The following is a 103,093-nucleotide window of genomic DNA, read 5'->3' on the forward strand; positions in this document are numbered from 1 at the left end:
CTCAATATCTTCTGGAGTAGTTGCAGAAGCAAATCTATCAACTACATTTCCTTCTCTATCTATTAAAAATTTTGTAAAATTCCACTTAATTCTATCTCCAGCAATTCCGCCTTGTTCTGATTTAAGGAAAGTGTAAAGTGGATCTTCATTTTTTCCATTTACATCAATTTTTGACATCATTGGAAAGCTAACGCTAAATGTCAAATCACAGAAGTTTTTAATTTCTTCATTTGTTCCTGGTTCTTGACCGCCAAATTGATTGCATGGAAATCCCAAGATTACAAAACCTTCATCTTTGTATTTTTGATACAAATCTTCAAGTCCCTTGTATTGTTTTGTAAATCCACATTTACTTGCAGTATTTACTATTAGCACAATTTTTCCCTTAAACTCTTCCATCGAAAGGTCGTTTCCATCAATATCTTTAACTGTATAATCGTAAAACATAATTCCTCCTAAAATAAAAAAGATACCCCATAAGGAGTATCTTTATAAAAATTATCTTTGTCCAAGTTCTCCATCGTAAATATAAAGACCTGCCCAGCTTTCGTTGATTCTTTCAAGTCTTTCGATGATTCCTCTAAATGTATCTTCTTCTTCAACTTGTTCGTCAACAAACCATTGTAAAACTGATTTTGCTCTGTGATCATTTTCTTCAATAGCTAAATCATAAAGTTCGTGAATTCTCTTTGTTACTTCTTTTTCATGTTCTAATGCAGTTTTGAAAGTTTCTGTAAAGTTACCAAATTCTTCTTGTGGCTTTGGAATTTCTGCAAGAACTGGTTTTTCATCTATATCAAATAAAAATTCTCTAAATTTTTCAGCGTGTTCGAATTCTTCTTCGGCTTGTTTGTAAAAGAAGTGAGCGAAACCGTCCATGCCCTTGTCTTTTACATAGTGTGCCATAGAGATATAAATATATCCTGATTCGATTTCAAAATTGTATTGTTCATTTATTGCTTTTATTAATTTACTCATAATAATGATTCCTCCTAAAATTTATTTTCATTGGCCTATCGCCTCTACATTTATTATACCCTGATTTTATCAGTCTAAACATTTAAGTGCTAATTCCTAAATTATCTAGAGAAATATTTATATCATCTTTTAAATTAAATTCAATTTTATTTATGTCATCTGTATTAAATTCCGGATTTTTTTTCTTAAAATCTTCAAGTGGAATTCTCACCGTTTGTGGTGCATACATATTTAAATAATCATCAAGTAAATAATCAAATTTGTATTTAAAAGTCTTAGTCATTGGCGTTAGATTTATATAATCTTTCAAATTAACTCTTGCAGTATTTCCCCAAGAATCTTGAAGTTCTACATCAATACTATTAGCCACATCGACATTTTCTTCATTTACAATGTCAAATTGCAAAGTGCTTCCGCTGAAGTTTATCTTTTCACTAAGTCTTATGGAATACTTACTATCTTCTTTTGAATTTAGAAAAACTGCCTTAGAATCTGAACTAGAAAGTCCATATTCTTGGCTGTCCTCATAAATTTTTCTCATATCGTTAAAACTTATGATGCCACCATTAACTGAAGCTGTTAATAAATCATAATCTTCTTCAAAGTTTGAAATATTTTCAAAACCTGACTCCATGTATCTTGAATAGTAATTTGTTTCCGGGAAGTCTTCGTATTCATAAGGTCCTTTTTTAAAAAGTTCTCTATTGTATATTTTTCCAAATGAGTTTTCTAAAAAGTTTAAAGTGTAAAGGCATAGTATTTTTTCTTGGTCCTTTGCCCTTAGTAATTCTTTGCGATTTAAGAAAAATCCTTCAGGCGGATCATTGTCAAAGTCCTTCCAAAGTGAATTGAAGTTTCCATGATTACCATATCCAAAATAAACTGCTGCCTTAAAATAATCACTCTCAGAGGAAAAATTCACATTGTCATATTGAAGCATGCTTTCAAATCCTTCTACGTCAGAATCATTTGTCCCGCCTATTGCAAGATAATTTACATCTTTAAGCATTAGATAACTATCAGCAGGTCTGTATTGGTCGTAAGTTCCCGCAACAGAAATAATTCCTAAAATATTAAAATTATAATCATGCTTAATATTTCCATTATCTGGATGAAGGTTTAAGTCGTTGAAATTATAAGCAATTGCCGCTGCTTCTGCTCCTCTTGAATGACCCATTAGTGCAATTTTTGAAGTGTCAAATCTATTGTATAACACACTAGATTCATCTCTATTTCTTTTGGAAATATTTTTTATATTTTCAAGAAGCAGCACTGCCCTTGCATCATTTTCATTTGAAAGTCCAAATTTTAAAAATCCATTTAACATATTCATATCAACAGATACAACTGCAATTCCTCTTTTTGCAAGATATTTGCCAAGATAATTGTAGCCAAGATAATTTTTTGTAGTAAATCTGTGATTTCCATGGGCAACGAAAAGAATTGGAGCATTTTTAACTCCCTTTGGTGCATAAATTCTTCCTGCTACGCTAACTTCATCAAGTCCCTTATTAAAATATTTCTTTCTAACTTTTTTTGTTCTCTTATTAGCTCCCACAAATTTTGTAAGATTAACTGGAGTTCCTTCATAGTCTATTATTTCAACTTGATATTTTTCAGCTTTTGATGAAATTTTATTTTTTTCAACTTCAGGTGTATAGATGACTTTTGAATCAAATCCTGGAAAAGCCATAAAAAATATTAAAGCCGCAATAATTATTCCACTTGGCACTGCAAATACAAGTGATTTTTTATTTTTATTTTTTATAAAACTTGTAATAGACTTTGAAAAAGCTACTACAACTATAAATGAAACTGCAATAAAAATAATATTGAAGTAATCTATATCCACATCATAAAGTGTTTCGTTATAAAAATATTTTAAAGCCCAAATTAAAATTATATATGTAGCAAGATTTTTTGCTCTAACTCTTTTTAACAAAAACATTAAGTGCTTTAAAATTTCTGCAAAAACAAAAAATAAAATAAAAAATATTGCACTTATTAATAAAACTGAAGCAACTGTAGGAATATTTAAATCAGTTAAATAATAATAGAAAAAAGTGGAAGCAAATAGTGAAATTATTATTGAAATTATTATTTGAAAACTTCTAGCATCTCCAAAGTGCTTTTTAAAAAATTGATTTATTTTAGTTGTTATTTTAATTAAAAAATTGTTAATTCTCATAATAATAGGATAAGCCAAAGCTTATCCTTAATCCCTCTCTAACTCTACTAATTCACTTTCGTCGTATTCTTCTACATTAAGTGATTTAGATTCATTTATAAAAGTTTTATTAAATTCTCTTGTTCTTCTCAAATCTGAAATATCCAGATATTCTACTTCTTTGCCATCGTCCACTTCATAAAATACTTTTACAAGTTCTTGAATAGTGTAAGTATCCATAACTGTTGCCCTGCCTCTTTTTGTTTTAACAATTTCTCCAGGTCTTGGCATTAATTTATTGATGCACTCGTATCCATCTTGTTCGTATTTCAAGCAGCACATAAGTCTTCCACAAATTCCAGAAATCTTACTTGGATTTAGGCTTAAGTTCTGATCCTTTGCCATTTTTATAGAAACTGGGCTAAATTCGGATAAAAATGTAGAGCAGCATGTCGCCCTTCCGCAACATCCAAGTCCTCCAACTAATTTCGCCTCGTCTCTTACTCCAATTTGTCTAAGCTCAATTCTAGTTTTAAAAATAGCCGCAAGGTCTCTAACTAATTCTCTAAAGTCAATTCTTCCGTCGGCTGTGAAATAAAATAAAAGCTTTGATCTATCAAATGTATACTCACAGGAAATGAGTTTCATATCAAGATTGTGTTCCTTTATTTTTTGCTCGCAAATAATTATTGCTTCTCTTGCCTTATTTCTATTTTCCACATTGATATTTTCATCTTCTTCAGTTGCAACTCGTATTACTGGCTTTAATTCGCCCTTTATTGAATCTTCGTCAACTTCCTTTAAAAGTTTTAAAGTTCCAAATTCAAGACCTCTAATGGTCTCAACAATTACATTTTCTTCTAATTCTAAATCTATATCAATGGGATCAAAATAATAGATTTTGCCAGTTCTTTTAAACCTAACTCCAGCTACCTCTATCATCTAACTCCCCCTATTTCCATTAATAGTGATTGTATATTTAAGTCTAAATTAATATTTTGCTCTTTTCTTATCATTGCATTTATAATTGCATCATAGGATTTAATTGCCCTATCAACACTAATATTCTGAAGTTTTAAAATATTTAATTTATCACTGTTCATCACTTTGTCTTCTCGATTTGTTTTTACATAAATTAAGTCTAGATACCATATTAACATAAAATTAAAAATTTCATCTAAACTATCTTTATTTTCCTTGAAAAAATCAATAAATTTAAAAATAAATGCGTCACTTCTTATTATTAAATCGAGAATTTTTATTATTTTATCTTTTCTCTCAACAAAACTTGGATCTTCAGAATATTTTATGGCAAGAGATACATTTCCATTGCAAAGTCTAGAGAATAATTTTGAATTTTCCTCTGATACTCCTCTAGATAAAAGCATCTCTTCAATTTTCTCTTCAGTAATATCCTGAAATTTTAAAATTCTGCATCTTGAGATAATTGTTGGAAGGATTTTTTTAAGTGAATTGGAAATCAAAATTAAAATCAAATAATCCATTGGCTCTTCTAAAGTCTTTAGAAGTGCATTCTGTCCTTCGACAGTAACTTTGTCAAAATCGTCTATTATTACAATTTTGTGATCTCCATTAAAGGGCATAGTAAAGGATTTATCGATTAACTCTTCTATTTCCTGTTTCTTAATACTTCCATCGCTCTTTATAATTTGTAAATCAGCATCTTCGTAATCATCAATTCCGCTGAAAAATCTAATACCATTTGCATCTTCATCTAAAATTTGTCTTGCAAAATTTTTCGCATGACTTAATTTTCCTATGCCCTTTGTCCCGTAAAATAAATAGGCGTGGCTATAGGATTTGTTTTTTAAATCTTGTTCAAGACTTTCTATTATCTTAAGATTTGCTAAAAACATTAGATTCTCTTTGATTCTTCAAGATCAACTACAAAAATTGTTGCACCCGAAATTTGGTAATCTCCCTCTTCTAAGTGAACATCTTCAGGTTCTGTTAATTCTTTAAATATAGAATCAATTTTTTCTAATTCTTCTTCCTTGCATCCAAGTAAAAGTGTGCAGTTCCCTGATTTGAAAAATCCACCAGTTGAAGAAAGTCTTGTGACATATATTTCTTCATCTAAAAATCTATCTATTAGTGCATCTGCGTATTTTTCTTGAACTATTGCTATAATCATTTTCATATAATCACCTAATACTTTTTATAATCTACGACATTCATTACAAATAGAGTTGCACCGCCAACTTTTACTGTTATTGGCACAGGTATCATTGCTTGACCTGGAATATTTATTGGCTGAATAGTTCTTCTAACTTCACGTGTAGTGGAATTTTCTTCAACTATTTCCATAAATCTGTCATAATCCTCGTCTTCAATACCTGATAGCAATGTGCAGTTTCCGGATTTTAAAAATCCACCTGTTGAGCTAATCTTTGTAACTCTAAATTTATGTTGGTTTAGCACAGATATCAAGTTGTCACTATCGACATCTTGAACAATTGCTATTACAAGTTTCACTAAAGATCTCCCTTCTCTTCCAAGACCTTCATGCAGTCTCTGAAAACTTCTTCTATGCTTTTATTTGCATCTATAAAATAAAAATTTTCTTCTTTTTCTAAATTATTGTAAAAATCCCTGACTTTCTTGTGAAAATCTCTAGATTCTTCTTCAAGTCTGTCATAATCTTTTGAATCTTTTCTCTCTAATGTGTCTCTATTAGTCTTAAATACAAAAACAACATCAGGCTTTTTCATTCCAGTTGCAAAATTATTTATGCTCTTTATGTCTTTTATTTTCTGACCTCTTGCAGCTCCTTGATAAGCAAGCGATGATAAGACATATCTCTCACAGATTACATTTACTCCATCTTCTAGAGCGGGAATAATTTTTTCAAAAGTGTGTTGAGCTCTTGAAGCAGCGTATAGAAGTGCTTCTGTTCTCATATCCATTTCCTTGTTCTCTGTATCTAAAATTATATCACGAATCTTCTCGCCAATTTTAGTTCCACCAGGTTCTCTAGTTTTTATTACTCTGATGTTTCTCTTTAAAAGTTCGTCATAAACTAAATTTGCAATAGTTGATTTGCCTGAACCATCAGGTCCTTCAAAAGTTATAAACTGACTCATTTAACTACCTCAACTTTTCCTTCATAAAGACCTATTACTTCAATGCCAGCCTCTAGAAGTTTATCTATATTATATATTATATCTTTATTTATTCTTTCTCCAAAGGAAATTAATGGAATTCCCGGTGGATATGCTGCAATTATTCCTTTAGAAATTTTTCCATCAGAATCCTTATAATTAATTAATTCTCCATCGCTATAAAAAGCATCTGAAGGAATAAGCACAATCTCAGGCTTTATAAAATCTATTGGAGTTTCTATTATTTTATTAGTAACTTTTCCAAGTTTTAAAATCTCATCTTTAAATTTTTTAATTTCATCACTTGTGTTAATTGGAGAGATAAGAGCAAGTGCGTAGTATAAATCGCCCATTTCAAGTCTGATATCTCTGTCAAGAAGTTTATTTACCACTTCTTCACCAGTCATATTTTCTATGCTAAATAAAAACTTCATTGGATCATTTGCAATAATAGAAGGATGAGTTAAGTCTAAATCGTAATTAATATCTCTCTTTAATTTTTCCAAATCCATGGCTCTATTTTTTAGATCATCTCTTCCTACTTCATCCATGTATTTAATCCCTGCTTCAATTGAAAGCATAAGCAAGTATGAAGGAGAAGTGCTGTGATAAATATTTATATATTTTAAAATTTCTCTGTAAGAAAATTTATCAGTTCCAATGTGTAGAAGTGCAGTTTGTGTAAGTGATGGAATCATCTTGTGAGTTGAATTAATCACAAGATCCGCTCCTGCACTAAGAGCTGAATACTTCTTTAAATCTGAGAAATAAAGATGCGCACCATGAGCTTCATCCACTATTACTGTGATATTATTTTCGTGTAAGATTTCAATTAATTCTCTTAATTTTAAAATTCCACCGTAAAAGTTTGGACTAACAAGCAATGCCACTTTAATATTGTTATTTTTTATCTTTTCACGAAGTTCGTCTTCATCAATTCCAAAGAAAAGTGCCCTTTTATTATCATAAATTGTGTTTAAATAAACTGGATTTAAATTACTTAATACAAGAGCATTGTAAATACTTTTGTGAGCATTTCTCTGGATTAAAATTTCATCGTGAGGATTAGTCGCAGCAGCAATCGCTGTGTGAAGTGCTCCTGTTGAACCATTGTTAATTATAAAGGAATGTTTTGAACCGTAGATTCTACTTATTTCCTCGTGTAAATCCTTTATAACTCCACTTGGATTTAATAAATTATCAGTTGTAGAAATTTCAGTTAAGTCTAAATCAATAGACAGTGGGAAAAATTCCTTGCCCTTGTGACCAGGCATTCCAAAGGAAATTTTATTTCTGTAATTTTGTAATTCATCTAGTAAATGACTTTTCATCTTTTTTCCGCCTTTTTCTAATTATACTATAGTTTTAAACCATTTTAAAGTTAGGCCTTTTTGTAAAAATCTCCCTTTACAGAAACTTCTCCACTTGATAAAGTTAGCTTCTCGTCGCCAGTATCTACTATTAAATTTCCCTTTTCGTTAATGTCAATTCCAACTCCCTCGTAATCATTGCCATTTAGAGTAAAGGTTAAGTCTTTTCCAATGACAAGAGAATGCTCTTTATAATAATCGAGAACTTCACTATCATCTTTTACGAAATTATTTTCATAAAAGGCATTTATAATATTTGAAAGTATTTCATTTCTAATTACATCAGTGCCAATGTAACCTGCAATATTTTCTAAATCTTTAAAGCTTTCACCCTTTGGTTTGTTTACATTGATTCCAATTCCCACGATAACTGATTTAACTGTCTTTGTCTCAAAATCAGCATCGAGTTCAGAAAGTATTCCGCAGATTTTCTTGCCATCAATAAATAAATCATTGACCCATTTAATTTCAGTTTGTTTGCCAGTAGAACTTTTTATTCCTTCTGCAACTGAAACCGCAGCCTTTACAGTGATTAAATCAAAAAATGATATGTCAAATTGCTTTTCTGGGTGAAGAATTATAGAAAAGTAAACTCCACTATCTTTAGGAGATGTAAAGCTCTTGCCAGTTCTTCCCCTGCCTCCCTTTTGCATATTGGCTACAATTATTGTAAAGTCTTTAACTTCCTTAGAAGCTAACATTCTCTTAGCTTCAGTGTTTGTAGAGTCTATCTCATCGTATACAATAATATCAACGTCTTTTATCTCGTCTCTAAGACCTTTTCTAATGCCTTGAGATGATAACTTGTCGTCTTTCATAAGTAACTTGTAGCCGCTCTTAGTTTGGGAATCAATTTGAAATCCACGCTCTCTTAGAGAATTAATTGCTTTCCACACAGCAGTTCTAGAAACCTCTAATTTATCAGCAATATCTTGACCTGAAACATACTTATCTCTATGTTCTTCCAAATACTTTAATACCATATCCCTTGTCTTCATATAATCACCTTATCCTTGACATTTTCGTAAAAATCTTGTAAAATAACTTTCTAAGCGTGGAGAGATGTCCGAGAGGTTGAAGGAGCCCGCCTGGAAAGCGAGTATACATCAACGTGTATCGGGGGTTCGAATCCCCCTCTCTCCGCCACTGCCATGCTAGGTGGGAAATTAGCGATGTCCTGTACCTGCGATTCGCTACAGCAGGGCTGAATGCCCTGTCTAGGATTTTATTTTTGCAGTCTGCCCCATATAAGTGGCGTTGACGATTGGGTCCTGCGCAACAGAAACTTGCGAACCGTGTCAGATCTTGACCGAAGCAGCACTAAGTAAGATCTTCTGTGTGCCGCATGGGTAGCCTAATCTGAGTTAACTGTATGGGTAACGTGTGGATTTAACTTTCGAAACAGGGCTGCATGGCTACATAAGTCTCTTGATTTTCAAGGGACTATTTTTTTACCCTTAAATTCGATACATTTAAAAGTTCCCTATCCTTTAAAATTCCTCTATCTCTTAAATACTTTTCTGCTCTCGAGTAAAAACCCATCTTTGAAAAAGTAGTGTAGAAGAAATCTCTCACATAATTTTCCTTTTTATATTCATATTCCTCTAAAACAGCATCAGTGTTTGAATAAACTTCAACACCAAAGTAGTTTTCAAAAAATTCTCTTTTTAAGTGAAGTCCACTTGATGCTAGAAATATTAAGTCGTAATCTTTATAATCAAAGTCCTGAAAAACTTCATGGCATATTTTTTCTATAATTTCATCTGCAATTTGATCATTGCAAGCATTTATTAAAAGCGGCACTGAAAAATAATCCACGTGAAAATCTGTAAATTCATTTAAAGTCTTTTCGCTTTCTGTAAGTTTTGAGCATAGGCAGAGGATTTTTTTGTCTTTTAATTTTTCTCTTATTGCCTTTTTGCCATAAATTGCTCGACCGTCTTCTTTAAAATAATTTATTGCATCAAAATCTAGCACGTAAATCTTTTCTTTTCTCTTAAAGATGGGCATTAATTCGTCCAACCTTTTATTTACAGTATCTCTTTTATAAAGTCCATAGTATTCAAATTTATCGTCTATATAATAATTTAAAAAATCTCTTTTCTTTTCATATAGACCAACAATTCCTGGACCTGTATCAAAAACAGCCAAAATCCTCACCTGCCTTTACTTTATAAGTCTTGTCGTAAATATTTTTAAAATAATTGTATGCATTATCAAGGTCCTTTTGATTTTCAAAAATCGAAAAAACTGTGGCACCACTTCCACTCATTAGAGCTGCGCCATTTAAATCTATGAGCTTTTCTTTTATATTTTTAATTTCTGGGAACTTCTCAAAAACAACTCTTTCCATTTTATTTCCCATGTATGTATTTAATTTTTCAATATCCATGTCTTCGAGAGCTTTAAGAATTTCATCGAAGTTGATTCTTTCACTATCTATTTTAATATTTTTATAAACTTCAACTGTTGATATTCCAAAACCTGGATTGACTAGAATTATGTGATTTAAATTTATTGGTCCTACTTTTTCTAGTTTATCTCCAATTCCTGTGGCAATCTGACATCCTCCAGTCATCATATATGTAAAATCTGCTCCCAGTGGTTTTGCAAGATTAACTAATTTTTCTTTTGAGATGTTTAAATTGTAGAGCTCCTTAAGTGCGTAAAATGTAGCAGCTCCATTTGATGTGCCGCCAGCAAGTCCTGCTGCTATTGGAATGTTTTTGTTGATTTCTACCTTAAATGGCAAATCATATCCCGCATGATTTTTTAAAACTTCGTAGGCTTTGTAGATTAGGTTATCTTTTATATCGAAGTCAAAGCTTGGAAATATTTCAGTTTTATTGCTTTTTGAAAAGTTTAGCTCATCGTATAAATCTGTCATAATCATTAGAGTTTTAATATTGTGATAATTGTCTTCTCTTTTTGAAATCACATCGAGAGATAAATTAATTTTAGCACTGGCCCTTTTAGTAATCATAAAACACCTCAACTTAATTATAATTCAATGTTGATTTTTTTGCATCTATTGTTAACCTATTTTGTTAGAATTTTTATATTTTTTAGGACTGTCCCTGGATAGTTTAAAAGGGAACTGTCACCTTTTCTCCGGGCATGCTGGAAGTTTTGGGGACTGTCCCCTGTGTAATATTTTATTAAATTTAATTTAATATAAAACCTATGTAAAATTTTAAACTTGATTTAACCTGGGACTGTCCCTGGATAGTTTAAAAAGGAACTATCACCTTTTTCTCTTGGCATGCTGGGACAGTCCCAAATTAGATTAATTTATTTTTTTAATATTATATTTTTATCTTTATGTTTTTTTTTAACTTTAGGCTAGGGACAGTCCCAAAATTATAGCAGGCTGTCATTCAAAGTTTTGGGGACTGTCCCGTGTGTAATAATTATTAAATTTCATTTAATATAAAACCTATGTAAAAATTATTAACTTAATTAAAATTGGGACTGTCCCAGCATATGGTTCTTCATTGACTCAAGCTTCCCTTCGGTCGTTTTCGTCGTGAAGACCGATTTTCTTGCCGCTTGACACATTTTTCTTTGCAAAAATCCGACTCGCTCTAAAATGCTCCCTTTTCAGTCGCATTTTATTCGCTCCCTGGATAAGGTTCTTCTTCAATTCAGCCGGCTCTAGCATTTGGCTGAATTGTGAAGACCTATTTTTTTATTTTAAAAAGCCTTACGGCTTTGACACGACTCCTTCGGTAATGCTTCATATTTGAAGCCCTAGCACGAAATTTTTAATTTCGTAGCAGGTTTACTTGTGCCCTGTGGGTATGTCAGGAATCTCCAAGAGAACGAACATAGTGAAGTTCGATTGGTTAGATTCTACGACCAGTCGCATTTTATTCGCTCCCTGGATAAGGTTCTTCTTCAATTCAGCCGGCACTACATTTGGCTGAATTGTGAAGACCTATTTTTTTATTTTAAAAAGCCTTACGGCTTTGACACGACTCCTTTGGTAATGCTTCCTATTCGGTCGCATTTCCTCAGTCGCATGCGTATGGTTCTTCATCGACTCAAGTTTCCCTTCGGTCGCTTTCGTCGTGAAGACCGAAAATCTTGCCGCTTGCCACATTTTTCTTTGCAACAATCCGACTCGCTCTAAAATGCTCCTTTTTCAGTCGCATTTTAATCGGTCCCTGGATAAGGTTCTTCTTCAATTCAGCCGGCACTAACGTTTGGCTGAATTGTGAAGACCGCAAAAAACATAACCAGTCATGTTTTTTGCTACCATTAAAAAAAGAGCTGCATCTGCAGCTCTATTCTCTCACGATATCATTTTTGCATCTTGAAAGCTTACATCTTCTTCTAGTACTGTAACTTTAACAGTTGAAGTAAGCACATCTGAATAAGTGTAACTTGCTGTTACAACTTCTTCTCCATTATAAACTTCTAATACAAAAAGACTTGGATAAGTCGCTTTAAGGACACCCTTTCTAGTAACAATTTTCTTTCTACCTTTATTAGCTTTTACTATAACTCTTTTACCTAAATGGCTTTCGAGTTCTTTTCTTATTATTTGCATTTGATTCATACTAGATTACCCTTTCCTTCCAAAGACTTTGTATACATAAATTATTATACAAGAAAAGTTAAAGAATGTCAAATAAATTTATAATTTTACTCCATATAATTTACTTTGTCAATATTTTATTTTAAATTTTATATTTTTGTCACATATATGTATAATATTATTAAGCTTTAAAAAATTTTTAAAAGTTTATGCTTTATAAACTAGAATAAATAGGCATTTCTTTAATTAACTCTAGATTTTTACGCTTAACTATTGTATAATTATGTATTGTTATTAAGTGGATTGGAGGTAGTATGCAAGAAAAGAAAAAAGTCATTCTCGGTATGAGCGGTGGCGTCGATTCTTCTGTTGCTGCAATTCTTTTAAAAGAGGCTGGTTATGATGTAACTGCTGTTTTTATGAGAAATTGGGCAGAAGATGACGGTGCATGCACAGCTAGAGAAGATTATATCGATGTCGTAAGCGTGTGCTCACAGCTTGACATTAAATATTTTACTGTAAACTTTGAAAAAGAGTATAGAGATCAAGTTTTTTCTTACTTCCTTGATGAGTACAAAAAGGGCAGGACTCCCAATCCCGATGTAATGTGCAATACTGAAATTAAATTTAAAGCCTTTCTAGACTATGCTATGGATTTTGATGCTGATTATATTGCAATGGGACACTATGCCAGAACTAAAAATGTTGATGGCAAGACTTATCTTCTAAAGGGACTTGATGAAAATAAAGACCAGTCCTATTTTCTTTCAAGGGTTAAATCAGAGGCTTTAGCTAAGACTCTATTCCCTGTTGGAAATCTTGAAAAAGAGGAAGTTAGAGAAATTGCAAAAAAATATAATCTTTCCACTGCAAATAAAAAGGATTCTACAGGAATTTGTTTTATTGGCGAGAGAGATTTCAATGAATTTTTAGATCAATTCTTATTTACAAAGCCAGGCGAAATTGTTGATGAAAAAGGCAATGTCCTAGGTGAACATTCCGGTCTAATGCACTATACTATTGGTCAAAGACGAGGAATTGGAATTGGTGGAGTTGGAAGTGGAGAGCCCTTCTTTGTAGCTGATAAGGATCTTAAGAAAAATCAGTTAATAGTTGCACAAGGTTTAAATAATCCTATTCTTTACAAAGATGAATTCGAAGTAGAGGACTTATTCTGGATTACAGAAGTGCCAAGTTTTCCACTAAAAGCTTGCGTCAAAATTAGATACAGAGCCAGAGACGAAGGTGCCGAACTAGTTAAAGAAAATGATACTTATAAAGTAAAGCTAGACAATCCATTAAAAGGCATTACTCCTGGTCAAGTATGTGTTTTTTATCAAGGCGAAATTTGTCTTGGTTCAGGTATTATTAAATAAATTTGGAGGTTTATATGAAATTAAATTTAAAGACAAGAGACTCTAAGGGTAAAAACAAAGTAGACAAACTTAGAGCAAATGGTGAAGTTCCTGGAGTTATTTATTCAAAAGGACAAGAAGCTAAGGTAGTTAAAGGACTTGAAAAAGACCTTTTAAAAATGTATCAAACTGAAGGATACTCAAATATATTTGAAGTAGAAGTTGATGGAGAAACTATTTCAGTTCTATTCAAAGATGTTCAAATGCACCACATTAAAAATGCTATGGTTCACTTTGACCTATTTGAAGTAGATATGAATGTTGAACTTACTGTTGATATTCCAGTAGTTCTTGAAGGTAGAGATGAAATTAGAGTTCAACCATCATCTCTTATCCAAGTTCTTAACGAAATTCAAGTTACATGTCTTCCTAAGAATCTTCCATCAGAAGCAATTGTTAACGTAGTTGACATGCAAATTGGCGATGTATTAACTGTTGCTGATCTTGATATTGCTAAAGATGAAAACATTAAGATTGAACTTGACCCAGAAGAAACAGTTGCTTCATTAGTAGAACCAACTGAAGAAGTTGAACCAGAAGAAACTGAAGGCGAAGAAGTATCAGCTGAAGTTCCTACAGTATCTGAAACTGAAGAAGCTTCTGAAGAAGAATAATTTTTATAAAAATAGAGGACTTAATGTCCTCTTATTTTTTTACAAATTTTTACAAAAAATCTGCTGGATTGCTCCAACAGATTTTCATCTCATTTTATTTAATTTTTTAACCTACAGAAACTCTATTTTTGTGTTCAAAGTATGTTATACCAAGAAGTACAATTGCTTCTATTAGACATAATCCAAAAAATACAAAGGCCCCTCCATCAACACTTATACTATCAGTATTTATTTCAAGAGCAATGTTTGTAATAATTCCTAATCTATCTATTACAAATATTGCTGCAGTTTCAAAAAGTGAAGTAAGGGCATAAACTAAAACTGGACCACCTAGTCCAAACTTTCTAAGCCTTTTTTCTGAGCCAACTGATATTGAAAAAATAATTTTTGAAATTGAATATATTAAATAAGTTATCCCAAAAACTATAAGGATTAAAACTGTATCCCATCCAGCAGCTGCTGCAGCCTTTGAAAGCTCTACAAAAATTTGATTCATTATACCAAATACATCTAATCCTTTACTAAATCCATCTGTCATCATAAGACTTATAAAGCAAGCACCATTTATTATTGAATAAATAAAAAGTGTTATAACATAATATATAAGCCTTGAAAAGGTCTTATCAGAAGCACTAGCTGGTATTGATTGGTAAAATAAAGCTGATTTACCATAATATAGCTGATAATCTTCAACTATAATTGTAATTTCTGCCGCCATAAAAAAGGCAATAACACCAAAAACACTAAATCCAAGTACAATTTCTGCCCAAGAAAGATTCATAGCACTCAAGAAAAAAGTCAAAAGCGTTGCAACTATTGGCGCCACTATTAAAAACCAATTTGTTGAAAAATGTCTTTTAAGTTGATGAGCAAGTAATTTTCCCATTTAAAATACCTCCGTAAAATAATCTTCAACACCCATATTGTGTTCATTTCTAATTTCATCTACTGTCTTATTTAAATAAATTTTACCATCTGATAGGAATAAAACTCTGTCAAGTAGAGGCTCAATTTGACTGATTAAATGCGTTGAAATAATTAAAATGGAATCTTCCCTAAAATTATTTAAAATGATGTTAATAATGGATTTTCTCGCTGAAGGATCCACACCAGAGATTGGCTCATCAAGTAAATATATATCAGTATTTCTTGAAAGACTAAGAGCAATTTGCATCTTTTCTCTCATTCCCTTACTCATCTCTTTAACCTTTGACTTTAACGGAAGATTAAACTCGTTAAATAATTTATAAAACTTATCTTCATCGAAATCTTTAAAGAAAGTTTTGTAAGTACTTACAACTTCTTTTACAGATAATTTTTCATCAAGAGCAAACTTATCAGGTTGATAAGAAACTTCTTCATAAGTTTTGTAATCAGGTTTTCTATCGTTAATTAAAACTTCGCCTTTATAAGTCATCTCAAGACCAGCTAAAATTCTAAGAAGAGTTGACTTACCGCTACCATTTGAACCAACAAGACCAACAATTTGTCCGCCTTCCAAGTCTAAATTTAAATTATCTAAGACTTTGTGCTTATAGCTCATGTTTAAATTTTTTATTTCAATTTTACTCACTTTTATCCCTCCAGTACTCATCTAACATTTTTATTGATTTATCTCTATCAAGTTCAAGCTTGTTTGCAACATCGATTAAATCATCGCAGGATTTATAAAAAGCCTCATTTGCAATTTTTTCAATTAAATTTAAATCTTCAGTTACAAATCTTCCAGAAGTTCTATTTGACTTTGCAAGTCCTTCTCGCTCTAATTCCTGCAAAGCCCTTTGAACAGTATTTGGATTAACAGCATAACTTTCTGCTAAATTTCTCACAGTATCCATTTTCTCTCCACTTTTCCATTCTCCACTAGAAATCTTTAACTTAAAATCTTCTAAGAGCTGGATATATATAGGTCTATTATTATCAAATTCCAAAATATAACCTCCTTTTGTATTGTTGTACCAACTCCTTAATACAATATTATTGTACTAGCCCCTCCATACAATTGCAAGTACTTTTTTTATTTTTTTTTAAATTTATGTATTTTATTTAAATCTTTAAAAAGTGACAATTTTTAAAAAAATCTGAATGGCATTGCATAGAGTTTAAATAAATCTAGACATGAAAAAAGGAAGCTCTAAGGCTTCCTCTTTATCTAAATTTATTAAATTAATATTTGTAGAATCCTTCTCCTGTTTTTCTACCAAGAAGGCCAGCTCTAACCATTTTCTTAAGAAGTGGGTGAGCTCTGTATTTTGGATCGCCAAATTCTGTGTAAAGTACATCCATTATTGCAAGCACGATATCAAGTCCTACTAAGTCTCCTAGAGCTAATGGTCCCATTGGGTGGTTTGCTCCAAGCTTCATTGCTGTGTCGATATCTTCTACAGATGCTACTCCTTCTGCATATATTCCAATAGCTTCGTTAATCATTGGAATTAGAATTCTATTTACTACAAATCCTGGTGCTTCATCTACTTCTACTGGTGTTTTTCCAATTTCTTTAGATAATTCAATTATCATATCTTTAACTTTTTCATCAGTTTTCTTTCCAGAAATAACTTCTACAAGTTTCATTGCTGGAACTGGGTTAAAGAAGTGCATTCCAATTACTTTTTCAGGTCTTTGTGTAGCTGATCCAATGTCAGTTATTGAAAGAGATGATGTGTTTGAAGCAAGAACTGTTTTTTCATCACATTTTTCGCAAAGTTCAGTAAAGATTGCTTTTTTAACTTTTGGGTTTTCTGTTGCTGCTTCAATGATAAGGTCACAGTCTTTTACATCTTCAATATCACTTGAATATTTAAGATTTTTTAGTGCCTTGTCCATTTCTTCTTGAGTCATTCTTTCTTTAGAGACATTTTTTTCATATCCCTTTTCGATTTTTCCCTTAGCGTTTTCTAATGCTTCTGGTGCAATATCTCTAACTATTACTTCATGATAAGGTGCAAGTACTTGAGCAATTCCTGCTCCCATTGTACCTGATCCAATTACTGCTATTTTCATATTTTATTCTCCCTTATTTGCCTTCAAATTCTGATTTTCTCTTATTTAAAAATGCATCCATACCTTCTTTTTGGTCGTTTGTTGCAAAACATAGGCCAAAGTGAGTTTTTTCAATTTGCATTGCTGTATCTATATCTGTTTGTGATCCGTTTACAATTGCTTGTTTAGAATATTCAACAGCTTTTGGAGCATGAGATGCAATGCTATTTGCCATTTCAATTGCTTTATCTAATAATTCTTCAGGTTCATATACATGGTTTACAAGACCGATTCTAAGTGCTTCTTCAGCATTTATCATTCTTGTTGTATAGATAAGTTCTTTTGCATATCCTGGTCCAACTAATCTTGAAAGTCTTTGAGTTCCTCCAAATCCTGGTGTTATTCCAAGACCAACTTCAGGTTGACCAAATTTTGCTTTACTTGATGCTACTCTTATATCACATGCAATAGAAATTTCACATCCTCCACCTAGAGCAAATCCGTTAACTGCTGCAATTACTGGAACTCTACATTTTTCAATTTCCATGAAAGTATCCATTCCAAGTTTTGCGAAGTCATAAGCTTCACTTGCTGTGAATTTTGCCATTTCTGAAATGTCTGCACCTGCTACAAAGGATTTTCCAGCACCTGTAACTATAATACATCTAACTTCTTCTTTCTTTTCCATTTCTGCAAAGAATGTATTGATTTCTCTTAGCATTTCTGAATTTAGAGCATTTAAGCTTTTTTCTCTATTAAGAGTAAGAAGAATAACGCCATTTTCTTTTTCTTCTACAATTAAAAATTTATACTCCATATTAGTCCCTTCCAACAACTAGGGCAGTTCCCATTCCACCGCCTATGCATAGTGTTGCAAGTCCTTTTTTAGAATCTCTTTTTTGCATTTCATAAAGTAGTGTAGTTAAAATTCTAGCTCCACTTGCTCCAATTGGGTGACCAAGTGCAATTGCTCCACCATTTACGTTTACTTTATCCATATCAAATTTCATTTCTTTACCAACTGCACATGCTTGTGCTGCGAAAGCTTCGTTTGATTCAATTAGATCTAGATCTTCTACTGATAATCCAGCTTTTTCAAGTGCTTTTGTTGATGAAGGAATTGGTCCAGTTCCCATGATTTTTGGATCAACACCAGCTGTTGCATAAGAAATAATATAAGCTAGAGGAGTAACTCCTAGTTCTTTAGCTTTTGATTCTTTCATGATTACAAGCATTGCCGCTCCATCGTTAATACCAGATGCGTTACCAGCTGTTACTGTACCGCCATCTTTTTTGAATGCTGGTTTTAATTTTGCAAGGCTTTCTACAGTTACACCTTCTCTAATATGCTCGTCAGTGTCTACAACTGTTACATTGCCTTTTCTATCTTTAACTTCAACAGGAACAATTTCGTCTTTGAATTTTCCTTCTTTTCTAGCTTTTTCTGCATTATTTTGAGATCTTGTAGCAAGTTCATCTTGCATTTCTCTTGTAATACCGTATTTTTCTGCTACATTTTCAGCTGTAATTCCCATGTGGTAGTCGTTGAATGCATCCCAAAGACCATCTTTAATCATTGTATCAACAACTTTTTTGTCTCCCATTCTTGCTCCCCATCTTTCGTTTAATAGAGCGTATGGAGCCATTGACATGTTTTCTGTACCACCAGCTAAAACAATTTCAGCATCTCCAGCTTTAATTGCTTGAGCAGCTAAACTTACAGCACGTAGACCTGAACCACAAACAATATTGATTGTTATTGCAGGAGTTTTAATATCTATTCCAGCGCCAAGTACAACTTGTCTTGCAACGTTTTGTCCTTGTGCAGCTTGAAGTACATTACCAATGTATGCTTCGTCTACCATATCATTTGTTACATTAGCTCTTTTAAGAGCTTCTTTAACTGCTACTACTCCAAGATCTACTGCTGATGTAGATTTAAATTGTCCACCAAAACTACCTACAGCTGTTCTTGCAGCTGATGCTATAACTATTCTTTCTTCCATTGCTTCCTCCTTGTAATTCACGGCTTTTGCCCTAATTTAAAGCAAAAATTTTTGCTTTATACTTTACAACTTCTTCCTTAAATATGAATATATAAGATTTAATAAATTAAGAATTAAATTGTAAAGAATAATTTTTCTAATTCCCTATTTATGGTCTTTACATAAAATAGTTACCCCAAAACTATTTAATATAAAATATTCTAGTAAAGATTAATGGATTTTTTCGATTATATCCACTATTTTTTTTGCTGCGTTTCCATCTCCATAGGGATTTATTGCCTTTGCCATTTCGTCGTATAATTTTTTATCATCTAGTAGTGAAATAATATTATTGTAGACATCACTGTATTCTGTTCCAATTAGCTTTGCAGTTTTTGCCTCGATGCCTTCCATTCTTTCTGTTTCATTTCTCACAACTAATACAGGCTTACCTAAAGATGGTGCCTCTTCTTGCACTCCTCCTGAATCAGTTATTACAAATTTGACTTTATTCATCAAATTTGAGAAAGGCAAATAGGATAGCGGTTCAATTAAATGAACTCTATCTAGATCAGAAAAATATTTATTTGCAATTTCTCTAACTATTGGGTTTAGGTGAACTGGAAAAATAATTTCAACATTTTCCCTTTCTTCAACTACCCTTTTCACAGCAGAGAATATATTTTCCATGGGCTCTCCCCAATTTTCTCTTCTGTGAGAAGTTAAAAGAATCACATCTTTATTATAATCTATATTGTCTAAAATTTCATTGCCAAATTCATATTTCTCTTTAACGGAATACTTTAGTGCATCGATAACTGTATTTCCTGTGATGTAAATACTGTCTTCATCATAGCCTTCACGCAGTAAATTGTTTTTATTGGCAATTGTTGGTGCAAAATGAAAATTTGTAACTATTCCAGTTAATTTTCTATTTGCTTCTTCTGGATAAGGTGAATAAATATTTCCAGAGCGAAGTCCTGCCTCAACATGACCAACTTTAATCTTTTTATAAAAAGCTGCCAAGGCTGCTGCAAATACTGTAGTTGTATCTCCTTGAACTAAAAGTATGTCTGGCTTTAATTCATCTAGCACCTTTTCTAGACCAAGAAGAGTCTTTGTAGTAACTTCTGTAAGAGATTGTCCCTTTTTAAATATATTTAAATCATAATCAGGAACTATATCGAAAATTTCTAGCACTTGATCAAGCATTTCTCTGTGCTGTCCAGTTACGCAAGTGTAACTTTCTATTTTATCTCTTTTCTGTATTTCCTTTATAATTGGCGCCATCTTTATTCCCTCGGGTCTAGTACCAAATACAAATAATACCTTCAATCTATTCCTCCTTATTTTTTAGCATTCCCGCAGCCACTCCAGTTATAAGTATTAAAATCAATACTCCAATGGAAATTAAAAGTCCAATTGATGAGTGGAATTTTGATATTATATTTGCGAGAAGTCCAAATATTATTGATATTGAATACAATATTACAACAACTTGTCTTTGATTAAGTCCCATATTTAAAAGTCTGTGATGAAGGTGTCCTTTATCTGCCTCAACCATGCTTCTGCCTGAGAGTTTTCTTCTAAGCATTGCAAAGGCTGTATCAAATACTGGCACTCCAAGAATTAATACAGGTACAAAAATCATTAGGATTGCAGCTTGTTTTAAAAATCCTGCAATACTTATATATGAAAGCATAAATCCAAGATATAATGCCCCAGTATCTCCCATAAAAATTTTAGCTGGGTTAAAGTTAAAGGGCAAGAATCCAAGACATGCTCCAGCAACTAATGCGCATACTAAGCTTACATCAGTGTGTCCCATTTCATAAGTTATAAAAAACATTGAAATTGCACAAATCATTGATACTCCCGATGCAAGCCCATCAAGTCCATCTATTAAATTAATTGTATTAGTAATTCCACAAACCCAAAATATTGTCACCGGTATTGACAATAAGTTTAAAATAAATATTGCATCTTGAAAGTCAAAGGGATTTGTGAAAAATTCAATTCTTATCCCCACTACTATTAATACTATTGATGCAATTATTTGAAATCCAAATTTAAGTTTCGGCGAAAGGCCATATTTATCATCAACAAGTCCAGAAATTGCAATAAGTGATGAGCTGATTATTAGTGCTACAAGTTCCTTTGAAATATCTAAAAATACTAACAGTAAAACTGTAACCACAAAATAAATTGCAACTCCACCGCCTACTGGTATTGGCTTTTTATGAACCCTTCTGTTGTCCTTTGGAATGTCTAAATATCCAAATTTTACTGCGAGCTTAATTGTAAAGGGCATTAAAATAAATGTGCCAAAAAAAGCTGCAATAAAGGGTATTATAAATTTTTGCATATTTTCCTCTTATTTCGTTCCAAAAAGTCTGTCTCCTGCATCACCAAGGCCTGGAACTATATATCCATGATCATTTAATTTTTCGTCAATTGCAGCTACATAAATTTCCACATCAGGATGAGCTTCTTCGACAGCTTTTATTCCTTCAGGTGCAGCTAAAAGATTTATTGCCTTTATATTTGTTGCCCCATGTCTTTTAAGTTCATCAATTGCTTCGATAAGTGAGCCTCCAGTTGCAAGCATTGGGTCGACTATAATCATAAGTCTTGATGATACATCACTTGGAAATTTAGAGTAATAAGTAACTGGATTTAATGTTTCTGGATCTCTATACATTCCCACATGGCCAACTCTTGCAGCAGGAATAATTGTAAGAAGACCTTCCACCATTCCAAGACCTGCTCTTAGAATAGGAACAATTCCAATTTTTTTGCCAGATATTACTCTTCCAGTAGTCTTTGTAATTGGAGTTTCTATTTCAATTTCTTCCATTTCTAAATCCCTTGTAACTTCGTAACCCATTAGAGTTGCAATTTCATTTACAAGTTGTCTAAATTCCATGGAACTAGTGTCTTTTTTTCTAATTATTGTCATTTTATGTTCAATAAGTGGATGTGATATTACTTTTGCCATATTATTCCTCCTCGATTTTTTCTACTCTATTAGTATGTCTTCCGCCTTCAAATTCTTCTGATAAAAAGGCATCTACAATTTCTTTAGCCATGTCAAGACCAATAAGTCTTGCACCCATAGCTAGGACATTGGCATTATTGTGTCTTCTTGCAAGTTTTGCAGAGTATGGTTCGCTGACAAGTGCTGCTCTTATTCCTTTGACCTTATTTGCGGCTATGGAAATTCCAATTCCCGATCCACAAATTACAATTCCAAAGTCCAGCTTATCATCAATAACCTTGTGACCAACTGCATGTCCAAAATCTGGATAATCTACTCTAGAATCATCACTTGGTCCCATATCTATAACTTCAATGTTTTTTTCTTCTAGATATTTTTTAATATCTTCTTTGAGATAAAAACCTGCGTGGTCAGATCCAATTGCTATTTTCATTTAACACCTCATATTCTCATTACAACTTTTCCGCCGCAAGCTTTTAGGAGTCTATTCATTATACTTAGACCAATTCCTCGTAATTCGTAGCCTTCAGCAAAAATTATATCAACATTTTCTTCGTCACATTGTCTTAGGGCGGAGAATAAATTACTTGCCACATCTTCAAGATGTTCTCTTGATCCAAGATTTAAAAGTAGATGAACTCCTTCGTTTTTATATTCATCGTAGCTTTCCTCAGATGCAAGTACTGCGATTTTTTTGCCCTTATTTTCTTTTATATTTTTCTTAATTTCTGTAATAATTTTATCTAAGCCGCCTCCAAAGCAAATTGCCGGAGCCTTAGGTGCATAGTGTTTGTATTTTTGACCCGGCGACTTTGGTGCTTCGCCGCTTTTAGCATCTATTGTTGCACTATCTATTTTAATCCTAGAGTCAATTTCTTGCAAATCTTCAAGAGTTATTCTTCCAGGTCTTAAAATCATTGGCGGATCTACTGTAACATCAAGAACTGTCGATTCAATCCCTACAATGGAATGTCCCCCATCTACAATTATATCGACTCTGCCCTTTAAATCCTTTATGACATGCTCTGTCTCTGTTGGAGAAGGCCTTCCTGATAAGTTTGCAGATGGTGCTGCTATTGGAAGATTTACTTCTTTTAAAATTTCGTGAGCTATTTCATTTGAAGGCATTCTAATTGCAACGGTATCAAGTCCACCAGTTGCTTCATCAGGCACAAGGTCTGATCTTCTAAAAATTATAGTAAGAGGCCCTGGCCAAAACTTTACCATACATTTTTTGGCAACTTCTGGAATTTCCTCAACTAATTCTTCTATTTGATTAAATTCTACAATATGTAGAATAAGTGGATTGTCGCTTGGTCTTCCCTTTGCTTCGTAAATTTTCTTGCAAGCAGCTTTGTCAAGACCATTTCCGCCTAAACCGTAGACAGTTTCTGTTGGAAATACAACGAGTCCACCCTTTCTAAGAGTATTTGCAATTTTCTTTAATTTATTTTTATCATCTTTTTTATCATTTGTGAATTTTATAATATCAGTCTTCATAAAAACACCTCTATTCTTTTATTATATCAAGAATAGAGGTGCATTTTAATACCTAGTGTTAAATTATTTTATTTGTTAGGAATTATTATTCCCTTTTTTATATTTTCTTTGAATTCTTCATAAATTTTTTGAAACTTTTCTTCATCTTTTAAAATAGTAAGAGCTGTGTCTACAATTGAAGCAATAGTAAGTTCCATTTTTTCCTTTGCATAATCAGTTAAAGTTTCTTTTGCAAAGTCTACTGTGTGAAGATTTATATCTTTATCTGTAATTTTAAAGTATCCGTGGATTGTAGGAAGTGCGTGAGAAATATTTCCAGCATCAGTTGAGCCAGTTATATACTCATGGTCTTCGATTTCTTCGTCAATATATTTTTCCATGGAATTTTTTAAAACTTCATTAAAAGCTACATTTCTAACTAAATTGTCATTTCCCTTTTCATATTCAGAAATTTTATATTCGCAACCTGTTGCAAGTGCAGCAGCCTTTGCCATATTATCCATCTTTTCTAAGATTTCAATTAGATATGATTTTTCATAAGCTCTTGCATAAAATCTAGAATCAGTATAATCAGGAATAATATTTGCAGCCTTGCCGCCATCTTTGATTATGCCGTGAATTCTCGCACCATCTTTTATTTGTTGACGCATAGCATTAATTGCTGTAAATAAAATTATTTGGGCATCAAGTGCATTTATCCCCTCGTGGGGTGCATCAGATGCGTGAGAAGTTTTACCAAAAAATTCATATCTTCTTGTTTCAAGAGCAAGTGAATTTGGAGTAAGAGCATTTTCAATTCCTGGATGCATTTCGATGCATAAATCAATATCATCAAGCTTATCTGATTTTGAAAGTTCGACTTTTGTTCCGCCAATTTCTTCTGCAGCAGTTCCCAAAACTACAACTTTTCCACCAATTTCATCAATAAATTTTGAAAGTACAATTCCAGCTCCTGTTGCAACTGCGCCTAAAATATTGTGACCACATCCATGACCAATTCCTGGGAGTGCGTCGTATTCACAAAGGTATGCAATAGTAAGCCCCTCTTTTTTGGAATCATAAACAGCTTTAAAATCAGTTTCTGTAAACATTGGAGTTTCAATTTCAAATCCATGCTCTTTTAAAAGATTCATGTGAGCCTTAGAGGATAATTTTTCTTCATAGCCAAGCTCTGGATTGTCGTAAATATATTGTGATAATTCATTTAAACTTTTTGAAATCTTTTCAACTTCTTCTAAAATTTTATCAGCCATAATCTCTCCTAATAATTAATTCTATAATATTCGTATTTTCTGTAATCATCATAAATTTCTTTAATATTTTCAGGAATATTGTTCCTTAGATGAGCTTCATTTCCATCAAAAATATAATTTCTTGAAATAATTGGAAGTTTCTTTCTAAGATCTGAATTGTACATAAAGAAATTATCTATCTTATTATAGTTTAACATATCGAGAAATAGCGAAGAAAGATAATTTGCAGAAATTATCCCGCCTCTTTCTACTTCAACATTTGAAGGATTTAAAAATTCTCTACCTCTTGCATTCGCAGCAATTATAAAAGGAGTTGAATAGTACTGAATTTCCTTTTCCAAATTTTCATTTGATAAATTCATTCCAATTTCATCAAATCCACTTGGATCATTGCCAAGGTATGGAAGATGATCGCCATAAAATACCATAATTGTAGGTTCTTCTATAGAATTAATCATATCGTAAACTTCGCCAAGCATCTTATCCATATCTTTGATTCCTAAAAAGTAAACGCCAAAATTATTTGCAGCATCTTCAGATAAAATCATGTTACTTTCATAAGGAAGAGTATGCATATCTCCTTCATATTTGTCATAATAATAAGGTCCGTGATTTTGAATATCCACTGCGTATTCAAATACTGGCTCATCAGATTTTATATTTTCTAAAAATCTATTTCTATAAATTTCACTGAATTGTCTTTCGGAAACATATCCGCCCTTCATTTCAGGATTTTTAATATCTTCAAAGAATAATCTTTCTTGGAATCCAAGTTTTGGGTAGACTTCTTCTCTTCCATAAAACCAAGCAAAGCCTGGGTGGAATGCAGATGTTTTATATCCTACTTTTGAAAGAGTACTTGCAAGACTTCCTGTATTTCTTTTAACTGCAGAAAATGATGTGTTTTCATCAGGAGCAGTATCTGTAGTAAGGCAACCAGTGAGTACATCAAACTCTGTATCGCCAGTTCCACCACCAAAAGAAGGAGTTACAATTCTACCATTAAACACAGCCTCATTTAAAATTCTCTTATAATTAGTAAGAGGATCATTTTCAGGAGCAAAGGAAAAGTTTTTATTTTCAGAAATATCTGTAAAAGCCTCACCCATTATCCAAATAATATTCGGTCTTTCGTTGTACTTTATTACAGAAATATCTTCACCACGATTTACAGACTCTCTTCTTTTCATTTCTTTTTCATCAAAACCCTCAGGCTTTCTGACAAAGGATCTTTTAATATTGTGAATGAAAGAATAATTAAAGCCCTTGGAATTAAAATGGTCTATTATATTAAATTCATTTCCATTACTTTTAAGACTGTTGTAAATATTGCTCTTTGAATAGACAGTTGTATATAAAATTGGAGCAATTAATAGAACAGCTATGCCCATTTGAAATCTTTTTTTCTTATTAAATTTAAAATTATCAATCTTAGTAAGAGAAAAAATTATAATTCCCACAAAAACAATTAACATCAATATTCCCATTAAATCGGGGAAATATGAATTTTTTACCATTGTTGCAGCTTCAATTCCAAGCCTAAAATCTGACAATTTTATAGGTGAACTTCTGTAAATTATTTTAGTCCTGTTAACTATGTAAATAACTAAGTAAAAAATTGAGTTAATCATTATTGAAAGTTTAAATCTTCCAATGATTGCTTGAAGTAGAATTCCACTTAAAAATACTGGAAGAATATTTAAAATTATCTTAATAGGATTTATTATTAAGCTAAATCCCAAATCACTTTTATCAGGGGATATAATTACCATTGCGATAAAAATTACAACTGAAAAAAATAAGTGATATAATAAATCTTTTTTTGTAAATTTTTCTTTTACTAGAATTTCTTTATCGTCTTTCTTTAAATTAAACATTTTCATCACCGATTTTCATTAAAATAATTTCCTCTATTATAATATAATTTGTAAATTTTTGGAAAAATTTCTGTAAAATTTAGATATTTTAGGAATTTTTTTGACTTTTAAGATGTTATATGTGAATTTGAATTTTTATAATTTTATTAAAATAAAATTTAATTTTAAACATAAAAAAAGACTGCATGGCAACAGTCTTTTTTTGCTCTTTTCAGAGTGAAGATTGGTATATTTTATTATTAATCTTAGGAGTTATTGGGAAGTCCCAAAATCTAATCATTAGTTAATGACATTTGTTATCATTAACTATGTCTAGTATAATATCTTTAAATAACTTTGTCAAGCTTTTTTGATAAAAATTATCAAGAATATTTTCTTTGTACCAAACGCTGATATTGCAAGGCTTTCGACATTGAATTTTTTTAATTTTAAAAAGTTTTTTTAATTTTTTTTATTTTTATTAATTTTTTTATTTTTATTAATTTTTTTTATTTTTATTAATTTTTTTATGATTCAAATTTTTATTTTTTGCAATATTTAAAAGTATTTTAATTTAAAGAAATATTTGAAGAGCTCAAATTAAAAATTTTAATTTATCAGCAGAATTATAATGCCATGTTATTAAAATTCTCAAGGATTTTTTAAGAATGCCTGATTTTGATTTTAAGTTATTGCATATTTGGGGCCGCCGTGTGCCCTATGGGTATCCCCATTCTTATTTTGTTTCGCTAAGCGAGGACAGCCCCTTCTTTTCTCTTCATGTTTCTTTTTTATTAGTTCATTTTCATTCTAATGTTCTTATATAGACAACAAGGGACAGCCCTCTATATTCGCTCTCGCTCGAGTTTGTTGGGAAGACTTACCATTTCCGACTCGCTCTAAAAAACTCCCTATTCGGTCGCATTTTCTGCAGTCCCTGGATAAGGTTCTTCATCAACTTACTCTTCGCTGTCGCTCGAGTTTATTGGAAAGACTTACCATTTCCGACTCGCTCTAAAAAACTTCCTATTCGGTCGTTTTTTATTCGCTCCCTGCATAAGGTTCTTCATCAACTCACTCCTCGCTGTCGCTCGAGTTCGTTTGGAAGACCTACCATTCGCGACTCGCTCTAAAAAACTTCCTATTCGGTCGTTTTTTATTCGCTCCCTGCATAAGGTTCTTCATCAATTCAGCCTTCGCTAGCGCTTGGCTGAATTGTGAAGACCGAAATTATTGCGACTCGTCGCAATAATTTCTACCATTAAAAAAAATGCACCCAAGGAGGTGGGTGCAAGGGGATTATAATTGCAATTTATTAATATTTTAAAAAGTTGGCAAGCTTTGCTTGAGGGATTCCAAAAATAAATTTACAATTATCTTGATACATAGTATATAATAAAATACAAACAAAATAAATTTACATTTTTTTGATTAGTTGACAAATATTATTTGATAGGTGGTCTTATGAATTTTGAAACAATTTATTATTTCACAGAATTAGCAAAAAATTTAAATATGAATGAAACCAGTGAAAAGCTCTATATTTCGCAGCAAACTTTGTCTAATCACATCAAAAGAATTGAAGATTATTACGATACTAAGTTTTTCTTCAGAAAGCCAAAGTTAATGCTAACGCCAGTTGGTGAAGAGTATTTAAAATATGCAGAAGAACTTTTAAGCAAGGAATCTGATATTAAAAATAGAATTATAGATCTTGACAATGGTACTTCGGGGACTTTAGTTGTGGGGGCATCCTCTCCTAGGGCGGATATTTTTCTTCCTTCTATTATTGAAGAATTTACGAAAAAATATCCAAAGGTTAATCTCGTGCTTCACGAAAAGCAGTCCCACGAACTTGAAGAAATGTGTGAAGAAAATAAGTTAGATATCGCCATAAGCATTGGTGAAAATTATGAAAATAGCAATTTGAGTTCAAGATTACTATTAGACGAAAAGATTTATCTTTGCGTAAGCGACAAGCTACTTAAAGAACATATTAAGGATTTAGAAGAATTTAAAATTAGAAATCACGAATCTGTAAATTTAAAAGAGTTTGAAGATATTCCCTTCCTGCTTTACACTCAAGACAATAGAATTAGGTCTTTAATTAACAACTGCTTCTACGATGCAGGTGTAAGGCCTTTTGATTATATCGAAACTGCTTACTCAAGGATTGGGCTATCTATTTGCAACAAGGCAATTGCTGCAGTTTTTATTTCTCAAATGAATATTAATAGATGGAAAGATGAGTTCTGTGATTGTGTAAATATCTTCCCACTTTATTCCAATGGAAAGCCTGTAACTTTAGGCATCTACGCAATTAAAAATAAAAATAAATATATTGCAAAGTATGCAACTGAATTTGAAAAGTTGTTAGAGGAATATTTCCAAAAAATAAAGTACGAACAATTAAATAGATTGGCAAAAAAATAAGGTGAACTGCAAAGTCCACCTTTTTTAATGATTTATTTAGTTTCCAAATTGTTGTCTAAATCTTTCAAGAAGTGCATCTTCTGTTGATTGTCTTCTTTGAAGTTCTTCTTGTCTTTTAGCTTCTTGCTCTTGCATATCCTTTTGAGCATCTGCATCTTTTTCGATTGAATAATCAGTGAAAGTGATTTGAGTTGTATTTTCCTTTCCATTTCTTAGGTAAGTCACTTCAGCTGAGTCGCCTTCTTGATATTTGTAAAGTATTGTCTTTAATGAGTTATTGTCTTTTACATCATCTTTTCCAATTTTTGTTACAATATCTCCAGCTTCAAGTCCTGCAGCTGCTGCTGGTGAATTGTCATAAACTTTGTATACGAAGATTCCTTCTTCAACTGGTTCTTTTTGTCCAAATATTTGTGCCGCTGTGTTTACATCCATTGTAAGCATACCAATTGAAGTTTCTTTATAAGTTCCAGTTTCAATTACTTGTTTTATAATTGGTTTTATAAAATTAATTGGAATTGAAAATCCTAGACCTTCTGCAGATTGAACTTTAACAGTGTTAATTCCTATCACTTCTCCCTTTGAATTAAGAAGTGGACCACCTGAGTTTCCTCCGTTTATAGAAGCATCAGTTTGAATAAGTCCAGTCATGTATCCGCCGCCACTAACTGCTCCAACATATCTATCAAGTCCTGATATAATTCCTTGAGTTACAGTTTGTGAAAATTGAAGTGAAAGTGGATTTCCTATTGCTATTGCAGGGTCCCCAATGTTAATTGCATCAGAATCTCCAAGTTCAGCTGCAGTTAATTTTTCATTTGTATCAATTTTTACAATTGCAAGGTCAATCATTTCATCTGCCCAAATAGTTTTACCTTGAATATCTGTTTCATCATTTAGTCTCACAGTTACATTTTCTACAACTTGATCATTTAGCTTTACAACATGGGCATTAGTCAAAATATATCCTTTAGGGTCTACAATAACACCTGAGCCAACACCTTGAACTTCAACTGATCCAAAGAAAGACTGTTGAACTCCCTTTGTAGTAATTCCAACTACAGATGGCATTGATTTTTGTGCAACTGCTGAAGCAATTGTAGCATTATCTGATGCAGAAATTGTAATATTATTTGAAGCTTCACCTGTGCTTGAAGATTTATTTCTCATTTGATAACCAGTGACAGCTGACCCAATAATTCCACCAATAATCGAAAAAACAATTGCCATTATTACAAAAATTCCATTACCTCTAGGTTTTTTCTTTTTTATTTCTCTTGTTTCATAATTATAATCATATTTTTTATCGTCCAATTTTTCTCCCACCTTTTCTTTAATTTGTTAAGTACATGATAATTGTATTATGTGAAATATAAATGAATACATTATCAAATATTTTTGAAATGAAATTGAAATTTTTTATATTTATTTAATTTATACCTCAATATTTTATTTTCAATTAAAAAAGACTAACAATTAAGTCAGTCTTCGGAGTGTTGACAAAGTAACAAAAACCACTATAAAAGCAAAGCATATTGAGCTTTCTGTACTAATTCAATTCGAAAATGAGCGTCCGAAAAACGCACTGTTTGAGCGTTAGCGAGTTTGCGTTTTTCAGCGAGTTAAGAATTAGAATTAGTAGAAAGCGAAATCCGGTGAGCGTTATAGTGGGTTTGTCTACAGTTTCAAGACTAAAAATTAAGTCAGTCTCATCTTTTAAATATAATCGTAAAAACTATGGATACAATAAGCATCACGGCATATGATTTATAATCAAGTTTCTTTAAATTTCCATATTTGAAATAATGGTATATTGAAGCTATTATAACTACAATTGCAAAACCAATTATATATCCTATTATTTTATCCTGCATGGTATCACCACCTTAATTAAATAATCTCACAAATAATTATCAATAATTTTCTTAAGATTATTCTAAAATTTAATTTTCCATGAGCTTTTCGAATTCTTCTTTTAAAGAAATTTTTGTCTCTATTCCAAGTTCTTCAAAAACTTCATCTAATTTTTCATAAAGTTCGTAAAAATTTTCATAGGATATATTATTTCCCATATGTCCTATTCTAAATACTTTTTCAAAAATATCTCCAGCGCCCTTTGATATTAGTATTCCCCTTTTTCTAAGTGCTGATAAAATATCTTCTGCCATGTATCCTTCTGGCACCATTACAGCTGTAAGTGTATTTGATCTTGAGTCCTTTGCGTATAGTTCAAATCCTGCCTTTTCAAATATTTCTCTTGTCACTTCTGCATATTTTTTGTGAAGATTTATTGAATCTCTTTCAAATAATTTATCTAGTGCAAGATCCATTGCGTAAGTTAAATTTTCATTCATTGTATAAGGAAATGCAAAGCCATCACTATAATCATAATAATTTAAGAAATTCATATAATAACTAGGTACTGGTTTTTTTCTGTTTTTTATAGCATCCTTTGCTCTTTCTGAAACTGTAATTGTTGTAAGTCCTGTTGGTGCAGATATACATTTTTGGCTTCCGCCTATTGCAATATCAACTTTATATTTATCAAAATCAAATTCTTCTCCACCCATTCCAGAAACTGTATCAACTACAGAAAGTATTCCATAAGAATTTAATAGATTGCAAATTGAATTAACATCATTTGTAATTCCTGAAGGTGTTTCACAGTGCACCATTGTTGCAACTTTAAAATCATGATCTTTTTCTAAGAATACTTTTAATTTATCTATATTAAATCCACGTCTAAAATCATCTTCATAAATCACAAATTCTCCACCATAAAATGCTACATAATCAGCAAATCCTGCTCCAAAGACTCCATTATTTAAAACTAGAACTCTGTCATTTTCTTCAACTAGATTACAAATTGCAGCTTCTAGTCCAATCATACCTTCTCCAAGCATTACAAAGGAAGTTGCCTTAGTGTTTAGAAGTTTTGAGATTTTTTGCTCCATGTTTCTATGTACCTTTTCATATTCTGGATCAATATCTGGATTTGTGAGAGATTTTCCCATTAATTCCATTACTTCTTCATCAATTGATGTCGGTCCTGCACATAATATTTTCAAGTATAAAACTCCCTTTCTATTTTTGTTTTATTATACTATAAAATAAAAAAAGTTGCTCCTAAGAACAACTTTTAAACAAACTTAAATTAGTTTTTAAATATTGGGCTAATCTTTTTATAAACTAACATCATAACAGCTGATGTTATAAATCCTTTGATTAGATTAAATGGAAGCACTGAGAAAATCATCATGCTAAATAATCCATCAATTCTAGGAGTAATTGCTCTACCCATTTCAATTATAGCTTCCATTGGCATTACCTTGCCATAAAGTGGAAATACTACAAAATAATTTGAAAACATTGCAAGAGTTGTCATTGCAATAACTCCAACTACAAGTGAAAGCATTGCTCCCTTATAAGTTCTATGTCTTCTGTAAAATACACTTGCCACTACTGCAAAAGTTGATGAAACAATAAAGTTTGAAAGCTCTCCAACTCCCGCTGTAATTGTCCCTTTAAAGATAAGTGCTAAGATGTTTTTAAGTGCAGCGATTATAATTCCATAAACTGGACCCATTGTAAATGCTCCAATTAAAACTGGAAGATCAGATATATCAATCTGCATAAAACTTGGTGCCACAAAGGCTATTGGAAATTGGAAATACATAAGTATAAATGCTATAACTGAAAGCATTCCAATTTTTGTCATCTCTCTTGCTCTTAATACCGAACTACTATTTACTCTATTCATTTTACCTCCTGAATGTGGGCTTAAAAAAAGCCCCAGACCTTCGGGGCATGAAAGTTAAAATCATTCTCTCATCCAGACTATACTGTCGGTATTGGAATTTCACCAATTCGGCCTAGGCTCGCGGACTTTACCGCCGGTTGGGAATCACACCCTACCCTGAAGATTTAACATTTTTATTAAATTCTATATTCTTATTATACCACTTTGATATAATTTTTCAACTACACTTTTTGACGATTAGAATCGTAAACTACAACTGGCATTCCATTAAAGGTTTCAGCAAAAAGTCCAGGCATTACACTTGGTGGAATATTAATACAACCGTGGCTTCCTGAAGAAAGATATAAATTACCTCCAAAGTTTGAACGCCAAGTTGCATCATGAAGTCCAATTCCCTTCCAATTAATTGGCATCCAGTAATTAACCTTTGAGCGATAAGTTTCTCCAGTTAAATATCTGTCTTTCTCTCTTGACCAAATTCTGTCAGTTCCAGTTGGAGTTGCATTTCCTTTTCTTGGATTTCCAGTTACAATTGGAGTTGTAAGCTTTAGATTTCCATCTTTGTAATACCAAAGAGTTTGTCTTGCAAGGTCAACTTCAATGTATGTCTTTCCTATATCTCCACCTGCCCTAGCAAGTGCAGTTTGTCTATAAACTGGCTGGACAGATTCTGCTCCAGTATTAATTGCATTTATTAAAGCATCCTTGGTTTTTTCAACATCAGTTGACCAACCATAAATTCCACCATCTACCTTGACAGGACCAATTTCTGTTGCATTGAAAATTCTACTACCTCTATATGTGTCATAGGCTGATGATAAAGATTTTGCATATTCTAAAACTTTTGCATCATCTAAAACTAAATCTCCATTTTCAGATCTAGAATAAAGAGAAATAAGTCTTTGACCCGTTAATTCTTCCTTTAAATCCCCTAAATCTATTATAAGTTTTCTCTTGTGAATATCTTCAGTTGATTTAAGTTCGTGTTTTAAAACATCACTATTCGCTGTAATATTTGGAGCATAATATAAATTTTCATCTTTTAAACTCAGCTTTTCATCTTTTTCTGAAAAGTGATTTAAGACTGATCTTTTTAAGTCATCTCGCTTTACAATATTTCCAAAAACTTCATCTTGTATTTTGTATTTATCTTCATCTTGTGAATAAACAACTTGAGCATCAACTGATTCAACCTTTCCATTTTTTACAGAATTTAGATTGTTGATTTTATTTTCTAAAGCAACATGATCGTATTTTAAATCAGTGTCTATTTTAAATTCTTTATTAATCAGTGAAGAAATGGGCCAGTAAAATGGAGTTTGGCTTACGACATTTTCGCCAATATCTTCAATATAATTTATTTCTTTAGCTGAAATTTTTTCCACATTATCTTCTTTATCTACAACTTCTAAGACAAAATTTCTCGACAAATTATTGTAATTATCTTGAAACTCAGAAATTTTAGTAAGTCCAAAGTCATGACCATTTACAAAAGTTTTGGGCAAAAATCTGTCGTTGAAAAAATATAGCCCAGCAATATATATAAAAATTAAAAGTGCTAAAAATAATAAAGCAAATATTTTTAAAGTCTTTTTCATAATTCCTCCCGCTCTATTATTATACTCTATTGCGAAAATTTTTTAAGAGTTAATTGCAATTGTAAAATAAATTTAATTTAAAATAATAATTGACCTTAAATTTTTACATGGTATAATATTATTTACAATTAAATAAAAATAAAGACAGAAAAAATATATTTTTTACAAAAAATTTAAAATTTATATTGACAAAGTTTATAATTGGACGTATAATATATTTTGTTGTTAAACTTCATGCGGGAGTGGCGGAATTGGCAGACGCGCTAGACTTAGGATCTAGTTCCATTGGAGTGGGGGTTCAAGTCCTCTTTCCCGCACCATTTGCTCAGATATTTATCTGAGCTATTTTTTTGCATAAAAATAGAAGGCGGTATTGCCTTCTTATTTATAAATATCTCGTCTATGACCTAAATTTATAATTAAGATTATTAAATCATAATCTTTTATCTCACAGATTAATCTGTAATTACCAATTCTATATCTCCAAAGTCCCTTTTTATTTCCAACTAAAGCCTTGCCAATGGCTCTAGGATTTTCACAGCCTTCTAGATTATTTTCCAAATAACTAATTATCAATTTCTGTATTGGCCTATCTATTTTTTTAAAAATTTTATTTGCTTTATTGGAGAATTTAACTTTATAAGTCATACATTTTCTTCATTTCGTCTAGAGAAAAAGCTACAGGATCTTCTTCAAATTCTTTTAAACCCTCTTCAGCAAGTTTTAAATCAAATTCGTCTTCAATTTGTTCAGCAAGCGCCGTCTTAAAAAGTTCAGAAAGACCTTTTCCAGTTAATTTTGAATAAGCTTTAAAATACTCTTCTTCTTCTTTATTTAATCTCAAAGATACCATTGCCATAATATCACCTCTTGTAATACATTGTATCACTAAACTGTGATTTTTTAAATATAAATCTAAATATATTGCATTTTAGATTTTTTACGATTAAAATATATATATTTAAGGGAGGGAAAAATATGAAAATAGGAATAATCGGAGCAGGTGCCGTTGGAGAAATTGTTGCATACAATGCTTGTATGAGAGGGCTTGCTACAGACATTATAATCAATGACATCATTAAGGAAAAGGCAGAATCTCAAGCAATTGATTTAAACGATGCTAGAGCTTTTTATCCTAGAGATGTAAAAATAAGAAGTGGCGAATACGAAGACATGGGCGATAGAGATTTAATCGTCGTATGTATGGGTAAAATTTCTGAAAAAGACAGACTTGATGAACTTAAAGGAAACAAAGAAGCCGTTGAAGAATTTACTAGAAAAATTGTAGATGCAGGTTTTGATGGATTTTTCGTAGTTGTCACAAATCCAGTTGATATTATTACTTATGAAGTTTATAAAGTTTCAGGTTTTGCACCTAATAAGGTAATTGGATCAGGTACTGCTCTTGACAGTGCAAGACTTCAAGTAGTAATCGCTGATACTCTTAATATTTCACCAAAATCAGTTAATGCAACTGTTCTTGGCGAACATGGAGAAAGCCAATTTGTACCATGGTCTCAAGTTAAAATCGATTCTATGAATCTTGTGGAATATGAAAAATCTCATCCAGAAAAATTTGAAAACTTTGATAAAGACGAAGTAGAAGACAGAACTCGCCGTCGTGGTTGGGATATCTTTAAAGGCAAAGGCTCAACTCAATATGGAATTGGAAATACTGTAAACAATATTATCGCCGCTATTAAAAATGACGAAAGAATTATTTTAAAGGCTTCAGCCCTTTTAGATGGCGAATATGGTTTAGATGATTTATATATTTCTACTCCTATAATGATTGGTAAAAATGGTATTGAAGAAAAGTTTGAACTTGATTTGACAGATGACGAAATAGAAAGACTTAAGAAAACTGCTTCTGTAATTAAAGAATATATTGCTAAATTAGATTTAGATTAATTAGAAATGAGGAAGTTTTGAATTTCAAAAATCGTTTGGAAAATTTTATGCGTGGCAGATATGGCACAGACCAATTAAATCTCTTTATATTTATACTGATTTTAATAATAATTGTTGCCAATGCTATTTTAAAAAAACAAGTTTTAAATGGACTTAGCACAATTCTTATAATTTATGCATATTATAGAATTTTATCCAAAGATATAAATGCTAGGTATAATGAAAACAAAAAGTTTTTAGAAACTGTCTCGCCAATTTCTACTAAGATTAACTCTCGTAAAAAGAAATTTGAAAATAGAAAAGAATATAAATACATTAAATGTCCCAATTGCAAATTAGAAATGCGCGTGCCAAGAGGCAAGGGCAAATTAATTGTAAAATGCAAGAAGTGCAATGAAAAGTTTAATGTAAAAAGTTAAGGAGTGCATGATAGCACTCCTTTTTTGTTGCACTGACAACTTGCTGAGTTTGAATATAAAAATTGGGTCTGTTCCCTACTAGTTTTAGTTAAAGGACAGCCCCTTATATTTTTATTATATTTATTTTTTATAAAATTAATTTTATTCCTATACTTTTTGTTAAAGCCCTTTATAACACAAAGAGGCATTACAAGACGCCCCTAATGCCCCTCCAAATAAAAATAATATTTTCTTTTTTATAAAATTTTATTAATATAAATTTTTCTAAATTTTAGTAAAAATTAAAAATTAATATTTTAAAATAGTGTGAACATCAATACCTTTTAATTTATCTCTTCCATTTAAATCAACAAGCTCTACTAAAAACACAAGGCTTGATACTTCTCCGCCAAGTCTTTCTACAAGCTTTACTGCTGCTTCTGATGTGCCACCAGTTGCCAAAAGGTCATCAACTATTACAATCTTTTCGCCCTTTTCTATGGCATCTTCGTGAATTTCAATTGAATCTCTTCCGTATTCAAGTTCATAAAATTCACTAATTTTATCATGAGGAAGCTTTCCAGGTTTTCTAACTGGTACAAATCCCTTGCCTAATTTATAAGAAAGTGCTGATCCAAATATAAAACCTCTTGCTTCTATTCCTAAAATTTTATCTACATCTTTGTCAATTTTTGCAGCCATTTGGTCCACAGCTTCTCTAAAAGCTTCTGCATCTTTTAAAAGTGTAGTTATATCTCTAAATATTATCCCTTCTGCTGGATAATCTTCAATTGATCTAATTTTGTCTTTTAAATCCATTTTTCCCTCCAAAATCTATCTCTATTTCTAGTATACAACATTTTATTCTTCAGGGCTAAAAAACTTTTAATAAATTTGGTTTAGTGTTATAATAGGTTAAATTTATAGAAATCAGGTATGAGGGAAGGAAAACTTTATGCAGAAACATGAAAATGAAATTAGAAAAGCAAATTTAGGCGAGGCCTTTTTTACCTTTGCCGCACTTATTATAGTGATGTTTGTAAGTATTATAAAATACGAACAAAGTCCACACATTCCAATGTTAATTGGTGTACTTATAGTTTCACTCGTTGCTATAAAAATCGGTTACGATTGGGACTTTATAGAAAGAGCAATGATTAAGGGAATCTCCCAAGCCATGCAGTCAATTATAATTCTTGCAATAATTGGAGTTTTAATCGGCGTTTGGATTTTATCAGGCGTAGTTCCAACAATGATTTACTACGGACTTTTAATCTTAAGACCTTCAATATTTTTAGTTGCCACAGTTTTAATTACTTCAATAACCTCTCTTGCAACGGGAACAAGCTGGGGTACTGCTGGCACAATGGGAATTGCATTAATGGGAATCGCCCACGGTCTTGGAATACCTGCTCCTATTACTGCAGGTGCAGTTTTGTCTGGTGCGTATTTTGGCGACAAGATGAGTCCACTTTCTGATACCACAAATCTAGCACCTGCAATGGCTGGAACTGATGTATTCTCTCACATCAAAGCAATGCTTAAGCCAACAGTTCTTGCATACATCTTAACTCTTATAATCTTCGGAGTTTTGTCACTTAAATATACTGGAGCATCTGCTGATTTATCAAGCGTTGAAATAATAACAGAAGGGCTTAAAAATAATTTTAATATTTCTCCAATTCTTTTACTTGCACCAGTAGTCGTAATTCTTTCAATAGCAATGAAGATGCCAGCAGTTCCTGGAATTACGCTGGGAATTATAACAGCAGCAGTCCTTGGACCAATATTTCAAGGGGTTCACCTTGGAGATTTACTTGGAGCTTCACTTGAAGGATATGTTTCCACTACTGGAGTTGAAGCAGTTGACAAGCTTCTTACAGCAGGTGGACTTAACAGTATGATGTCTTCAATTTCTCTTACAATTATCGCCATGATGTTTGGTGGAGTTGCTGAAGAAATCGGGCTACTTGAAGTTATTGTAAAAAAATTCCTACACCATGTGAAATCATCTGTTGGAATTGTTGCATCGACTTTGATTACTTGTTTAGTTACAAATGCGACTATGCCTGAACAATATATTTCCATTGTGGTGCCTGGTAGAATGTTTAAAAATGAATACGAAGACAGAGGAATCGATCCAAATCTTCTATCCTCAACTCTTGAATCAGGAGGTACTGTAACTTCTGCAATGATACCTTGGAACACTTGCGGAACTTATATGACATCAGTCCTGGGAGTTGCCACAACTGCATATCTTCCATTTTTATTTTTCAACCTTTTAATGCCAGTTTGTCAACTACTTATTACTGCAATTGATTCGAAAAAATATAAACTTTCAAAATGAGATTTTGATTAAACTCCCCCATTTGATATAATGAAATTATTATATTGATTGGGGGATTTTATGTATATTGAAATTATTGAAGGAGTGTCTGCCTCGGCTAGAAAAAAGGGCTCCTACTTACACCATTCTGAAATGCAATATATACTTGCGGCAATTCTTGCCGGATTTTTTGTAGGAATTGGAACTCTTATGATGACTTTATCTAGCACGATTTTTTACAATGTTTCTGTTTCCTTTGTGCGTTTTATAAATGGAATGGTCTTTTCTCTAGGACTTACATTTGTAATTTTTGCAGGCGGAGAACTTTTCACTGGAAATGTATTGGTGTCATCTATTGGACTTTTAAATAAAATTTTATCCCTTGAAAAGTTTTTAAAAATATTAATTTATTCTTATGTTGGCAATTTCATAGGAGCAATTATACTTTCTTATTTTTTCTCAAAAACTCATCTCACAGATAATTATAGAGAAGCACTCTTTGCACTTGTGGATTCAAAAATTGGATATGATTTTATAACCCTAGTTTTTAAAGGAATTTTATGTAATATCTTAATTTGTATAGGAGTTGCAAGTTGTACAAGAAAAATATCTGATACAGCAAAGCTAATAATGATTTTTTGGGTAATCTTTGCCTTTGTAAGTTTAGGATTTGAACAAAGTATAGCAAATATGACACTTTTCTGTGTTGCAAAGTTCGTAGACCCAACACTTACAATAGCAGAAATTATGAAAAACTTGGTACCTGTTACAATTGGTAATTTTATAGGAGGAGGACTCCTCGCTTTAGTATATTATTTACTCGAGGACAAAAAATACAGAAATCAGCGAGAAAGCTAAAAAAAGTAGGCTTAAAACCTACTTTTTTGTTTTTCTATTCTTTTTAAAGCGTTGGCAAATTCATATAAAATGAACAAAAAAATAGGTCATGCGTAAAAAATTTTCAACTTGTTTGAGCGAGCGAAGCGAGTGAGTTTTGAAAATTTAGCATGACTTATTTTTTTGGACTTTCAGCGCGTTTGGGTGTTGAGGGGTGGCTTGGAGGGGAGAAGGACGATCGCAACGTCCTAACTCCCCTCCAAATAAAAATATTAAATTATAACTTAAAACAATTTTTTTGAAATAATAATTTTTATAAATTAATAAAAAGTTTCTTAAACTTTTAAAAGTTTACTCATCCTCTGTTGGTTTGTGATGATGGACAATACTAATAAACTTCTCTCCTTCTTGGATTTTTCGAACTCTTTTTTCAAAGTCCATTCTACTCATCCAAACTACTCTATCGCATCCTAAACATCTTAGTTTTATATCTGTTCCCTTTCTTGTGATTTCCCATTTATTTTCTCCACAAGGGTGACCTTTTTTTAAAGTTACTATATCTCCTAATTCATAAAATAACATTATTCTTCCACCTTTTTATATATTTCATTTTTAACTCTTGGAGTTTTTATGTTTTCTCCTTGAAGCGTTCTCAAAATATCTGATCTAATTGCATATTCTAAGTCGTACTGTTCGCCTTGTTTTGTATAATATACAAGAGTGAGCTTATAATAGTCTTTTTCATTTGCCACAACTCCCCAGAGGTCTGGCTTTGTAACAATTTCTTTTGCATCGTCATATTTTGAAATAGCTTCTCTAATTTTATCGCATACAAATTCAGGATCTTCAGAATTATCTATATAAAAATCAATTTTTGTTCTCACAGCAGCTCTTTCTTTGTTGGAAACTATTGAAATATTGCTGTTTGGAATTATATGAAGTATTCTTCCAAAGTCTCGAATTTTTGTGACCCTAAGTCCCAAATCTTCAACTCTTCCTTCAATTCCATTAACCTCAACTAAATCTCCCACAGAATATTGGTCCTCAAAAATTATAAAGAATCCATTGATTACATCTTTTACAAGGTTTTGAGCACCAACACCTATTGCCAGTGAAAATATACCAACTGTTGCAAGTAGCGGTGCAATGGAAATATTGAAAGCTCCCATAATTATTGTAACTCCAATAAACACTAGGGCAATTTTTAACATTCTCTTAATTAAAGTTGTGATTGTTACGATTCTATAATATGATCCCTTTGACTTCATCTTTTCTGAATTTAATTGTCTTTCAACAAATTTGTCAAATAGTTTAATTATTACAGCAATCGCAATAACTACAACTATTACAAGAACAATTCTCTCCCAAACTACAAGGCCGCTAAACTTCGACCTCAAGACCATATCCGCTTCATTTGCAACTTTGTCAGTATTATTCGTTATATTTCCCATTTCATCCCTCTTTGTAATTTGTATCTAGTTTGTTTTCATCTTCCTCTACTAAATTTGAATTTACAACGCTATATAAACTAAGCTCTCCATTTCTAAGAGCACCAATTGTAAGTCCATTTATCTGCATCTTGTCAAGAGAATAGCCAAGTCTTGCGTAGAATTCACCTTTGCTTCCTATTTCTCCTCCAACATCGCTTGGTCCGTAGACATAAATTGAACCAGAGACATTTTCCATTTTGTTTACATTTGCAGCAATTATTTTCTTTTCAGTTGGCTCTAGTTTAAAGTTGTATTTTGTAATTATTCCTGAATGAAGAATGTAAGTGTCCCTTCCATCTACTAAAATATCTGATACATTTGGAATTTTTTCCTTATAAACTTCATCTGATTCCAAAAATCTATATAAATTTTTATCAGTAAGTGCTAAAACAGAATTTCTACTTGTCTTTACATACATCAGTATCTCATGACTTAGGGATTTCGATTTTTTCTCGCCATTTTTCATTGAATAAAGTAGCGAAGCAAATCCACTTGTGTCCTCTTTTAACTCTGCAACTGCAAGGTTTTTATAATCCACTACATCATGAGTTAAAATTTTATTTCCAGTCTTATATATTTCTGTAAGAGTGGAGTCATTTCCCATTAAATAAAGATGTTCGTTTATTTCATCTCTTGTGTGGAAAATTATATTTGCATTTTCATAAGTGATGTTAAAAACTTCGTCCTTTACATCAATTTTAGAAAGCTCCTCGCCAAGCTCTGAATACATATGGACTTCGCCTAAGTCCTTGTCGTATAAAAAGGCATAATTATTTGCAAAAAATACTTCTATATTTTCGCTATCTCTTTGAACTTTATTTATTATATTTCCTTCTTTATCAGTTATATAAAGAACAGGATCTGCCCACACAAAAACAGATTTTGACGTTATGTTAAAATCTTTAATTGGCTCATTTGTGCTAACACCTTTAAGTCTTACAATTGTCCTCTCTTTTGAAAAGTTGTCTCTATTCGCAAGAATTACAACAAAAAATATCAAAAGCATTATGCCAATTAAAAGATAATTTCTCTTAATTTTCAACAATACCACTCCCAGATTTATTATATCATTTCTGCTTTTCATATTGACATTATTTTTTATTTAAAACAAGTGCACCTGAAAGTACAAAAGCCATAGCGATTATAATATTTATTGTAAGTTCTTCGCCTAAAATTATCACAGATAAAATCGTTCCAAAAATTGGTATGAAAAGTTTGTAAATTCCAAATTCTGAAGAGCTGTGATTTTGAAGTACTATTGTCCAAATACTAAAAGCTGTTGCTGATATAAATGAACCGTATAAAAGTAGTGTCAAAAATGCTGGATTTACATCTAGTGCTGAGTCTGTCATAAAAATTCCCAAAAAGATTAAGAAAAGTGATCCAATTATAAATTGTCCTGCATTTAATATAAAGGGATTTTGTCCTCTTGAGTATTTTCTTATAATAACTGAAGACAGTGCGTTAAACACAGTTGCTATAATAATAAAGCCTTCTCCAGTTAGCTTAAAATGAATTTCTCCACCTCTTAGGTTTAAAATTAAAACTCCTATAGTGCCTAGCACAAGTGCCAAAATCTTTTTCTTTGTCAGTTTTTCATCTTTTATAAATAATACAGAAATGATTACTACTATAAAGGCATTTGATGCTTGAATAACTGATGCCATAGTTCCCAAAGTGTTTGAAAGTCCAATATAATAAAACATATATTGAATTGCAGTTTGTGTTATTGCCAAAACAAATATTAATCTGTAGTTTATACTTTTTCCTTCAACTTTTTCGCCACTAAATAATTTAAAATAAATTAAAGTTATAATTCCTGCAATAAAAAATCTTATCCCAGCAACTAAAATTTTCCCGCCAGTGTCAGTTATATTTCCATAGACATAAATATTTTTAATCATTGGGATTGCAGAGCCCCATAAAAGCATTGCAAATAAACTAAAAATAATTGCCCATTTTTTATTTTTTAATAAATTTACCATTCAATCTCCCATTATTTCAAAAAAATAGGAAGAGAAAATCCCTTCCTAAATTAAAATTACTATTAAAATTCTTCTATTTTCTTTTTAATATTTTCAACTGTAAATCCAAATCTTTCAAAGACTTCTGCTCCCTTACCACTTGCTCCAAATCCATCAAGTGAAATTGTAAGTCCAGAAAGTCCAACGTATTTATGCCATCCAAAGGATGAAAGTGCTTCAATTGAAATTCTCTTAGTTATATTTTTAGGAAGTATTTCTTCTTTGTAATCAGAACTTTGTGCGTCAAATAATTCCATGGAAGGCATGGACACCACGCGAACTCCCTTCATGTCCTTTGCTGCCTCAACTGCAAGTGAAACTTCAGAACCTGTTGCAATTACAATTTTTTCAAGCTCTCCTTCTTCTTTTTTGATGATGTAAGCACCTCTCTTTAGTCCATCTTTAGATGAATTTTCAAGTTGTGGCAAGTTTTGTCTTGAAAGTGCAAGTACAACTGGAGTGCTCTTTGAGTTAAATGCAATATTAAGTGAAGCTGCAGTTTCGCATCCATCAGCTGGTCTAAGAACAATTACGCCTGGAATTGAACGAAGCATTGCTAAATGTTCAATTGGCTCATGTGTTGGCCCATCTTCTCCAACTCCAATTGAGTCATGTGTGAATATAAACACATTTGGAATATTCATTAGCGATGCAAGTCTAATAGTTGGCTTTAGATAATCACTGAATACTAAGAATGTTGCTGCATAAGTTTTAAGTCCACCATGAAGCAAAATTCCATTTGTGATTGCACCCATTGCATGTTCACGAACTCCAAAAGTTAGATTTCTTCCAGCTCTATTTTCAGTTGAGAAGTATTCTTCGCCTTTTAAAGTTGTCTTATTTGATGGACCCAAGTCAGCAGATCCGCCAAAAATAAGTTTATTGTCTTTAGCTAATTTATTTAAAACTTCTCCAGAAACAGATCTTGTAGCCATATCTTTTTCGAAGCTCTTGTAATAATCTTCTTCAAGAAGTTCAGTCTTTTCTGGATTTAGACTATTTATGAATTTTTCATATTCTTCTGGATATTTCTTGGCATATTCTTTTTCAATTTCTTTCTTTTGATTTGCCTTTTTAGTATTATCTTCGATTAATTTTTCGAAATACTCAGAAACTTCATCTGAAATATAAAAATCTTCATCTAGAACTTCGTAAAACTCTCTTGTCGCCTTTCTTCCTTCTGCACCAAGTGGTTCTCCGTGAGCCTTTGCAGTATCTTCTCTAGGTGAGCCAAAACCAATTTTTGTCTTGACTTCAATAATTGCTGGCTTGTCAGATTTTTTAGCCTCTTCAATTTTTGCATTTATATCATCAAGATTGTTTCCATCTTCAACTGTAAATACATCCCATCCAAGTGCCTTATATCTATCAAGCACATTTTCACTAAATGCTAAATCAGTTGAACCTTCAATGGAGATTCTATTTGAATCATAAAGTACAATTAATTTTTTAAGCTTTAAAGTACCCGCAAGTGATGATGCTTCATTGGAAATTCCTTCCATTAAACATCCATCTCCAACAATTGTGTAAGTATAGTGGTCAACTAATTTTAGGTCATCTTTGTTGTAAATACTAGCAAGTTTTTCTTCTGCCAAAGCCATACCAACAGCCATTGCAATTCCTTGACCAAGTGGTCCTGTTGTTGCTTCAACTCCTCTAGTGTGACCGTATTCTGGGTGACCTGGAGTCTTAGAATCAAGTTGTCTAAAATCCTTTAAATCATCTATTGTAAGTCCGTATCCAAATACATGAAGTAGAGAATATAAAAGTGCTGAACCATGGCCTGCAGATAAGATAAATCTATCTCTATTGTGCCAGTCCATGTCATGTGCATCTCTAATTATATGATTTTTAAAAAGTGCATAAGCCATAGGTGCTGCACCAAGCGGCAGACCTGGGTGACCAGAATTTGCACTTTCAATTTGATCTACTGATAACATTCTAATAGTATTAATTGCTTTATTATCGATGTTCAAAATTTCACTCCCCTTATTCAACTGAATTTTTATCTCTTAAAACCGCCAACAAAAACTTTGGCAAATCGATTTGTCTTTTTATTCTAGAAGGATTGCTGATAAGTCTATATAGCCATTCAAGACCAAGCTTAATAAATATGTCTGGTGCTCTGTTTGCCCTTCCAGAAAGAATATCTAAAACTCCACCATTTCCAATAATTACTTTTGCATTTATATCATCTTTGTGAAGATCTATCCATTTTTCCTGTCTTGGAAAACCAAAACCTACAAAGACAATATCTGCTCCTAGTTTATTTATATCGTCGATTATTTTTTCCTCTTCTCGAGAACTTTCTCCATCTAGTTTGGAATTAAAATAACCATTGTGATAACCAACAACATTTAAATTTTTATATTTCTCAGAGACATTTTGTGCAGCTTCTCTTGCCACGCCTTCCTTGCCTCCTAGAAAATATAAATTAAGTCCCATCTCATCTGCAAGCTCTAATAGCTTAATAGATGTGTCAAAACCCGTGACTCTTTCTTTAATTGGTTTATTTCTAATCTTTGATGCGTATACAAGACCAATTCCATCGCATAGCACTAAATCAGCTGAGTTAATTAAATTCTTTAAATTTTCATCTCTTTTTGCAGCCATTACAATCTCCGTGTTGGGAGTGTAGATTCTATTTAGCTTATCCGATTTTAGAAACTTTCGTAAAATTTCTTCATTTTCTTTTGCATCAATATTTTGGATTTCTACTCCGAAAATTTTTACTTTTTTCATAAATTATCTCCAGTCATAAGTTTATCACATAGAGTAAAACTATTCTATATTATAAAATAAAAATCACTTTTTGAAAATTTTCTAATCAAAAAGGACTACCCTTTGATAGTCCTTAAATATGTATTGTCCATTATTTCGTTCCCAAACTTACTTTTATAGCTTGCTCCACTTCTCGCATAACATCTTTGTCAAATCTGCCTATTTTTTCTCTCAACCTTTTCTTATCAATAGTTCTTAATTGTTCCAAAAGAATTACTGAATTCTTAGGAAGTGGCACCTCTGACGCTCTTACATTTACATGGGTTGGCAATTTGGCTTTATTTAGTTGTGAAGTTATTGCAGCAACTATTGTAGTCGGAGAATATTTATTACCTACATCGTTTTGGACAATGACGACAGGTCTTACTCCTCCCTGCTCAGATCCTATAACTGGAGACAAATCTGCATAGAAGATATCTCCTCTTTTAATCATCATTATTATCACCCTTAAAGGTCAAAGAAAACCCCTTTTATTATACTTCTATTTTATAGCGTTGTCAAAGTATACTATAAATATGTATTAACCAATCTTTTAATTATTTTAACACATTTAAATTAAAATATTATTAAATTCACGTAAAATATTTACCCCTTAAGTTTAATATGATTCAAAAAAATGAAAAACCTCGTCAAGGTTTTCAATTAAATCTCTCGCTCTAAGAGATGTTTTAGAATTTTTATCTGCAAAAACATCACCTGAAAGTCCGTGAACATAAACTCCAAGCCTAGCTGCATCAAAGAGATTATATCTTTTCATTAAGCTTGCTATAATTCCTGTTAGCACATCGCCTGAGCCTGCAGTTGCCATACCAGAGTTTGCCGTGTGATTAATATAAACTTCATCTCCATTAGTCACAATTGTTTTATTGCCCTTTAATACCAGAATCACTTTATATTTTTTTGCAAATTCTTTTGCAAGTTCTTCTCTATTATTTTTTATTTCATTGATGCTTTTTCCAGTGAGTCTACTAAATTCTCCCTCATGCGGAGTAAGTATAGTAGAAAATTCTCGCCTTGCTTTTAAGCTTTCCATGGACTTTGAAAGATGAGTTAAGCCATCTGCATCGATTAATAAATTTTTATCAGTCTTTACAATATTAGAAAAAGTCTTCTTGCCATATTCACCAAGTCCCATGCCAGGACCCATTGCAATAACATTGATTGCCTCTAAAAATTTATTTAACTCATCTATATCATCAAAAGATTTAGCAATTGGCTCAATATATTTTATGCTAATTATATCAAGAATTTCTCTTGGCACAATATTATATACAAGCCCTGCTCCTGCCTTTAAAGCTGCGTTTGAAGAAAGATAAGCTGATCCTGTCATGCCAATGCTTCCAGCGATAATTGCAATCTTTCCATAATCTCCCTTATGTGAGTCATTAGGCCTTTTTATCCACATGTTTTTAAAAATTTCTTCTATTGTATAAGTTTTCTTAGAAAATTTTGCAATTGCCACTGCATTATCTCTCTCATGACTTATTGAAAGGTCAAAAACTTTTCCATTAACCTCTGCATAAGGAGAGCCTTCATCATAAATAAGTTTAATGTCTTGAAAAGAAATATCTCCAATTCCAGTACCCATTGCCTTTGACACAGCTTCCTTTGCAGCAAACATCCCAGCAATTCTCTCGTAGGGATTTTTTCTCTCTTTAATTCTTTTTATTTCATCTTCTGAAAATACTTTTTCTAAGAATTTTTCATGTTTATGTACAATTTCTTCAATTCTTTTAACATTTACAATATCTATTCCTATCAAGGTAGCCTCCATTTGACTTTTTCATTGTTTTCGTTTATTATATCATAAATAGTATGAATATTTAGACTTTGAAGATATACAGTAGGGGCAACCTGAATTACAATATTGGAGTCTTTTAGATTAAACAAGGCCTTGGCGAAGAAAGGTGGTACCACGAATGCGTCCTTTCAAAACCCCAGGTCTTTTTTTATTTTTTTGAGGAGGAATTATGGAAAATGTATTTGACGTGCTAACTGAGAGGGGCTACCTTGATCAGTGCACTTATGAAGATGAATTAAAAGAATTACTTGGAAATGAAAAAGTTCCTTTCTACATTGGATTTGATGCCACAGCGGATTCATTAACTCTTGGACATTTCTTACAAATTAGAGTTATGCAACATATGCAAAAGCATGGCCACATTCCAGTTGCACTACTTGGTGGCGGAACAACTACTATTGGTGACCCATCAGGCAAGAGCGACATGAGAACATTAATGGATAGAGAAACTATTGACTACAATGCAAACAGATTTAAAGAGCAAATTTCAAAGTTTATAGATTTCTCTGATGGCAAGGGATATATTGAAAATAATGCTGATTGGCTTACTAAACTAAATTTCTTAGACTTTGTAAGAGATATTGGTATTCACTTCTCTGTAAATAGAATGCTTACATTTGATTGCTACAAAAACAGAATGGAAGAAGGACTTACTTTCTTTGAATTCTCATACATGTTGATGCAATCTTACGACTTCTTATACCTATACAGAAAACATGGAGTTAAGCTTCAAGTTGGTGGATCTGACCAATGGTCCAATATGCTTGGCGGATATGAACTTGTTAGAAAAATCGAACAAGACAAAGTATATGCAATGACATTTAAACTTTTAATCACTGCAGCAGGAATTAAAATGGGTAAAACAATGGCTGGAGCAATTTGGCTTGACCCTAAGAAGACAACTCCATATGAAATGTTCCAATACCTAAGAAATTCAGATGACAGAGATGTAATTAAATTTATGAAACTTCTTACAATGCTTCCAATGAAAGAAATTGCTAAATACGAAAAACTTGAAGGATCAGAAATCAACAAGGCAAAAGAAGTACTTGCTTACGAAGTTGTTAAAGATATTCACGGCAAAGAAGCTGCAGACTCTGCACTTGAAGCATCTCATTCACTTTTTGGTGGAGATAAAGATTCTAAAGACATTCCTTCAACTGAAATGGAAAAATCTAAATTTGAAGAGCCAGTTGGAATTTTAAATCTAATGTCTGAACTTGGACTAATCGAGTCAAATTCAGAAGGCAGAAGACTTATTAAACAAGGTGGAGTTAGCCTTGATGATGAAAAAGTTACTGATCCATCATTAGAAATTACAGCAGATGATTTTAAAGATGGTGAAATTATTATTAAAAAGGGTAAAAAAGTATATCATAAAGTAATTTTAAAGTGAGGCATATTATGAATTTAAAACCACAAAAAGTATTTGAATATTTTGAAGCTATTTCACAAATTCCAAGAGAATCAGGAAATGAAAAGGCAGTTTCTGACTTCTTAAAAAAACTTGGAGAAGAAAAGGGATATAAAGTTGTTCAAGACGAAGTAAATAATATTATTATGGATGTCCCTGCAACTAAGGGATGTGAAGATAAAAAGACAGTAATCTTACAAGGACATATGGACATGGTTTGTGAAAAAGGTAAAGATTCTGATCACGACTTTTCAAAAGATCCAATTGAATTAATTGTAGATGGAGATAATCTCCACGCAAATGACACAACTCTTGGAGCAGACAATGGAATTGGTGTTGCAATGGCACTTGCACTTGCAGAAGAAGAACATGGACCACTTAAAGTTATTGTAACAGTTTCAGAAGAAACAACAATGCTTGGAGCAAAAGAATTAGATGCAAAACACCTTGAAGGCGATTATTTAATAAACATCGACTCCGAAGAAGAAGGCGTGCTTACAGTATCATCAGCTGGCGGAAAATTACTACTTGCAAAATTTAAAACAGATAGAGAAGACTACTCAGGAGAAATCTTTGAAGTAAATCTTCACGGACTTCTTGGCGGTCACTCTGGAATGGAAATCGCAAACAACAAGGGCAATATGATTAAAGTAATTGCAGAAATGCTTGATAAAATTTCCGGAGCAAGACTTTCAAAAATCGACTGTGGAACAAAACAAAATGCAATTCCAAGAGAAGGAAAAATTTTTGTAGTTTGTGAAGAAGGCAAATTAATCTCCTCAATTGATTATGTAAAAGATGAATTTAAAGATGTAGAAGGCGACCTTCAAATCGAATACAAAAAGGCAAACACAGAAGAAAAAGTAATGACTGAAGAAAATACAAAGAAATTTGTAGAATTTTTACTTGAACTTCCAACAGGACCTAACACATTCTTAAACGAAAAAGAAAAAGTTTTAGAATCATCTTCAAACCTTGCAATAGTAAAAGACAATGGCGAAGATATAGAAGTTAGCGTATCACTAAGATATGCAAGCTCTTCACTTGAAGAAGAATTTGGAAATAAATATATTGAAATAACAGATAAATTCGGTGCTGACTCAGAATGGCAACATTCTTATCCAGAATGGGAATTCAAAAAAGAATCTCAATTTAGAGAAATAGTTAAAAAACTATACAATGAAATTGCAGGTCATGAAATGAAAGAAGAATTTACTCACGGCGGACTTGAATGTGGCGTGTTCTACAAGAAAAATCCTAACCTTGATATAATATCAATAGGACCAGACACTTGGGGTGCACATACACAAAAAGAAACACTTTCAATCCCATCAACACAAAGAGTTTATGAACATTTAGTAGAAGTTTTAAAAAGTATATAATATGTAGATTTAGCAGACTGACAATAAGTTAGTCTGCTTTTTTATGAGACTTCACTTGTTTCGAGACTACTGCATCCCCTGGGACTGTCCCCTTTCCTACATTAGAAAAATTGACTTCTGGGGCAGTCCCGTGTGTAATAGTTTTTTAAATCATGGATATTAAAATATTTATAAAAATATAAGCTTAGTCTTGCTTGGGACTGCTGTGTGCCCTGTGGGTATCCCCTCCCCCTTCATTACCAAAACTGACTTCTGAGACAGTCCCAAACTACCAACACCTTTTTCGAGACTGTCCCTCCCCTGCATTAGCAATAATTTTCCCTAATTTTGGGACTACTGCGTGTACTTTGGGTATTCTGTGTGTATTTATTATTTTGGGACTGCTGCGTGCCCTGGGACTGCTGCGTGCCCTGGGGGTATCCCGTATTTTATAATTTTTTTGAATTCATGGATATAAAATATCCATTAAATTATAAGCTTGGTCATGCTTGGGACTGCTGTGTGCCCTGTGGGTATCCTAGGACTGCCGCGTGCCCTGTATTGTGTAGAGGGCTGTCCCTTCTTATTAATTAAATATCTTGTCGTTATTAAATCTTAATGAAAATTAAGTTTTACTAATTTTATAAGGGGCTGTCCTCATCAATTTAAAAAACTGGGACAGTCCCAAACTAGGACTGCTGTGTGCCCTGGGACTGTCCCGTGTGTAATAATTTTTTTAATCATGGATATTAAAATACTTATAAAAATATAAGCTTGGTCATGCTTGGGACTGTCCCTACTCTGCATTAGAAAAACTCACCTCTGGAACATCTCCAAAATTAAAAAAAGTGCTGGTATAACCAACACTTCTTCTTTATTCTAAATTATTCTTCAGTTTCTGTTTCTTCGGATTCTTCTTTTTCGTGAGCTTCTCTTTCTCTCACTTCTTCTTTGTGATGTTCGATTACTTCATTGATTATATCTTGTGGCACATCGATTTGAATCTTTTCTACTTCTGAAAGTTCAACTTTTCCGCCCACGCAATATTTCAATCCATCTTCAAATTCATAAGTGAATACTTCAAGTTCTCCGCCAGGTTGTTTAACTACTTCTTTGTAATCTTCTCCAAGCTCTTTAATATCGTCATGTAGATAATACATTATTGCAGCTGTTGCTGATCCACAAGAACCTTCTCTAACTAAAGTTTCTGTTCCTTCTACATAAATATGTGGAATAATTTCCATTTTATCTCTATCAAAGAAAACTACGCCATAGGCATCGTCCTTGTAGTCTTTTTTAAGAACTTCTAAAGCTTTTTCTACAAGCTTTTCATCTTCTTTTTCTTCAAAAATTAAGTGGCTAATTCCTGGAAGTACTACAAGTGTGCCCTTCTTTCCATCAACTTCAATTTCTTTTTTAGAAATAGCTGGCTCAATTGCTACATAAGCTGTGCTTTCTTTAACATTAGCAATTACATCAGTTGTTCCTTCCTTACCACTTACATAAACTTCGATATCCACTGGTCCGTCAGTTTCATAAAAAGTTGCAGAATAAAGTCCATAAGCTCTAGTTGCATTTGCACAAAATTCTCCGCCCATCATATCCATTCTAAGTGGAGCACCTTCATATGCTGGAGAGATAAAACCAACTTGTTCAACGCTGCTGTCGATTTGCTCTCTAATGCAATCAGTGTATGGCTTTCTATATCCAGGATATAGTGGATTTAGTACGAATCCTGTTATGTTTCCACCTGGGTTTGCTCTAAAATAATTAAAACTCTTCTTCATAATCATCCTCTTATCTTTAAAAATTTATTTTTACTTAATAATTTTCTCTATATTAAAGTGTACCCAAGTTTTGTATTTTAATTCAAAATCTTGGACAAAAAAATAGGAAGGCAATCCCTCCTATCTCAATACTCCAAATTCATAATCTCTATCTCTAAAATACTTTATAACTTCAGGAAGTGAATCTGCTGTGAGTTGTTTGTTTTCAGCATCGTGAAGTAACACAACTGCAATCTTTGTGTTTTTGTTTTTATTCAAAGATTTATCTACATATTCAACGTAACCAGCTGTAGTCGTAGGTCTTACAGATTTTTTCTCTGCATCTCCTACAAGAGAGTTCCAGTCAATCCAGTGAATACCTCTCTCTTCAAGATATGCATTTGACTCAGCTGTGTTTTTCCAAGACATTTCTCCCCCTGGGTATCTAAAGACATTGGAGTTAAAATCTTCTCCAAGATATTTTTTTAGCCTTGCATTAGTTTTTTCGATTTCTCCATAAACTCTAGCTGAATTTACAACTCTGCCTGGATATAAATACTCATAGTCGTGAGTAAAGGAGTGAGTTGCAATAGAATTTCCATTTTTCAAAATTTCTCTAAGAATATAGCTATCTTTTTCAGAAATATTTTTTCCAACAAGGAAAAATGTTGCATGTACATTGTTGTCCTTTAATACTTTTAAAACTTGTGGTGAAATTTTTGTATTTGGTCCATCATCAAAAGTTAAAAATACTAATTTTTTATTTCCCTCATAATTATTATGTCTAGTTAATTCTCTAATTTCCTTCGCATCATAGGCATACTTTGAGGCCTTTTTTAAATGATTTGATCCCTTTACTATAAATTCTTTCTCAATATCTTTAATTGGCTTTAAAGTAATATTTGAAATATACTCAGGAGAATAATAGAGTTTTGCTGGAATTTCATCTGAAATAGAATTTGTATAATACCACATAAGTGCTGGTGAAACTCCATCATTATCCGATTTATTTAAAGAAGAAACTATTTTACTAATTATAATCACTACAATTAGTGCAAGAAGTGATAAAGAAATAATCTGTCTGCGTCTCTTTCTCTTTCTTGCAATCATTCTTCGTCTATTTTTTTGTCTAATCTCTCTTTCAGTCATAACTTGCCTCCCTATTAAATATACATCAGAGAGGTAAAAGTTTCAATTGCAAAAAATGGATTCGGGGACTGCTATAGATTCGGGGACAGTCCCAAACTGCTGCTTCTTTTCTCGCTACACCTTAGCAGGCTGCCCTTTAATGGTAGCGAGACGAGTGTCGAAGACACGAGATTAGCGGTTTTCACAATGAAAGCGACTGAAGGGAGCTTGAGTTGATGAAAAACCTTATCCAGGGAGCGAATAAAATGCGACTGGATAAGGAGCATTTTAGAGCGAGTCGGGAATGATAGTACATCGAGTGTGAACACGAGATTTACGTTCGTTACAACGAAATCGACTGAAGGGAAGATTGAGTTGTAAAGAATCTTATGCACAGTGAGGGCTGTCTGCTTCTTTTGCTGTTTCTTTTCTTGCTACACCTTAGCAGGCTGCCCTTTAATGGTAGCAAATTTTAATTTGCGTTCTTCACGCCGATAATGAGCGTAGCGAAATTAGAGGCGATGAAGAACCTTATGCACAGCGAGGGCTGTCTGCTTCTTTTGAAGTTTTTTTAGTTGTACGGACAGCCCTGAAGGGCAGCCCGTTTTGATTCCAGGGCACGCAGCAGTCCAAAAAATCTCCCAACCTCTTCCACCACAACCGTCGCAGGCTTCGGACAGCCCTGAAGGGCAGCCCGTTTTGATTCCAGGGCACGCAGCAGTCCAAAAAATCTCCCAACCTCTTCCACCACAACCGTCGCAGGCTTCTAGTTTTGCTTCTTTTTACGAGGTCATACCTATTAAGCTTTCTTTTTTAAAAATGGGGACAGTCCCCTTTCAACTCGGTCAGGGACAGTCCCCATTTTCTACTTAACTTGAAAATAAACTTTAAAATTTAATCTTATTTAATTAAATCAATAAATCGTATTATATATAAGATACAACGCATCTTCCACAGTTATCTCACTATTAGGATTTATATTCTCATCAACATATCCAAATCCATGTGCCACTATATAATATTTCTCATAATCTCCAAGAGATTTTTGATTTTTAAATATATCATCTTTAAATATATTTTTAGCCTTTGTAAATTTTTCAAGTGAGTTATCAATTACAAGTAACTTCACTGCATCTTTTTCAGTTATATTTTTAGCCTTTAAATTTTCAATATCTATCTTGTAATTACTTTTAATAAATTTGTAATTTAAATCTCTAACTCCAAGTAATGTGAAGAAATCGCCATAATTTATTTTGTCAGAGAGATTTTTGCCAATTAGACCAATATTCATCTCTTTAAGTTTATTGATTTTACCTTTGTCACGAGCCTTATCTAAATCTTCATACTTAATTTGTTCCTTGAAATTAATTATATTTCCATTGGAATCTCTTAAGATTTTATCGCCCTTAATTAGTGGATTGATTCCATTGATGCTTCCGTAGAAAAGTTTTGGACCATCTTTTGTCATTTGATATTTAAGCACAAACTCATTAGAATTTAAATAAATTTCATTAGCTTTTTCTTTTGTTAAGCTAATATCTTTTGCAGTGGAAAAATCAACTTTTGTAAATCTTCTATCAAATCCTACAACCTTCTTGTCACCATTAATAGTTACTGTTATTCCCTCGCCAATAACCGGAAGATTATTCACATATCTAGGAAAGATTACTTCAAAGGTCTTATCATATTTTGTAACAACTGGCTTTTCAAAATTAACTTCGTCTTTAATAGAATATTTTTCTACAAAATCTCTAGCAATCTTAACTACATCTTTTTCATCAAAGTTTACTTTTTTGCCTTCGTCTTGTGAATTTAGGTGAAGACTAACTAATTTTAAAGTCCTTGCATTAACTGTGATATTTCCATAGCCTTCGCCTTTTTTAAGTTCAGTGCTGTAGAAATAATCATCTTTATCTGAATAAAGATTAATATTTGCTATTTCATAGCCGCCAGCAATTTCTTTTATAATCTTTTCTGCTTTTTTCTTGCTCTTTAAATCCTTTAAATCTTTAATCTTTTTAAGTTCAACTTCAGTTAAATTTGTAGGAGCTGCACTATCAGCAGATTTTGCATATTCAACTGCTTGGAAATCACTTGTGTTTCTAATTACTTTTCCAGTTGCTGCATCAATATTTAAAACTTCAGAATAATAAACTTTTTCAGCTTTTCCATCTCTTACTCTATAAGAAAGAGTTAATGGGAATTTTTCTAAAAATATTTTCTTTGCAGCTTCTAAATCAATCTTTGCATCATTTTTGAATTGCGAATCATCGATATTTACTGGATAATATCCATAATTTGAAAGCTTAACAATAGACCTAAATTCATCCACACTTGGCGAATATGAAATATTTACAGTTTTATCAAAAGATGGAATGTCATTAATATATCTTCTGTAAACAAAGTCATAACTTCCATCATTTTTATCTACTTCATAATTTTCTAGCTTATATTTCTTGTCGAAATCTTTAATAACTTTTGGCAAAAACTCTTTGATTTTCTTTTCTACATCTTCAAAGCTTGCCTTAGCTTCCTTCTTCTCTTCATCATTACTCCACTTATTATATGAAATAAAATTTCCATCGGAGTCATAGTTTATGTCAATGCCACCAATTTTTTCATCCATCCATCTGTATTGAGTGACATATTTATCTTTAGTGAGATTTTTTAAAAATTCAGATTCATAAGAATTTCCATAGCCTTCAGTTAAAATATTAAATTCTTCATATTTTTCAGTTATGTTAAAAAGTTTTTTAATTTCTTCAACCTTGCTCTTAGCTTTTTCGTCCCTATCTTCTGAAACTTCTGTATTTGATGAATTTTCCATTGTCATTTTCTTTGCTGCAAACACTGGGTTTAGAAGTAAAATTAAACTCATTCCTAGAATTAATTTTTTATTTTTCATGATATCCTCCAATATAAAATAAAATATGTATAAAAAAAGAAGTGGCTCGCACCACTTCTTATATATTAAGCCTCAGCTTCTTCTTTATCGTCCTTATTAAGTGCTGCTAGAATTATATTTGGATCTATTCCATGAACCATTGCGGCTTCTTCTAGAGTTTCCATTTGTGAGGAAGGACACATTATACATCCCATTCCAAAACTCATAAGAGTACCTATTGATTCAGGCTTTTTTGAAAGGATTTCTCCTATTAACATATCTCTTTTAATTTCCATCTTAAACACCTCCCTTATATCTATACCCATAAAGTAAAAATTTATTTATAAACAAAAGTTGAATAAACTATAAATCCATCATCGGATTTTGTGCCAAGTGAAATTTCAAAATCTCCCGTTGGATCAAATCCCTTTGATTTTAAAGTTTTTGCAACTTCAAATTTATCATTGTATCTAAATACATCTTCCTTATTGCCCTGTCTAATTCTTATAAAAGGAGTGTATTTAAAAGTACCTGAAAACTTAGCTTGAATTGGGTGAACCATTACAACATTGTCTTCTTTGATATAATAACTTTCAGCAGAAACTCTACCTTCGTTGCTTGTAAGAATTAAACCTGACTCAATATTTTTAAAGAAATCTGTAATATCAAGCTCTCCCTTTTTCACAATATCTTGCTCAGCTTCATAAGAACCTGCAGCATATCCAATGACATCAAGTTTAACAAGATTATTTACAAGAGGTCTTGGAGTTAAATTTCTAGTAGTTTCAATAACTACATTACCTTCCTCTTTATCAAACTCAACTAAAAAACCTATTACTCTACCAAGTTCTCTCAATTTAAAATAATTGTAACCATCAATAGAATAAGCATTAAATGAAACCTTTTGCCCATCTACAAAAACATTTTGTGGTGAATTTATAGGATTAGATTCAGTATCTTTAAGAGACTTTAAATCATCGGATATTCTATTATAATCACTTTTTCTGCTTATGTGAATAGTATTAGTTCCTTCGTGATATTTAACATCAAAGCCTTCATCAGTTCCTTCAAGTAAGGCTGCAATGTCTCTTAATTTAAAATAATTATTGTCTTTAATATTGTAGCCCTTGACATTAGTAGTCTTTCCATCTAAAACTACATTTTGGTTAGAAACTTTTGTAGCAGCAAATACATTTGAACTTAAAAATAAAGCAAAAGCCGACACACCAATTACAAATAATTTTTTCATAACTCCTCCTTAAATTAGTATATCTCTATTGTATTTCAAAAGTATGCCCTCGACAAGTGCTATTTTTTAATCTATAATTTAATTGGGGTGATAAGATGGGCAATTTATTTATGGGGTTTAATATAGTCTTTCCCATATTTTTTATATTAGGCTTAGGATTATTTGCAAAACAAAAAGGCTATATAGACGAGAATTTTATTGACAAAGGAACTTGGCTAGTATTTTATATAGCACTTCCATTTAAATTATTCTATGACATTAAAAACGCTAAAATCGAGTCCCTTCATTTAAATTATGTAATTTATATTTTAGTAGGAATCTTATTACTTATATTTATTTCTATATTAATAGGAAAAATAATTGGCATAAGAGATAACAAAAAATTGTCAGCCTTTGCACATTGTGCATATCGTTCAAACTTCGTATACGTCGGCTTTCCAATACTAGATATAATCTATGGAGGAAATGTATCGCTTGAACATATAATAGTAGTAGTTGCTTTTGGACTTACACTTTACAATGTGGCGGCAATTGTGCTTTTAACATATTATAGCGAGTCTGAAAATAAACACATTTCAGTAAAAGATATATTAGTAAAAATAATTAAAAATCCAATGATAGTTGGAATTTTTGCAGGAGCAATATTTAATTTCTTACATATTCCTATGTACTCAGGAATTGATAAATCCGTTGAAATGATTTCAAGAATATCAACACCACTTTCACTAATATTAATTGGAGCAAGCCTTAACTTTGAAAGTGCAAAAAATGATTTAGGCATAATATTTACATCTGCATTTATAAAAACAGTACTTGCACCACTAATTTTAATACCAATTGGAGTTATCCTTGGCTTTACAAATATGGAGCTTGGCATCGCCTATGTATTTTGGGCAACACCATGTGCCGTTAACTGTTTTATATTTACAAGACAGATGAATTCAGACCATGTGCTTGCATCAAAAATTATAACAGTGAGCTTTATAATGAGTATCTTGACTTATCCCGTTGGCATAAGTTTAATGAATCACTTTAATCTATTGTATTAGACAAAGACTTGTGATATAATCATTTAAAATTAAAAACTATACCTTATTAAGAGCGGTGGAGTGAATAGGCACTGTGAAGCCCAGCAACCTTTTGAAGGTGCTAAATCCTACAGATTAATCTGAAAGATGAGGTTTTTATACCCTCACTTTTTGTGAGGCTTTTTTTATGGGATAATTTTTAATTAATATAAAATTTATAGGAGGCAAAAATGAAAAAATGGCAATTTAGTTCAGAGTCTGTAACAGAAGGCCATCCAGACAAAGTTTGCGACCAAATTTCAGATGCAATTCTAGATGCAATCCTTGCAGAAGACAAGGGAGCAAGAGTTGCATGCGAAACTATGGCATCAACTGGAATGATTGTAATAACTGGAGAAATTTCTACAGAAACTTATGTAGACTTTGAAAAAATAGCAAGAGATGTATTAAAAGATATTGGATACGACAGAGCAAAGTACGGATTCGATGGAACAACTTGTGCAGTATTATCAGCAATAAAAGAACAATCAAAAGATATAGCAATGGGTGTTGATAGATTTAAAGAAGAAGGAGTAGATGAACTAGATTCCTTTGGAGCTGGAGACCAAGGAATTATGTTTGGATATGCTTGCAACGAAACAAAAGAGTTAATGCCACTACCAATCTCCCTTGCACACAAACTTTCTAGAAAACTTACAGAAGTTAGAAAAAACGGAACACTTGACTATTTAAGACCTGATGGAAAAACTCAAGTAACTGTAGAATACGAAGAAGAAAAACCTGTAAGACTTAAAAATGTTGTAGTATCAACTCAACACGCACCAGAAATTTCAATTGAACAAATTAGAGAAGACATTAAAAGAGAAGTAATTGAAACAGTAGTGCCAGAAAATTTACTAGATGACGAAACAGAATACTTCATCAATCCAACAGGCAGATTTGTCCTTGGTGGACCAATGGCTGATGCTGGACTTACTGGTAGAAAAATTATTGTAGACACTTACGGTGGATACTCAAGACATGGCGGCGGTGCATTCTCTGGTAAAGATCCAACAAAGGTTGATAGATCAGGAGCATATTACGCAAGATATGTTGCAAAAAATATAGTAGCAGCAGGACTTGCTGATAAAGTAGAAATTGGACTTGCCTATGCAATTGGAGTAGCAAGACCAACATCAGTTTATGTAAACACATTTGGCACTGGAAAATTATCTCACGAAAAGATTGAAGAAATAATTATGGAAAACTTCGACATGAGACCAGCTGCAATAATTAAAAATCTAGATCTATTGAGACCAATATATAGACAAACAGCAGCATATGGACATTTTGGAAGAGAAGATTTAGACCTACCTTGGGAAAAGACAAATAAAGTTGAAGATTTGAAGAAATATTTATAATTTTGTTGTAGCAGACTGCCTAAGGGCAATCTGCTTTTTTGTTTTTTTCTTGCTACACCTTAGCAGCCTGTCCTTTAGGACTGTCTGCTTCTTTTCTACGCTTTCTCTCTTGTACGGACAGCCCTGAAAGAAAGGGGCTGTCCTCTTATACTATTCTTTAGCGAACTGCTGCGTGCCATAGAGGGCTGTCCCTTGCAATTAAAAAATTAACATCATTTTTTGGTAAACATAATTAATATGAATAATTCAAAAAAAGAAAGGGGCTGTCCTCATATGCTGCTTTTGATGCTTTCCCTGCTTTATGGGACTGCTGCGTACTTTGTATTTGCGGGGACTGCCGCGTGCCCTATGGGTATCCCAAACTCCATAAACTTAATTCTTTTACAGATTATTATCATCCTAATTTGTTTTTATTTTTATTAGTTACGGGACAGTCCCAAAAATCCCCCAACTTCTTCGACTGCAGCCCTCTTCCCAATATAATCCAAAAAGCCACCCAAACTCAAATAAAAAATAAATTGACAATAAAATAACCATGCTGTAATCTATAAATTAGGAAAACAATTACATTTACAGAAAGAAGGTGAGTACAATGATTTATTCAGAAGAAGTTTTGCAAAAAACTTTAAATCTTGGCAAAAAATATTTGCACGAAGGTGCCGTTGCAGATTATATTCCTGAACTTGCAAAGGTAGATGCAAATAAAATTGCCATTTCTGTTATCGAAAATGACGAGCTTCACTCAGTCGGCGACTCCAAAGTAAAATTTTCAATCCAATCAGTTGTAAAAGTCATACTTTATTCAATTGCAATGGATAATTACAGTGTCGATGAACTTAAAAAATACGTTGGAGTAAAACCTTCCGCAAAAGCATTTAACAGCGTCATAGAATTAGAGCTTTCAGACAAAAGCATCCCAGTCAATCCCTTCATAAATGCAGGCGCAATAGTAATAGTTGCAATTTTATATAATATTTATAAAGGCGAAACTTTTGACATTATTCTTAAAAAAGCGCGAGCATTTCTAGGTGATGATGTTGACTACAGTAGAGAAATTGCAGAGTCAGAGAAAGAATCTTCTTTCACAAACAGAACTTTAATTTATTTAATGCTTTCAAGAGGAATAATACCTAACGATATACAAGTAGAAGAAGTGCTAGATACATATTTTAAAGCTTGTTCCATACTTGTAAACACAGAAAATCTTGCTCATATGTCCTACGTGCTTTCAAACAATGGCAAAAACCTAAAGGGCGAGGAAATAATTACAGAAAGAGAATCAAGAATATTAAGATCACTTATGGCGACTTGCGGAACTTATGACTATTCAGGCGATTTTGCAATTAGAGTAGGACTTCCTGCAAAATCAGGAGTTGGCGGCGGCATAGTAACTGCATCTAATAAAAATACTGGACTTGCAGTATATTCACCAAGGCTCGACAGCCACGGGAATTCATACTGTGGAGTTAGAATGTTGGAATTCTTATCCAAAGAATTAAATTTATATATTTACTAAGAGGTGAAATCATGGCAATATTTGAAAAAATGCTATCTGCAGTAAATGGAGTACTCTACTACCCTATTCTAATAATAGTATTAATAGCATGTGGACTTTATTTTACAATCAGAACAAAATTTATCCAAATAAGATTTTTAGGAGAATCATTTAGAGTAATCACAGAAAAACCAGAAGGCAAAGACGACGTATCATCTTTCCAAGCACTTATGGTATCAACAGCATCAAGAGTAGGTACAGGAAATATCGTCGGAGTTGCAAATGCAATTTGCTTAGGAGGACCTGGAGCAGTATTTTGGATGTGGCTTATCGCACTTATAGGCGGCGCATCAGCATTTATTGAATCCACACTTGCACAAATTTATAAAAAGCGTGGAGATGACGGAGTAAGCTACGGAGGACCATCATATTATATCGAAAACGGACTTGGCTCAAGAGCAGTTGGAGTAATATTTGCAATAGCACTTATCGCTACATATGCAGTTGGATTTAATATGCTTGCATCCTTTAACTTCCAAGATTCATTTAAAGTTTACAGCTTTTACACACCAAAACAAACACCATACATCATAGGAGCAATACTTGCATTAATCTCAGGATATTGTATCCTAGGTGGCGGCAAGAGAATTATAAAATTCACATCACTACTTGTACCATTTATGGGAATAATCTTCGTAGTTATGGCAATAATAATGATAGTTATAAATATAGAAAATGTGCCATCAATGTTTGCACTAATATTTGAAGACGCTTTTAACTTCAAGGCTATCTTTGGTGGAATTGCAGGATCAGCAATGGTAGAAGGAATTAAAAGAGGACTTTACTCAAACGAAGCTGGTATGGGTTCAGCACCAAATGCAGCAGCATCAGCATCAGTATCTCACCCAGTAAAACAAGGTTTAGTTCAAATGATATCAGTATTCCTTGATACATTAGTAATCTGTTCAGCAACAGCATTTATGTCACTTGCATCTGGCATCACTCCAACAGAAGAACTTGCAGGAGCACCATTTGTACAAGCATCATTATCTACAGTATTTGGACATTATGGAAATATATTTATCACAGTTGCACTTGCACTATTTGCATTTACAACACTACTTGGAAATTTATATTACTGCGATTCATGTCTTACTTATCTAAACAAAAAAGTCCCATAAAAGGGATTTATGATTATTTATAGAATTATTGCAGCAATATTAATATTTGTCGGAGCGACAATGGAGATGGATGTAGCTTGGAATATTGCAGATTTATTAATGGGAATCATGTGTTTAATTAACATACCTTCAATCTTTATCCTTGGCAAATATGCACTAAGAGCATTAGACGATTACAAGAGACAAAAAGATAGAGGCGAAAACCCAGTATTTAAAGCTGAAAGCATTGGAATAGATGCAACTAAGTTAGATTATTGGAAATAAGAAGTTTATAGAAAATATCGATACGGATTGTCCTTGGGGACTTTCCGTTTTTTTAATTTGTGGGGATTGATGTCTGCTTCTTTTGCCGCTTCTTTTCTTTCTATGCCTTAGCAGGCTTCTTTTTAATGATAGTAAATCGAGTGTGAACACGAGATTTACGTTCTTTACAACGAAATCAACTGAAAGGAAGATTGAGTTGAAAAGAATCTTATGCACAGCGAGGGCTGTCTGCTTATTTTTCACGCTTTCTTTCTTATACGGACAGCCCTGAAGGGCAGCCCGTTTTGCTTCTTTTTGTTGCCTGCTTCTTCTGGGACTGCCGCGTGCCCTATGGGTATCCCTTCCTATTAATTTAAATGTCTTGTCATTTTTAAATCTTCATGAAAATTAAGTTTTAAAATTTTATAAGGGGCTGTCCTCGTCCGGCAACTAATCGATGACTTCCCCATCAATTACATAAAATTCTGGGACAGTCCCAAAAATCAACAACATCCCCAAAAATCCCCCAACCACCCATCTCCAAAAAGAGCAAAAAAATAAAGGCTCTAAGCCTTACTAAAATATGTACAATAGTATTAAATACTACTTTTAAATTCCCACCACTTCTGCCAATTGTTTGCACTCATTGATCCTGGGCAAATCTTTCTCGATGCATCGTAATGTCTCACAACTCTACCCAGTGGAATGTTATAAAACTTCATAAGCTCCCTAATCAACACTCTCGCATTTTCAAGAGCCACTTCATAATCAGAATCAGGATTGATACAAATCTCAACTCCAATGGAATTATTGTTATAAATTCCAAATCTGCCGCGACCATCTCCACAGTGCCAAGCAGACCTACTTGTCTCAACAGTTTCCACAACATGCTTATCATCGACAAAGTAATGTGCCGAAGCATTTCGATTGCCACCATTAAAATACTTGTAATGATTCATTGCTCCTGCACCTTTATTTCTGTTGCCAGTATCATGAACAACGATATAAATTGGTTTCGCTCCTCTTCTACTAGAGTGATTGTAACGAATAAGTTTTTTCTCGATTTTCATTATTTCCTCCTTTTATAATCCTTCCAATGGGGACACAGTCCCCACGACTGCAACCCTCGCAGGCTCCCTTTTAATGGTAGCAAATTTTCCTAGAGGCTGCTGCGTGCCCTAGAGGGCTGTCCCTTCTTATTAATTTAATGTCTTGTCATTATTAAATCTTAATGAAAATTAAGTTTTACTAATTTTATAAGGGGCTGTCCTCATCAATTACAAAAACTGGGACAGCTGTGTGCCCTGTGGGTATCCCAAACTCCATAAACTTAATTCTTTCATAAATTATTATCATCCTAATATATTTTTATTAGTTCCGGGACAGTCCCAATCCCCTCAACTTCTTCGACTGCAACCCTCGCAGGCTACTCTTAAATGGTAGCAAATTTTAATTTGCGTTCTTCACTCCTATAATGAAGCCTAGCGAAATTATAGAAGATGAAGAACCAACGACACAGCGAAGGATATCTGCTTCTTTAGATTTTTTAAATCTAAGGGCAGCCCGTTTTGCTTATTTTTGTCGCCTGCTTCTTTTTCATGTTTTCTTTCTTATACGGACAGCCCTGAAGGGCAGCCCGTTTTAGCTTTGGTATCCCCATTAACTACTACATTAGCAGTCCTAGTATGCTATGTTTTAGGTGCTTTCCCTGCCCCGTTGTTTTTTCAGTCAGAGGACAGCCCCTTTTTTCCTCTTCATATTTCTATTTTATTAGTTCATTATGACTTTAATGTTTTTTTATCGACAACAAGGGACAGCCCTCTAATCTCTTATCCCCTTAACTTCTTCTTCCCCACCATCGGGGACGGTCCCCTTGCAAACCTGACAGGGATACCCACAGGGCACGCAGCAGTCCCCCATCAGAAAATTCACAACCCACCCAACCACCACATCACAACTTCCCGGCGATGTACTTTCTCAAATTCTCGATGGCATTTCTCTTCAGATTGACCACAGTCCACTTGGAAATCCTAAGGTAATCTGCAATCTCGCTAAGACCAAGCCTTTCATAAAAATATAAAACAACCACCTCCTTCTGCCTTGGAGTCAAAGCGTCAAGAGCATCCTTTAAAACCTCAAGCTTCTCCCCTTCTAAAAACTCCATCTCAATATCTTCATCTGAAGCCAAAGTATCAAAGACACTTAAATCATCATCTCCCTTCTCATCACTCACATGAGTATCAAAATTTTTGAGATATTTATATGTATTGAGATAATGGTACATCAAATAGGACTTCACATATTTTAAGAAAGACCTTTTGTTGTCAAAATTCTCAATACAGAAAAGAACCATTGCCACACCATCTGAATATAAATCTTCAAACTCATTAAAAATAGGGCAATACTTCTTAATAGATGAGCGAATAAGAGGATCAAGCATCTCGACGAGCTGCGCCTTGGCACGATTCTCGCCAATGAGTGCTAACTTTAAAATTTTGTCAAAATCTTCGTAATTATTCAAATTAATGTCCTCCTTACATAAATTATAAGGATATTATAAAACATTTGTTTTGATAAGTCAATATGATAAGAATAATTTTTCAAACTTTTGTTTATTTTGGTGAAAAATAAAAACTCATATAGAGTTTAGATTAGGTAAGTGAATATTTTTGAAAATAAAAAATAAATTTATCTAATAATATCATTCTGTAATCTTTTAAAATTAGCATTCTGTAATCTTTTAAAATTAGCATTCTGTAATCCTTTAAAATTAGCATTCTGTGATCCTTTAAAATTAGCATTCTGTGATCTTACTATTAATAGATTTTTATGATCTTAACTTATAAAAATATGTAAAAAGAAAAACCCAGGGATTTTTCCTTGGGTTTTCTTTATTTTAATTAGATAAGTCTAATTAAGCTTCTCCTTGAATTTTAACAGTAACTAAGATATTCTTAGATGCTGTATGTTTAGCTGTTTTGTGTTCAAGAGTAACTTTAATACCAGCTTTTCTATTGCCATTAAATACTATTTTTTGTTCAGGTTGAACTTCTGTAGTGTAAACTTCAAATTTAGTAGTATCTACAAGAGCTTTTACAGCATCATTAATAGCTTTGTTAATTTTTTCTGGGTGATCTAAAGTTTCTTGATTAGCAATTGTTACTGTAAGAGTATCAGTAACTTTATTTAGTTCAGCTAAAGTTTGTTTTTGTGGAGTATTTTTTTCTGCTAATTGAATTCTTTGTTCGAAAGCATTAATTGCATCTTCGTACTTAGTATATTCAATTTGACCCCATTCAGTTTCTTCAATAACACCAAATGCAGCCTTTAATCCTTTAATTTCTAATAAAAGATCTTTTGCTTCTCTGATATTATTATCATTAATAATTCTGAAGTCTTTGTCAGCTTTAATAGCTTTTTCAACTAAAAGTTCTACATTTGTTTTAGCTTTTGTATAAACAATGTTAGTTCCAGTTGTGTTGTCTTTAAAGTTTGTAGCGTATTGATTATCTCTAAATACTCTATCAGAAACTTTAAAGTCAACTTTTCTTTCTGGATAAGCAACTGAGAAAGCTTTTAGTGCTTTAGCGTCTTCATTAGATACGCTGTAAGTTTCAATTCTACTAGCATCTTTACTATTAAATACGTTGTAATCAACTCTAATAGTTACAGTTGGGTTAGCAGTATCGATTCCTTGAACAGAAATAATTTTACCAACTCTTTGAGCTTTATCAACTGAAGGGATTATTCCATAGATTGATCCCTTAAGATCTTGATTGCCAAGAAGTGAAATAACTTCAGCTTGGTTTTTGTGATCTTTATTAACTGAGAATTGAATAGAAGTACCAGCTTCTAATTTACCATATTGTTTTTCTGAGAAGATATCAGCATCTCTTGCATCAAGAACAGATCTTTCACCATTCTTGTCTTCGATGTATACTAATTTATCTTTAACTTCTGTAATCTTAACAATTGGATATTTGTCTGTATCAGAGTGGTCAATTACAGTTGTGTAGATTGAGCCAGTTCTTACATCATCAAGTTCGATAACATCAAGTAAATCACCATATTCTAATGGGAATCTAGAAGTATCATATACGTTATTTCTATCTACTAGAGTTCCATCAGTTCTTTCAAGTGTTGTTCTGAAGTTAGAAGAAGAAGAGTTAACTACTCTAAATAATTCTCCCTTAAATGTTTTGTTAACAAGGTTAAATACAACTACATTTGCAGTGTGTCTAGCACTTGTATCAAAATCAATTGCTCCGTAGTTTTTGTTAATATTAGTTGAATCAAATCCTGCATATACATCAAAGATAGGATATCCTGCTCTGTAGTTTTGGAATCCAACAAGTGAAAGTGCTTCATTAATATTAGCAACTTTCTTCATAATGTTGTTAGCTGGGTTAGCTACATAGATTTCAGTCTTATCAGTAACTTTAAGAGCTAAGTCATGTCTATCATTTTTAACATCTTTTACATTGTTAAATGTAATAGTGTCAACTTTAGTGTTGTTGCTCTTGAATTGTACAGTAACAAAAGCATGACCATTTTTAACTAATTTTTCTTTAGTAACATCATCGTTAGATTTAATCTTTGAATTAGCTACTGCATAGTTAGTTGTTTCAACAGTATTGTCAGAAACACCTCTCCAGATAGTATTATCTGCTTTTGCAGTTGCTGGATTGTTTCCTCTAGCTAATTCAGCTGGGTTACCAAGTTCGATAATATGAGTTACTTCATTCTTATCGTTTACTAGAACTCTTACTAAAGATCCTAGGTAGTAATCTCTAACTTCTTTATCAATTCCTCTTAATTGTCTAATTTGAGTTCTTGATCCATTTTCTCCTGTAACAAATACAGTGTCATTTGTTACTTTGTATTCAGCTTTGCTATCTTGGTTAAGTTGGATAACATCTTTAGTTAGGTTAGAAAGGATTCCTCTTGTTTCATTTGAAGGAACTCTCTTGAATTCTTTCATTGTGTAAAGAGCGTTATAAAGCATTGTGAAAGTATCTGCTCTGTTAGCTGCCTTGTTGTAGTCAGTTACAGTAACGTCAGCAAAGATTCCTAGTTCGTTAGCCCAGTTGATCCAGTCTCTGTACCATACAGCATTGTTTGCTTGTTCAACTGTTAGGTCCTTTTTAGCAAGAACAACTAACATTTTTGCAAGTTCTGCATAAGTTACGTCATTTTCTGCTTTGAAAGTATCATCTGGATAACCATTAAGCATTTTTACGTCGTTAACTTTAGATGAACGAGTTGTACCAGCAACGATATATCCGTTTGCCCAGTGATCTGCTTTAAGATCTTTGTAAACTCCGCCTACTCCTTGTAAATTTTTAGCGGCTTCTTCTTCACCGTTAGCAATTACAAGAACTTTTGTGATTTCAGATCTCTTAACATTGCTTTCAAGGTTAAGATTTCCTTTTTCATCGCCTTCAACTATTTTTAAATCTTTAACGTATTGGATTTTATTATCTTTTCCAACTACTTTTTCGATTTTTTCAACTTTAGCTTCATCTTTTTTAGCTTCAGTTGTTTTAGCTTCGGCGAAGACACTTGTGAATGTTCCTAGTACCATTACTAGTGCTAGTACTAGAGAAAGAATTTTCTTGTTCATTTGTCTTTCGACCTCCTTAAAAATTTTGTAGATTCTACAAAAGTCTCAAACTTTTGTCGCCGATTATGAACAGATCGGCTAAGAGGTCGACAAATAAATATCGCCTTTCGTTTAATATTTAATTGTCATGTTCCTCTTTGTTTATATTATACACTAAGTTTACCCTTTGTAAAATTACATTTATATTACATAAATTTTTCGCTTTGTAATTTATTGAAATATTGTTGTAATATTTCTTTTTGTGTTTTACTTTGGGTCCCTTGTGATAATATGGGATTTTTCCCGTAGCTATGATTATAACAAAAAGGTTACAATTTAGCAAATATGTTTTATTGATGTGGTATTTACTGGGTTTTAGGATGATTATAACTACGACTCTCTTTGCGGCTACGGGGGCTGTCCCTTGCTTTTATTTTTCAACGTCTTCTTGCTGTTGAGTTATTAGAATTAAGTTTCATCCTTATGAATGGGCTGCCGTGTGCCCTATGGGTATCCCCTTTCTTTAAAACTTTCTTTGGTTCGAGGACAGCCCCTTTTTTTATCTTCTTGTTTCTTTTTTATTTGTTCATTTTAATTCTAATGTTTTTTTATCGACAACAAGGGACAGCCCTCTTAGATTAAGACTTATCTTTCCATTTTCTACCATATTTAGGGGGCTGTCATTTAGGGGGCTGTCCCTTGCTTTTATTTTTTCAACTTCTTCTTGCTGTTGAGTTATTAGAATTAAGTTTCATCCTTATGAAAGGCCTGCCGTGTGCCCTATGGGTATCCCCTTCCTTAAAACTTTCTTTTGGGGGCTGTCCTTTGCTATTATTTTGTTTCTCTCTCTTGAGTTTTTCTTTATAAGAACTATTTTTTTTAATTTTAAAAGGGCTGTCCCCTACCATTTGTCTTTCTTTGGTTCGAGGACAGCCCCTTTTTTTCTCTTCTTGTTTCTATTTTATTAGTTCATTTTAATTTTAAATTTATTTTATTGACAAAAAGGGACAGCCCTCTTAGATTAAGACTTGTCTTTCCATTTTCTACCATTTTTAGGGGGCTGTCCCTTGCTTTTATTTTTTCTATGTCTTCTTGCTGTTGAGTTATTAGAATTAAGTTTCATCTTTATGAAGGGGCTGTCCCAATCCTTATTTTGTTTCGCTAAGCGAGGACAGCCCCTTTTTTTATCTTCTTATTTCTTTTTTATTAACTCATATTAATTTTAAATTTATTTTATTGACAACAAGGGACAGCCCTCTTAGATTAAGACTTGTCTTTCCATTTTCTACCATTTTTAGGGGGCTGTCCCTTGCTTTTATTTTTTCTATGTCTTCTTGCTGTTGAGTTATTAGAATTAAGTTTCATCTTTATGAAGGGGCTGTCCCAATCCTTATTTTGTTTCGCTAAGCGAGGACAGCCCCTTTTTTTATCTTCTTGTTTCTTTTTTATTAACTCATATTAATTTTAAATTTATTTTATTGACAACAAGGGACAGCCCTCTTAGATTTAACTACTCTCGTATTTATAAATAAATATCTTTTCCACTATATTTATATGGCATATCTAAGAATTTCATATATTCCTCTCTTGCCTTTTCTCTATTTTCGTCAAATATATAAAGCAAATAATCTGAATCGCATACTTCATCTTTATCTGCCAAGTAATTTTTGTGTGATGTATATTTATTTACATATTTAATTCCCAATCCTGCTTCTATTGGATTTCTATGTATATATTTTATAAGATCAAGCAAATATATATCATCTTTACAAGGCTTTGATTTAAATCTAGATTGAAATACTCTTCCAACATGATTATATTTCTTATTGTAGTATTGAGTGTAGGATTGTTGTATTATTTGCATAGCTTTACTGAGTTTATCATTTTCAATTTTTAACAATATATGAAGGTGATTGTCCATTATTGCATATGCATATATTTGAAATCCCAATCTTTTCTTCGATTGGATTATTAGTTTTATGTATTTTTCTTTGTCGTCATCATCTTTAAATATTATTTCTTTATTATTTCCTCTTGCATAAATATGATAAACTCCAGTTTCTGAATATTGTCTTGGTTTAAATGCCATATTTTCCCTCCTAACTATATGTAATTATATAACATTTCCAATCCTTTTGAAATTCTCATAAAATTAATAAATATCTCACAGCTAACCTTTCATTTGTCTACCATTTTCGACTCGCTCTAAAATGCTCCTTGGATAAGTTTCTTTATTTAAGGGGGCTGACCTTTTACTTATTTTTTCACTAGGCGAGGACAGCCGTCTTAGATTAAGACTTGTCAATCGATTTTCTACCATTAAAAAAGGTTACAATTTAGCAAGTGATTTGTTTTTATGGCTTGTTTATTGGGTTTGAGGTTGATTGTTTCGCGGCTACGGGGCTGTCCTTTGCTATTATTTTGTTTCTCTCTCTTGAGTTCTTCTTTATAAGAACTATTTTTTTTAATTTTAAAAGGGCTGCTGTGTGCCCTATGGGTATCCCCTTCCTTTAAAACTTTCTTTGGTTCGAGGACAGCCCCTTTTTTCTCTTCTTGTTTCTTTTTTTCTAGTTCATTTTCATTGACAACTTATTTTATTAACAACAAGGGACAGCCCTCCAAAATACAACAAAATGGCAAATGTTTTGTTTTTTTGGCTTGGTTAATGGGTTTGAGGATAATTGTTTTGCGGATACGGGGGCTGTCCTTTACTATTATTTTTTCAACGTCTTCTTGCTGTTGAGTTATTAGAATTAAGTTTATCCTTATGAAAGGGGCTGCCGTGGCCCTATGGGTATCCCCTTCCTTATTTTGTTTCTCTAAGCGAGGACAGCCCCTTTTTTTAACTTCTTGTTTCTTTTTTATAAAATCATTCTCATTCTAATGTTCTTTTATCGACAACAAGGGACAGCCCTCTTATACATTTGTCTACCATTTTTTGACTCGCTCTAAAATGCTCCTTGGATAAGTTTCTTTATTTAGGGGTCTGACCCTTTCCTTATTTTTTCACAAGGTGAGGACAGCCGTCTTAGATCAAGACTTGTCTTTCGATTTTCTACCATTAAAAAAAAGAATTCTTCCTATATATAATAGAAAAAATTCTTCATTTTTTATTTGTTAAGTTTTTCAACTGCATTGGATAATTCTCCTATGACTTCTTTTAATTCTTCTAGCTTCTTCTCAAATCTCACCAATAAATAGCAAGATATGGCAATGGGAAAGCCAATGTTTGAGATTTGTGCCAATAATTCTTCCATTTTAAATTTCTGCTTCTGTTCTTGTGATTAAGACATTGCCGAGATTTTTTGTGATTGGTCCCATTTTTCCTATTACAAGGGAATTATCGACGATTTTTCCAGTCACATCTTTTACATCAACTGATGAGATATCCTTCTTAGGATTTGTCACTGTTATTGATGTTTTGTTGTTTTGTGCATCTGCAAAGTCCATTCTAAGTGTTATCTTTGGTTCCATTTTTTACCTCCTTTTAAATTTGATTTTTAATTTCTTCTTCTGTGATTTTTACTGCTGCTGCGTGACTTCCTTCTAATAATCCGCCCACTGCTACTGATAATTCGTATAAGTGGTCGTTTGTTGATTGGCTGTTAATATTTCTAAGAGTGATTGTTCTCTTTTTCATATTGCCAGCTTCGTCTGTATTAGTCACTACTGTTTTTAGCATTCTTTTTGATTCTGCTGCTGTGATTGCCATTTTCTCACCCCCTTAATATATACATAGAATTAAATGTCAAAAGTTGCTATGCTTTTTTTACAATTTTTATAAGATTTCGCAAAAATTTCTTATAATTTTAATAAAAACTTTGCTTTTATTTTACTTTTATATATTAAAATATTTCTAGAGGTAATATGATGAATAAGAGAGACGAGTTAATTAAAAGACTTGAAGAAATTGTTATTGAATTAAATGAAAAGACTAGATTTAGTGAGACTAAAAATTTCATTCAACATGGCAACACTACAGTCTACGACCATGTGATTTCTGTTGCTATTAAGTCAATTGATATTGCGCTTAAGTATAATATTGATGTTGATTTTGACAGTTTAATGAGAGGTGCACTTTTACACGATTATTTTTTATACGACTGGCATGATGGCAAGAAGGAAAGACAAATCCATGGTTTTACTCATCCTAAGATTGCTCTTCGCGAAGCTTCAAAGGATATGGATCTTAATGAAGTGGAAAGGGACATTATTGTTAAGCACATGTTTCCATTAACTGTGATTCCGCCTAAATACAAGGAGTCATGGATTGTGACAACTGCTGATAAAATTGTTTCTACTGAAGAAACTATTAATCGTAATAAGCCTGCTAAGGTTAGATTTGGAGCTGATTTATGAGAATTTCAGAGTTTATTATTATTTTCTTTTTCTATGGATTTATTGGATGGTGCTGGGAAAGTTTTCTATGCTCATCTGTGGAATATGATGGTGTTTTAAACAGGGGATTTTTTCTGGGACCTTATTGTCCGATTTATGGTATTGGGGCTATACTTTCTTACTTGGCACTAAAAAATATTGATTCCAATTTATTTATCTTTATTTATTCTGCGACAATTTGCTGTTCTGTAGAGTATGTTATTGGATATGTTTTGGAGAGATTTTTTCACCAAAGGTGGTGGGATTACAAGGATTATCCTTTTCAAATACACAGACGTGTTTGTCTTTATGGGATGATAATTTTTGGATCTGCTAATATTTTGATTGTTAAACATATAACTCCAATGTTACTTTTCTTTTTAGAGGTTGCTGATAATGATATTATTCACGCTCTTGCTGTTTCTATTTCTATGATTTTTGTAATGGATAGTTTAGTGACTGTTAATAAGCTTTTAAATGGTTTTGATATTTTGATTAGGGTTTATGATTATTTCGGCGAGAAGAACGAGAGGTATTTTAATTATATTAATGAATCTGACAGGCTAATGAATCTAAAGATGATGGCTGAGCAAAGAGATATTAAGGGAAAATTTGAGAGCTTTAATGAGAATTTGAAAGTTCGAGAAGAGAATATGAAGAAATTGAATTATGAGAAGATAAAGAACCTATTTTATGATAATTGATGAGATAGGTTCTTTTTTTTGGTTATGGTGGGAAGGCTTGAGGATGGGGACTGTCCTTGTCAGGTTTACTAAGGGACTGTCCCCATTATTTAAGACGAAGCTTGGCTATTTTATTTAAAACTTATTTTTTAGTTACGGGGACGGTCCCCTTTTCAACTTGTCAGGGACAGTCCCCATAAGTACGGGCAGCCCTCTTGGTTTGGGACTGCCGCGTACCCTATGGGTATCCCGTACGTATTTCTTTGTTAATAACTATGTTTTATAAAATCTTAGCAAAAATAATAAATTAATAAATCTTGGGACTGTCCCACAGATTTTCTGCGTAATAGAACACTGGGACAGTCCCAAGTTGGACAAATTTTCTTCTTTAATAAAATATATTTATCTTGAGGCTATTTTTTAACTTTAGGTCAGGGACAGTCCCGAAAGGACAGCCAATTTTAAGTTTTTGGTGGGAAGGCTGAGGATGGGGACTGTCCTTGTCAGGTTTACTAAGGGACTGTCCCCATTATTTAAGACGAAGCTTGGCTATTTTATTTAAAACTTATTTTTTAGTTACGGGGACGGTCCCTTTTCAACTTGTCAGGGATACCCATAGGGCACACAGCAGTCCCCATAAGTACGATGCAGTTGGTTTTTCATCAACTCAGTCTTTGCTATCGCTCGACTTCGTTGTGAAGACATACCATTCGCGACTCCCTTGTAATTGCTCCCTATCCAGTCGCAATTACTTCGGTCGCTGCATAAGGTTCTTCATCGACTCAAGCTTCCCTGCGGTCGCTTTCGTCGTGAAAACCGAAAAAATTGTGACCAGTCACAATTTTTTCTACCATTAAAAAAAAGAAGCCTTGGTTGGTGTTCAAGGCTTCTATCTTTATTATAAATATTATCTTTTTGAGAATTGTGGAGAACGTCTTGCTTTTTTAAGACCGTATTTCTTTCTTTCCTTCATTCTCGGATCTCTTGTCAAGTATCCTGCTTTTTTAAGATCAGCTCTATATTCTGGATCTACTTCTAGAAGTGCTCTAGCAACTGCGTGTCTAACTGCTCCAGCTTGTCCAGAGTATCCACCACCGATAACTTTAACAATTACATCAAATGATCCTAATGTTTCAGTAAGTTCTAGTGGTTCTTTAGCTACTGTTCTTAATGTTTCGTAATCGAAATATTCTTCTATATCTTTTCCGTTAACTGTGAATTTTCCATTGCCAGGTAGAAGTCTAACTTGAGCGATGGATTTTTTTCTTCTTCCAGTTCCTCTGTATTGTATTTTATCCATTCTTACCTCCAATTAAAATTCATATACTTCTGGTCTTTGAGCTTCGTGTGGATGCTCATTTCCAGCATAAACCTTAAGCTTTTTAATCATCTTTCTGCCAAGTCTGCTCTTAGGAAGCATTCCTCTAACAGCTAGTTCGATGACTCTTTCTGGTCTCTTTTGAATCATTTCAGAGTATACAACTTCACGTCTTCCGCCTGGATATCCTGTGTGATAAGCGTGAATCTTTTGATTTAACTTATTACCAGTTAATACAACTTTGTCTGCGTTTATTACAATTACGAAGTCGCCAGTGTCCACATGTGGTGTAAATATAGGTTTCTTCTTTCCTCTTAAGATGCTAGCAATTTCAGTTGCAAGTCTACCAAGTACCTTGCCTTCAGCATCTATGACATACCATTTTCTTTCTACTTCATTAGTTTTAGCCATGTAGCTTTTCAATGAATTTTCCTCCTAAATAGTTTAAAAAATTATTCCGGGGCTTTTTAAACATGACCTATATTTTAGACTACTAAGCCCTTTTTGTCAACAGATTTTAGCCATTATTTTGAATAATTTCTCTCTCTTTTTCAATCATTGTATTTTCTAGAGGAGTTGGGAATTCTGAATCCTTCTTATATTTTTCTATTGACTTCTTAACTCTATTTACTGATGCTACTGTTCCTACTCCTGCTATACATCCGCCTGGGCATGCCATTCCTTCAAGTAGGTATCCATCAAGCTTTCCTGCTTTTGCAATCTTTAGCATCTTCATACATTCTGATAATGTGTGTGCTCCTTGGATGTGTATGTCTCTATCTGGTGCAATTTTTTCAGCTACTACTTTAACTGATTCTGCAACTCCACCAGCTATTGGGTAGCCACGTCCAAGTGCTGATCCATCTTCTTCGTTCTTTTCTACTTCAATTTCAGATGGCTCGATATTTTTAGCAACTAACATTCCCATTAGTTCTTCAAATGTGATTACAAATTCTACATCTGATTTTACTTTAGTGTCAAGTGCTTCAAGTTTTTTCGAAGTACATGGTCCTATAAAGCAAATTACTGCTTCTGGGTCTCTCTCTTTGATATAGTTTGCAGTGTATCTCATAGGAGAGCCTGAGTCAGATACTTGTTCGAAAAATTCTGGGAACTTATTTCTAATCATAAGTGTCCATGAGAAACAACAGCTTGTTCCCATAAATGGTATTTCCTCTGGAACTCTTTCTAAGTATTCTTTTGCTTCGTGAAGTGTTGTAAGGTCTGCTCCAAGTGCAACTTCTATTACATCTTCAAATCCAAGTTGTTTTATAGCTTCTATTATTTGGTCTGGGCTTGTCTTAGCACCGAATTGTCCAATGTATGATGGTGCAATTGCTCCGTAGACTCTTTTTCCTGCTTTTATTGCTTTTATAAGTTGGAAAATTTGTGTCTTATCAGAAATTGCTCCAAAAGGACATTCTGCAATACATCTTCCGCAAGCTACACATGCATCTTGGTCGATTTCTGCTCTTCCGAATTCGTCTGATTTTATTGCATCTACTCCACATGCTGCAGCACAAGGTCTGTCGTATTGTACAATTGCATTATATGGACAAGCATCAGCACATCTTCCACATTTTACGCATTTTTCTGTGTCAATAATAGTGCCATTTCTCCCCATAGAAATTGCATTTACTGGACACACGTTAATACATGGATGTGCAAGACATTTTCTACAATTATTAGTTGTATAATATGCCTTTGTTGGGCATGCTTCACAACCAAATTTAATTACATTAATTAGCGGTTTTTCATAGGCATTTGTATCGATATCAACTTTGTCAAATCCATCAGTAAGTCTTTTGAATTCGCCAATTTTTCTAACGTCCATACCCATTGCAAGTCTAATTCTTTCGTCAACTACTGCTCTTTCTCTAAATATATTATCTCTATATTTAGCAACTTCTCCTGGAACGATTCTGTAACAAGAATCTTCTAGTGCCGTTACGTCTAAATCGTTGTAAGCAACTCTTGCAACTTCAGCAAAAACCTTTCTTCTTATGTCGACTAGCGTACCATAAATCTCTTTCATCTTTACCCTCTAAAAATTAAATTCTAAGTTTACCCATAATCTTTTCACTAACTTCTTGTGCAGTGGCCTTAAGCATTATTTCATCATCTACTATGACAACTGGAGATGCCTCATTGTTGTGAATTTTGCAATAGTTTAGACAATTTGCAAATTCAACTTCTAAATTTTCTGCAGAACATAATTCTGAATCAGGTCCGCATAAATTTTCTTGTAAGTACTCCACTGCATCTAATATAGCATTTGCACCCATTAATGTGCATCTAGATCCCATACAAATAGTTACTTTCATAAATCCTCCTAATTCCTTTATACTGATAGTTTAACATTTAACAAAGTATACTTCAATATTGATTTGTGCTTATTAACTTATATTACTTTTTGAAATTATGACAAATTTATTTTTTAAAATAAATACAAAAACTTTTTTTCTTATTTTATACACCATTGCATACTTTAATTTTTATTTCAAAGTATAATTCAAAAAATATAATTCAATTAGAGGATTTATAATATATAAATCATAAAAAAATAAGACCAGCGAACCAGTCTTACCAAATATTTATAAGTAATGCAGTTATATCGTCTATTTGACTTCCCCCAATAAAATAATAAAGTTGATTTTCAAGGATGTCCATATAGTCTCTGTTGTTTACTTTTAATATATCTTTTATACGCTCTATTCCAAAAGGCTCTTTGTCACTATTTCGAGCTTCGATAACTCCATCAGACATAAAGAAAAGTTTATCTCCTGTTGTGACTTCTATTTCTCTTTCTTCATATTCTGGGTCTTGTGCAAATCTAGATATTGGATAACCCTTTGCATCAAGCTCAGTTATATTTTCATCTCTAATTAAAAGTGGCAGCGGTTGATGTCCTGCATTGGAATAAGTAAATTTCCCTTCTTTTCTATTATATACTCCATAAAAACATGTGAAATAATTTTCCAATTCAAGGCTTAGCTCTGTGAAGCTATCGCAAAGTTCGTTAAGTGTATCTTTTGGAGAAATTAAAGTGTAGTATTCCATGGAACGAATCACAGTTTTTATAAACATTGTCACCATTGACGATGCAAATCCATGTCCAACGGAATCTGCAATATAAATTACCACATTGTCTTCGTCAATTTCAAAGACATCGAACATATCGCCGCTAAGTATATTTGACGGCATGTAAAGATAATCCATTTTTAAATTTTGTACAAAGCCCTTAGCTGGTAGAACTTTCCTTTGAATAATAGATGCTGCCATTGTTTCTTCTGTCATAAATCTATTTTTCTCAGTGATTTCCTTTTGAAGTTTTCTAGCCATTGTGACATTTCTAAAAACTTCTACTACTCCTAAGATTTCTCCATCTTTGGAATAAATTGGAGAGCATTTTACAGAGAAAATAGTATTACCTATGTTTTCTTCTCTTTGAATTACTTCTCCACTTCTTAGGGCTCTTCTTGTTATATCTGGATTAAAGAGGTCTTCTCCAAGGGTACAAATTTTTCTTTCAGAATCATATCCTAGAAGTTCTTCCATTGATTTATTGACAAATACCACTTTTTCATTGGCATCTAGTACTCTAACTAAATCAGCGATTGAATCAAGGACTTGTAGTTCTAATTTTCGTTTTTTTAAGTACTTTTCCACCTGCTCACCTCTTTAAACCTAGTATAGCAAATATAATTTATTTTACAATTATTTTTTTGGCTTTGGACCGTAGTATTGGTAGTAATAAGACTTAATTCTACCATTGTAAAGTTTTCTGTTTCTATCAGATTTTTTTCCAAAATTTTTCTCGAATTTTTCGTTGGCAGTTATGACATAAAAGGACCAAGTCTTTAATGTTTTTGCTAAATTTCCAAGTTCTTTATTTAATTCATCGACATCTTCTTTTCCAATTCTCTCTCCGTATGGAGGATTTGTTATTAGGACTCCATAATTATCTGGTAGGTCTAGTTCTCTAATGTCCTTTTGGAAAAATGAAATGTCTTCATCAAGTCCAAGTATTTCAGAATTATTTCTTGCGATTTCTATTGCTTTATGTGATATATCCGAAGCGATGATGTCTAGTTTTTCATCGTATTTGATTTCTGAATAGCAAATCTTCTTTTCTTCTTTAAAAATAGATTCATCTAAGAATTTAAATTTTTCGAAGTCGAATTTTCTCATAAGTCCTGGTGCAATATTTTTGCCAATCATTGCTGCTTCAATGGGAATTGTTCCAGAACCGCAGAATGGGTCAGCTAAAGTTCTATTTTTATTCCAGTATGAAAGCTTTATCAGTGATGCTGCAATTGTCTCTGAAAGTGGGGCTTTATAATTTACTTCTCTGTATCCCCTCTTATGAAGTCCATCTCCCGATGTGTCAATAGTTATTTCTGCAATGTCATTTAAAAGTGCAACTTCAATCTTTACTCTTGGACCCGATTTTTCAAACCAAGAAGTTTTGTATTTTGTTTTTAGCTTTTCAATTATTGCCTTTTCGGTAATTCTTTGACTGTCAGATATTGAAAAAAGTTTTGAGTTTCTACTTCTTCCTTGAATAATAAAGTTGTCCTCTTCAGCTATATAATCTGGCCAGTTGATTTCATAGACTTTATCGAATAATTCTTCGAAAGTTGTTGCTTCAAATTTATCTATTAATAAAAGAATTCTTTCTGCAGTTCTAAGTCTTAAGTTTAGCTTTGGAATGTCAGAAAGTGTTGCTTCTATTTCAATTTTTCCGTCCATTGTCTTTATATTTTCATATCCTAAATCTAGAAGCTCTCTTTTTGTAACTGCTTCTAGTCCGAAATTTGTTGTGGCGATTAGTTTTATATTTTCCATTTTTCACCTCTTATTTTATTATACTAGAAGAAAAACTCTTTGTCTTGATTTTATCTTTTTAGGTTAATTTTTCTATATTTGGGTAAAAGATAATTGTATTGTAGATACAAAATTTATTGGGGGTATATTTTATGAAATTAACTGAAACAGTACAAACTGCTGATTTTAAATCAGAAAAACACGTTCCATCAATTCACGCAGAAAAGGCTGATGGAGTATTAAAAATTACTTCTTGGGTTGGAGAAGAAATCGAACATCCAAATACTTTAGAACACCACATTGCATGGATTAAAGTTTTCTTTAAACCTGAAGGAGCTAAATTCCCAATCGAAGTTGGTTCTTATGAATTTAGCGCTCACGGCGAAGAAGAACTTTACACAGTTCCTAGAGTTGAAGTTGAAGTTAAAACTGATAAAGGTGGAGAAGTTTACGCACTAAGCTATTGTAATATCCACGGACTTTGGGAAAATGCAATCGAATGCTAATTTGCTAATTTGCACAAAAAAAGACGGTAACCCCGTCTTTTTTTAATTCTCATTATTAGATTTTTTTAAATTTTTCCCCTCAGAATTATTTAAAATAACCTCAAAAAAGGAAGACCCTCTTGAGTCTTCCTAAGTCTTTATCTTGGATCTCTTTGAAATTTATCTTGCACAATTTCAAACCCACTTGTGTCAATATTAAAAATATTCTTGTCTCTATCTACCCAATGTGCTCTATAATCTTTATTCTTAAATAAGAAAGTGTTACTTGCACAAAGTATGTCTTCGTAAGACCACATATTTTCATCGACATCTTTATAAGTCACTAAGCTCTTTTCATTTCTCTTAATATAAGTCTTGTCTAAAACTCTATCAAAAGCTTTATTACTTACAGCTGCCACTTCTTCTCTTGAGATTATTTCATCTTCTTTAAAGCTTGCTAGACCACCTTTATAAATTTTCAACCATCCAGCTTCATAGGCAGCTTCAACCTCAGCCATTGCCCAGTGGCCATCTCTTAAATTCATATGGTTTCCAGACTTGTCTGATAATTTTTGGAATCTCTTTAAAGTAGAAATCCATTCAGCTCTTGTGATTTTCTTTTGAGGTTTAAATTCACCATCATCATAACCTTCAAAGACATTTGCTTCAGTTACAATTTTAACCGCCTTAGTATACCAGGCATCGCCCACATCTTTGTAGGAAATCTTATAGTCTTTATTAAACTTATATCCATCTTCAAGAAGTGCATTAGCAAGAATCTGAGCAGCTTCAGCTCTAGTTAGACCATCCTTTGGTCTAAACTCATTTTCAAAACCTTGCATATACCAAACTTCCTTGCCATAAGCATTGTCTGGAACTTTGATAATTTTTTCCACTGGCTTTTCAACGAAAATAGTTGAGCCACCGCCGCCATAACTTGGTCTGTCAGGTCTGTAATCAGGAAGACTTGGCTTGTCTGGAGTATCTGGAGTTGGCTTATCTGGAACTTCAGGTTTTGGGTCTGGTTTCTTGTCATATTGAGCCTTTATGTCTGTGTTTTGATCAAATCTCATTCTATTTCCCAAATCAACCTTTTCATTATCCTTTACAACTGGAGGATCTAGTGGAATATTTGCTGCTCTAAACATAGCATTAGCATTAATTAAATTATCTTTATCAGATCTCCATTCTTTAAAGATATAATTATCTCTACCAGTAGGATCTTGTCCAGGAATGATAACAGCCGCATTCTTTCTCACATAAAATACTCTTATTTGTTGATTAATAGCTTTTTCTGTAGGAATAAGGGCAACTCTTATATACTCTTTAGCTGTAGCAGCCTCTGCATTGACAACTTCTAATGGCTTGCCATAAAGAGTCAAACCTTCATAGATATTTTTATAAACATATATTGGCACTGCGACATTTTTCTTTACTCCATTTGCAAAAGTAATTTCAGCTTCTATAGTTTCAACTCTAACATCTTTGTTGTAATCAGGTTTTTCCTTTAGCTTTTCATAAATTACTTCATCAAAAGTTTTGCCAGCTTCTATTGTAAATAGTACGCTATCTCCTGCTGCAAGTGGTTGAGCTTCTTCATTTGCATCGACAACTTTAATTAAAGACTTTAATTCTTCTTCTGTTGGAAGATAATTATTGATAAAGTTTCCATTATTATCCTTTATAGATTCAGTTGTTGCATATTTTTCTACAACAATATCTCCAGCCTTTGCATTGTCCTTTGTGTATTGGGCAGTGATAGTTGTAGCTTTTGTAAATACTCCTGAAATTATATCCTTCCATTCTCTTGGAGTGGTTTCATCAGATTTCCAACCATCAAATATCCAAGTAAACTCAGCTTCAGTTGTTGTCCTTTCAACTTTTTTACCAGTTGGATTTTGTACTGAAATAGTAACATCTTTATTTGGTGCAACCCAGAAGATTTCAGTTTTATTTTCAGTTGCCTTATCAGTTGTTTTGACAGTAATAGAAATATATTCTGTTGGAACATTATTTGGTTTATCTTCACCAGTTTGAGGGATTACATTAGGAACATATTGAGCAACTAAGGTAATATCTTTTGTAACTTTATCATTAGTTGGATTAAAATCATTTCCATCAACTTTCCAACCAGTGAAAGTATAGCCTTCTTTAGTTGGAGAAGTTACTGGCGTAATTGTTCCTCCATGTTTAACCTTTTGTGGCTCTATATAAGTTCCACCATCAGTATTAAAGCTAACATTGTGGAAATCTTCTTCCCAAACTGCTGTCGCAGTAGTGTTTTCTTTGATAGTAAACTTTTCTCCAGGAGCATAAGTCTTATCTCTTATCTTCCAAGCCTTTAGAACATAATTATTCTTTTTAAGATCTCTTCCACCAGCTAAAGTAATTTCTGTGCCAACATCATAGGATAAAGCTTCTGGTACTGTACCTTCAGTGTTGCCATTTCCATCATAAGTCATTATAACTTTCAAAGACTTAAATCTAGCTTCATAGATTACACTAGAAGTAATTGAGTTTGTCTTGTCAATAGCCGGAGACCAAGAATCAAATTCATAATTTGCACTTGGTGTTGGAGTTGGAACTACAATCTCATTTGTTGCTCCAGTTGCTTGATCTACAATCATTACATTTCTACTTGGGTTTACATAATAAGTTTTATTTCCACCAGCAAGACTGCCATTTGCTCCAGCTATAAAATCAACCTTTACATAACCCTTTGGTTGAGTTACATTATCTCCACCTGGAATTACATCATCAAGTTTCTTGAAATTAAAAGTATAAGTTGTTACTCGGTCAGTATATTTTTTATTGGTATCTATATTTGGATTCCAAGTTCCACCTACTTCTGTGAAACCAACATTAGGATTTTTAACAATAGCATTTGCTTGAGTCGTTAAATCAACATTTTTATTTGGATTTACATAGTATAAAGTTGTTCCAGATAGATTACCATTGTTATCTGCTACAAACTTAACTTCTACATATCCATTAGGCTTAGCTTGATCCCCTGGAATTACATCTGCAATAGAATCATATGTCGCAGTAATTACATAAGTTGGGTCATTAGCTTTCGCTGTAATAGTTGTAGTTTTATCCCATTGCTTAAAGTTGTATCCAATGTTAGGTTTTACAGTTGGCTCTGGAATAGTAACCTCAACACCTGGCTTAATCCAATAGTTAACTGTACCCTTTAATTCTCCATGTTGACCTTTATTAAACTCAACCTTAACATAACCAGGTTTTTCTTCTTCATAAATATTATTTAATGGATTATATTGTGCTTTGATAACATCTCCATCATTATATTTAATCGCTCTATTAAGTGAAGTGTCCCAACCAGCCGCTTCATATCCAGTGTTTGGATTTATAGTTGGTGCATTGTTTTGAAGAACAACCGCCTTATTTGGATTAATATAGAAGACAGTGTTTCCAGTTAAAGTACCATTCTCTTCTCCACTAAATTTGACAGTGATATAGCCACTTGGCTTTTCAGAATCATCATTTTTTGTCTTTGGAATAACATCATCTAAAGGAGTATATTGTGCAGTTACATTTGTATCACTTTTAATTTCAGTATTATCTACTTTGTCCCAAGCTTGATCAGCAACTTTATATCCAACATTAGGTTTAATTGTAGGTTTTATAATTTTTACATTTCCTAATGTAATAGCAGGATTTGCAGTAGGATTTACATAATAAACTGTCTTTCCTTCAAGTTTTCCATTATCTCCTGGTAAGAATGTTACACTCACATAACCTTCAGGTTTAGGATTCTCTTTATCCCCTTCTCCAACCTTAGGAATAATATCATCTAACTTCTTAAAGCTTCCCTTAATAGTTGTGTCATTTTCATATTTTGTCAATGTCGCTGGATTTGGTGTCCAAGTATTAAATTCATAGCCAATATTCGCAGTAGTCTTCGGTGGAGTAAGTGTTACATCTCTATTAGGATCAACATAATAAACTGAAGTCTCTCCTGCATTAATAGATCCACCAACACCTTCAATTTCAAAAGTAACAGTCTTATATCCCTTTGGCTTTTCAGAATCATCATCCTTAGTCTTAGGAATGACATTTTTTATTTGATTAAATGATCCAGTTATTGTAGTAATATCTTCAGTATAAACTCTAGGAATTGTCGCATCTACATCCCATGCACCAAACTCATAACCAGTACTTGCTTCAGTAGCAGGAGGATTAATCTTTACATATTCCTTAGGATTTACATAAAATTTACTTACACCTTTAATAGATCCCTTTGACTGATCGGCAGCTTTTATTACAAAGCTTACTTCTACATAGCCATTAGGTTTGTCATTTTGTTTACCTTGATCATCTTCTTCTGGCACTAATGTTGGCAATTTATTTGATTGTGCCTTTACAACTACATCAACATCAGTAATTTCCAAAGTATCTGCCTTATCCCAAGAAGTAAATTTATATCCAGTATCAGCAGTTACACTTGGTTTTGCCAAAGAAGCATCGCCAAGTTTTATACTTGAATTTTTCTTAACATAATAGAATTTCACATCAGAAAGATCTAAGCCATCTTCTGCTTCAAAGGAAACTCTTACATATCCATCAGGTCTTGTTGTTGGTTCTTTTGGATCATAAGGAATAATATCCTTGGCTACATCATAAGTTGCAGTTATAGTTGTCTCTTTTTGTGTAAATTGTCTAGCTTCTGATGGATTGTAAGCATCACCATCTGCATTTACACCTAATTTCCATTCTTTAAAAGTAAAATGTTGCTTTCCAACTGGATTTTCCACTGGAATTTTTACTTCCTTTGCAGGATTCACCCAAAAAATTTTATTAGAATTAGTTGCATCATTTGCTTTTTCAGTAGGAACAAAAGTTACCTTTACATAATTATCTGGAACTGTGCTTGGCTTTCCACTTGCATCTTCTGGAATAACGTCTTTCACATATTGTGCTTGTATAATTGTGTCTCTAGCAAATTTATACCTGCTCGCTAATTCATATTTTTTATTAGCTTGGACAGTAGTATCTTTAAATTTAGTAACACCTCTATCAACTTGCCACTGAGTAAATGTATTATCAGCATTACCTGTAGGATCAGTGCCTGGAATCTTCACAAAAGCATCTGGATTTACATAATAGTAAGTCTTTTGAGGATCTTTTGCCTTAGTTGTAGGATTAAGAGTTACTTTTTCATAATTATTTGGAACATATATAGGTTTTTGTGTCAAAGTCTTCGCTTCGTATATATTCTTAATTACCTTAATTGGAATTTGAATTTCCTTTGCTTCTCCATTTTTAAAAGTAACCTTAGCCTTAATATGTTCAATCCTATAAACTTCTGTCTCGTCTTTTTCTTGCAACTTATCATAAAGTTCTTCTTTAAGATTTGTATATTTTTCCCCTGATGCTTTTTCTCCAACTACAAGCTCAACAATAGCACTCGTTGGCAAATCTTTATTTCCATTATCGTCTTTTAGTTTAACCAAATCTTTTAAGTCATCTTCTGTTGGAATAAAATTATTTATCCACTCATTTCCTAATTTGTAAGATTCAAAGACTTCTTTCTCTTCTGCTAATAGCTCGCCATTATCAGCTTTACCACTAGTGTAATTAGCAGTGATAGTAGTTTCATTTTTAAACTGTCCAATTATTTTTTCTTTCCATTCTCTTGAAGGAGTTTCATCTGAAGTCCATTTTTCAAAATTCCAAGTAAATTCAACTGGGTTTTCTGTAGATTTTGAAATAGTTTTACCAGTTGGTTTTTGAGTTGGTAAGCTAACTTCTTTATTTGGATTTACCTTATAAATTTTAGTCTTGGCTTTATTTAAATCTTCTCCAGTCAATGGATCTCCATTATCATCTTTTAAATCAGCCTTATCAGTTAATTCAACTGTAACTTTTACAAAATCTTTTGGAACTTCCTTATTTTGATCATCAGTAATATCTATATAATCAGGAACTACAGTGATAGGTATTTCTACTTCTTCTTCAAAATTATTATCATACTTTATCTTTACCTTGGCTACCTGACCCTTTGTATCAGTCTCATCATAAGGAAATGTTGCTTTAGAAGTATCTGGTTCTTGTATAACTTTTATATAATCTACATTTAGACCTTTTCTAGGGATTATATTATCTTTGTAAGTGTCATAAGGTATTTTATCTCCTATATTAACTACAATAAATTTAACTCCTGGTTGATCTATTTCTTCTGAATCACCTTTTTTTGAATATTGAGCATAAATCTCTTTATCTTCAGTGAATTTATATTTCTTTGTAAAATCAAATTCTTTTTTGTCTAGTGTCCAATGAGTTAGTTTATGTCCTTTTATAGGATTTACGTCAGCTTCTTTTATAGTTACTTCAGCTTTTGGATTTACCCAATAAATAGTATTTTCATCATTAGATAGCTCTCCTGGAATTAAAGTCACCTTTACATAATTATCTGGAACTAAAGGCTTCTCTTCTCCAGTCTGCGGAACAACATTTTCCACAAAAATAATTTGACCTTTCTTAATTTGGCTTCTGTTAGTTAATTTGTCGTTTGGCCTATATGAAACACTAATTACAACATCTAAAGTCTTTGGTGTATTAGAAGTTTTATGAGAAACTTTTGTTTCTCCATCTAAAAAGTAATATATTGTACTCTCCGGAAAATTTGTATACCTTTTGTCCTTGCTTCCATTTACATTTACAACAAGGTTATCTGGAGAGACAAAAGTATAAACAGGAACAACATAAGGTTGCCTTAAAATTATTGGAATTAATGTCTCTTCCATTATAAGGTTGTATTTTGCTTTGAAAATAGTGTTTTGTGTGAATTTTCCTTTTATTACACTATAGTTTAGTGTATCATCAGGCACCTTTACTTCACCATTTTTATCTCTACCTAGTGAAATTGTAATATTATCATTCTGATTATTATTTTCCCACTCTTTGAACATCCATTCTTTGTCTAGAGTAGTTAAATCTATCCAAGTACCTCTCGGTTCTTTTTCTATAAATGATACTTCTTTATCGGGATTTACCCAATAGATTTTATTTGGAAAGTCCTTTTTACTTTTAACTTTATCAGTCATATCAAAAGTTACTTTCACATAATTATCTGGAACATTTTCTGGTTTATTATCGCCGTCTTGAGGAATAATGTCATTATTCCAAATAGCATAGAAAGTCTTCGCTTTTGTAATGTTTTTTAATGCACCTTCATTTATTGGATTAATATTTAAAGTATCATCTTTAATTCCCCAAGCTTGAAATGATTCTCCTTCATTACTCGGAGTTTCAATTTTCTCAGTTAAGTCCTTTCCATACTCAACTTCTTTTGTGATTTTTTGCTCTGCGCTACTATCAGTGATTGAAGCAAACTTTCCACCATTGGCATCGAAAGTTATAGGGATTATTTCTGTCATAGTTAGCTTACCACCATCTACGACATCATAATTAAATTCATATTTAAACTTCTTTGCTCTAAATGTAATAGTTTTTCTTGCATCGTCAATAGTATATTCATCACCGCCAGTAATAGCTACTCTAGGAGTTTTTTTGATTTCTTTATCTAATAAAGGATATTGATTTTTTGAATCATCTTCTTCGTAATTCTCTTTAAATCTCGCTCTAAGAACTACTTCATCATTATCATTTTTAGGAAATGTTAAGTTGACTGGAAGTGCTTCTGGATCATCTGTGTCCTTTCCTTCTGGTTCAAATTCTCCAATTATCTCTGGTCTTTCATTTTCATTTAAAGCAGTATTCCAAACAGTGCTAAAGCTAGTAGCAGCTACTTGATAAATAGCCATTGGAAGTGTTGCTGTCGAAGTATATTCCCCAGTGGCTGGATCTTTTATCCAAGTGGTTTGACTAGGCGTTCCTGATTCTGTTCCTATCACTAATTGAACATTTTTAGCTACTTCGCCATCAAATTCTACCTCATAGGTATAAGGTTTCAATTTATTTGAATATACTGGGAGTTTTGCAGGTTCATTAGCCTCAGCTTCCCACATAGGCTCATCATTTTTTCCAGCTTTAAAGTGGAACTGAACTCCAGTTCTCTTTCCTTCATCATTTAATTGAAAGAACTTCAATCCAATTTTTTCTGATTTAAATATCTTGTCCCAGTCAAATTCTCTACCTTCAAGACCTACTAATTCAAATTTGGATTTTAAATTCAAATAAAATAAAGGTTTATTTTCATCAGTAGGTGTATTTCCAGGTGGAATATAAGGAGAAGAAAAAGGACGACTTCCTCTTTCTCCTACAATATTTCCTTGTTTCTTGCTTTCATTTCTTGCTATTTCTCTAAAAATATCTCCAGTAATTTTAGGATAATCACCGGCATCTATTATATTTGTCTTATCTTCTTCAGAATAAGACAGTTGTCTTTTATTGGCTACTACAATCTGTGGTGCAAGAATCTCCAAGATCATTGTAATTGCCATTAAAAATGACAGTATTCGATTTTTCATACATCCTCCTATCTTACTCTTTCAGTCCTACTTTCTGATATTATTCCATTCTTGTCTGCATAATAGATATAAATATCTCCTCTTTGTAACTTTTCTCCAATGTCAAATACTAAAGTTTCCACTCTTCTTCTGCCCATCTTTTTAGTACTAGATTCAATTAATTTTTCATTTCCATTTCTCTTTAGAATTAATCTTCCCTTTGCTCCAGGAGTAATCTCTGTGATAACTATTATAGATTCTCCTGCTCTAGGTATTTGAATTCTCATTGATGGCTTTTCAATACTTGTGTCGGTGATATTAGTGTCTTCAGCAAAAATCGCAGTGATATATTTTATATCTCCACGTTCAGGCTCATTGATAATTTCTACATCATAGCCTTCCCATTTGCCAAATCTATATCCTTCTTGAGTTTCTACAACTGTAGGAACTTCTAATTTTACTTCAGCGTCTTTCTTGACATAATATTTGCTAGGTCCAAGAAGATCTGCCTTGTCCTTATCCATTACAAACTCTACAAGTACCATTTCTTCTGGCTTATCACTATAGTCTCCCTTTTCTGGATCTAGTGGAACTACATCTTTCTCTAATTCATAACTTGCAATTAGCGTTTGATCTGTTAACATTGGTCCAGTTGGAATTGTCTCATAAGCTTTAAACTTATAGTAATTATCGGCAGAGATTCTAGGTTCTACAAGTTTTGTCACTCCACTTATATTCTTAGCTTCCTCATATGTCAAGCCCTTTGCAACTTTATAAGTTTTCGCTTCACTTGCATTTGTAAATTCTCCATGACTACCCTTTTCGAAAGTAACTTTTATGAATTCGTCTTCAATTTTGTCATTTTCGTCAATTTCTTGAACTGGGTCTTGCCATATTGCTATTAATGTCTTGTCTTCATTAATTGGAGTACTTGTAGTGTTAAAGTAATTTGCGTCATTTTCATTTTCTTTCCAACCCATGAAGACTTTATCTCCAAATGTTGGTGGAGTTACTTGTCCAAGAGTCTCTCCATGCTTTACACTTTGGTCTGGGACTTGGCTTCCACCCATTGTTTCAAATCTAACTGTATGAGAATTTGTAGACCATTGGGCAATAGCAGTTTTACTTTCATTAAGAGTTATTGTTTCTCCAGGTTTGTAAATCTTTTCTTCTCCATCAAATTTCCAACCAATGAAGTTTTCGTTTTCTTTAGTTAAGTTTCCTTGGTTTGCTAATTGTATTTTTTCTCCAATATTTACACTTCGTTCTTCTGGAACATCTCCACTTCCACCATTTGCATTATAATTTAGAGTTACTTTGCCCTTTGTGAAGTGTGCGACATATTCAAGATTACCCTTTATTGAATTTGTAGTATCAAGAGATTCTACCCACTTTTCAAATCCGTAGTTTGCATCTGCTACTGGTTTTGGAACTGCTAGTTCTTTTTCTCCTGCAGTCTCATTTTCTCCAAGCACTTTTAGCTTGATGTCAGCTTTTGGATTTACATAGTAAGTTTTTTCTGCAACATTTCCTTCAAGCTTTCCATTTTCAGATGCTCTAAAAATCACTGTCACATACCCCTCTGGTTTATCTGGATTTTCATTTGTCTTTTCTACTATGTCCTTAGATTTTAGAAAGTTATAAACAAAAGTTGTTTCTTCTTTAAATATTCCATTCAAATTCTTATTATCAGCATTTGTCCAAGATCCTCCATTTGAAGTGTAGCCTACTGCTGGTGTCTTTGTTATTTTTTCAGCTTGTTCTGTCAAGTTGACTTCTACTTCTGGGGATACATAGTAGATTGTTTGTCCTTCTAGGCTACCAGCAACTTTTTCTCCATCTTTTCCTGCAACAAAGTTTACTTTCACATAGTTTTCCAATGCTCCTTCTGGCTTTCTGCCACCTGGTTCTGCCGGCAGGATTGGCTCTACTACTTTAACAGTTATTGTCTCTGTAGTTTTTGTTCCATCATTATATTCAACAGTTATTTTAGAAGATTTTTCTCCAGGTTGTGATACATCAGGTTCTTCCACAACTGTCACAGTTTTGATAGTCTTGCCCTCAGGTGGAGTGATTTTTTCTTTATAGTCTTCTTCTGTAGGTGTTTTACCTTTAGGTACTAAAACTTTGTCAAGTTCGGGTTTAACTGGCTTTAATTCCTCTGCTTTGAAAGAATATTTTGCAATTATTGTAGTTTCTTCATTTGTGAATTGTCCTACAATTGTTTCATTCCATTCTCTCGGAGGATTTTCTGTTGATTTCCAATGACTAAATTGCATAGTATAACCAGCAGTACCCTTTGTTTGGTCTCCTTCTACAGTTTTACCAGTTGGATTTGTTACTCCTATTGTTACTTCTTTTGTTGGGTTTACCCAGAAGATTTCTTGTTGCTTTTCATCTGTCGCAAGGTCTGCTTTGTCAGTCTTGTCAACTATTACTTTTACATAATTTTCTGGAACTTTTGGCTTATCATTACCTTCTTGTGGTACTACGTCAGCCGCAAAGCCTGGAGATATTATTGTGTCCTCTGTAAATTTGTGACGCTTATCAAAATCAAATACTCCATTTTCTTTTGAGTCTTCATTTTGAGCAATCTTATCTGCTGTCCAATTTGTAAATCCTAATTTGTCTTTTTCTTTTTGAGTTAGCTTAATTTCTTTAATATCCACCCAAGCCTTTGGATTTACATAATATATCTTAGAGTCCTTTGCATCTGGCTTGCCTGTTGGATTGATAGTGACTTTTACATATTCTCCGCCAACATCTTTTAGTATTTCTACTAAATCGCCATCTTGCTTTCCAGCTTGTTTTTCTTCTTCTGTAGCAACTTTTTCTGCATCTGCTAATACTTTAGGCTTATCTCCTGATGTCAATGCTTCATAGACATTTTTGTAAATTTTAACTGGTATTTGGATATTTCTTTCATAACCATTTCCAAAGTCTACCTTTGCATTTATATTAATAGTTCTAACAAGTTCATCTTTATCAGACTCGCCCATTTCTCTTACTTTATTATAAATTTCATCAGTAGTATCTATGATTTTCGCAGTTACGCCAGCAGGCAGGTCACTTTCTTTTTTAGTTTCTGCATTATACCATCTTATTGCTGCCTTAAGTTCTTCAATAGTTGGTGCAAAATTATTAACCCATGTTCCATTATCTTCTTTATAGGCTTCTGTCCTCACAAGTTCATTTATCTTAATGTCCTTCCAGTCAAAGTAGGCTGTGAATACATATTCAGTTCCCTTTCTTAAAACTGTGCTTGCATTAAGAAGTGGTTGGTGATCCCATTTTATAAAGCTCTTGCCTGGATCTGGTATGATATAAAGTTTACCTGGCTCAGCAGTTTCTCCTTCTTTTAATTCTTGTGGAACTAAAATATTGTCTGACAATAGTCCTTCTATGACATCATAGACAACTTCATGTCTTGCCTTTCCTTGGGCGTCTTTTCCAAAGCTTCCGCCCCTATCTTTTTTTTCTACATTAGGATCAGTTTGGAATATTACTCTCACATAGCCATCTGGTGTCTTTGCATTTTTATCTTTTCTCTCAATTACACGGACATCTTTATAGTAGAAATTAATCTCATCAGAACCAGGTCCTGTTTTTCCATTAATTCCAACCAGTTCTCCTTTTTCATTAAGGTCAAAGAAAAGTTGTTGCTGCGGATCTGATGTGAGTTTCCAACCTGGTATTGAGCGATAATTTCTCGCATCATAATGTATGTTTCCATTTTCTACTAGCTCTTGAGGAATAATTCTATATTTCTCTATTTCTTCTGCAGTAGCAGTTCCGGCTTCCATCTTATCCTTTATTCTTTCGTCCATGTAGTTGACCTTGTATTTTCTAGTCTTAAAGGCACGATAATAGAAGTGGAATTCATTGTGCTCATCGGGATTCTCTACAAATGTTCCAGAACCCACTGGTTCTTCTTTTAATGGATCATCTACTCTCATAACTTGGAAGAAAGTATTTTGCTTAGAATCTCCATCTTTAGACTCTTTCTTATATTTTTGGTAGCTCTCTACATTAGCTAGCTCTTCCTCTGTCATTAGAGTCCAGCTTGCACCTTGCTCTCTAGCTACTGCTGAAGTGTAAGATCCAATTCTTCTATTTACAAGTTCTTGTTCTTGTAATAGGTCTGTGTTTTCTACATAGTTTCCATTTTCATCAAGTTCAAAGAAGTGGTGGTAGGCGGTCATATCAACAAGTCTATTTTCTACCCAGATGGCCCTTAGATAGATATCGCTTACTACATCATTTCCAAAGGCATATAGTTCTGGCACTTTGTAGGAATCATAGTAATCTCTATTTTCGCTGCCATCTTTATTAAATCTAACAAGTTCCCAGCCTAGGAAGTCATATCCTTTTCTCTCTGGTTTTGTTAATATATTTTCTATTTGAGTTCTATGTTTTACATCAAAGACTTGGATGCTACCTTCATTTTCTGCATTTTTTATAAGTTCTGCCTTGTCCTTTAGATTAGTCTTTACTTTAAAGTCACTTGGTTTTAAATTTCTAAGCCTACCTTCATTAGGATCAATCTTTAATGTCCATGTAGGTTCCTTTTCTCCCCAAATCCCATATAGAGTCATATTATAATCTGGCATAGTTTCTTTGGCATCGGCATCTTTTTTAAGACTTACACTGCCATCTTTTGCATAGACTGCATTTTGGATCATATTGACTCCAGAGGGGTCCACGGCCCAACCCTTAAACTCATAATCAATGCCATTTTCTTTGGCGATTTTTACAAATTCTGGTTCGTCCCCCTCTGTCAGTATAGGAAGCTCGAGGTCTGCAAGAGGCTTCTGGTATTTGACCTCTTGGCTTTGAGGCGATCCATTTGAAAAACTTTGTCCTACATAGGCAGCGTCTTCTTTAACCTTAGTTGGATCTGAGTTTAAGTTCAGGGTGTAGGAGTTTCTCTGATACCTATATGAGATATAGCCATTATTCTTAGAAAAATCTTTATTATTAAGTGTATTTTGAAAAGCAAAAGGAGTTTTTTCAGTCTCGTCTCTACCATTGTTTTTTGCCTTTAAGGCTTGTTCTGTAAGACCTCTTTCAGACAGTTTCGAGCTTGGCTCTGTAAAGCCCTTAAGTTTTGGTGGATCGAATCTATATACTTTATCGGTGTCCGACTTCCAGTAGTAGAGTTCTGGGTGGAAGCGATCAGTTCCATCTATATCCTCTAGCTCAAAATCTATATGGTGGGGCATAAACTGATTATCTCTAGATGATTGGGCGATACCCAGGGAGATAATGTTCAGAAGGTTATTCTTATCGTCTGTATAGGATATAGGATTTCCACTTGCATCTTTTCTAGATGGGCTTCTCAGCGTCCTATTTGCATCTATAAACTCACTTTTGGTAAGCCTATATGGGGGAGTGTCTCTATAAGTTGAACCTGCTACTTGGTTAATGCACCAACCTTGGGAGTATCTCTTTGGGGAATAGCCTTTGGAGATATAAGCGAACTGGTCTCCCTTAAAAATATTTTTAACATAGTCATCGCCCATATCTCCATCTCTGACCCACTTGTTGGCTAGGGATTCGCCGAAACGAGCGGTGATAGTGTAGGGCTTTGTGCCATTGTCAACACTACCATTAATATAATCGTAGACAGTGGTCTTTTTAGTATTGGTGTCATAGACGGTGATCTCTGGATCAAAGGTAGTTTTACTTTTTGCTTTTTCAAAAATAAGGGTGTAAACGGTCCTGTCGTAGTATACTTCGTAAACTGTCTCACCCGTGGATAGGACCTTTTTTTGGACTTTTTGAGTAGTTCCGTCGCCCTTGTCTTCTTCAACTTCATTTGCATTTTCTGTAAGTTTTGCGTTGTAAGTGTAATATTTGGATAGTTCATCCTTATTATTTGTAATTGTGCTAGACTTACCTTCCAGGTCTGGGAAGGTAACCCCTTGAGGTAGCATGGTCTCAAGATTTGGCTGAGAGCCTGTTTCAGCATCTTCTATCACTCTGGCTCCGACATAGTCGTATTTTTCCCTGCGATTTTCTGGAGTCTTGGTCCCAAATTCGTGGTCGGGTTTTTCGGTATAATATAGGATTGTATATTTTGCTGTGGGTTTTTCTTGCCACACAGCTGTAAATTTAAGATTGTGGGCTGGCATGGCTTCTTTAAATTCTGATTTTTTATCAGCTATTAAATTTCCCGCCTTAATTGTGGTTTTTGTGCCAGATTCATTGGTAAATTCTATATCTTGATTTACCTTCCAACCTTGAAATTCTGCTCCCACTTTAGTTGGCTCATCTACTTTTGGTATGGTTTGTCCAAAGTATAGAGTCCTTGCAGGGATTGGTGTTCCTCCGTCAGTGTCATAGACCACATTATATTTCTCACGATTGTACCTATACTCTATGAAAAAATTATCTAGGTTCTCTGGGACTCTTGTAGAGATTATGGAAGTTTCTGGTGCAAATCCTAGTCTTTCATTTTCTGGAAGGGGAGATACATTTATATTATGACCTGTCTCTCCATATTGTTGTCTCTCAATAGGGTCTGAATTTTCTGTCAGTCCTCCATATTTTGATTTATCATAAAGACTTTGGAAGACATGCTTTACCTCAATTGGTTGTTGCTTTGACTTATAGGTATAGGGATGCTTGTCAACGTAGGAATTTTCAAAAATGGAATCTTTTACTCTTTTCTCCTTATTGTCTGACTTATTTGCTCTTGTTTTAATATAGTCATAATTTACATTAAAACTAACAGTAGGCGTTGTATAGCCATCCATTTCCTTTAAGAATATGTCTTTATTTACTTTAGCCTTTTCTTTATCTGTGGCATTTTCTCCAACAGTTGCTATATAGGGCTGGTCATTGACCTTGGTCTCGTCTCCGCCCCTTTGAATTTTAAAATCTGCCCTTAGGGTGTAGAGCGCGGGCATAGCCGGGTCTTTAATCTCTTCATTTGCTACATCTTCGCCTTGTGAATTAATAAACTTTGGTGCTTCATCCACTGGCATCGAATTGATGTAGCTATACTTTTCACTTGGTATGTCATAGTATCTAAAGTTATTTGCAAAAGCCTCTAGTGGCACTGCCAACAACATTATCATAGCCAAGGAAAAAGTAATAAATCTCTTAATATAAGTTTTCATATCCTTCCTCCTAATTAATATCTATGTGAATTATTTTTAATATTTTGACAATTTTTGAAATTTATTTCAAAGCTCTCATAATATTTAGAAAATTCTTTGAGATATTATTATTTAATATATCTTTTCAATATTATATCAAATAAAGTGGCTATTTTAAACAATCTCTACCTAATAATCCTATCTTTTGTGTGATTTAATTTAATTGTAATATATAAAATTTTTTCAAAAAAAGATCCCTATTTTTCAAAGGGATCTTCTGAATATTTTTATTTTTTGATATATCTATAAATTCTTCATAATTTAAATATTTTTCTAGTTCTTCAATGGTAAGTTTAATGGCACTATTGCAGGTGATACGCCAAATTTTAATATTCTGCTTTCTATTGTCATTTTTCCACCTATAGGCAAGCTTTGTAGATTTTAAGAATATCATCTTTATTAAGTTCTACAACTCCTCTTATACTTCCTCCAGCATGCTTAGCTGCATTTTCTGCCATCTCTTCTAAATGTTTTTCATCAATTCCAACTTCTGTTAAGCTCATAGGAATTTTCATGTCTTGTTCAAAGAACATGTGAAGTGCTCCTATTGCTGCTTTTGCATCTTTAAATTTATCATCAGTTTTATTTATATTAAATACATTTATTCCAAAATCTCTAATCATGTCAACTGTATCGTCATTTAAAATATGGCTTAAAAATCTTGGAGTTAATATTGCAAGCCCAATTCCATGAGTTAGGTCATAGAATGCAGAAAGTTCGTGTTCCATTGCATGCACTGACCAAGGTGTTTCTTTTCCAGTATCTAAAAGTCCGTTAATTGCCCAACTTGAAGCCCACATTAAATTTGCACGTGCATCGTAATTTGTAGGATTTTCCAAAGCTATAGGTCCAAAATGGATGCAAGTTTTTAAAATTCCCTCAGCCAATCTATTTTGCATATAAGCACCATCATTTAGTGTGAAATAATTTTCCATAGTGTGGCTCATAATGTCTGCAACTCCTGCTGCTGTATGCTTTTCATTTACTGTGTAAGTTATTTCTGGATTTAGAATTGAAAACTTAGGTAGAGTGTACTTTGATCCAAAGCTCAACTTTTGCTTTGTTTCAAGATTTGTAATAACTCCGCCGCTATCCATTTCTGATCCAGTTGCTGAAAGTGTAAGAATAGTTCCAATAGGAAGTGCTTTTGTAATTTTTTCTTTTTTAATTACTATATCCCATGGATTGCAGTCAAGAAAAACTGCTCCTGCAATTAATTTTGAAAGGTCAATGACTGATCCGCCACCAACTGCAAGTATAAAGTTTAATTCATTTTCTCTTACGATTTCAACTCCCCTTACTGCAGATTCAACTCTAGGGTTTGGTTCGATTCCCGATAATTCTTTGTAGAAAATATTATTGTCTTCAAATATTTTTACAATCTCATCATAAAGTCCCGTTCTTTTTATTGAACCCCCACCATAGGCTAAAAGCACTCTGTCGCCATATTTTTTAATTTCTCCTGCCAAGTTTTTCATTTGGTCCTTTCCAAATAAAATTTTTGTAGGAACGTGAAATATAAAATCCTTCATAATAACTCCTCTCTTTAATCTTTAAATTGCGAATTGTATAAATCTGCATAAACTCCATTTTTTGCTATAAGCTCTTTGTGATTTCCCTTTTCAACAATGTCTCCCTTTTCAAGTACAAGTATTACATCGGATTCAACAATAGTTGAAAGTCTGTGTGCAATTACAAAATTTGTCCTTTCGTGAAGGAGGTTTTTCATCGCCTTTTGAATTAACGATTCAGTTCTTGTATCAACTGATGAAGTTGCTTCATCAAGTATTAAAATTTCTGGATCAGACAAAAGTGCCCTTGCAATAGTAAGAAGTTGCCTTTGACCCTGTGAAATATTTGAAGCTTCTTCATTTAAAACTGTGTCATAACCTTTTGGAAGTTTAGTAATAAAGGAATGGCAGTATGCCTTTTTTGCAGCTTCTATTATTTCTTCTTCTGTGGCATTGTCCTTGCCATAAGCTATGTTGTCATAAATTGTGCCATTAAATAGCCATGAATCTTGAAGCACCATTCCAAAGTGAGATCTCAGATTTTCTCTCGATACATCTCTGATATCGACGCCATTTATTTTAATTGAACCACTGTCAATGTCATAAAACCTCATGAGTAGATTTACAATTGTAGTCTTTCCCGCACCAGTTGAGCCAACTATGGCAACTGTGCTGTTTCTATCTACTTCTAGGTTTAAATTATTAATAACTGGTTTTTTCTTGTCATATGAAAAGTATACATTTTCAAATTCAATTTTTTCAATTGGAGATTTGATTTCATCTACTACATTTTCAACTTCCACTTCTGCATCTAAGAATTCAAAAATTCTCTCTGCCGCTGCAATTGATGCTTGAAAAATTGATGCCATCTCTGCAAGTTGTTCAATAGGATTTGAAAGTTTTCTTACATATTGAATAACTGCTTGAATGTCCCCAACAAATAATCTTCCTTGAACTACTAAAAGTCCACCTATTATTGAAAGAAGTACGTAGCCCAAATTAGAAATAAATGTCATAATTGGAAGCATTATTCCAGTCATAAAAGATGCCTTATAACTCACTTCGTATAAGTTTTCGTTAATTGCTAAAAATTCTTCCTCTGCTCTTTCTTCGTAGCTAAAGGCTTTTATCAGTTCTGACCCCGAGAAGTTTTCTTCGACAAATCCTACCATGGATCCAAGGCCCTTTGATTTCTTTCTAAAATATCCTTGGGATCTTTTGGAAATTACTTTTGTAGAAATATATGTCATTGGAAGAGTGAATAAAAACACTCCAGTTAAAATCGGTGAAATATTTATCATCATTGCAAGAATTCCAACTATTAGCACAACTGATGACAGTGTTGAAGAAATAGTTTGTTGCAAATTCTTTCCAAGAGTTTCTACATCATTTGTCATTCTTGATAGCAAATCTCCAGTTTTATTTTTGTCATAATATGAAGTTGGAATGTATTTTACTTTTTCAGAAATTTGTCTTCTAAATTTTGCAATTAAATCCTGTGTGATATCTACTAAAATTCTACCTCTGATGTATTCAAATATGACCATAAAAATGTAGACTGCAGCAAGTGCCAAGCAAATCTTAGTTACATAATTAAAGTCAACTCTTTCGCCAAGTCTTAGGTTTTCAAAAATTCTAGTTGTAATATTTCCCATAAGTCTTGGAGAAGCTATTTCAAGTAGTGAAATTATTATTGTGCAGAAAATTGAAATGAACAGAAATAGTTTGTAGTCCTTTAGGTAGGCAAATATTCTGTATAATGTGTTATTCTTTTTATTCTTCATATTTTTGCCCCTGACTCACTGCGATTTCCCTATAAACTTCATTTGTCTTCATAAGTTCATCATGACTTCCATATCCTGCAACTTCGCCATCTTCTAAGACCAAAATTTTATCTACATTTAAAATAGTAGCAACTCTTTGTGCAACTACTATTACGATTTTGTCTGAAAGTGTATTTTTTAAAACTTGTCTCAGTTCATAATCAGTTTTGTAATCAAGTGCTGAGAAAGAATCGTCAAAAACATAAACTGACGCATTTCTCGTAAGTGCCCTTGCTATGGAAAGTCTTTGCTTTTGTCCACCTGATAGGTTTGCTCCACCTCTTGCTATTTCCTTGTCAAGTGGCTCGTCGCCAAGATAATCAATTGCTCTAGCTTCTTGTAAGGATTTAAGCATCTTATCATCTTTTGCATCTTTATCGGAATACATGAGATTTTCTCTTGCAGATTTTGAAAAGAAGAAATTTTCTTGTGGAACGTAGGATAGTTTTTCTCTGACTGATTTATTTTTAAGCTTTTTAATGTCAATCCCATTTATGAGAAGTTCGTTATCTCCTGGCTCGTAAAATTGAAGAAGAAGTCTTAAAAGAGTTGATTTACCTGACCCAGTTCCACCTATAATGCCAAGAGTTTCGCCCTTATTGACTTCAAAATTTATGTCTTTTAACACGCATTGATTTGCATCTGGATATGCGAAGTTTAAATTTTTTGCTTCTATTTTATAAATATCTTCATCTAAAATTTCTTCGCCGCCAGTTTTTGTAGTTTCATATTCTAAAACTTCGTTAATTCTAGAAACTGAAGCCATAGTCCTTGGAACCATTGTGAGAAGAAAACTCATCATAATCATGGCAATTAAAACTTGGGTGATGTATTGGATGTATGCCATAAGTTCTCCAATGCCAAGTTCTCTAATGTCGATTAACTTTGCACCAAAATATAGCACAAAAATAATTCCAAAATTTAGAACAGTTCCCAAAATTGGTCTAATAGTAACAAGAAGTTTGTTTACACGAACTGCTAGCCTTTTGTAGCTCTTGTTAGCATCGTCAAATAAATCCTCTTCGTATTCATCTTTAGAAAAAGCTCTGATAACTCGAAGGCCAGTAAGTCTTCTTCTAAAAAGTTCATTTAATTTGTCAAGTCTTTGTTGTAAAACTGGAAAATAAGGCAGACCCTTTTTGATGACATAGAAAAGTCCAAAGGCGATAAATGGAATGGCAATTGGAAATACGATTGAAAGTTTTACATTTGTTGAAAGTGCCATTATAAGACCACCGATAAACATAAGCGGACCTCTCACAAGAGGACGAAGTCCCATTAAAACCATTTGCTCAACTTGATTTACATCATCTGTAGTTCTAGTGATAAGAGATGAAATTGAAAAGCTTTCAACATCATCAAAGCTAAGATAATTAATTTTTCTAAAAAGTTTGTATCTCAAATCTCTTGAAAAAGCCATTGTAGTCTTAGAAGAATGATAAGCAGCAGACCCTCTGCAAAGCACTGTAAAGATAACTACAATTATCATTACACCGCCCATTCTAAGTACATAGTTCGTATCGCCATAGGCAACACCTTTGTCGATTACAAGACTCATTAGCCTTGGCAAAAATAATTCACCCAAGGCATTTCCAAAAGTTAAGAGAATTACAACTAATATTCTAATTTTGTATTTGTTAAGTCCTTTAAAAATATTCATAATTCCCCCATTATTAAATATTTTACCATTAATGAAGTTTTTAAACAAAATTGGGCTTATTTGAAAGAAGTTGATATAATGAAAAGAAAAGGAGTTTAATATGAGTAAAAATCCAATACCACAGGGCAAATATGTGCCAGCAAAAAAGATAAATAATTTAGTCTACTCAGCGGGAATGACACCAAGAGTTGATGGAAAGTTGATTTTAACGGGAAAGATTAAAAGTAATGAAGATATAGAAAAGTATAAAGATTCAGTAATTCAAGCAGCAAAAAATTCACTCATTGCAATAAAAAACTCACTTTCAGAAAGTGAGAAGTTAGATGATATTGTGAACTTGACAGTTTATGTAAATTGTGAAGAGGATTTTAGTCTTCATTCAAAGATTGCAGACTTTGCATCGGAGTATTTAGTAGATGAGCTAGGCGAAAGAGGAATTTCTCCTCGAACATCAGTGGGAGTAGCCTCTCTTCCTGGCGATGCACCAGTGGAGGTACAAATAATAGCAAGTTTTATTTAGTTTATTAATTAATTTTTTTCTAAAGCTTTTACTTTTAATTTAATTTGTGGGGACTGTCCCTGTCAGGTTTATTAAGGGACTGTCCCCATCAACTAGGGGAAAAAAATTCCTTGAAAAATTCTGGGATACCCACAGGGCACGCAGCAGTCCCAAAAACCCTTAACTTCTTCGACTGCAACCTCACATCTTTTCATGCTGTTTTTTTTGCGAGGACAGCCCTAAAGGGCAGCCCTCTTTATCTTTTTAAAATATTTTTATTATAATTTTCCTACAAATTACTTATTCACCACGAGATGATTTCTAGATGCAAAAATCAAATCATCTTCTTCCTGCACTGCCTTGACAATTGCCTTTTCTATCCTACTTTTAATCGGTCCAATTTCATCATATGGTACGACAACTCTAAGGTTCATCTCAAGTCCATCGAACACTGAATCCGTAGATACATTGGGAAGTATATTATCGTTTATTAGTTCCAAATCATTGCTTAATTTATCGAGATATGTCTTCATTTCTTTTCTATTTTGTTCTCTTTTTACCAACTTTTTAAGCTCTTCTTGTCCTATTTTCAAAAATATCTCTTCTGCCTTTTCTATATTTGAACTTGCGTCAAAGGTAAAGGAAATATCTATCCATAGATAGGGATATTCTTGCGTGTAATTTTTTAGAACTGTGTTAAAGATATATTTGTTGGGAATGTGAAGATCAACTCCAGTGTGTTGTTTACTTCTGAGCCATCCCTTTACTTCATTTATATTAAATTCAAGGATTTCTATACTTTCAACATCTCCTATATATCCGTCGATTTCAATTCTATCCCCTGGTTTAAAAGGCTTTCTAATTTTTATATAAACATATCCTGCAAAGTTTATTGCTAAATCTTTTAATGAAATCAATAGCAAACCAGCTATTACTGAAACTCCAACTAATAGTCCTTCAATTGCATTAAACCAAGAATACAAAATAAATGATGTTGCTACGAAAAATAACAGCCAGCGAAGTGTGCTAACTATTCTAACTCTTCGCTTTTCTTTAAATACAAATTTGTATGTAATCTTTTTTAAAATATAGTAGAGAATAAATGCTACAACAATTGCTATAAGTGATGCCAATATTTTCTCACTGTAATTATTTTCATCATTTGCCAATTTATAAAGTTCTCTGTAAACACTACTTGCGCCCATTACATCACCTCTTTTATTATTAATATTATTATATCCTATTATTGATATAATTTTTAGTCCAAATAAAAAAAGAGACTCAATTGAGCCTCTTAATATTTTTGAATTAGTCTAAAATTTTAGATACAACTCCAGATGCTACTGTTCTTCCACCTTCTCTAATGGCAAATCTTAGTCCTTCGTCCATAGCGATTGGTGTGATTAGTGATACTGTAAATGTTGA

85 protein-coding genes, 2 tRNA genes, 1 other RNA gene, 1 pseudogene and 2 riboswitches (1 of these 91 only partly in view) are annotated in these 103,093 nt (G+C 32.9%); of the genes and pseudogenes, 20 read left to right on the forward strand and 69 right to left on the reverse strand.

Features of this window, described 5'->3' with window-relative positions; translation table 11 throughout:
* The 10 genes from KQI68_RS08350 to KQI68_RS08395 all read right to left on the reverse strand — a co-directional run.
* On the reverse strand, positions 1–447 hold the 5' portion of the coding sequence (locus tag KQI68_RS08350; RefSeq protein ID WP_216549682.1) for a glutathione peroxidase. Its footprint begins 24 nt before the window's first position; 447 of the gene's 471 nt are visible here — the first part of the coding sequence; its start codon is at positions 445–447; its stop codon lies off the left edge, out of view.
* Between the two features lie 51 nt (positions 448–498).
* Positions 499–981 carry a ferritin gene (locus KQI68_RS08355; RefSeq protein WP_216549765.1) on the reverse strand — a complete coding sequence of 161 codons (483 nt, stop codon included), beginning with the start codon at positions 979–981 and terminating at the stop codon, positions 499–501.
* Positions 982–1,060: 79 nt separating this feature from the next.
* The gene (locus tag KQI68_RS08360; RefSeq protein WP_216549683.1) at positions 1,061–3,166 is read right to left on the reverse strand and encodes an alpha/beta hydrolase family protein; all 2,106 of its coding nucleotides are present in this window, start codon (positions 3,164–3,166) and stop codon (positions 1,061–1,063) included.
* Positions 3,167–3,193: 27 nt separating this feature from the next.
* Positions 3,194–4,087 (reverse strand): PSP1 domain-containing protein, encoded by an 894-nt coding sequence (locus KQI68_RS08365; protein ID WP_216549684.1) that lies wholly within the window; start codon positions 4,085–4,087, stop codon positions 3,194–3,196.
* Positions 4,084–5,022 carry a DNA polymerase III subunit gene (locus KQI68_RS08370; protein ID WP_216549685.1) on the reverse strand — a complete coding sequence of 313 codons (939 nt, stop codon included), beginning with the start codon at positions 5,020–5,022 and terminating at the stop codon, positions 4,084–4,086. The genes KQI68_RS08365 and KQI68_RS08370 overlap by 4 nt, the downstream gene beginning before the upstream one ends.
* On the reverse strand, positions 5,022–5,306 hold the full coding sequence (locus tag KQI68_RS08375) for a cyclic-di-AMP receptor (RefSeq protein WP_216549686.1): 285 nt from the start codon (positions 5,304–5,306) through the stop codon (positions 5,022–5,024). Before KQI68_RS08375 ends, KQI68_RS08370 begins: the two co-directional genes overlap by 1 nt.
* Before the next feature lie 8 nt (positions 5,307–5,314).
* On the reverse strand, positions 5,315–5,641 hold the full coding sequence (locus KQI68_RS08380; RefSeq protein WP_216549687.1) for a cyclic-di-AMP receptor: 327 nt from the start codon (positions 5,639–5,641) through the stop codon (positions 5,315–5,317).
* On the reverse strand, positions 5,641–6,249 hold the full coding sequence (gene tmk, locus KQI68_RS08385) for a dTMP kinase (RefSeq protein ID WP_216549688.1): 609 nt from the start codon (positions 6,247–6,249) through the stop codon (positions 5,641–5,643). The genes KQI68_RS08380 and tmk overlap by 1 nt, the downstream gene beginning before the upstream one ends.
* A complete protein-coding gene (locus KQI68_RS08390; RefSeq protein ID WP_216549689.1) occupies positions 6,246–7,598 on the reverse strand; it encodes an aminotransferase class I/II-fold pyridoxal phosphate-dependent enzyme in 1,353 nt (450 codons plus the stop codon). The genes tmk and KQI68_RS08390 overlap by 4 nt, the downstream gene beginning before the upstream one ends.
* A 50-nt stretch (positions 7,599–7,648) precedes the next feature.
* Positions 7,649–8,635, reverse strand: coding sequence for a biotin--[acetyl-CoA-carboxylase] ligase (locus KQI68_RS08395; RefSeq protein WP_216549690.1), 987 nt, complete (start codon positions 8,633–8,635; stop codon positions 7,649–7,651).
* A 58-nt stretch (positions 8,636–8,693) separates the two neighbouring features.
* Here KQI68_RS08395 and KQI68_RS08400 point away from each other — a divergent pair.
* Together KQI68_RS08400 and ffs are read left to right on the forward strand one after the other, a co-directional pair.
* Positions 8,694–8,783, forward strand: a tRNA-Ser gene (locus KQI68_RS08400).
* A 3-nt stretch (positions 8,784–8,786) separates the two neighbouring features.
* An RNA gene (ffs, locus tag KQI68_RS08405) (signal recognition particle sRNA large type) lies at positions 8,787–9,052 on the forward strand.
* Between the two features lie 28 nt (positions 9,053–9,080).
* Here ffs and KQI68_RS08410 read toward each other — a convergent pair.
* From KQI68_RS08410 to KQI68_RS08420, 3 genes are all read right to left on the reverse strand, one after another.
* On the reverse strand, positions 9,081–9,788 hold the full coding sequence (locus tag KQI68_RS08410; RefSeq protein WP_216549691.1) for a hypothetical protein: 708 nt from the start codon (positions 9,786–9,788) through the stop codon (positions 9,081–9,083).
* Positions 9,775–10,620: a 4-(cytidine 5'-diphospho)-2-C-methyl-D-erythritol kinase gene (gene ispE, locus KQI68_RS08415; RefSeq protein WP_216549692.1), complete on the reverse strand. Its 846-nt coding sequence runs from the start codon at positions 10,618–10,620 to the stop codon at positions 9,775–9,777. Before ispE ends, KQI68_RS08410 begins: the two co-directional genes overlap by 14 nt.
* A gap of 1,311 nt (positions 10,621–11,931) precedes the next feature.
* Positions 11,932–12,198: a Veg family protein gene (locus tag KQI68_RS08420; protein ID WP_216549693.1), complete on the reverse strand. Its 267-nt coding sequence runs from the start codon at positions 12,196–12,198 to the stop codon at positions 11,932–11,934.
* A gap of 293 nt (positions 12,199–12,491) precedes the next feature.
* Between KQI68_RS08420 and mnmA the strand changes: the two genes are divergently transcribed.
* Positions 12,492–13,553, forward strand: a complete 1,062-nt coding sequence (gene mnmA, locus KQI68_RS08425) for a tRNA 2-thiouridine(34) synthase MnmA (RefSeq protein WP_216549694.1) — start codon at positions 12,492–12,494, stop codon at positions 13,551–13,553.
* Between the two features lie 14 nt (positions 13,554–13,567).
* The gene (locus KQI68_RS08430; RefSeq protein ID WP_216549695.1) at positions 13,568–14,206 is read left to right on the forward strand and encodes a 50S ribosomal protein L25; all 639 of its coding nucleotides are present in this window, start codon (positions 13,568–13,570) and stop codon (positions 14,204–14,206) included.
* Between the two features lie 106 nt (positions 14,207–14,312).
* Here the strand turns inward: KQI68_RS08430 and KQI68_RS08435 are convergent, their stop codons facing one another.
* The 13 genes from KQI68_RS08435 to KQI68_RS08495 all read right to left on the reverse strand — a co-directional run bounded on the left by KQI68_RS08435 (position 14,313) and on the right by KQI68_RS08495 (position 26,801).
* Positions 14,313–15,092, reverse strand: coding sequence for a hypothetical protein (locus KQI68_RS08435; RefSeq protein ID WP_216549696.1), 780 nt, complete (start codon positions 15,090–15,092; stop codon positions 14,313–14,315).
* Entirely contained in the window at positions 15,093–15,779 is a 687-nt protein-coding gene (locus KQI68_RS08440; protein WP_216549697.1) for an ABC transporter ATP-binding protein, read from the reverse strand.
* The gene (locus tag KQI68_RS08445; RefSeq protein ID WP_216549698.1) at positions 15,772–16,137 is read right to left on the reverse strand and encodes a GntR family transcriptional regulator; all 366 of its coding nucleotides are present in this window, start codon (positions 16,135–16,137) and stop codon (positions 15,772–15,774) included. The genes KQI68_RS08440 and KQI68_RS08445 overlap by 8 nt, the downstream gene beginning before the upstream one ends.
* A 235-nt stretch (positions 16,138–16,372) precedes the next feature.
* The gene (locus KQI68_RS08450) at positions 16,373–17,209 is read right to left on the reverse strand and encodes a 3-hydroxybutyryl-CoA dehydrogenase (RefSeq protein ID WP_216549699.1); all 837 of its coding nucleotides are present in this window, start codon (positions 17,207–17,209) and stop codon (positions 16,373–16,375) included.
* A 13-nt stretch (positions 17,210–17,222) separates the two neighbouring features.
* Positions 17,223–18,005, reverse strand: a complete 783-nt coding sequence (locus tag KQI68_RS08455; protein ID WP_216549700.1) for an enoyl-CoA hydratase-related protein — start codon at positions 18,003–18,005, stop codon at positions 17,223–17,225.
* 1 nt (position 18,006) lies between these two features.
* Positions 18,007–19,194 carry an acetyl-CoA C-acetyltransferase gene (locus tag KQI68_RS08460; protein ID WP_216549701.1) on the reverse strand — a complete coding sequence of 396 codons (1,188 nt, stop codon included), beginning with the start codon at positions 19,192–19,194 and terminating at the stop codon, positions 18,007–18,009.
* 210 nt (positions 19,195–19,404) lie between these two features.
* A complete protein-coding gene (gene wecB / locus KQI68_RS08465; RefSeq protein ID WP_216549702.1) occupies positions 19,405–20,508 on the reverse strand; it encodes a non-hydrolyzing UDP-N-acetylglucosamine 2-epimerase in 1,104 nt (367 codons plus the stop codon).
* A 1-nt stretch (position 20,509) separates the two neighbouring features.
* On the reverse strand, positions 20,510–21,538 hold the full coding sequence (locus KQI68_RS08470; RefSeq protein WP_216549703.1) for a glycosyltransferase family 4 protein: 1,029 nt from the start codon (positions 21,536–21,538) through the stop codon (positions 20,510–20,512).
* Positions 21,539–21,547: 9 nt separating this feature from the next.
* Complete coding sequence (upp, locus tag KQI68_RS08475) at positions 21,548–22,171, reverse strand: uracil phosphoribosyltransferase (RefSeq protein WP_216549704.1); 624 nt, start codon at positions 22,169–22,171, stop codon at positions 21,548–21,550.
* Position 22,172: 1 nt separating this feature from the next.
* On the reverse strand, positions 22,173–22,604 hold the full coding sequence (rpiB, locus tag KQI68_RS08480; protein WP_216549705.1) for a ribose 5-phosphate isomerase B: 432 nt from the start codon (positions 22,602–22,604) through the stop codon (positions 22,173–22,175).
* An 8-nt stretch (positions 22,605–22,612) separates the two neighbouring features.
* A complete protein-coding gene (locus tag KQI68_RS08485; protein WP_216549706.1) occupies positions 22,613–23,671 on the reverse strand; it encodes an L-threonylcarbamoyladenylate synthase in 1,059 nt (352 codons plus the stop codon).
* Between the two features lie 68 nt (positions 23,672–23,739).
* Positions 23,740–24,924 (reverse strand): M20 family metallopeptidase, encoded by a 1,185-nt coding sequence (locus tag KQI68_RS08490; RefSeq protein WP_216549707.1) that lies wholly within the window; start codon positions 24,922–24,924, stop codon positions 23,740–23,742.
* 8 nt (positions 24,925–24,932) lie between these two features.
* Positions 24,933–26,801, reverse strand: a complete 1,869-nt coding sequence (locus tag KQI68_RS08495; protein WP_216549708.1) for an LTA synthase family protein — start codon at positions 26,799–26,801, stop codon at positions 24,933–24,935.
* A gap of 1,443 nt (positions 26,802–28,244) precedes the next feature.
* Here KQI68_RS08495 and KQI68_RS08500 point away from each other — a divergent pair.
* Positions 28,245–29,213 (forward strand): LysR family transcriptional regulator, encoded by a 969-nt coding sequence (locus KQI68_RS08500; protein WP_216549709.1) that lies wholly within the window; start codon positions 28,245–28,247, stop codon positions 29,211–29,213.
* A gap of 36 nt (positions 29,214–29,249) precedes the next feature.
* On the opposite strand, the gene KQI68_RS08505 is transcribed toward KQI68_RS08500, so the two are convergent.
* The 5 genes from KQI68_RS08505 to KQI68_RS08525 all read right to left on the reverse strand — a co-directional run bounded on the left by KQI68_RS08505 (position 29,250) and on the right by KQI68_RS08525 (position 34,571).
* Entirely contained in the window at positions 29,250–30,527 is a 1,278-nt protein-coding gene (locus KQI68_RS08505; RefSeq protein WP_425516611.1) for a S1C family serine protease, read from the reverse strand.
* Between the two features lie 395 nt (positions 30,528–30,922).
* Positions 30,923–31,087, reverse strand: coding sequence for a hypothetical protein (locus tag KQI68_RS08510; protein ID WP_216549710.1), 165 nt, complete (start codon positions 31,085–31,087; stop codon positions 30,923–30,925).
* Between the two features lie 69 nt (positions 31,088–31,156).
* On the reverse strand, positions 31,157–32,281 hold the full coding sequence (locus tag KQI68_RS08515; RefSeq protein WP_216549711.1) for a pyridoxal-phosphate-dependent aminotransferase family protein: 1,125 nt from the start codon (positions 32,279–32,281) through the stop codon (positions 31,157–31,159).
* An 86-nt stretch (positions 32,282–32,367) separates the two neighbouring features.
* Complete coding sequence (locus KQI68_RS08520) at positions 32,368–32,973, reverse strand: ECF transporter S component (RefSeq protein ID WP_216549712.1); 606 nt, start codon at positions 32,971–32,973, stop codon at positions 32,368–32,370.
* A gap of 55 nt (positions 32,974–33,028) precedes the next feature.
* Positions 33,029–33,141: riboswitch (FMN riboswitch) on the reverse strand.
* Positions 33,142–33,194: 53 nt separating this feature from the next.
* Positions 33,195–34,571: a L,D-transpeptidase family protein gene (locus KQI68_RS08525; protein WP_216549713.1), complete on the reverse strand. Its 1,377-nt coding sequence runs from the start codon at positions 34,569–34,571 to the stop codon at positions 33,195–33,197.
* Between the two features lie 236 nt (positions 34,572–34,807).
* Here KQI68_RS08525 and KQI68_RS08530 point away from each other — a divergent pair.
* Positions 34,808–34,891: transfer RNA gene (locus KQI68_RS08530), tRNA-Leu, on the forward strand.
* A gap of 61 nt (positions 34,892–34,952) precedes the next feature.
* Here the strand turns inward: KQI68_RS08530 and KQI68_RS08535 are convergent.
* Positions 34,953–35,219 (reverse strand): type II toxin-antitoxin system RelE family toxin, encoded by a 267-nt coding sequence (locus KQI68_RS08535; protein WP_216549714.1) that lies wholly within the window; start codon positions 35,217–35,219, stop codon positions 34,953–34,955.
* Positions 35,209–35,430, reverse strand: coding sequence for a type II toxin-antitoxin system RelB family antitoxin (gene relB / locus KQI68_RS08540; protein WP_216549715.1), 222 nt, complete (start codon positions 35,428–35,430; stop codon positions 35,209–35,211). The genes KQI68_RS08535 and relB overlap by 11 nt, the downstream gene beginning before the upstream one ends.
* A gap of 119 nt (positions 35,431–35,549) precedes the next feature.
* Between relB and KQI68_RS08545 the strand changes: the two genes are divergently transcribed.
* Together KQI68_RS08545 and KQI68_RS08550 are read left to right on the forward strand one after the other, a co-directional pair.
* Entirely contained in the window at positions 35,550–36,482 is a 933-nt protein-coding gene (locus tag KQI68_RS08545; RefSeq protein WP_216549716.1) for an L-lactate dehydrogenase, read from the forward strand.
* Positions 36,483–36,517: 35 nt separating this feature from the next.
* The gene (locus tag KQI68_RS08550; RefSeq protein ID WP_246541281.1) at positions 36,518–36,901 is read left to right on the forward strand and encodes a zinc ribbon domain-containing protein; all 384 of its coding nucleotides are present in this window, start codon (positions 36,518–36,520) and stop codon (positions 36,899–36,901) included.
* Between the two features lie 288 nt (positions 36,902–37,189).
* Here the strand turns inward: KQI68_RS08550 and KQI68_RS08555 are convergent, their stop codons facing one another.
* Complete coding sequence (locus KQI68_RS08555; protein WP_216549717.1) at positions 37,190–37,699, reverse strand: adenine phosphoribosyltransferase; 510 nt, start codon at positions 37,697–37,699, stop codon at positions 37,190–37,192.
* Positions 37,700–37,835: 136 nt separating this feature from the next.
* Here KQI68_RS08555 and nhaC point away from each other — a divergent pair, with 136 nt between their 5' ends.
* Positions 37,836–39,227 carry a Na+/H+ antiporter NhaC gene (nhaC, locus tag KQI68_RS08560; protein ID WP_216549718.1) on the forward strand — a complete coding sequence of 464 codons (1,392 nt, stop codon included), beginning with the start codon at positions 37,836–37,838 and terminating at the stop codon, positions 39,225–39,227.
* Positions 39,228–39,287: 60 nt separating this feature from the next.
* Positions 39,288–40,064, forward strand: a complete 777-nt coding sequence (locus KQI68_RS08565; protein WP_216549719.1) for a formate/nitrite transporter family protein — start codon at positions 39,288–39,290, stop codon at positions 40,062–40,064.
* Positions 40,065–40,394: 330 nt separating this feature from the next.
* Here KQI68_RS08565 and KQI68_RS08570 read toward each other — a convergent pair whose 3' ends face one another.
* The 8 genes from KQI68_RS08570 to KQI68_RS08605 form a co-directional block, all read right to left on the reverse strand.
* Positions 40,395–40,625 carry a DUF951 domain-containing protein gene (locus KQI68_RS08570; RefSeq protein WP_216549720.1) on the reverse strand — a complete coding sequence of 77 codons (231 nt, stop codon included), beginning with the start codon at positions 40,623–40,625 and terminating at the stop codon, positions 40,395–40,397.
* Positions 40,625–41,494, reverse strand: coding sequence for a mechanosensitive ion channel family protein (locus KQI68_RS08575; protein WP_216549721.1), 870 nt, complete (start codon positions 41,492–41,494; stop codon positions 40,625–40,627). The genes KQI68_RS08570 and KQI68_RS08575 overlap by 1 nt, the downstream gene beginning before the upstream one ends.
* 1 nt (position 41,495) lies before the next feature.
* On the reverse strand, positions 41,496–42,617 hold the full coding sequence (locus tag KQI68_RS08580; RefSeq protein ID WP_246541282.1) for a hypothetical protein: 1,122 nt from the start codon (positions 42,615–42,617) through the stop codon (positions 41,496–41,498).
* A 7-nt stretch (positions 42,618–42,624) separates the two neighbouring features.
* A complete protein-coding gene (locus tag KQI68_RS08585) occupies positions 42,625–43,518 on the reverse strand; it encodes a DMT family transporter (RefSeq protein WP_216549722.1) in 894 nt (297 codons plus the stop codon).
* A 62-nt stretch (positions 43,519–43,580) separates the two neighbouring features.
* Complete coding sequence (tkt, locus tag KQI68_RS08590) at positions 43,581–45,533, reverse strand: transketolase (protein ID WP_216549723.1); 1,953 nt, start codon at positions 45,531–45,533, stop codon at positions 43,581–43,583.
* Between the two features lie 13 nt (positions 45,534–45,546).
* Positions 45,547–46,299 carry a WecB/TagA/CpsF family glycosyltransferase gene (locus KQI68_RS08595; RefSeq protein WP_216549724.1) on the reverse strand — a complete coding sequence of 251 codons (753 nt, stop codon included), beginning with the start codon at positions 46,297–46,299 and terminating at the stop codon, positions 45,547–45,549.
* A gap of 130 nt (positions 46,300–46,429) precedes the next feature.
* Entirely contained in the window at positions 46,430–46,774 is a 345-nt protein-coding gene (locus KQI68_RS08600) for a type II toxin-antitoxin system PemK/MazF family toxin (protein ID WP_216549725.1), read from the reverse strand.
* Between the two features lie 162 nt (positions 46,775–46,936).
* Positions 46,937–48,100, reverse strand: a complete 1,164-nt coding sequence (locus KQI68_RS08605) for an NAD(P)H-hydrate dehydratase (protein ID WP_216549726.1) — start codon at positions 48,098–48,100, stop codon at positions 46,937–46,939.
* A gap of 208 nt (positions 48,101–48,308) precedes the next feature.
* On the opposite strand from KQI68_RS08605, the gene tyrS reads away from it, so the two are divergent.
* Together tyrS and pepD are read left to right on the forward strand one after the other, a co-directional pair.
* Positions 48,309–49,535, forward strand: coding sequence for a tyrosine--tRNA ligase (gene tyrS / locus KQI68_RS08610; RefSeq protein WP_216549727.1), 1,227 nt, complete (start codon positions 48,309–48,311; stop codon positions 49,533–49,535).
* A gap of 8 nt (positions 49,536–49,543) precedes the next feature.
* Positions 49,544–50,935 carry a beta-Ala-His dipeptidase gene (gene pepD / locus KQI68_RS08615; protein ID WP_216549728.1) on the forward strand — a complete coding sequence of 464 codons (1,392 nt, stop codon included), beginning with the start codon at positions 49,544–49,546 and terminating at the stop codon, positions 50,933–50,935.
* Positions 50,936–51,798: 863 nt separating this feature from the next.
* Here the strand turns inward: pepD and KQI68_RS08620 are convergent.
* The 5 genes from KQI68_RS08620 to KQI68_RS08640 all read right to left on the reverse strand — a co-directional run bounded on the left by KQI68_RS08620 (position 51,799) and on the right by KQI68_RS08640 (position 57,941).
* Positions 51,799–52,701, reverse strand: a complete 903-nt coding sequence (locus KQI68_RS08620; RefSeq protein WP_216549729.1) for a histidine racemase CntK family protein — start codon at positions 52,699–52,701, stop codon at positions 51,799–51,801.
* 120 nt (positions 52,702–52,821) lie between these two features.
* The gene (locus KQI68_RS08625; protein WP_216549730.1) at positions 52,822–53,829 is read right to left on the reverse strand and encodes a polysaccharide deacetylase family protein; all 1,008 of its coding nucleotides are present in this window, start codon (positions 53,827–53,829) and stop codon (positions 52,822–52,824) included.
* A gap of 892 nt (positions 53,830–54,721) precedes the next feature.
* Entirely contained in the window at positions 54,722–56,713 is a 1,992-nt protein-coding gene (locus KQI68_RS08630) for a YcdB/YcdC domain-containing protein (protein ID WP_216549731.1), read from the reverse strand.
* 65 nt (positions 56,714–56,778) lie between these two features.
* Positions 56,779–56,988, reverse strand: a complete 210-nt coding sequence (locus tag KQI68_RS08635; RefSeq protein ID WP_216549732.1) for a DUF1858 domain-containing protein — start codon at positions 56,986–56,988, stop codon at positions 56,779–56,781.
* 41 nt (positions 56,989–57,029) lie between these two features.
* On the reverse strand, positions 57,030–57,941 hold the full coding sequence (locus tag KQI68_RS08640; protein ID WP_216549733.1) for a copper amine oxidase N-terminal domain-containing protein: 912 nt from the start codon (positions 57,939–57,941) through the stop codon (positions 57,030–57,032).
* A 95-nt stretch (positions 57,942–58,036) separates the two neighbouring features.
* On the opposite strand from KQI68_RS08640, the gene KQI68_RS08645 reads away from it, so the two are divergent.
* The 4 genes and pseudogenes from KQI68_RS08645 (at position 58,037) to KQI68_RS08660 (ending at position 63,309) form a co-directional block, all read left to right on the forward strand.
* Complete coding sequence (locus KQI68_RS08645) at positions 58,037–58,990, forward strand: AEC family transporter (protein WP_216549734.1); 954 nt, start codon at positions 58,037–58,039, stop codon at positions 58,988–58,990.
* A gap of 40 nt (positions 58,991–59,030) precedes the next feature.
* A riboswitch (SAM riboswitch) is annotated at positions 59,031–59,123 on the forward strand.
* Positions 59,124–59,199: 76 nt separating this feature from the next.
* Positions 59,200–60,369 carry a methionine adenosyltransferase gene (gene metK, locus KQI68_RS08650; protein WP_216549735.1) on the forward strand — a complete coding sequence of 390 codons (1,170 nt, stop codon included), beginning with the start codon at positions 59,200–59,202 and terminating at the stop codon, positions 60,367–60,369.
* Between the two features lie 592 nt (positions 60,370–60,961).
* Positions 60,962–61,885: a glutaminase A gene (glsA, locus tag KQI68_RS08655; protein WP_216549736.1), complete on the forward strand. Its 924-nt coding sequence runs from the start codon at positions 60,962–60,964 to the stop codon at positions 61,883–61,885.
* Positions 61,886–61,896: 11 nt separating this feature from the next.
* A pseudogene (locus KQI68_RS08660) lies at positions 61,897–63,309 on the forward strand (alanine/glycine:cation symporter family protein).
* A gap of 575 nt (positions 63,310–63,884) precedes the next feature.
* Here the strand turns inward: KQI68_RS08660 and KQI68_RS08665 are convergent.
* The 9 genes from KQI68_RS08665 to KQI68_RS08705 form a co-directional block, all read right to left on the reverse strand.
* On the reverse strand, positions 63,885–64,358 hold the full coding sequence (locus tag KQI68_RS08665) for a peptidoglycan recognition protein family protein (protein WP_216549737.1): 474 nt from the start codon (positions 64,356–64,358) through the stop codon (positions 63,885–63,887).
* Between the two features lie 881 nt (positions 64,359–65,239).
* Positions 65,240–65,809, reverse strand: coding sequence for a sigma-70 family RNA polymerase sigma factor (locus KQI68_RS08670; protein ID WP_246541283.1), 570 nt, complete (start codon positions 65,807–65,809; stop codon positions 65,240–65,242).
* Positions 65,810–65,939: 130 nt separating this feature from the next.
* Complete coding sequence (locus KQI68_RS08675; protein WP_216549738.1) at positions 65,940–66,089, reverse strand: hypothetical protein; 150 nt, start codon at positions 66,087–66,089, stop codon at positions 65,940–65,942.
* A 113-nt stretch (positions 66,090–66,202) separates the two neighbouring features.
* On the reverse strand, positions 66,203–68,911 hold the full coding sequence (locus KQI68_RS08680) for an S-layer homology domain-containing protein (RefSeq protein ID WP_216549739.1): 2,709 nt from the start codon (positions 68,909–68,911) through the stop codon (positions 66,203–66,205).
* Positions 68,912–69,603: 692 nt separating this feature from the next.
* Positions 69,604–69,798: a hypothetical protein gene (locus KQI68_RS08685; RefSeq protein WP_216549740.1), complete on the reverse strand. Its 195-nt coding sequence runs from the start codon at positions 69,796–69,798 to the stop codon at positions 69,604–69,606.
* Positions 69,799–70,412: 614 nt separating this feature from the next.
* Positions 70,413–70,979 (reverse strand): transposase, encoded by a 567-nt coding sequence (locus tag KQI68_RS08690; protein ID WP_216549741.1) that lies wholly within the window; start codon positions 70,977–70,979, stop codon positions 70,413–70,415.
* 1,021 nt (positions 70,980–72,000) lie between these two features.
* A complete protein-coding gene (locus KQI68_RS08695) occupies positions 72,001–72,147 on the reverse strand; it encodes a YvrJ family protein (RefSeq protein ID WP_216549742.1) in 147 nt (48 codons plus the stop codon).
* A gap of 1 nt (position 72,148) precedes the next feature.
* Positions 72,149–72,364: a DUF2922 family protein gene (locus KQI68_RS08700; protein ID WP_216549743.1), complete on the reverse strand. Its 216-nt coding sequence runs from the start codon at positions 72,362–72,364 to the stop codon at positions 72,149–72,151.
* Between the two features lie 13 nt (positions 72,365–72,377).
* Complete coding sequence (locus KQI68_RS08705; protein WP_216549744.1) at positions 72,378–72,602, reverse strand: DUF1659 domain-containing protein; 225 nt, start codon at positions 72,600–72,602, stop codon at positions 72,378–72,380.
* Between the two features lie 155 nt (positions 72,603–72,757).
* Between KQI68_RS08705 and KQI68_RS08710 the strand changes: the two genes are divergently transcribed.
* Entirely contained in the window at positions 72,758–73,249 is a 492-nt protein-coding gene (locus KQI68_RS08710) for an HD domain-containing protein (protein ID WP_246541284.1), read from the forward strand.
* The gene (locus KQI68_RS08715) at positions 73,246–73,971 is read left to right on the forward strand and encodes a putative ABC transporter permease (protein ID WP_216549745.1); all 726 of its coding nucleotides are present in this window, start codon (positions 73,246–73,248) and stop codon (positions 73,969–73,971) included. Before KQI68_RS08710 ends, KQI68_RS08715 begins: the two co-directional genes overlap by 4 nt.
* 886 nt (positions 73,972–74,857) lie before the next feature.
* Here the strand turns inward: KQI68_RS08715 and rpsI are convergent.
* The 6 genes from rpsI to KQI68_RS08745 form a co-directional block, all read right to left on the reverse strand.
* Positions 74,858–75,250: a 30S ribosomal protein S9 gene (gene rpsI, locus KQI68_RS08720; protein WP_216549746.1), complete on the reverse strand. Its 393-nt coding sequence runs from the start codon at positions 75,248–75,250 to the stop codon at positions 74,858–74,860.
* A 12-nt stretch (positions 75,251–75,262) separates the two neighbouring features.
* On the reverse strand, positions 75,263–75,691 hold the full coding sequence (rplM, locus tag KQI68_RS08725; RefSeq protein ID WP_216549747.1) for a 50S ribosomal protein L13: 429 nt from the start codon (positions 75,689–75,691) through the stop codon (positions 75,263–75,265).
* Positions 75,692–75,785: 94 nt separating this feature from the next.
* A complete protein-coding gene (locus KQI68_RS08730) occupies positions 75,786–77,303 on the reverse strand; it encodes a 4Fe-4S dicluster domain-containing protein (protein WP_216549748.1) in 1,518 nt (505 codons plus the stop codon).
* A 16-nt stretch (positions 77,304–77,319) separates the two neighbouring features.
* Entirely contained in the window at positions 77,320–77,592 is a 273-nt protein-coding gene (locus tag KQI68_RS08735) for an NAD(P)H-dependent oxidoreductase subunit E (RefSeq protein ID WP_216549749.1), read from the reverse strand.
* 259 nt (positions 77,593–77,851) lie between these two features.
* On the reverse strand, positions 77,852–78,937 hold the full coding sequence (locus tag KQI68_RS08740) for a SpoIIE family protein phosphatase (RefSeq protein WP_216549750.1): 1,086 nt from the start codon (positions 78,935–78,937) through the stop codon (positions 77,852–77,854).
* Between the two features lie 48 nt (positions 78,938–78,985).
* Complete coding sequence (locus KQI68_RS08745; protein ID WP_216549751.1) at positions 78,986–80,116, reverse strand: THUMP domain-containing class I SAM-dependent RNA methyltransferase; 1,131 nt, start codon at positions 80,114–80,116, stop codon at positions 78,986–78,988.
* Between the two features lie 131 nt (positions 80,117–80,247).
* On the opposite strand from KQI68_RS08745, the gene KQI68_RS08750 reads away from it, so the two are divergent.
* Positions 80,248–80,601, forward strand: coding sequence for a class II SORL domain-containing protein (locus KQI68_RS08750; protein WP_216549752.1), 354 nt, complete (start codon positions 80,248–80,250; stop codon positions 80,599–80,601).
* Positions 80,602–80,738: 137 nt separating this feature from the next.
* On the opposite strand, the gene KQI68_RS08755 is transcribed toward KQI68_RS08750, so the two are convergent.
* The 5 genes from KQI68_RS08755 to KQI68_RS08775 all read right to left on the reverse strand — a co-directional run bounded on the left by KQI68_RS08755 (position 80,739) and on the right by KQI68_RS08775 (position 101,169).
* Positions 80,739–89,033 carry an InlB B-repeat-containing protein gene (locus KQI68_RS08755; protein WP_216549753.1) on the reverse strand — a complete coding sequence of 2,765 codons (8,295 nt, stop codon included), beginning with the start codon at positions 89,031–89,033 and terminating at the stop codon, positions 80,739–80,741.
* Between the two features lie 8 nt (positions 89,034–89,041).
* Positions 89,042–96,136 carry an InlB B-repeat-containing protein gene (locus KQI68_RS08760; RefSeq protein ID WP_216549754.1) on the reverse strand — a complete coding sequence of 2,365 codons (7,095 nt, stop codon included), beginning with the start codon at positions 96,134–96,136 and terminating at the stop codon, positions 89,042–89,044.
* A 398-nt stretch (positions 96,137–96,534) separates the two neighbouring features.
* A complete protein-coding gene (locus KQI68_RS08765; protein ID WP_216549755.1) occupies positions 96,535–97,707 on the reverse strand; it encodes an iron-containing alcohol dehydrogenase in 1,173 nt (390 codons plus the stop codon).
* A 14-nt stretch (positions 97,708–97,721) separates the two neighbouring features.
* The gene (locus KQI68_RS08770; RefSeq protein ID WP_216549756.1) at positions 97,722–99,470 is read right to left on the reverse strand and encodes an ABC transporter ATP-binding protein; all 1,749 of its coding nucleotides are present in this window, start codon (positions 99,468–99,470) and stop codon (positions 97,722–97,724) included.
* A complete protein-coding gene (locus KQI68_RS08775) occupies positions 99,460–101,169 on the reverse strand; it encodes an ABC transporter ATP-binding protein (RefSeq protein ID WP_216549757.1) in 1,710 nt (569 codons plus the stop codon). The genes KQI68_RS08770 and KQI68_RS08775 overlap by 11 nt, the downstream gene beginning before the upstream one ends.
* 100 nt (positions 101,170–101,269) lie before the next feature.
* On the opposite strand from KQI68_RS08775, the gene KQI68_RS08780 reads away from it, so the two are divergent.
* On the forward strand, positions 101,270–101,689 hold the full coding sequence (locus tag KQI68_RS08780; RefSeq protein ID WP_216549758.1) for a RidA family protein: 420 nt from the start codon (positions 101,270–101,272) through the stop codon (positions 101,687–101,689).
* Positions 101,690–101,964: 275 nt separating this feature from the next.
* Here the strand turns inward: KQI68_RS08780 and KQI68_RS08785 are convergent, their stop codons facing one another.
* Together KQI68_RS08785 and KQI68_RS08790 are read right to left on the reverse strand one after the other, a co-directional pair.
* Complete coding sequence (locus KQI68_RS08785; protein WP_216549759.1) at positions 101,965–102,873, reverse strand: mechanosensitive ion channel family protein; 909 nt, start codon at positions 102,871–102,873, stop codon at positions 101,965–101,967.
* A 103-nt stretch (positions 102,874–102,976) separates the two neighbouring features.
* A partial coding sequence (locus tag KQI68_RS08790; protein WP_485020535.1) for an EF-Tu C-terminal domain-related protein occupies positions 102,977–103,093 on the reverse strand: 117 nt, incomplete at its 5' end.

The sequence above is a fragment of the Peptoniphilus ovalis genome (genome assembly GCF_018919265.1).
GTDB lineage: Bacteria > Bacillota > Clostridia > Tissierellales > Peptoniphilaceae > Peptoniphilus_A > Peptoniphilus_A ovalis.

What these genes read in the sequence shown, in the direction of transcription:
- KQI68_RS08685 (WP_216549740.1), bottom strand. Translation starts at nt 69,798, where the DNA reads ATGGTAGGGGACAGCCCTTTTAAAATTAAAAAAAATAGTTCTTATAAA.
- KQI68_RS08730 (WP_216549748.1), bottom strand. Translation starts at nt 77,303, where the DNA reads ATGAAAGAGATTTATGGTACGCTAGTCGACATAAGAAGAAAGGTTTTT.
- KQI68_RS08695 (WP_216549742.1), bottom strand. Translation starts at nt 72,147, where the DNA reads ATGGAAGAATTATTGGCACAAATCTCAAACATTGGCTTTCCCATTGCC.
- KQI68_RS08735 (WP_216549749.1), bottom strand. Translation starts at nt 77,592, where the DNA reads ATGAAAGTAACTATTTGTATGGGATCTAGATGCACATTAATGGGTGCA.
- KQI68_RS08595 (WP_216549724.1), bottom strand. Translation starts at nt 46,299, where the DNA reads ATGAAAAAAGTAAAAATTTTCGGAGTAGAAATCCAAAATATTGATGCA.
- KQI68_RS08430 (WP_216549695.1), top strand. Translation starts at nt 13,568, where the DNA reads ATGAAATTAAATTTAAAGACAAGAGACTCTAAGGGTAAAAACAAAGTA.
- KQI68_RS08460 (WP_216549701.1), bottom strand. Translation starts at nt 19,194, where the DNA reads ATGGAAGAAAGAATAGTTATAGCATCAGCTGCAAGAACAGCTGTAGGT.
- KQI68_RS08450 (WP_216549699.1), bottom strand. Translation starts at nt 17,209, where the DNA reads ATGAAAATAGCAGTAATTGGATCAGGTACAATGGGAGCAGGAATTGCT.
- KQI68_RS08490 (WP_216549707.1), bottom strand. Translation starts at nt 24,924, where the DNA reads ATGGCTGATAAAATTTTAGAAGAAGTTGAAAAGATTTCAAAAAGTTTA.
- relB (WP_216549715.1), bottom strand. Translation starts at nt 35,430, where the DNA reads ATGGCAATGGTATCTTTGAGATTAAATAAAGAAGAAGAAGAGTATTTT.
- KQI68_RS08565 (WP_216549719.1), top strand. Translation starts at nt 39,288, where the DNA reads ATGTATATTGAAATTATTGAAGGAGTGTCTGCCTCGGCTAGAAAAAAG.
- KQI68_RS08585 (WP_216549722.1), bottom strand. Translation starts at nt 43,518, where the DNA reads ATGGTAAATTTATTAAAAAATAAAAAATGGGCAATTATTTTTAGTTTA.
- KQI68_RS08390 (WP_216549689.1), bottom strand. Translation starts at nt 7,598, where the DNA reads ATGAAAAGTCATTTACTAGATGAATTACAAAATTACAGAAATAAAATT.
- KQI68_RS08580 (WP_246541282.1), bottom strand. Translation starts at nt 42,617, where the DNA reads ATGAAAAGCAGAAATGATATAATAAATCTGGGAGTGGTATTGTTGAAA.
- KQI68_RS08630 (WP_216549731.1), bottom strand. Translation starts at nt 56,713, where the DNA reads ATGAAAAATAAAAAATTAATTCTAGGAATGAGTTTAATTTTACTTCTA.
- KQI68_RS08690 (WP_216549741.1), bottom strand. Translation starts at nt 70,979, where the DNA reads ATGGCATTTAAACCAAGACAATATTCAGAAACTGGAGTTTATCATATT.
- KQI68_RS08645 (WP_216549734.1), top strand. Translation starts at nt 58,037, where the DNA reads ATGGGCAATTTATTTATGGGGTTTAATATAGTCTTTCCCATATTTTTT.
- KQI68_RS08495 (WP_216549708.1), bottom strand. Translation starts at nt 26,801, where the DNA reads ATGTTTAATTTAAAGAAAGACGATAAAGAAATTCTAGTAAAAGAAAAA.
- KQI68_RS08545 (WP_216549716.1), top strand. Translation starts at nt 35,550, where the DNA reads ATGAAAATAGGAATAATCGGAGCAGGTGCCGTTGGAGAAATTGTTGCA.
- mnmA (WP_216549694.1), top strand. Translation starts at nt 12,492, where the DNA reads ATGCAAGAAAAGAAAAAAGTCATTCTCGGTATGAGCGGTGGCGTCGAT.
- KQI68_RS08755 (WP_216549753.1), bottom strand. Translation starts at nt 89,033, where the DNA reads ATGAAAAATCGAATACTGTCATTTTTAATGGCAATTACAATGATCTTG.
- KQI68_RS08535 (WP_216549714.1), bottom strand. Translation starts at nt 35,219, where the DNA reads ATGACTTATAAAGTTAAATTCTCCAATAAAGCAAATAAAATTTTTAAA.
- KQI68_RS08705 (WP_216549744.1), bottom strand. Translation starts at nt 72,602, where the DNA reads ATGGCAATCACAGCAGCAGAATCAAAAAGAATGCTAAAAACAGTAGTG.
- KQI68_RS08770 (WP_216549756.1), bottom strand. Translation starts at nt 99,470, where the DNA reads ATGAAGAATAAAAAGAATAACACATTATACAGAATATTTGCCTACCTA.
- KQI68_RS08365 (WP_216549684.1), bottom strand. Translation starts at nt 4,087, where the DNA reads ATGATAGAGGTAGCTGGAGTTAGGTTTAAAAGAACTGGCAAAATCTAT.
- glsA (WP_216549736.1), top strand. Translation starts at nt 60,962, where the DNA reads ATGATTTATTCAGAAGAAGTTTTGCAAAAAACTTTAAATCTTGGCAAA.
- KQI68_RS08470 (WP_216549703.1), bottom strand. Translation starts at nt 21,538, where the DNA reads ATGCAAAAATTTATAATACCCTTTATTGCAGCTTTTTTTGGCACATTT.
- ispE (WP_216549692.1), bottom strand. Translation starts at nt 10,620, where the DNA reads ATGATTACTAAAAGGGCCAGTGCTAAAATTAATTTATCTCTCGATGTG.
- KQI68_RS08715 (WP_216549745.1), top strand. Translation starts at nt 73,246, where the DNA reads ATGAGAATTTCAGAGTTTATTATTATTTTCTTTTTCTATGGATTTATT.
- KQI68_RS08745 (WP_216549751.1), bottom strand. Translation starts at nt 80,116, where the DNA reads ATGGAAAATATAAAACTAATCGCCACAACAAATTTCGGACTAGAAGCA.
- KQI68_RS08675 (WP_216549738.1), bottom strand. Translation starts at nt 66,089, where the DNA reads ATGCTAATTTTAAAGGATCACAGAATGCTAATTTTAAAGGATTACAGA.
- KQI68_RS08710 (WP_246541284.1), top strand. Translation starts at nt 72,758, where the DNA reads ATGATGAATAAGAGAGACGAGTTAATTAAAAGACTTGAAGAAATTGTT.
- KQI68_RS08620 (WP_216549729.1), bottom strand. Translation starts at nt 52,701, where the DNA reads ATGAAGAAGAGTTTTAATTATTTTAGAGCAAACCCAGGTGGAAACATA.
- KQI68_RS08785 (WP_216549759.1), bottom strand. Translation starts at nt 102,873, where the DNA reads ATGGGCGCAAGTAGTGTTTACAGAGAACTTTATAAATTGGCAAATGAT.
- KQI68_RS08525 (WP_216549713.1), bottom strand. Translation starts at nt 34,571, where the DNA reads ATGAAAAAGACTTTAAAAATATTTGCTTTATTATTTTTAGCACTTTTA.
- KQI68_RS08555 (WP_216549717.1), bottom strand. Translation starts at nt 37,699, where the DNA reads ATGGATTTAAAAGACAAAATTAGATCAATTGAAGATTATCCAGCAGAA.
- KQI68_RS08750 (WP_216549752.1), top strand. Translation starts at nt 80,248, where the DNA reads ATGAAATTAACTGAAACAGTACAAACTGCTGATTTTAAATCAGAAAAA.
- KQI68_RS08395 (WP_216549690.1), bottom strand. Translation starts at nt 8,635, where the DNA reads ATGAAGACAAGGGATATGGTATTAAAGTATTTGGAAGAACATAGAGAT.
- KQI68_RS08575 (WP_216549721.1), bottom strand. Translation starts at nt 41,494, where the DNA reads ATGGGAAATATAACGAATAATACTGACAAAGTTGCAAATGAAGCGGAT.
- pepD (WP_216549728.1), top strand. Translation starts at nt 49,544, where the DNA reads ATGAATTTAAAACCACAAAAAGTATTTGAATATTTTGAAGCTATTTCA.
- upp (WP_216549704.1), bottom strand. Translation starts at nt 22,171, where the DNA reads ATGGCAAAAGTAATATCACATCCACTTATTGAACATAAAATGACAATA.
- KQI68_RS08635 (WP_216549732.1), bottom strand. Translation starts at nt 56,988, where the DNA reads ATGGAAATTAAAAGAGATATGTTAATAGGAGAAATCCTTTCAAAAAAG.
- rpiB (WP_216549705.1), bottom strand. Translation starts at nt 22,604, where the DNA reads ATGAAAATAGCAATTGGATCTGACCACGCAGGTTTTTATCTCAAAGAA.
- tmk (WP_216549688.1), bottom strand. Translation starts at nt 6,249, where the DNA reads ATGAGTCAGTTTATAACTTTTGAAGGACCTGATGGTTCAGGCAAATCA.
- KQI68_RS08435 (WP_216549696.1), bottom strand. Translation starts at nt 15,092, where the DNA reads ATGGGAAAATTACTTGCTCATCAACTTAAAAGACATTTTTCAACAAAT.
- KQI68_RS08420 (WP_216549693.1), bottom strand. Translation starts at nt 12,198, where the DNA reads ATGAATCAAATGCAAATAATAAGAAAAGAACTCGAAAGCCATTTAGGT.
- KQI68_RS08640 (WP_216549733.1), bottom strand. Translation starts at nt 57,941, where the DNA reads ATGAAAAAATTATTTGTAATTGGTGTGTCGGCTTTTGCTTTATTTTTA.
- KQI68_RS08485 (WP_216549706.1), bottom strand. Translation starts at nt 23,671, where the DNA reads ATGAAGACTGATATTATAAAATTCACAAATGATAAAAAAGATGATAAA.
- KQI68_RS08600 (WP_216549725.1), bottom strand. Translation starts at nt 46,774, where the DNA reads ATGATGATTAAAAGAGGAGATATCTTCTATGCAGATTTGTCTCCAGTT.
- KQI68_RS08455 (WP_216549700.1), bottom strand. Translation starts at nt 18,005, where the DNA reads ATGGAGTATAAATTTTTAATTGTAGAAGAAAAAGAAAATGGCGTTATT.
- KQI68_RS08680 (WP_216549739.1), bottom strand. Translation starts at nt 68,911, where the DNA reads ATGAACAAGAAAATTCTTTCTCTAGTACTAGCACTAGTAATGGTACTA.
- KQI68_RS08520 (WP_216549712.1), bottom strand. Translation starts at nt 32,973, where the DNA reads ATGAATAGAGTAAATAGTAGTTCGGTATTAAGAGCAAGAGAGATGACA.
- KQI68_RS08510 (WP_216549710.1), bottom strand. Translation starts at nt 31,087, where the DNA reads ATGCAGGATAAAATAATAGGATATATAATTGGTTTTGCAATTGTAGTT.
- nhaC (WP_216549718.1), top strand. Translation starts at nt 37,836, where the DNA reads ATGCAGAAACATGAAAATGAAATTAGAAAAGCAAATTTAGGCGAGGCC.
- KQI68_RS08360 (WP_216549683.1), bottom strand. Translation starts at nt 3,166, where the DNA reads ATGAGAATTAACAATTTTTTAATTAAAATAACAACTAAAATAAATCAA.
- metK (WP_216549735.1), top strand. Translation starts at nt 59,200, where the DNA reads ATGAAAAAATGGCAATTTAGTTCAGAGTCTGTAACAGAAGGCCATCCA.
- KQI68_RS08760 (WP_216549754.1), bottom strand. Translation starts at nt 96,136, where the DNA reads ATGAAAACTTATATTAAGAGATTTATTACTTTTTCCTTGGCTATGATA.
- KQI68_RS08625 (WP_216549730.1), bottom strand. Translation starts at nt 53,829, where the DNA reads ATGACTGAAAGAGAGATTAGACAAAAAAATAGACGAAGAATGATTGCA.
- KQI68_RS08375 (WP_216549686.1), bottom strand. Translation starts at nt 5,306, where the DNA reads ATGAAAATGATTATAGCAATAGTTCAAGAAAAATACGCAGATGCACTA.
- KQI68_RS08665 (WP_216549737.1), bottom strand. Translation starts at nt 64,358, where the DNA reads ATGAAAATCGAGAAAAAACTTATTCGTTACAATCACTCTAGTAGAAGA.
- KQI68_RS08700 (WP_216549743.1), bottom strand. Translation starts at nt 72,364, where the DNA reads ATGGAACCAAAGATAACACTTAGAATGGACTTTGCAGATGCACAAAAC.
- KQI68_RS08765 (WP_216549755.1), bottom strand. Translation starts at nt 97,707, where the DNA reads ATGAAGGATTTTATATTTCACGTTCCTACAAAAATTTTATTTGGAAAG.
- KQI68_RS08775 (WP_216549757.1), bottom strand. Translation starts at nt 101,169, where the DNA reads ATGAATATTTTTAAAGGACTTAACAAATACAAAATTAGAATATTAGTT.
- rpsI (WP_216549746.1), bottom strand. Translation starts at nt 75,250, where the DNA reads ATGGATAAAATACAATACAGAGGAACTGGAAGAAGAAAAAAATCCATC.
- KQI68_RS08570 (WP_216549720.1), bottom strand. Translation starts at nt 40,625, where the DNA reads ATGTTATTTTATGAATTAGGAGATATAGTAACTTTAAAAAAAGGTCAC.
- KQI68_RS08780 (WP_216549758.1), top strand. Translation starts at nt 101,270, where the DNA reads ATGAGTAAAAATCCAATACCACAGGGCAAATATGTGCCAGCAAAAAAG.
- KQI68_RS08500 (WP_216549709.1), top strand. Translation starts at nt 28,245, where the DNA reads ATGAATTTTGAAACAATTTATTATTTCACAGAATTAGCAAAAAATTTA.
- KQI68_RS08370 (WP_216549685.1), bottom strand. Translation starts at nt 5,022, where the DNA reads ATGTTTTTAGCAAATCTTAAGATAATAGAAAGTCTTGAACAAGATTTA.
- tyrS (WP_216549727.1), top strand. Translation starts at nt 48,309, where the DNA reads ATGGAAAATGTATTTGACGTGCTAACTGAGAGGGGCTACCTTGATCAG.